At 71.4% G+C, this 88,360-nt stretch carries 71 protein-coding genes and 1 pseudogene; 51 read left to right on the top strand and 21 right to left on the bottom strand.

Features of this window, described 5'->3' with window-relative positions:
- Positions 1-104 precede the first annotated feature (104 nt).
- Positions 105-902, top strand: a complete 798-nt coding sequence (locus ABZT17_RS21000; protein WP_356350922.1) for a maleylpyruvate isomerase family mycothiol-dependent enzyme — start codon at positions 105-107, stop codon at positions 900-902.
- A 61-nt stretch (positions 903-963) separates the two neighbouring features.
- Here ABZT17_RS21000 and ABZT17_RS20995 read toward each other — a convergent pair whose 3' ends face one another.
- The 7 genes and pseudogenes from ABZT17_RS20995 to ABZT17_RS20965 all read right to left on the bottom strand — a co-directional run bounded on the left by ABZT17_RS20995 (position 964) and on the right by ABZT17_RS20965 (position 7,767).
- Entirely contained in the window at positions 964-1,665 is a 702-nt protein-coding gene (locus ABZT17_RS20995) for an LAETG motif-containing sortase-dependent surface protein (RefSeq protein WP_356350921.1), read from the bottom strand.
- Positions 1,666-1,825: 160 nt separating this feature from the next.
- A pseudogene (locus ABZT17_RS20990) lies at positions 1,826-2,947 on the bottom strand (LOG family protein).
- 36 nt (positions 2,948-2,983) lie between these two features.
- A complete protein-coding gene (locus ABZT17_RS20985) occupies positions 2,984-3,391 on the bottom strand; it encodes a VOC family protein (protein ID WP_356350920.1) in 408 nt (135 codons plus the stop codon).
- Positions 3,392-3,489: 98 nt separating this feature from the next.
- Positions 3,490-4,905 (bottom strand): hypothetical protein, encoded by a 1,416-nt coding sequence (locus ABZT17_RS20980; RefSeq protein WP_356350919.1) that lies wholly within the window; start codon positions 4,903-4,905, stop codon positions 3,490-3,492.
- On the bottom strand, positions 4,887-5,687 hold the full coding sequence (locus tag ABZT17_RS20975) for an ATP-binding cassette domain-containing protein (protein WP_356350918.1): 801 nt from the start codon (positions 5,685-5,687) through the stop codon (positions 4,887-4,889). Before ABZT17_RS20975 ends, ABZT17_RS20980 begins: the two co-directional genes overlap by 19 nt.
- 197 nt (positions 5,688-5,884) lie before the next feature.
- A complete protein-coding gene (locus tag ABZT17_RS20970) occupies positions 5,885-7,267 on the bottom strand; it encodes an aspartate aminotransferase family protein (RefSeq protein WP_356350917.1) in 1,383 nt (460 codons plus the stop codon).
- Positions 7,252-7,767, bottom strand: coding sequence for an Lrp/AsnC family transcriptional regulator (locus tag ABZT17_RS20965; RefSeq protein ID WP_356350915.1), 516 nt, complete (start codon positions 7,765-7,767; stop codon positions 7,252-7,254). Before ABZT17_RS20965 ends, ABZT17_RS20970 begins: the two co-directional genes overlap by 16 nt.
- 176 nt (positions 7,768-7,943) lie before the next feature.
- Here ABZT17_RS20965 and ABZT17_RS20960 point away from each other — a divergent pair, with 176 nt between their 5' ends.
- Positions 7,944-9,383, top strand: a complete 1,440-nt coding sequence (locus ABZT17_RS20960) for a gamma-aminobutyraldehyde dehydrogenase (protein ID WP_356350913.1) — start codon at positions 7,944-7,946, stop codon at positions 9,381-9,383.
- Between the two features lie 74 nt (positions 9,384-9,457).
- Here ABZT17_RS20960 and ABZT17_RS20955 read toward each other — a convergent pair whose 3' ends face one another.
- Complete coding sequence (locus ABZT17_RS20955; protein WP_356350912.1) at positions 9,458-9,682, bottom strand: hypothetical protein; 225 nt, start codon at positions 9,680-9,682, stop codon at positions 9,458-9,460.
- Positions 9,683-9,913: 231 nt separating this feature from the next.
- On the opposite strand from ABZT17_RS20955, the gene ABZT17_RS20950 reads away from it, so the two are divergent.
- Positions 9,914-11,104 carry a spermidine/putrescine ABC transporter substrate-binding protein gene (locus ABZT17_RS20950; protein WP_356350910.1) on the top strand — a complete coding sequence of 397 codons (1,191 nt, stop codon included), beginning with the start codon at positions 9,914-9,916 and terminating at the stop codon, positions 11,102-11,104.
- A gap of 58 nt (positions 11,105-11,162) precedes the next feature.
- Here ABZT17_RS20950 and ABZT17_RS20945 read toward each other — a convergent pair whose 3' ends face one another.
- Both ABZT17_RS20945 and ABZT17_RS20940 read right to left on the bottom strand, forming a co-directional pair.
- The gene (locus ABZT17_RS20945) at positions 11,163-11,864 is read right to left on the bottom strand and encodes a YceI family protein (protein WP_356350908.1); all 702 of its coding nucleotides are present in this window, start codon (positions 11,862-11,864) and stop codon (positions 11,163-11,165) included.
- 128 nt (positions 11,865-11,992) lie between these two features.
- Positions 11,993-12,664: a response regulator transcription factor gene (locus ABZT17_RS20940; protein WP_356350907.1), complete on the bottom strand. Its 672-nt coding sequence runs from the start codon at positions 12,662-12,664 to the stop codon at positions 11,993-11,995.
- A gap of 235 nt (positions 12,665-12,899) precedes the next feature.
- Here ABZT17_RS20940 and ABZT17_RS20935 point away from each other — a divergent pair, with 235 nt between their 5' ends.
- From ABZT17_RS20935 to ABZT17_RS20910, 6 genes are all read left to right on the top strand, one after another.
- The gene (locus tag ABZT17_RS20935; protein WP_356350906.1) at positions 12,900-15,764 is read left to right on the top strand and encodes a LuxR C-terminal-related transcriptional regulator; all 2,865 of its coding nucleotides are present in this window, start codon (positions 12,900-12,902) and stop codon (positions 15,762-15,764) included.
- Between the two features lie 131 nt (positions 15,765-15,895).
- Entirely contained in the window at positions 15,896-16,267 is a 372-nt protein-coding gene (locus ABZT17_RS20930) for a sortase-dependent protein (RefSeq protein ID WP_356350904.1), read from the top strand.
- Positions 16,264-16,887 (top strand): class F sortase, encoded by a 624-nt coding sequence (locus ABZT17_RS20925; RefSeq protein WP_356350902.1) that lies wholly within the window; start codon positions 16,264-16,266, stop codon positions 16,885-16,887. The genes ABZT17_RS20930 and ABZT17_RS20925 overlap by 4 nt, the downstream gene beginning before the upstream one ends.
- A 119-nt stretch (positions 16,888-17,006) precedes the next feature.
- Positions 17,007-17,498 (top strand): RNA polymerase sigma factor, encoded by a 492-nt coding sequence (locus ABZT17_RS20920; protein ID WP_356350900.1) that lies wholly within the window; start codon positions 17,007-17,009, stop codon positions 17,496-17,498.
- On the top strand, positions 17,482-17,991 hold the full coding sequence (locus ABZT17_RS20915) for a hypothetical protein (RefSeq protein ID WP_356350898.1): 510 nt from the start codon (positions 17,482-17,484) through the stop codon (positions 17,989-17,991). Before ABZT17_RS20920 ends, ABZT17_RS20915 begins: the two co-directional genes overlap by 17 nt.
- Before the next feature lie 192 nt (positions 17,992-18,183).
- The gene (locus ABZT17_RS20910) at positions 18,184-19,878 is read left to right on the top strand and encodes a sigma-70 family RNA polymerase sigma factor (RefSeq protein ID WP_356350897.1); all 1,695 of its coding nucleotides are present in this window, start codon (positions 18,184-18,186) and stop codon (positions 19,876-19,878) included.
- 33 nt (positions 19,879-19,911) lie between these two features.
- On the opposite strand, the gene ABZT17_RS20905 is transcribed toward ABZT17_RS20910, so the two are convergent.
- The gene (locus ABZT17_RS20905; RefSeq protein ID WP_356350895.1) at positions 19,912-20,598 is read right to left on the bottom strand and encodes a glycerophosphodiester phosphodiesterase; all 687 of its coding nucleotides are present in this window, start codon (positions 20,596-20,598) and stop codon (positions 19,912-19,914) included.
- Positions 20,599-20,636: 38 nt separating this feature from the next.
- A complete protein-coding gene (locus ABZT17_RS20900) occupies positions 20,637-21,746 on the bottom strand; it encodes an adenosine deaminase (protein ID WP_356350893.1) in 1,110 nt (369 codons plus the stop codon).
- A gap of 261 nt (positions 21,747-22,007) precedes the next feature.
- Between ABZT17_RS20900 and ABZT17_RS20895 the strand changes: the two genes are divergently transcribed.
- A complete protein-coding gene (locus ABZT17_RS20895) occupies positions 22,008-22,619 on the top strand; it encodes a hypothetical protein (RefSeq protein ID WP_356350892.1) in 612 nt (203 codons plus the stop codon).
- An 88-nt stretch (positions 22,620-22,707) separates the two neighbouring features.
- On the opposite strand, the gene ABZT17_RS20890 is transcribed toward ABZT17_RS20895, so the two are convergent.
- The gene (locus ABZT17_RS20890; RefSeq protein WP_356350890.1) at positions 22,708-23,289 is read right to left on the bottom strand and encodes an NADAR family protein; all 582 of its coding nucleotides are present in this window, start codon (positions 23,287-23,289) and stop codon (positions 22,708-22,710) included.
- A 210-nt stretch (positions 23,290-23,499) separates the two neighbouring features.
- On the opposite strand from ABZT17_RS20890, the gene ABZT17_RS20885 reads away from it, so the two are divergent.
- The 7 genes from ABZT17_RS20885 (at position 23,500) to ABZT17_RS20855 (ending at position 31,236) form a co-directional block, all read left to right on the top strand.
- Positions 23,500-25,035 carry a gamma-aminobutyraldehyde dehydrogenase gene (locus tag ABZT17_RS20885; RefSeq protein ID WP_356350889.1) on the top strand — a complete coding sequence of 512 codons (1,536 nt, stop codon included), beginning with the start codon at positions 23,500-23,502 and terminating at the stop codon, positions 25,033-25,035.
- A gap of 56 nt (positions 25,036-25,091) precedes the next feature.
- Positions 25,092-26,339 carry a spermidine/putrescine ABC transporter substrate-binding protein gene (locus tag ABZT17_RS20880; RefSeq protein ID WP_356350887.1) on the top strand — a complete coding sequence of 416 codons (1,248 nt, stop codon included), beginning with the start codon at positions 25,092-25,094 and terminating at the stop codon, positions 26,337-26,339.
- A 5-nt stretch (positions 26,340-26,344) separates the two neighbouring features.
- Positions 26,345-27,499: an ABC transporter ATP-binding protein gene (locus tag ABZT17_RS20875; protein ID WP_356350925.1), complete on the top strand. Its 1,155-nt coding sequence runs from the start codon at positions 26,345-26,347 to the stop codon at positions 27,497-27,499.
- Positions 27,499-28,422 carry an ABC transporter permease gene (locus ABZT17_RS20870; protein ID WP_356350885.1) on the top strand — a complete coding sequence of 308 codons (924 nt, stop codon included), beginning with the start codon at positions 27,499-27,501 and terminating at the stop codon, positions 28,420-28,422. Before ABZT17_RS20875 ends, ABZT17_RS20870 begins: the two co-directional genes overlap by 1 nt.
- Positions 28,423-29,223: an ABC transporter permease gene (locus ABZT17_RS20865; protein ID WP_356350883.1), complete on the top strand. Its 801-nt coding sequence runs from the start codon at positions 28,423-28,425 to the stop codon at positions 29,221-29,223. It begins immediately after the preceding gene.
- A 22-nt stretch (positions 29,224-29,245) separates the two neighbouring features.
- Complete coding sequence (locus ABZT17_RS20860) at positions 29,246-30,664, top strand: FAD-dependent oxidoreductase (RefSeq protein WP_356350882.1); 1,419 nt, start codon at positions 29,246-29,248, stop codon at positions 30,662-30,664.
- A 119-nt stretch (positions 30,665-30,783) separates the two neighbouring features.
- Positions 30,784-31,236: a hypothetical protein gene (locus ABZT17_RS20855; protein WP_356350880.1), complete on the top strand. Its 453-nt coding sequence runs from the start codon at positions 30,784-30,786 to the stop codon at positions 31,234-31,236.
- Positions 31,237-31,260: 24 nt separating this feature from the next.
- Here ABZT17_RS20855 and ABZT17_RS20850 read toward each other — a convergent pair whose 3' ends face one another.
- Together ABZT17_RS20850 and gabT are read right to left on the bottom strand one after the other, a co-directional pair.
- Entirely contained in the window at positions 31,261-32,079 is an 819-nt protein-coding gene (locus ABZT17_RS20850; RefSeq protein ID WP_356350878.1) for a phosphatase PAP2 family protein, read from the bottom strand.
- A gap of 109 nt (positions 32,080-32,188) precedes the next feature.
- Positions 32,189-33,523 (bottom strand): 4-aminobutyrate--2-oxoglutarate transaminase, encoded by a 1,335-nt coding sequence (gabT, locus tag ABZT17_RS20845; RefSeq protein ID WP_356350877.1) that lies wholly within the window; start codon positions 33,521-33,523, stop codon positions 32,189-32,191.
- A gap of 247 nt (positions 33,524-33,770) precedes the next feature.
- Between gabT and ABZT17_RS20840 the strand changes: the two genes are divergently transcribed.
- The 3 genes from ABZT17_RS20840 to ABZT17_RS20830 all read left to right on the top strand — a co-directional run bounded on the left by ABZT17_RS20840 (position 33,771) and on the right by ABZT17_RS20830 (position 39,284).
- Positions 33,771-35,948, top strand: a complete 2,178-nt coding sequence (locus tag ABZT17_RS20840; RefSeq protein ID WP_356350876.1) for an ATP-binding protein — start codon at positions 33,771-33,773, stop codon at positions 35,946-35,948.
- A 70-nt stretch (positions 35,949-36,018) separates the two neighbouring features.
- The gene (locus ABZT17_RS20835; RefSeq protein ID WP_356350875.1) at positions 36,019-37,674 is read left to right on the top strand and encodes a PucR family transcriptional regulator; all 1,656 of its coding nucleotides are present in this window, start codon (positions 36,019-36,021) and stop codon (positions 37,672-37,674) included.
- A 164-nt stretch (positions 37,675-37,838) separates the two neighbouring features.
- Positions 37,839-39,284 carry an aldehyde dehydrogenase family protein gene (locus ABZT17_RS20830; protein ID WP_356350874.1) on the top strand — a complete coding sequence of 482 codons (1,446 nt, stop codon included), beginning with the start codon at positions 37,839-37,841 and terminating at the stop codon, positions 39,282-39,284.
- Between the two features lie 120 nt (positions 39,285-39,404).
- On the opposite strand, the gene ABZT17_RS20825 is transcribed toward ABZT17_RS20830, so the two are convergent.
- Positions 39,405-42,257 carry a glycoside hydrolase family 3 C-terminal domain-containing protein gene (locus ABZT17_RS20825; protein ID WP_356350873.1) on the bottom strand — a complete coding sequence of 951 codons (2,853 nt, stop codon included), beginning with the start codon at positions 42,255-42,257 and terminating at the stop codon, positions 39,405-39,407.
- 326 nt (positions 42,258-42,583) lie between these two features.
- On the opposite strand from ABZT17_RS20825, the gene ABZT17_RS20820 reads away from it, so the two are divergent.
- The 8 genes from ABZT17_RS20820 to ABZT17_RS20785 all read left to right on the top strand — a co-directional run bounded on the left by ABZT17_RS20820 (position 42,584) and on the right by ABZT17_RS20785 (position 54,211).
- A complete protein-coding gene (locus ABZT17_RS20820; RefSeq protein WP_356350872.1) occupies positions 42,584-44,287 on the top strand; it encodes an extracellular solute-binding protein in 1,704 nt (567 codons plus the stop codon).
- 28 nt (positions 44,288-44,315) lie between these two features.
- Positions 44,316-45,350 (top strand): ABC transporter permease subunit, encoded by a 1,035-nt coding sequence (locus tag ABZT17_RS20815; RefSeq protein ID WP_356350871.1) that lies wholly within the window; start codon positions 44,316-44,318, stop codon positions 45,348-45,350.
- Positions 45,347-46,297: a carbohydrate ABC transporter permease gene (locus ABZT17_RS20810; protein WP_356350870.1), complete on the top strand. Its 951-nt coding sequence runs from the start codon at positions 45,347-45,349 to the stop codon at positions 46,295-46,297. The genes ABZT17_RS20815 and ABZT17_RS20810 overlap by 4 nt, the downstream gene beginning before the upstream one ends.
- A gap of 124 nt (positions 46,298-46,421) precedes the next feature.
- On the top strand, positions 46,422-48,638 hold the full coding sequence (locus ABZT17_RS20805; RefSeq protein WP_356350869.1) for a 1,4-beta-glucanase: 2,217 nt from the start codon (positions 46,422-46,424) through the stop codon (positions 48,636-48,638).
- Complete coding sequence (locus ABZT17_RS20800) at positions 48,638-50,608, top strand: beta-galactosidase (protein ID WP_356350868.1); 1,971 nt, start codon at positions 48,638-48,640, stop codon at positions 50,606-50,608. The genes ABZT17_RS20805 and ABZT17_RS20800 overlap by 1 nt, the downstream gene beginning before the upstream one ends.
- Positions 50,605-52,851, top strand: coding sequence for a glycoside hydrolase N-terminal domain-containing protein (locus tag ABZT17_RS20795; protein ID WP_356350867.1), 2,247 nt, complete (start codon positions 50,605-50,607; stop codon positions 52,849-52,851). The genes ABZT17_RS20800 and ABZT17_RS20795 overlap by 4 nt, the downstream gene beginning before the upstream one ends.
- A 38-nt stretch (positions 52,852-52,889) precedes the next feature.
- Positions 52,890-53,606 (top strand): hypothetical protein, encoded by a 717-nt coding sequence (locus ABZT17_RS20790; protein ID WP_356350866.1) that lies wholly within the window; start codon positions 52,890-52,892, stop codon positions 53,604-53,606.
- 35 nt (positions 53,607-53,641) lie between these two features.
- Positions 53,642-54,211: a chorismate mutase gene (locus tag ABZT17_RS20785; protein ID WP_356350865.1), complete on the top strand. Its 570-nt coding sequence runs from the start codon at positions 53,642-53,644 to the stop codon at positions 54,209-54,211.
- Positions 54,212-54,262: 51 nt separating this feature from the next.
- On the opposite strand, the gene ABZT17_RS20780 is transcribed toward ABZT17_RS20785, so the two are convergent.
- Positions 54,263-56,290 carry a TIM-barrel domain-containing protein gene (locus tag ABZT17_RS20780; protein WP_356350924.1) on the bottom strand — a complete coding sequence of 676 codons (2,028 nt, stop codon included), beginning with the start codon at positions 56,288-56,290 and terminating at the stop codon, positions 54,263-54,265.
- Positions 56,291-56,423: 133 nt separating this feature from the next.
- Positions 56,424-57,440: a LacI family DNA-binding transcriptional regulator gene (locus ABZT17_RS20775; protein ID WP_356350864.1), complete on the bottom strand. Its 1,017-nt coding sequence runs from the start codon at positions 57,438-57,440 to the stop codon at positions 56,424-56,426.
- A 306-nt stretch (positions 57,441-57,746) separates the two neighbouring features.
- Between ABZT17_RS20775 and ABZT17_RS20770 the strand changes: the two genes are divergently transcribed.
- The 14 genes from ABZT17_RS20770 to ABZT17_RS20705 all read left to right on the top strand — a co-directional run bounded on the left by ABZT17_RS20770 (position 57,747) and on the right by ABZT17_RS20705 (position 73,777).
- Positions 57,747-59,690, top strand: coding sequence for an acyl-CoA dehydrogenase family protein (locus tag ABZT17_RS20770; RefSeq protein WP_356350863.1), 1,944 nt, complete (start codon positions 57,747-57,749; stop codon positions 59,688-59,690).
- Between the two features lie 95 nt (positions 59,691-59,785).
- Positions 59,786-61,054, top strand: coding sequence for a 1-deoxy-D-xylulose-5-phosphate reductoisomerase (gene dxr, locus ABZT17_RS20765; protein ID WP_356350862.1), 1,269 nt, complete (start codon positions 59,786-59,788; stop codon positions 61,052-61,054).
- A gap of 8 nt (positions 61,055-61,062) precedes the next feature.
- Positions 61,063-62,355, top strand: a complete 1,293-nt coding sequence (locus ABZT17_RS20760; protein ID WP_356350923.1) for a site-2 protease family protein — start codon at positions 61,063-61,065, stop codon at positions 62,353-62,355.
- A 168-nt stretch (positions 62,356-62,523) separates the two neighbouring features.
- Positions 62,524-63,681, top strand: a complete 1,158-nt coding sequence (ispG, locus tag ABZT17_RS20755; RefSeq protein ID WP_356350861.1) for a flavodoxin-dependent (E)-4-hydroxy-3-methylbut-2-enyl-diphosphate synthase — start codon at positions 62,524-62,526, stop codon at positions 63,679-63,681.
- Between the two features lie 327 nt (positions 63,682-64,008).
- A complete protein-coding gene (locus ABZT17_RS20750; protein ID WP_356350860.1) occupies positions 64,009-65,790 on the top strand; it encodes an alpha-L-fucosidase in 1,782 nt (593 codons plus the stop codon).
- 97 nt (positions 65,791-65,887) lie between these two features.
- On the top strand, positions 65,888-66,736 hold the full coding sequence (locus tag ABZT17_RS20745; protein WP_356350858.1) for a GNAT family N-acetyltransferase: 849 nt from the start codon (positions 65,888-65,890) through the stop codon (positions 66,734-66,736).
- A 54-nt stretch (positions 66,737-66,790) separates the two neighbouring features.
- Positions 66,791-67,360, top strand: coding sequence for a GNAT family N-acetyltransferase (locus ABZT17_RS20740; RefSeq protein WP_356350856.1), 570 nt, complete (start codon positions 66,791-66,793; stop codon positions 67,358-67,360).
- Between the two features lie 73 nt (positions 67,361-67,433).
- Positions 67,434-69,137, top strand: coding sequence for a proline--tRNA ligase (locus ABZT17_RS20735; RefSeq protein WP_356350855.1), 1,704 nt, complete (start codon positions 67,434-67,436; stop codon positions 69,135-69,137).
- A 140-nt stretch (positions 69,138-69,277) separates the two neighbouring features.
- Positions 69,278-69,568 carry a hypothetical protein gene (locus ABZT17_RS20730; protein ID WP_356350854.1) on the top strand — a complete coding sequence of 97 codons (291 nt, stop codon included), beginning with the start codon at positions 69,278-69,280 and terminating at the stop codon, positions 69,566-69,568.
- Positions 69,568-70,557: an FAD:protein FMN transferase gene (locus ABZT17_RS20725; protein WP_356350853.1), complete on the top strand. Its 990-nt coding sequence runs from the start codon at positions 69,568-69,570 to the stop codon at positions 70,555-70,557. The genes ABZT17_RS20730 and ABZT17_RS20725 overlap by 1 nt, the downstream gene beginning before the upstream one ends.
- Positions 70,554-71,135 carry a ferric reductase-like transmembrane domain-containing protein gene (locus ABZT17_RS20720; RefSeq protein WP_356350852.1) on the top strand — a complete coding sequence of 194 codons (582 nt, stop codon included), beginning with the start codon at positions 70,554-70,556 and terminating at the stop codon, positions 71,133-71,135. The genes ABZT17_RS20725 and ABZT17_RS20720 overlap by 4 nt, the downstream gene beginning before the upstream one ends.
- Positions 71,132-72,349, top strand: coding sequence for an NADH-ubiquinone oxidoreductase-F iron-sulfur binding region domain-containing protein (locus ABZT17_RS20715; RefSeq protein ID WP_356350850.1), 1,218 nt, complete (start codon positions 71,132-71,134; stop codon positions 72,347-72,349). The genes ABZT17_RS20720 and ABZT17_RS20715 overlap by 4 nt, the downstream gene beginning before the upstream one ends.
- A 1-nt stretch (position 72,350) precedes the next feature.
- Positions 72,351-72,575: a ferredoxin gene (locus ABZT17_RS20710; RefSeq protein ID WP_356350849.1), complete on the top strand. Its 225-nt coding sequence runs from the start codon at positions 72,351-72,353 to the stop codon at positions 72,573-72,575.
- On the top strand, positions 72,572-73,777 hold the full coding sequence (locus tag ABZT17_RS20705; protein ID WP_356350848.1) for a M20 family metallopeptidase: 1,206 nt from the start codon (positions 72,572-72,574) through the stop codon (positions 73,775-73,777). The genes ABZT17_RS20710 and ABZT17_RS20705 overlap by 4 nt, the downstream gene beginning before the upstream one ends.
- A gap of 41 nt (positions 73,778-73,818) precedes the next feature.
- On the opposite strand, the gene ABZT17_RS20700 is transcribed toward ABZT17_RS20705, so the two are convergent.
- The 3 genes from ABZT17_RS20700 to ABZT17_RS20690 are packed head-to-tail and all read right to left on the bottom strand — an operon-like array spanning position 73,819 to position 75,761.
- Positions 73,819-74,712 (bottom strand): aminoglycoside phosphotransferase family protein, encoded by an 894-nt coding sequence (locus tag ABZT17_RS20700; protein WP_356350847.1) that lies wholly within the window; start codon positions 74,710-74,712, stop codon positions 73,819-73,821.
- 27 nt (positions 74,713-74,739) lie between these two features.
- On the bottom strand, positions 74,740-75,210 hold the full coding sequence (locus ABZT17_RS20695) for a ferritin-like domain-containing protein (RefSeq protein WP_356350845.1): 471 nt from the start codon (positions 75,208-75,210) through the stop codon (positions 74,740-74,742).
- Complete coding sequence (locus tag ABZT17_RS20690; protein ID WP_356350843.1) at positions 75,207-75,761, bottom strand: hypothetical protein; 555 nt, start codon at positions 75,759-75,761, stop codon at positions 75,207-75,209. The genes ABZT17_RS20695 and ABZT17_RS20690 overlap by 4 nt, the downstream gene beginning before the upstream one ends.
- Positions 75,762-75,977: 216 nt before the next feature.
- Here ABZT17_RS20690 and rimP point away from each other — a divergent pair, with 216 nt between their 5' ends.
- From rimP to ABZT17_RS20645, 9 genes are all read left to right on the top strand, one after another.
- Positions 75,978-76,499: a ribosome maturation factor RimP gene (rimP, locus tag ABZT17_RS20685; RefSeq protein WP_356350841.1), complete on the top strand. Its 522-nt coding sequence runs from the start codon at positions 75,978-75,980 to the stop codon at positions 76,497-76,499.
- A 2-nt stretch (positions 76,500-76,501) separates the two neighbouring features.
- Positions 76,502-77,545, top strand: coding sequence for a transcription termination factor NusA (nusA, locus tag ABZT17_RS20680; protein WP_356350840.1), 1,044 nt, complete (start codon positions 76,502-76,504; stop codon positions 77,543-77,545).
- 102 nt (positions 77,546-77,647) lie between these two features.
- On the top strand, positions 77,648-77,929 hold the full coding sequence (locus ABZT17_RS20675) for a YlxR family protein (RefSeq protein ID WP_356350838.1): 282 nt from the start codon (positions 77,648-77,650) through the stop codon (positions 77,927-77,929).
- Positions 77,930-78,092: 163 nt separating this feature from the next.
- Positions 78,093-81,239: a translation initiation factor IF-2 gene (gene infB, locus ABZT17_RS20670; RefSeq protein WP_356350837.1), complete on the top strand. Its 3,147-nt coding sequence runs from the start codon at positions 78,093-78,095 to the stop codon at positions 81,237-81,239.
- Positions 81,240-81,389: 150 nt separating this feature from the next.
- Positions 81,390-81,683 (top strand): DUF503 domain-containing protein, encoded by a 294-nt coding sequence (locus tag ABZT17_RS20665; RefSeq protein ID WP_356350835.1) that lies wholly within the window; start codon positions 81,390-81,392, stop codon positions 81,681-81,683.
- A 32-nt stretch (positions 81,684-81,715) separates the two neighbouring features.
- Positions 81,716-82,168 (top strand): 30S ribosome-binding factor RbfA, encoded by a 453-nt coding sequence (rbfA, locus tag ABZT17_RS20660; protein ID WP_356350834.1) that lies wholly within the window; start codon positions 81,716-81,718, stop codon positions 82,166-82,168.
- Positions 82,165-83,070, top strand: coding sequence for a tRNA pseudouridine(55) synthase TruB (gene truB / locus ABZT17_RS20655; protein ID WP_356350832.1), 906 nt, complete (start codon positions 82,165-82,167; stop codon positions 83,068-83,070). Before rbfA ends, truB begins: the two co-directional genes overlap by 4 nt.
- A gap of 588 nt (positions 83,071-83,658) precedes the next feature.
- Positions 83,659-87,216 carry a trypsin-like peptidase domain-containing protein gene (locus ABZT17_RS20650; protein WP_356350831.1) on the top strand — a complete coding sequence of 1,186 codons (3,558 nt, stop codon included), beginning with the start codon at positions 83,659-83,661 and terminating at the stop codon, positions 87,214-87,216.
- 127 nt (positions 87,217-87,343) lie between these two features.
- Positions 87,344-88,291: a bifunctional riboflavin kinase/FAD synthetase gene (locus ABZT17_RS20645; RefSeq protein ID WP_356350830.1), complete on the top strand. Its 948-nt coding sequence runs from the start codon at positions 87,344-87,346 to the stop codon at positions 88,289-88,291.
- Positions 88,292-88,360 lie beyond the last annotated feature (69 nt).

Genomic DNA, 88,360 nt, shown 5'->3' with positions numbered 1-88,360 from the left:
ACGAGGGCTTCCGCCCGGCACGCCGAGAGCACGCCCCAGACGCCGCCCGGCCCGCCCTCCGGGCGGACGACGGGACTTTCGCAACACGCCCTAGGGTGAGGGGCATGACGCGACTCGGACACGATCGGTATTGCGATGAGATCGCCCTGCAAGTCGAGCAGTTGAGGGCGGTGGTGACCAGTGGCGCCGATCTGTCCGCGACCGTCCCGACCTGTCCGGACTGGACTCTGGAGCAGCTCGTGCTGCACATGGGCGGTGCCCTGCGCTGGGTGGGCACGCTGGTGCGGACGCGGGCGCAGGAGAACATCCCCGACGAACAGGTGCCTCGCGGTGACGGCCCCGAGAAGACGGGCGATGCCGCCGAACTCGACGCCTGGCTGGCGGAGGCGGGTGAGCTGGTCGTGGGGGCGCTGCGGGAGGCCGGGCCGGACACCGGGGTGTGGTCCTGGGCCGGGGACCCGACCGCCGGCTTCTGGGCCCGCCGTATGGCTCACGAGATCACCGTCCACCGCGCCGACGCCATGCCCGCGACGGGCCTGGCCTACGAAGTGGCCCCCGACATCGCGGCCGACGCGATCGACGAGTGGCTGGGGATCGTACAGCTCGCGCAACGGGCCGATCCGCGCTGGGCGGCGAAGGAGCTGCGCGGATCCGGCCGGAGCATCCACCTCCATGCCACCGACGGCGCGCCCGGGTCGAACGCCGAGTGGTTGATCGAGCTCGGCGAGGACGGCGTGTTGTGGCGCCGCGGCCACGAGAAGGCCACCGTCGCCCTGCGGGGCCCGCTCACCTCCGTCCTGCTGGCCTTCTACCGTCGGCTCCCGCTGGACAGCCCGGAGCTGGAGGTCCTCGGCGAGCGCGAGCTGCTGGAGTTCTGGCTGGAGCGGGCGTCGTTCGGGTGAACGACCGTGGCCCGTCCCCCGGGGATACGGGGACGGGCCACAGCGTGTGCGAAGTGAGGCGTCAGCGGCTGCTGTTCGCCCCGCGACGGCGCATGCCGAAGTAGACGGCGCCGCCGCCCACGACGACCAGGGCGCCGGCGATACCGGCGATCATGCCGGTGTTGGAGTTCGCACCGGTCTCGGCGAGGTTGGACTCACCGGCGGCCGGGGAGGCGGCGTTGGACGAGGTGGTCGCCGGAGCGGTGGTGCTCTCCGACGCCGACTCGGACGGGGCCGGGGTCGGGGTGTCCTCGGCCGGGGTCGAGGCGGACTCCGACGGCGACGGGGTGGCCGGCGGGGTCGACTCGTCCTTCGAGCAGCCCTCGGACGGGGTCGTCAGGTTCGGCTTGATGTCCTTGTCGACGATCGTGCGATTGCCGTTGCCGGCCGTGACGTGGACGCGGTACTCGGCGTTGGGCGCCCAGTCCTCCGCGAAGGTGATGGTGACACCTTCGCGGGAACCCTTGACGTCCTGCTCACCGATCTGCTTGGCGTCGGCACCGTTGTTCTCGAGGAACACGGTCACGGTGGCCGGCGTACCCGAGGCGTCCTTGTCGGTGACGGTGATGACGCCCTTGCTGCCGTCGCACTTGGCTTCGGCGGAGAACTCACTGATGTTGCAGGCCAGTGCACTGCCGGCAGCGCTCACGGCGAGCGCGACGGAGGCGCCGGCGACGCCCAGGATCTGCACGGAACGACGTGCGGTGCGGCGAGATATGGACACGTTTGCCCTTCAAGGGATGGCACAACTGCGGGGGGTTGACAGGACGTGAGGCGACGAAGAGGTGAGGCTTCACGTTCCCCAGGAGACTCACAGATGTATAAGCGCTCCATAAGTAGTGTCAATCCGCAGGCCCCACTTGTCCGTTGGCTTTACCTCTCCTTTAACTGCAGATACGTTTCAACGCCTCCGGAGCCTCCTCGATACGGTCAACGAGGGCGATACGGGACTCCATCGACCGTTCCCGGGCGAGTGACTGCAAGAGGGGCCAGGCCGGCAGCCGTTCCGTCCAGTGCGCACGGTCCACCAGAACCATGGGCGTCGGTTCGCCGCGTGACTCGTAGTAGTTGGGCGTCGCGTTGTCGAAGATCTCCTGTACGGTCCCGGCCGCGCCGGGCAGGAAGACCACGCCCGCGTCGGAGCGGGCCAACAGGCCGTCCTCGCGGGTGGCGTTGGCGAAGTACTTGGCGATGTGCGAGGCGAAGGGGTTCGGCGGCTCATGGCCGTAGAACCACGTGGGGATGCCGACCGAGTGGTTGCCTTTCGGTCAACGCTCCCGTACCTCGAAGGCGGCCCGCGCCCAGTCGGTGATCGAGGGCTTGAACGAGGGTGTCCCGGCGAGGAGTCGGCAGGCCTCGTCGAGCATCGGGTCGTCGTACGGCGCCGCGTACGCGCCGAGGTTGGCCGCCTCCATGGCGCCCGGCCCGCCGCCCGTCGCCACGGTGAACCCGGCGCGGCTCAACTCCCGCCCCAGCCGGGCCGCCCCGGCGTACGCCTCCGTCCCGCGCTCCATCGCGTGGCCGCCCATCACACCCACCACCCGTGCCCCGCGCAGGAGTTCGTCCAGCGCGTCCGAGATGGAGTCGTCGTGCACGGCGCGCAGCATCGAGGCGAATATGTCGCCGTCGGCCCTGGTCCGCCCGAACCAGGCGTAGGCGAGGGCGTCCGGTGTCTCCTCGTACCCCTTGTCGAGGGAGGCGAACAGGTTGTCGGGGGTGTAGAGGTGCCCGCGATACGGGTCGAAGGGGAGATACGGGACCGGCGGGAAGACCAGGGCGCCGGCGGACCTGACCTTCGCCTCGGCGTCCGGCCGCATGGGACAGCCGAGGAAGACGGCTCCCGCGGTGTCGGTGGTGAGCAACTCCTTCGTACGGTCCGTCAGATCGACGGCCTGTACGCGGTAACCGGCGAGAGTGCCGCGAGCCGAGACGGTCGCGTCGAAGTCCTCGAGCGTCTCGATCTCACGTTCGTCGTGGTGGGCCGCATGGGCCGGGCTCGTCTGCACGGGCCCATGCTAGGCACGGCGTCGGCTGTGTCCGGGTCAGCCCTGGACCGCCGCCGGGTCCATCCACACGACCTCCCAGGAGTGGCCGTCGAGGTCGTCGAAGGAGCGGCCGTACATGTAACCGTGGTCCTGCACGTCGTCGTTGGCCGTACCGCCCGCGGCGACGGCCCTGTCGACCAGCTCGTCGACCTTCGCGCGGCTCTCGGCGCTGAGACAGAGCAGGACCTCGCTGGTCTTCGACGAGTCCGCGATCTCCTTCTTCGTGAAGTCGGCGTACCGCTTCTTGCTGAGCAGCATCGCGATGATCGTGTCGCTGATCACGACGCAGGTGCAGTCGTCGGTGCTGAATTGCGGGTTGATCGAGTAGCCGAGCTCCGTGAAGAACTTCCTCGACGCGTCGACGTCGTCGGTGGCCAGGTTCACGAAGATCATCTGCTGGTACATGCGGGGTCTCTCCCATCGGGGTTCGTGCCGTTTGGTGGGTAGACCGGGGCGCGCTTCGGAACTCATCGGCGGCCGGGAGGTTTTTTCCGTACGGGTCCTCAGCGGGCCAGCGGGAGGGCGGCCAGCTCCGCCACCAGCAGGGTGAGCGGGGTGAACAGGGCCAGCAGGGCGCCGGCCCGGAGGGCCGCGGCGCTGCGGAGCGTGGTCGCCGGGGCGCCCAGACGCAGAAGGGCCGCCGTGGTGTCGGCGCGTGCCTGTCTCGCTTCCACGGCCGCCGTGAGGAGGGTGGCGATCGTGCAGCCGGTGACGAGGAGCGTGCCGAGGGTGGTGAGGGGACCGAAGGCGGGTTCGCCGGGGGTGTAGAGGGTGGCCATGGCGTAGGCGGCGGACGCGACCGCGCAGACGATGCCCAGGGGGCGGCCGATGCGGACGGCTTCCTCCATCAGGACCCGGCCGGCCAGGAGGCGCAGGGCGCCGGGGCGGGCGGACTGGAGGACCCGGCCGGTGAGATGGGTGAGCGCGGGGGCGGTGAGGGCGAGGCCGAGGGCGGCGAGGACGAGGCCCAGGAGGAGCGCGGGGGTGGTGGCGGAGAGCCCGGCCGGGAGAGCCAGGGTGGGCCGGCCGGCTCGGCTCGCGTAGGCCTCCACCGCCAGGCCCGCGGTGAGGGTGGCGATGCCCCAGGGGAGGCCGGCGGGGGGATTGCGGGGGGCGGGGGGCTGGGTGGTGGGGTCCGGGTCCGGTGCGGCGGCGGCCGTCGTGGAGGGGGCAGTGGAGGGGGCCTCGGACGGGGCCTTGGCGGGCGTCTCGCCCGGCCGCCCGCTCGGGGTGCCGTCTCCCTGTGGGGCGGGAGCCGTCTCGGCGCCCCGACTGCCCGCGGGGCGTGGCCGAAGGCGGGCGCCGAAGCGGCCGTAGGCGCCGAATGTCTCTCGCGGTGCGCCCGGTCTGGTGTATGTGCCGAAGCGGCCGTACGAGCGTTCCGTGCTCCTTGCCGGTGACGGCCGGGCGTCCCGGGGCCGCAGCACCAGTGCCACCGTCACCGACGCGATCACCGGGACCAGGGCCAGCAGGGTCAGCGCCGCCGGCAGGGGGAGGTCCTTGTCCGAGGCGAGGAAGTCGGCGGCCGTGCCGTCGAAGGGCATGCCGGTGAGGTCGCCTCGGAGGTGGAGGAAGAGCAGGAGGGCCAGCATCGAGCCGAGGGCGCTGGAGAGGGCCGTCGTCGTCGCCGCGACGGCCATCAGACGGCCGGGGCCCAGGCCGATGGCCGAGAGGCCGGGGCGGGGCCGGGTCGCGGGGTCGGTGCGGGCCACCGCCACCGCGAAGTGGACCGCGGCCGCCAGGGGCGTCAGACACCAGGCCAGGCGGAGGAGGGAGGACGAGGGGGACTCGGGGTGGTTGAGGGCGTGGCCGAGGGTGCACAGGAGGAGGAAGCCCGTGCCCGCCGACGCCGTCGTCACCAGGAGGCGGCGGAGGTGGACGGCCGGGTGGGCGCCGCGGGTCAGACGGAGAGCGAGCACGCGGCCCCCTGGCCTTCCGGCTCGGCCCCTCGACCGCCCGGCCCGCTCCTGTGGCCCTCCGGCCCCCGCGCTTCCGCCTCCGCCATCGGCGGGAGATGGACGGTGTTGACCCGACGGCCGTCGAGCAACGCGACCGTGCGGTCCGCCAGGGCGGCCGTCTCCGCGTCGTGGGTCGCGAGGACCACCGTGATCCCGTGGGAGCGGGCCGCCGTGGTGAGGGTGCGCAGCACATGCGCGCGGTCGGCCCGGTGGAGCGGCGCCGTCGGCTCGTCGGCGAACAGGACCGTGGGCGCCGGGGCCAGGGCGCGGGCGATGGAGACGCGCTGGCGTTCCGCCTGGGTCAGCTCGTGCGGACGTCTGCGGGATCGGTCGCCGATGTCCAGCCGCTCCAGCCACTCCAGGGCCGCGGTCTTGGAGCGGCGGCGGCTGGTGCCGCGGAGCATCAGGGGGAGCGCCGCGTTCTCCCAGGCGTTCAGCTCGGGGACGAGCACCGGGGCCGGGTCGATCCAGCCGAAGCGGTCGCGGCGCAGGCGCTCTCGGGTGAGCGGGCCCATCGTGTGGACCGGCACGCTGTTGAACCAGACCTCGCCGCGCTGGGCCGGGACCAGGCCGGCGAGACAGCGCAGCAACGTCGTCTTGCCGCTGCCGCGCGGGCCGCTGACGGCGAGGATCTCGCCCTCCTGGACGCCGATCGAGACGCCGCTGAGCGCGGGCGAGCCGTCGCGGTGCTGGAAGTGCAGGGTGCGTGCCCAGAGCACGTCGTTGTCCGGCGGGGCCACCATGGGCGTACACCTCGGTTCAGATCCGTTTTTGCCTTGCCAATCCCCCGAGCGGGGGAACGAGGACAGGGCCGATCGGTTACCAGGCACGCTAAGGAGCCGAGACGGCGACGCCGGACAGCACGCGGCCCGGGACCCACCCTTCTCACTCGAACGGGTGCACCCCGGGCCCAGCCCCTGGACCGTCTGACCGCCGGAGGTCAGAGCTTGGTCCAGGCCTCCGTGAGGGTGGCGCGCAGGATCTGCTCGATCTCGTCGAAGGTCTCCTGGTTGGAGATCAGCGGCGGGGCGAGCTGGACGACCGGGTCGCCGCGGTCGTCGGCACGGCAGTACAGGCCGTTCTCGAAGAGGGCCTTGGACAGGAAGCCGTACAGGACGCGCTCGGTCTCCTCGTCGTTGAAGGACTCCTTGGTGGCCTTGTCCTTCACCAGCTCGATGCCGTAGAAGAAGCCGTTGCCGCGGACGTCGCCGACGATCGGCAGGTCGTGCAGCTTCTGGAGGGTCGACAGGAACGCGCCCTCGTTGTCGAGCACATGCTGGTTGAGGCCCTCGCGCTCGAACAGGTCGAGGTTGGCGAGGCCGACCGCCGCGGAGACCGGGTGGCCGCCGAAGGTGTAGCCGTGCAGGAACGTGTTGTCGCCCTTGTAGAACGGCTCGGCGACACGGTCGGAGACGATGCACGCGCCGATCGGGGAGTAGCCCGAGGTCATGCCCTTGGCGCAGGTGATCATGTCGGGGACGTAGCCGAACTTGTCGCAGGCGAACATCGTGCCGAGGCGGCCGAAGGCGCAGATGACCTCGTCGGAGACGAGCAGTACGTCGTACTGGTCGCAGATCTCGCGGACGCGCCGGAAGTAGCCGGGCGGGGGCGGGAAGCAGCCGCCGGCGTTCTGCACGGGCTCCAGGAAGACCGCGGCGACCGTGTCCGGGCCCTCGAAGAGGATCTGCTGCTCGATCTGGTCGGCGGCCCAGCGGCCGAAGGCCTCGGGGTCGTCGCCGTGGATCGGGGCGCGGTAGATGTTGGTGTTCGGGACCTTGTGGGCGCCGGGCACGAGGGGCTCGAACGGCGCCTTCAGGGCCGGCAGGCCGGTGATGGAGAGGGCGCCCTGCGGGGTGCCGTGGTAGGCGACCGCGCGGGAGATGACCTTGTACTTGGTCGGCTTGCCCTGCAGCTTGAAGTACTGCTTGGCCAGCTTCCAGGCGGTCTCGACGGCCTCGCCGCCGCCGGTGGTGAAGAAGACCTTGTTCAGGTCGCCCGGCGCGTGGTCGGCGAGGCGCTCCGCCAGCTCCACGGCCTTCGGGTGGGCGTAGGACCAGACCGGGAAGAACGCCAGCTCCTGGGCCTGCTTGAACGCGGTCTCGGCGAGTTCCGTGCGGCCGTGACCGGCCTGGACCACGAACAGACCGGCGAGACCGTCGAGGTAGCGCTTGCCCTTGTCGTCGTAGATGTAGGTGCCCTCGCCCCGCACGATGGTCGGGACGGGGGAGTTCTCGTACGAGGACATGCGGGTGAAGTGCATCCACAGGTGGTCGTACGCGGTCTTGCTGAGGTCCTTCTGGCTCACGGTTATCGGGTTCCCCACATGTAGGTCTGCTTCTTGAGCTTGAGGTAGACGAAGCTCTCGGTGGAGCGCACTCCGGGCAGTGACCGGATGCGTTTGTTGATGACGTCCAGCAGGTGGTCGTCGTCCTCGCAGACGATCTCCGCGAGGATGTCGAACGAGCCCGCGGTCATCACCACGTACTCGACTTCCGACATGTCAGTCAGCGCGTCCGCGATCGACTCGACGTCGCCCTCGACGTTGATCCCGACCATCGCCTGCCGGCGGAAGCCCACGGTGAGCGGGTCCGTGACGGCGACGATCTGCATCACGCCCTGGTCGAGCAGCTTCTGGACGCGCTGGCGCACGGCCGCCTCGGACAGGCCGACGGCCTTGCCGATCGCGGCGTACGGACGCCTGCCGTCCTCCTGGAGCTGTTCGATGATGGCGAGGGAGACGGCATCCGGATGAGGAGTGCCGTTCCTGGACTCGCGGGAGTCCCTGTGCTCTGCGCTTCGACTGGCCACGACCTCACTGTGCACGACGTCTCGACAGTTCCGCAAGGGAGGACCAATGAAATTCGTTGTTTACGAGACTGGTACCTGCGGATTTCGCAGTCTTGAGGCGATCGGGGGTGTTGAAAACGTGGGCTCTCCGATTAGTGTGGGTGTCTCAGCCAATGGACACGTTGGATCCACTCGAACTTGGAGGGCCGGCAGTGAGCACCGAGCTGCGTCGTCTGCGCAACTACATCGACGGTGAGTTCCGGGACGCCGCCGACGGACGGACCACCGAGGTGGTCAACCCCGTGACGGGCGAGGCCTACGCGACCGCGCCGCTGTCCGGTCAGGCGGACGTCGACGCCGCGATGGCGGCCGCCGCCGCGGCCTTCCCGGCCTGGCGCGACACCACCCCGGCCGAGCGGCAGAAGGCGCTGCTGAAGATCGCCGACGCGTTCGAGGAGCGCGCCGAGGACCTGATCGCGGCGGAGGTCGAGAACACGGGCAAGCCGATCGGGCTCACGCGGTCCGAGGAGATCCCGCCGATGGTCGACCAGATCCGCTTCTTCGCCGGCGCGGCGCGGATGCTGGAGGGTCGCTCGGCCGGCGAGTACATGGAGGGGCTGACCTCGATCGTCCGCCGTGAGCCGGTCGGCGTCTGCGCGCAGGTCGCGCCGTGGAACTACCCGATGATGATGGCCGTGTGGAAGTTCGCGCCGGCCATCGCGGCGGGCAACACGGTGGTGCTGAAGCCGTCGGACACCACGCCCGCCTCCACCGTGCTCATCGCCGACATCATCGGGTCGATCCTGCCCAAGGGTGTCTTCAACGTCATCACCGGCGACCGTGACACCGGCCGGCTGATGGTCGAGCACCCGACCCCGGCGATGGCGTCCATCACCGGTTCGGTGCGGGCGGGCATGTCGGTCGCCGAGTCCGCGTCCAAGGACCTGAAGAGGGTGCACCTGGAGCTGGGCGGCAAGGCGCCGGTCGTCGTGTTCGAGGACACCGACATCGCCAAGGCCGTCGAGGACATCTCCGTGGCGGGCTTCTTCAACGCCGGGCAGGACTGTACGGCGGCCACGCGTGTGCTGGTGCAGTCGTCCATCCACGACGAGTTCGTGGCGGCGCTGGCGAAGGCGGCGGCCGAGACGAAGACGGGGCAGCCCGACGACGAGGATGTGCTCTACGGGCCGCTGAACAACCCCAACCAGCTGAAGCAGGTGTCCGGGTTCGTCGAGCGGCTGCCCGCGCACGCGAAGGTCGAGGCCGGCGGCCACCAGGTCGGTGAGAAGGGGTACTTCTACGCGCCGACCGTGGTGTCCGGGCTGAAGCAGGACGACGAGATCATCCAGAACGAGGTGTTCGGGCCGGTCATCACCGTGCAGTCCTTCTCCGACGAGGAGCAGGCGGTGGAGTGGGCCAACGGGGTCGAGTACGCGCTGGCCTCCTCGGTGTGGACGAAGGACCACGGGCGGGCGATGCGGATGTCCAAGAAGCTGGACTTCGGGTGCGTGTGGATCAACACCCACATTCCGCTGGTCGCGGAGATGCCGCACGGTGGCTTCAAGAAGTCCGGGTACGGCAAGGACCTGTCCGCGTACGGGTTCGACGACTACACGCGGATCAAGCACGTGATGACGTCGTTGGACGCCTAGTCCCCACGAGGCGACACGCGGCCCTGGACGGATCAAGTCCCGTCCGGGGCCGCGCCGTTCCCCCTCCGTGGTGGTCAGGCGTTCTTCGCGCCGGTCGTCGGACCGGGCAGGCCGTCGTCCTTGGAGTGGCCCGACCTGCCCGGCTTGCCGTGCCGGTCCGGGTTGGGCAGCGGCGGCAGGTCGGCGTGCCGAACACGAGCGCCGAGCCGCGCTCCCGGCCCCGTTCGGGCGGACGGGGCTCCCGGCGCGACGGTCCGGGTCTCGGCATGTCCATCGTCGCGGCCGTCGTCGCCGCGCACGGCGGGCGGGTGCGGGCCCGGACCCGGGCCGCGGGCGGGCTGGTCGTGGAGGTCGGGCCGCCGCGGTGCACGGAGGCGGCGTCGGCCCCCGGTCCCCGGGCCGCCGGGGCCCGTACGCCCGACCCGTCGCCATGACCTGGCCGGGCGGATCGACAGGGTGTCCGGCCTGTGTGGGCGTACTCGACACGGCGTCGATTGTGGGCGCACGGGCTCGGGCGGCATGCTGCGTCAATGCCCCTGACGCCGAAGCACTCCTCCCTCTCCCGCCGGACCCTGCTGCGCGCGCTGGGCGGGGGCGCGATGCTCGGCGGACTGGCCGGCTGCGGGGTGCCCGCCGCCTATGTGCGGCCCGGTGAGCGGGCCGTCGCCGATCTGTCCGCCAGTGACAAGCGGTTGGTCTGGGCGAACTGGCCGTTGTACATCGACACCGATGACAAGAACCCGAACAGCCGCCCGACGCTGGAGGCGTTCGAGAAGCGTACGGGGATCTCCGTCAAGTACACCGAGGAGATCAACGACAACGACGAGTTCTTCGGCAAGATCAGCCCGGCGCTGATGAACCATCAGCAGACCGGTCGCGACCTGGTCGTCATGAGCGACTGGATGTGCGCGCGGTTCGTGCGGCTGGGGTGGGTCCAGAAGATGGACCGGGCGAAGCAGCCGAACGTGGCCGAGTACCTCGACCCCCAGTTGCGTTCACCGGCCTTCGACCCCGGCCGCCGGTACACCGTGCCGTGGCAGTCGGGCATCACCGGTATCGCCTACAACCGGCGGAAGCTGGGCCGGGAGATCCGGCATGTCTCCGATCTGTGGGCGAAGGACCTCAAGGGCCGGGTGACGCTGCTGTCCGGTCTGGACGAGGCGTTCGCGCTGCTGATGCAGGGCAACGGGGTCGACATCACCAGGTGGACGGCCGCCGACTTCGACCAGGTCTGCGACCAGGTCGAGAAGTACGTGAACAACGGGCAGATACGGCGCTTCACCGGCAACGACTACACCAAGGACCTGGTCACCGGAGACGTCCTGGCGTGTCAGGCGTACTCCGGTGACGTCATCCAGTTGCAGGCCGACAACCCCGACATCCGTTTCCTGGTGCCCGAGGAGGGCGCGGAGCTGTGGTCGGACTCCCTGATGGTCCCGGACCGAGCCCTGCACAAGCGCAACGCCGAGCGGCTCGTCGACTACTACTACGAGCCCGAGGTCGCCGCCGGACTCGCCGCCTGGGTGAACTATGTCTGCCCCGTCCCGGCCGCCCAGCACGTCCTCGCCTCCTCGAAGGACAAGGACACCGCGGCCCTCGCCGAGAACCCCCTGATCTTCCCGGACAGCGCGATGCGCGGGCGGCTGGCGATCGCCCGGGACATCACGTCGAAGGAGCGGGTGGAGTTCGCCAAGAGGTGGAACGGGATCGTGGGGTTGTGATCGGAGGACAGGCGTCGTCGGCCTGTCCTGTCGTGGTGTCGGATGTCCTGTCGTGGTGTCAGACGCGGGCGTCCGTCGTACGGATCGCGGCGATGTCGAACTGGAGGCGGACCTTCTCGCTGACCATGGCGCCGCCCTCGGCCAGCTTCTGGTTGTAGGACAGGCCCCATTCGAGGCGGTTGATGGTGGTCGTGCCGTCGAAGCCGACCCGCTCGTCGCCGAACGCGTCCGTCACATGGCCGATGTAGGTGAGTTCCAGGTCGACGGGGCGGGTGACGTTCTTGATGGTCAGGTCGCCGGTCATGCGGTACACGTCGTTGTCCACGAGCCGCACCGTCGTACTGACGAACCGCATCTGCGGATAGTTGCGCGCGTCCAGGAAGTCCCGGCCGACGAGATGCGCGTCGCGCTGTTCCACGCCGGTGTCGACGGACCCGGTGGCCAGGACGATCTCCGCCCGCGAGCGGGAGGGGTCGCGGCCGTCGAAGTAGAGCCGGCTGTCGTACTCCAGGAAGGACCCGCGCACGGTGGTCACCAGTGCGTGGCGGACCGAGAAGCCGAGCCGGCTGTGCGCCGGGTCGATGATCCATTCCCCGGTGAGCGACGACAGCGCGGGATCGAGCAGGCCGGTCGGCGCGGACTGCCGCTGTCCCGGCCGGTGTTGGGGCTGGGACCGGTGCTGGGGAGTCGTGGGGGCGAGGGGGGCGGTGGGGGGAGCCGGGCGGCGCAGTGTCGACGCAGCACGGGTGAACAGGTTCATGATTCACGTACTTACGTCATGGCAGGAACAGCCGCAAGGCTCCTTCAACACCCGCGCACACGGTCGTCACAACTTGCCCCAGATATCGACCGCCGGCCGTCAACCGGCACCGGATGGACGTCTCGTGGTCAGATGTAGCCTTCGCGCAGGGCATGGGCCACGGCGTGGGCGCGGTTGCGCAGGCGCAGACGGGTGGTCAGACCGTGCATGACGTTCTTGACCGTGCGTTCGGAGTACGAGAGTTTGGCGGCGATCTCCGCTGTGTCGAACCCCTCGGCGACCAGCCGCAGCACGTCCACCTCACGCTGGGTCAGACCCGGGGCGGCGCCCGCCCGGCTGCCGTCGGCGGCGGTGCGGTGCAGGGTGCCGACCTGGTTGATCAGCCTGCCCAGCAGATCGGCGGGCAGGTCACCGTCGCCGCGGGCCGCCGCGCGGACCGCCTGCAGCAGACGGGGTGCGGTGGCCTCGTGCCGCCATACGACGGCGCCCACCCCGCATCCGATCACCTCGAGGAGTTCGGACTCCCGCAGCGACCGCACCACGAGCACCGCCCGTACGCCCTCGGTCCGCACCAGTCGGCGCAGCCTGGTCAGGGCGGTCTCGTCGAGTACGTCGTCGACGAGCAGGACGACGATGCCGGGGGCCGGGTCGCCGTCCTCCCTGAGGTCGACCTCCGGGTACCGGCGCAACTGGCCGCGCACCCCTTCCCGCAGGATCGGGTCCGGGGCGTGCACCGCCACCGCTATCCGGCCGCCGGTACCGTCCGGGCCGGGGCGCGTGGTCCGCGAAGTGCTGAGCAAGGGCGTTCCTCGATGTCCTTGTGCGCGCCGCCGTTGTGGGGTCGGAAGCGGGCGCGGTTTCCTCACCCTGCGGGGGAGGACGGGGCACGGGCAACCGTGGAACACCACGAGCAGGACCACGAGATCGGAGGTGGGGGAGAACCGCCGAGGGGGGTGTTTTCGATGAGGGGATGTGGGGGCGGGGGCTCGGGGTTGTGACGGGGAGAGGCACGCGGTCGGGAAGGGGCGGGATCTGATGGGCGGAGGGCGGGCTGGGCTGTCAGGTGCGCAGCGGGAGGCGGTGGCGCTGCTGGCGGCGGGGGCCACGCGGGCCCGGGGCGGTACGGGTGGGCTGGTGCTGCTGCGTGGGGCGACGGGGACCGGGCGGACGACGGTGCTGGAGACCGCCGCCGAGGACGCCGCCGCGCACGGCATGCGGGTCCTACGGGCCCGGTGCGCTCCCGGGGAGCTCGCTGTCCCTTTCGCCGTGGCGCGGCAACTCTTCGGGTACATACCGGAGTTGGAGGAGCCGGGTGCCGAGCGGGAGCGGGTCGACCTGCTGTGGCGCGCACTGTGCTCCTACACCGACGAGTCGCCGCTGCTGGTCGCCGTGGACGACGTCCATCTCGCCGACGGGCCGTCGTACCGCTGGCTGGTGGAGTTCGCCCGGCATGTCGACCGGTCACCGCGGCCGGTGCTGCTCGCGGTGACGGAACGCAGCCAGTACGACATAGACCCACCCGCGCCGGGCTTCGCGCACACCCTCTCGCGGGCCCTCGTGCAGACGTACACCCTCCCGCCGCTGTCCCCGGAGACGGCATCGGCCCTGGTCCTCGACCACTTCCCGGCGGCGCCCCGATCCTGGATCGACCACTGCACACGCGCCACCGCGGCCAACCCGCTGCTACTGCGGGCGCTGCTGGAGGACCTGGGGGAACCGGGGCGGTCGGAGCATGCGCTGCTCCCGGCCGCCCACACCACCCTCCGGGACGTCCACACCGCCCTCCCCGACACCTGTGCCGCCCTCTACCCCGGTGCCTTCCCCGCCGCTGTCTCCTGGTGGCTCGACAGCGCCGGGCCCGGTACCGCCGAGGTCGCTCGGGTGCTGGCCGTCCTGGACGAGGGGTGGGACGGGCCGACGGGACATGGGTTCGGCTGTCCCGTCGACGGACTGGCCGCGCTGCTGGCGGAGTTGGCGGGGGCCGATGTCACCCGGGTCGCGGGGTGGCTCACCGCGATGACCGGGTTGGGGCTGCTGCGGCCCGACGCGGACAGTCGCCCGCGCTACGCCCACCCCCTCCTGCGGGACGCCGTACTCACCGGCGTCCCCGCCGCCCGGCGCCGCGCCGCGCACCGGCAGGTCGCCGAGGCGATGGTGAAGCGCGGCGCCCCCACCGAGACGGTGGCCCGGCAACTCCTGCTGTCCGACCCGGCCGGCACGCACTGGGCGTCGGGCGTGCTCCAGGACGCCGCCGCCCTCGCCGTACGCGACGACCGCCTCGCCGACGCCGTCGCCTTCCTGCGCCGGGCCCTGGACGAGCCGATGACCGGTCCGCGCCGACTGCGGCTGCTGACCGAACTCGGTTCCCTGGAGTACACCGTGGAGGAATCGCCGGCCGGCGCCCTGCGGCTCGCGGAGGCGCTGCGGCAGCCCGGCGAGGCGCACGACCGGGTCCGCGCGGCCGTCGCCCTCGGCACGGCGCTGGCCGGACTCGGCAAGGCGCGCGTGGCCGTCGACGTGCTGCGCCAGGTGGACGGCGACGGCCTGTTCACCGACCGCCCCGACCTGGTCCGCACCCTCCGGACCGCCTCGGCCCTGCTGTCCGACCAGGACCAGGAGGTACGGCAGGAGGTCTACCGCGGGCTCTCCGACACCGCCGAGCGCTCGCCCGACCTGGCCGGCACGGCCGGGCAGGCGTTACTGGTCCGCCATGCCGCGGCGGCCGGCCTCATCTCCGCCGAGGACGCGATGAAGCGCGTACGAGGCCTGCTGGCCGAGCCCGCCGACCCGCTGACCGAGCCCTTCCTGCTGGGCACCGCCGCCGCCGTCGCCCAGTGGGCCGACGAACTCGACGAGGCGGAACGGCTGGTGGAACGCGGCCTCGCCGGCCAACGCCGCGACCTGCTGCACCCCATGCACCACGCCCTGCTCATGACGAGAGCCGACATCGCCGCGGCCCGCGCCGACCACGCCTCCCTGCTCACCGACCCCCGCACCCACGCCCTCCTGGCCCCGTCGGCCCCCGACACCCGCACCGCGTCCTCCGCCCCCTCCGCCCCCGGCCCCACCAACCTCCACGCCCAGACCCTCCTCGCCCTCGTCGAGACCGGCCGGCTCGCCGAGGCCACCCGGCTCGCCGATGCCGTCGATCTGCAACGGGTCCCGGACAGCTGGGAGTTGAACCGCTTCCTGTATGCGCGAGGAGTCTTCCGGGCCGCCGTCGGCGACCCCGCGGGCGCGCTGCACGACTTCCTGGAGTGCGGGCGCCGGCAGTCCGCCCGGGACGTCGTCAGTCCGGTCGTCACGCCGTGGCGCACAGCCGCCGCCGAGTGCCGTATCGCCCTCGGCCACCCCCGCGAGGCCCTTGTGCTCGCCGAGGAGGAGCTGAGGCTGGCCCGCGTCTGGGACACCCCCCGCACGACGGGCCGAGCGCTGCGAGTCCTCGCCGTGGCCACCGGCGGCCGCCGCGGTGCCGAGCTCGCCGAGGAGGCCGTACGACTGCTGCGGTCGGCCCCCGCCGGTACGGAACTGGCGGCGGCGCTCATCGCGCAGGGCCGGCTGCTGACCGCCGCCGGCGACCGCTCCCGTGCCCGCGCCTGTCTGCGCGAGGCCGCTTCGCACGCCGAACGCCTGGGCGCCGCAAGGCTGTTGACGCTCGCGGAACAGGGCCTGCGGGAGGGGGGTGCCCGCCGTACCGCCGCCGCCCGCACCGGCTCCGGCTCCCTCACCGACAGCGAGCGGCGGATCGCCGGCCTCGCCGCGGACGGCCGTACCAACACCGAGATCGCCGCTCTGCTGCACCTCGCCCGGCGCACGGTGGAGACCCATCTCACCAGCACCTACAAGAAGTTGGGCATACGGCGACGGGCCGAGCTGCGCGAGGCGATGAACGGGGACTGAGTCCCCCTTTCGCGGCTTTGCCATCTCTTTGCAACCCGCCCCGCCCCCGCCTCGTCTCTCCGCTCGATCCATCCCACAGCCCGCGCCGATCGACCACCGGCCGGGCGGACGAACGAAAGAGAGAGCGACCCATGCGCCGAACAGGCCTCAGCGCCCTGGCACTTGCGTGCACCGCCGTACTGGCGGGCGCCGTGCCCGCCTTCGCCGACGGGGGTGCCTCCCGGACCCCGTCGCCCGTTCCCTCGACCGCGGCGCCGAGCCAGCGGCCGAGCGCCTCCACCGCACCCAGCGCCGTCCCCTCCGAGGCGTCGAGTGCCGAGCCGACCCGGGCGCCCTCCAGGGACCAGGTCTCCGTCGTGCCCAGCGGTGCCCCCGACACCGGTGTGACGGAGCCCTCCTCGAACTCCGGGGGCACCTGGATCGGCGGCGGTGCCGCCGCGGCCGTCGTCGTGGGCGGCGGCGCCGTCCTCCTCGTGCGCCGCCGGCGGGCGACCGGGGCATGAGGTACCTCTCCGGGCGCGCCCTGGCCACCGTGGCGCTCGCCGCGCTGCTCGTGGGCTGCGGCGGCGGGCAGGGGAGCGGTACGGCCGGACAACAGGCCGGCCCTTCCTCCGCCTCCTCGTCCGCGCCTCCGGCGGCCAAGGGCGAGCAGGTGTCCTCGGTGGGGCGATCGACCCCGGTCGGGCTCCGCATTCCGGCCATCGGGGTCGACACCCCGGTGATGCGGCTGGGCCTGGCCGCGGACGGCACGGTGCAGGTGCCGCCGGTCCAGGCGCACGACCGCGCGGGCTGGTACCGCCACTCACCGACACCGGGCCAGACCGGCCCGTCGGTGATCCTGGGCCATGTCACGGTCGGCGCCTACGGGGACGGAGTCTTCCGGCGCCTGGGGGAACTGCGCCGGGGCGAGAAGGTCGAGGTGCGCCTGGAGAACGGCACGGATGCGGTGTTCGCCGTCACTGACGTACGGACCGTCGCCAAGTCGGACTTCCCGACGAAGGAGGTCTACGGCGACGTGAACCGGCCCGAGTTGCGGCTGATCACATGCGGGGGCGCCCGCACCGGGCACGGCTATCGCGACAACGTGATCGTCTTCGCGAGGCTGACCTCGGCGAGTCCCTGATCTCGGCGCGGCCCGACCTTCGGGAGGGCCCACCGAACCGGCCGTGTCCCGGACCGGCGGAACCGCGAGCCGCCGGTCCGGGCTCTTTCCCCACGCATCCCCCACGACCATGGAGAACGTTGAAACGCTCCCGCGAGAAGGCCGCGTCCGAGCTGTTCGCCGCCCTCTATCCGCGCCTCGCCGGCTGGTGCCGGCGGCTGGTCGACGACGACGAGACGGCCCACGAGATCGCCTCGGAGGCGTTCACCCGGCTGTGGGCCCGCTGGACCGCCGTGGCGGAACCGCGCGGCTTCCTCTACGTCACCGCGGCCAACCTCGTGCGCGACCACTGGCGCAAACTGGAGCGCGAGCGGCGGGCGGTGCGGCGCGCGACGACGGAGGCGGCGGTGGCTCCGCACGCCGAGCAGACGGACCCTTCCGTACGCCTGCTCGTCCAGGCGCTGCCCGAACGCCTGCGCGTCCCCATCCTTCTCCACTACTACGCTGACATGCCGATCCGGGAGGTGGCCGTGCTGACCGGACGCAAGGAAGGGACCGTCAAGGCCGATCTCCACGCGGCCCGCGAACTGCTCCGCGCCCACCTGAGGAGAAGCGTTGATCACACACTCTGACGAGGGCCCGGACCACGACCCCGAGGACCCTCTCACGGTCCTCCTCCGTCCCTCCGCCGACTACCTCGGCGCACCGCCCGGCCGCTACGAGGCGATCCGCCGCGGCGCGAGTCGTCGCCGTCTCGTCAAAGCAGCGGCCGGCGCAGCCCTGACCTGCGGTATCGCGGCTCTGGCGATCCTTCCCCTGCGTCTCTCGGCCACCGACACACCCGGCTCGCCCGCCGTCCCCATGGCCCCGCCCTCGGTCGGCGACCCCTCGCCCCGCCCCTCCTTGTCCCCGACCCCCCGCCCGTCGGATCCCGTGGCCGCCCGGGAAACCCGGCGAAACGAACGCACCGGCTCCCCGACCACGGCCCCCGACGCCCCACCGGCCGCGACGCCCAGCCCCCGCACCCGCGACCGGAGCCAGGTCCCATCGGCCTCCGCGTCGGTCGTCCCGTCAGCCGTCCGAAGCGCCACCCCGGCACCGTCCGAACCCGCCACCCGGCCCTAGGTGTAGTGCTCTTCGCATGCCGTGACGGCGGGTGCCGTCAAAAAGTGTTATCGCCGCCGGCTTCACTCCGTCTCCCCTGGTGTCCCCCATTCCCCTCACACCTGGGAGCCCCCACATGCCCCGCTCGTACCGGGACCCCACTGTGACCTGCGGCATAGCCAACAGCCCTGGTCGGGCTGAGAAGGTGCGTCCGTGCGGCAAGTGAGGGTGGGGAAGGCGTCCGGAACGGACGGGCGGCAGTGGCGCGGCACCATCGCGGCCGCCCAGGCCGGCGACCGGCAGGCGCTGGACGACCTGGTCGCGGGGTGGCTCCCGCTGGTCTACAACGTCGTGGGCCGCGCCCTGGACGGCCACGCCGACGTCGACGACGTCGTCCAGGAGACGATGCTGCGCGCCGTCGACAACCTGGGCTCGCTGCGCGACCCGGACAGCTTCCGGTCCTGGCTGATCGCGATCGCGATGCGTCAGATACGGGACCGGGCGCGCCGCAGGACCCCGCGGCACCTCGACGAGAGCGCGGCCCGCGAGGCCACCGACTTCGCCGAACTCACCGTGCTGCGGCTCCAGTTGGAGGGTCAGCGGCGTGAAGTGGCGGAGGCCGTGCGCTGGCTGGACGACGATGACCGGCAGCTGCTGTCGCTGTGGTGGCTGGAGGTCGCGGGGGAGCTGAGCCGGCGCGAGCTGGCGGCGGCCGTCGGCATCAGCCGGCAGCACGCCGCCGTCCGCGTCCAGCGGATGAAGGAACGCCTGGAGACCTCGCGCGGCATCGTGCGCGCCCTCGACGGCGCCTGCCCCGAGCTGCGCGATCTGACCGCCCGCTGGAACGGCCGCCCCGACTCGGTCTGGCGCAAACGACTGGCCCGGCACATCAGGGGCTGTGCCTACTGCGGCGACGCCCGCGAGTCCGTCGTACCGGCCGAACGCCTGCTGGCCGGCATCGCCCTCGTTCCGCTCCCGGTCGGCTTCACCCTCTCCCTGGCCCTCGGCGGCAAGACGGCGGCGGCCGCGTCGACCATCGGCTGGTCCGCCAAGATCCTCGGCGTCCTGACCAAACCGGCGGTGGCGGTGACCGCGGGAGCGACGATCGTCGCGGGCGGCGCGTATGTCGTCACCCAGACCCCCGGCACCCCGCTCCCGCGCACCGTCGCGACCCCGACAGCGACAAGCCTCCACCGAGCCCCGTCACCCGGGCCGTCCGCCTCCCCCTCGCTCTCCCCGTCGCCCTCTCCCTCCCCTTCCGCCACGAAGGAAAGGACGGAGCTCTACGGCAGTGTGGTCGACGCCGTCGACACCGCGCCGAACCCGGACACCCCGCCCGCCGCCCTGCCGCACCGGCCCGGCTCCGGCCTCACCAGCACGGGCGGCGCGCACGCCACGATGAACCACCGCGGTGACAGCGTGACCCTCACCGGTCAGGGCTATGTCCTCGTCCGCTGGCAGATCTCCCCGCAGTACCGCTCCGGCAGCCTGGTCCCGCCCTCCTGGACCGGTCTGAAGGGCAAGCTCTTCCATGTCGCCTCGGGCGGCGGCCGCCGTATGGACGACCCCGTCAGCGCCACCGACACCACGGTGACCGGCATGGGCAGCAAGGCGACCGGCTACGACGTCCTGCCCGCCGGCACCCAGCAGATGTGGCAGAACGAGTACTTCTACGTCGACGGCAGCGTCACGCTCACCGTCAACGAACGCGGCGCCGACTACGGCCTCAACGTCTTCCCCACCACCTGGGACGCCGTCGAGAAGGACGTCACCACCGGCCCCGCCGCGGGAGCGCGCCGCTACGGCCTGGTCCGCGACACCGGCAGGGACGACACCCCGGTCCCCCAGTACGCCACCCGCGAGACCCCCGCCGACCCGGCGACGGTCCCTCAGCACTCGGCCGTATAGCGACCCCGCAGGGCTGGCCGGCTCCGCGTAGGGTCAGCCGGCCTTGCGGACGGCACACAGGGTGTCGATGCGGTTCGTGGTGATCGCGTCCACGCCCAGGTCGATCAGGCGGCGCATGGAGCGGCGGGTGTCGGGGGTCCAGACGGAGAGCAGATAGCCGTCGTGGTGGACCCGCGCCGCGAGAGCGTGGTCGACCAGGGAGAAGCGGTAGTTGAGCCAGCGGGGCCGCACCGCGTCCAGCAGGGCGGGGCGCGCGGGGGCCAGCGTGGTGCGGGTCAGCGCGATCTCCGCCGCCGGGTCGGCCGCCCGCACGGCGAGCATCTCCTCGGCGCCCGCGCAGTAGTACACCCGGTCCCGCGCCCCCGCCTCGCGCACGGCGTCCACGACCCGCCCGGCCTCCCGCGCGGTCCGTGTCCCGGGCAGGTCGATCATGAGACGGCTGCCCTCGGTCGCCGCCAGGGCCTGCGCGAGGGTCGGCACCCCGCCGTCGGTGAGACCGCGCACCTCCGCCGCCGAGAGGGACCTCAGCGGCCGGTCGTGCTCCCACAGCCGCTTCAGCGTCTCGTCGTGCAACAGCACGGGAACGCCGTCCCCGGTCAGTCGTACGTCGACCTCGACGGCGTCCGCGCCCTGGTCGAGCGCGGAACGCAGCGAGTCGATCGTGTTCTCACGGACGCGGTAGGGGTCCCCGCGATGGGCCACGGCGGTCACGTTCTGCATGGGCCCATTGTGGTGGGCCCGGGCGACGGCGAGATGACTCAGGGGGCCGGCCACGTCGAGGTGTAGGTGTCGATCTCCTCCCGGATACGGGCCTTGCCGGGCTCGTCCAGGAAGGACACGTCCACCGCGTTCCTCGCGAGGGCGGCCAGGCCCCGTTCGTCCAGGTCGAGCAGGCGGGCGGCGACCGCGTACTCGCTGTTCAGGTCGGTGCCGAACATGGGCGGGTCGTCGGAGTTGATCGTCACCACCACGCCGGCCTTCACGAACTCCTTGACCGGGTGCTCGTCGAGGGTGCGGACCGCGCGGGTGGCGATGTTGGAGGTCGGGCAGACCTCCAGCGCGATGCGGTGCTCCGCGAGATGGGCCAGCAGCTTCGGGTCCTGGGCGGAACTGGTCCCGTGCCCGATGCGCTCGGCACGCAGATCGGTGAGCGCGTCCCAGACGGTCTCGGGGCCCGTCGTCTCGCCCGCGTGCGGCACGGAGTGCAGGCCCGCGGCGATCGCCCGGTCGAAGTACGGCTTGAACTGCGGCCGGGGTACGCCGATCTCGGGGCCGCCGAGCCCGAACGAGACGAGTCCCTCCGGGCGCAGCCGGTCGTCGGTCGCGAGCCGCGCCGTCTCCTCGGCCGACACCAGACCGGCCTCGCCGGGGATGTCGAAGCACCACCGCAGCACCGTGCCGAACTCGGCCTCCGCCGCCTTGCGGGCGTCCTCGATCGCGTCCATGAAGGCGCGCTCGTCGATGCCGCGGCGGGTGGAGGAGAACGGGGTGATCGTCAGCTCGGCGTAACGGACCTGCTGGCGGGCGAGGTCCCGGGCCACCTCGTACGTCAGCAGGCGTACGTCCTCCGGGGTCCGGATGAGGTCCACGACGGACAGGTACACGTCGATGAAGTGGGCGAAGTCCGTGAAGGTGAAGTAGTCGACCAGGGCCTCGGGGTCACTGGGGACCTTGGAGTCGGGGTGGCGGGCGGCGAGCTCCGAGACGATGCGGGGGGAGGCGGAGCCGACGTGGTGGACGTGCAGTTCGGCTTTCGGCAGGCCGGCGATGAAGGAGTGCAGGTCGGTCAAGGGTTCCTCCCCGGGAACGGCGTCCGTGGTGTCGGCCGGCGGACGCGGGTGATCGGCTGATCGATGAATCGGGCTCATGGTAGGCAGATCGCCCGGAAGCCGGGGGCCCGCGGGGTGGCGCCGGCCGGGTACCGGCCGGTGGTGGCGTCAGGCCAAGGCTTTACCATGGGCCGACGATCGACTTAGGGGGACGGGGACGTGGTGGATCACGCACATCCGGGTGGGGGCGCTTCGCCCGAGCGGGACCCTTGGGCGCCGCCCGAGCACAAGACCCCGCCGGACCAGGGACACCAGTCCGCCCCGCACGATCGGCCGCCCCACGTCCATGACCAGGCCACGGTGACCTCCGTACCGGCCGACGGTTTCGCACCGCCCGGCGCCGCCGGCCCCGGAGCCCACGGCCCCGGAGTCGGTGCGCCCGGATACGGCTACCCCGGCTACCCCCCGCCCGGCGCGGCCCCCGGCCCCAACGGCTGGGCCGAGTCCGCCGTGCCGCCCCCGCCGATGGCACCCGGTGGTCCGGGCCCGGGCCCGCAGGGTGGCGGGATGCCGCCCGGCGGATACGGCTACCCCGCCTACCCCCAGGGGTACGGCTGGCCGGGCATGCAGGTGCCGCAGAACGGCCTGGGCACCTCGGCGATGATCCTGGGCATCCTCTCCTGCTGCCTCTTCTGCATCTACGGCATCGTCTCCCTGGTCCTCGGTGTGCTGGCGGTGGTCCTCGGGGTGAAGGGCAAGCGGCGGGCGGACCGGGGTGAGGCCACCAACCGCGGTCAGGCGCAGGCGGGCTTCATCACGGGCATCGTCGGGATCGTCCTCGGCATCGCCACGATCGCCCTGATCGTCTTCGCGATCGTGGTCGCCTCGAACGAGGGGGACACCGTGGACGACGGCCCGTCCTACAACTCGGCCCCGACCATCTCGGCCCCCCTGCTGCCCCGGACCATCTGAACCCGGGCGACCCGGTTCAGCAGTGGCCGGCCCCAGCGACGGCCGGCCCCCACCGCTGTGCCACGCCCCCGCTCACTCCCCCCGCAACTCACTCCCCCCGCAACCGCTCCCGTGCCTCCATCAGGGCGAAGCCCAGCAGGTTCGGGCCGCGCCACCGCTCGGGGGCTCCCGCGGCCTCGTCCGTCGCTGCGAGGCCGATGCCCCAGATCCGGTCGACCGGGCTCGCCTCCACCAGGACCCGGTCGCCGGTGTTCAGCAGGAACTCCCGCAGCTCCGGGTGCGCGGTGAACTTGTGGACGCTGCCCTCGACGACCATGCGGAACCGCTCGCGCTCCCAGACCGCGTCGTCGAAGCCCCGCACCAGCCGCCCCGCCTTCTTGGCCTGGGAGGGATGCCCCGCGGCGAGGATGCGGGCCTCGGCCTCCGCGTCGGAGAAGAGCCGTGCCTTGCCGGCCATCATCCAGTGCTCGGCCGTCCCGTACGTCACGCCATTCACCGTGAACGGCGACGGCCACCACTGACTCAGACAGCTCGCCCCGATCCGCCCGCTCGGCAGCGGACGATGCCCCCAGAAGTGCAGATACTTCGGCCGCGCGCCCCTGCGGACCGCACTGACCAGCGCCTCCCGCGTGTCGATCTTCCCCACGTTCTCCCCCGTGATCTCTCCCATGCATCAGAGTCTCGCAGCCACCACTGACACTCCGTCCTCCCTTTTCCAGGCTCACTCGACACCTGGTCGACAGATTCCGTCGCGTAACCGAAAGGCAACAACGGAATCACTTGTAGGAGTGCCTTTGCTCTGTCAGGATCGGCACTCAAATCGAGCTGGAGCTACGCCACCCGCCCCCAGAGCCGCGGGGCGACGGCGGAGGAGAGCGACATGCAGAACCCGGGCACCGCCACCCCGGAACGATTCCCGGCGCAGGACCGCTTCGCGGACGGCGCGCAGTACATCGCGGGCCGCCTCACCAAGGGCACCTCGGGCCGCGGGCACGCGGTCGTCGACCCGTCGACCGGTGCGGAGGTGTACACGTACGAGCTGGCCGGCGCCGAGGACGTGGACGCCGCCGTCGCCGCGGCCCGCGAGGCCTTCCCGGGCTGGGCCGGTCTCACGCCCGGCGAGCGCTCGGACGCGCTGCACCGCTTCGCCGCCGTGCTCGCCGACCGCGCCGAGGACTTCGCCCGCGCCGAGTCCCTGCAGTGCGGCAAGCCCCTGAAGCTGACCCGCGAGTTCGACGTGCCCGGGACCATCGACAACACCGCGTTCTTCGCGGGCGCCGCCCGGCATCTGCAGGGACAGTCCGCCGGGGAGTACTCGGGGGATCACACGTCGTACGTACGGCGTGAGCCCATCGGTGTCGTCGGCTCCATCGCCCCCTGGAACTACCCTCTCCAGATGGCCGCCTGGAAGATCCTCCCGGCGATCGCCGCCGGCAACACCATCGTGCTGAAGCCGGCCGAGCTGACCCCGCTCACCTCGCTGCTGTTCGCGCTGGCCGCCACCGACGCCGGGATCCCCGACGGTGTCATCAACATCGTCACCGGCACCGGCAAGGAGGCCGGTGAGCACCTCGTGGGCCATCCCGACGTGGCCATGACCTCCTTCACCGGGTCGACCGCGGTGGGCAAGCGGGTCGCCGAGATCGCGACCGCCACCGTCAAGCGGCTCCACCTGGAGCTCGGCGGCAAGGCACCCTTCGTCGTCTTCGACGACGCCGACCTGGAGGCCGCCGCCAACGGAGCGGTCGCGGGCGCCCTCATCAACACCGGGCAGGACTGCACCGCCGCCACGCGCGCGTATGTGCAGCGGCCCCTCTACGACGCCTTCGTGGAGAGGACGGCCGCCCTGATGGAGACCGTCCGGCTCGGCGACCCGTTCGCCCCCGGTACCGACCTCGGTCCGCTGATCTCGCACGTCCAGCGGGACCGCGTCGCCGGTTTCGTCGAGCGGGCGCGTGCCTACGCGCGCGTGGTGACCGGCGGCGAGGCGCCGAAGGGGGAGCTCGAGGACGGCGCGTACTACCGGCCGACGCTGGTCGCCGGCGCCGCTCAGGACAGCGAGATCGTCCAGTCCGAGATCTTCGGCCCGGTGTTGGTGGTCCTGCCGTTCGACAGTGACGATGAAGGCATCGGACTCGCCAACGACACGCCGTACGGTCTCGCCGCCTCGGCCTGGAGCCGGGACGTCTACCGGGCCAACCGGGCCACCCGCGAGATCAAGGCGGGCTGTGTGTGGGTCAACGACCACATCCCGATCATCAGCGAGATGCCCCACGGCGGGTACAAGGCGTCCGGCTTCGGCAAGGACATGTCGGCGTACTCGTTCGAGGAGTACACCCAGATCAAACATGTCATGTTCGACAACACGGCGGTGCCGAGGAAGGACTGGCACCGCACCATCTTCGGGGACCGCTAGCGACCACCGGCCGCCGACCACGGTCGGCTCGACCCTCCCGAAAGGGCATCACGAGCATGGAGCAGTACGAGCCCGAGCGCCTGTCACCGGTCGTGGCGGCCGCGATGCGGCGCAGCCTGCGCAACGGCAGGGCGGCGATGACCCGCCGCTCCCTGTTGCGCGCCTCCGCCGGTGGCGCGCTCGCCGCCGGCGGCCTCGCGACCCTGAGCGGCTGCGGCATCCCCGCGGCCGGAAAGACACAGGGGGGCGTGTCCGCCGACGACCACTCGGCCAATGAGAAGGTCGTCGACTTCTCCAACTGGCCCGAGTACATCGACGTGGACGACAGCGAGAAGCACCACCCGACGCTGGACCAGTTCCGCAGGCGGACCGGCATCACGGTCAAGTACACCGAGGACATCAACGACAACGACGAGTTCTTCGGCAAGATCCAGCCGCAGCTCGCCGCCGGCCAGGACACCGGCCGGGACATCGTCGTCCTCACCGACTGGCTGGCCGCGCGCATGATCCGCCTCGGCTACGTCCAGAAACTGGACGCCTCGAACCTGCCGCACGCCTACGCCAACCTCTCGGACCAGTTCCGCAGCCCCGACTGGGACCCGGGCCGCGCCTACTCGTACGTATGGCAGGGCATCTCGACCGTCGTCGCGTACAACAAGAAGGCGCTCGACGGCGTCGAGGTGAAATCGGTCTCCGACCTGCTCGACAACCCCAAGCTCAAGGGCCGCGTCGGCTTCCTGACCGAGATGCGCGACACCGTCGGCATGACCATGCTCGACATGGGCAAGGACCCGGCGAAGTTCACCGACGACGACTACGACGCCGTCATCGCGCGTCTCCAGAAGGCGGTGGACAAGGGCCAGATCCGACGCTTCACCGGCAACGACTACACGTCCGACCTCACCAAGGGCGACTTCGCCGCGTGTGTCGCCTGGGGCGGCGACATCGTCCAGCTGCAGGCGGACAACCCGGACGTCGGCTACATCATCCCCGACAGCGGTTACATGACGTCGACCGACAACATGATGATCCCCAACAAGGCCCGTCACAAGACGAACGCCGAGCGGCTCATCGACTACTACTACGAGCCCGAACCGGCCGCCGAACTCGCCGCCTACGTCAACTACGTGAGTCCGGTCGCGGGAGTGGTGCCCTACCTCGCCAAGATCGACAAGTCGGCGGCGAGCAATCCGTTGATCGTCCCCGACAGGGCCATGCAGGCCAAGTCCCATGCCTTCCGCGCGCTGAGCTCGAAGGAAGAGACGGTCTACCAGCAGAAGTTCGCGAAGCTCACAGGGGCGTGACGAAGATGACCAAGGACACCAGCGGCGACGTCCGCCTCGCCGGTATCAGCAAGACGTACGACAACGGTTTCACCGCCGTGCAGCCGCTCGACCTGACCGTGCCGCAGGGCTCCTTCTTCGCCCTGCTCGGCGCCTCCGGCTGCGGCAAGACCACCACCCTGCGCATGATCGCCGGCCTGGAGGAGCCCACCACGGGCACCGTCCACCTCGGCGACCAGGAGGTCACCCACCTCCAGCCGTACAAGCGTCCGGTGAACACCGTCTTCCAGTCCTACGCCCTCTTCCCGCACCTCGACATCTTCGAGAACGTCGCCTTCGGTCTGCGCCGGCGCGGCATCAAGAGCGTGAAGAAGCAGGTGGAGGACATGCTGGAGCTGGTCCAGCTCGGCGAGCAGGCCCGCAAGAAGCCGCACCAGCTCTCCGGCGGCCAGCAGCAGCGCGTCGCCGTCGCCCGCGCCCTGATCAACCACCCCAAGGTGCTGCTGCTCGACGAGCCCCTCGGCGCCCTCGACCTCAAGCTGCGCCGTCAGATGCAGCTGGAGCTCAAGCGCATCCAGACCGAGGTCGGCATCACCTTCATCCATGTCACGCACGACCAGGAGGAGGCCATGACCATGGCCGACACGGTCGCCGTGATGAACGCGGGCCGCGTCGAACAGCTCGGCTCGCCCACCGACCTCTACGAGAACCCGAACACCACCTTCGTCGCCAACTTCCTCGGCACCTCGAACCTGATCGAGGCCGAGGTCGACACCAGGAACGGCGACGACATCGTCCTCAAGGCGGGCGGCGGCAAGCTGGTCCTGCCCGAGGCGCGCTGTTCCGCGCCCACGACGACCGGCGGCAAGGTCCTGGTCGGCGTACGCCCCGAGAAGATCTCCCTCACCCACGCCGACGACGCGGGCGAGATCGCCGAGGGACGCAACCGCATCACCGGAAGGATCGCCGACTCCTCGTTCATCGGCGTCTCCACCCAGTACGTCATCGACAGCCCCGTCTGCCCGGAGTTCGAGGTCTACGCGCAGAACATCGACCGCGACGCCCGGCTGGTGCCCGGCGCCGAGGTCGTCCTGCACTGGAACCCGGCCCACACCTTCGGCCTCGACGCGGACCAGGACATCGACGCCGGCGTCGCCGAGGTCGATGAGGAGGCAGCCTGATGGCCGCCGTCACCGAGGCGCCGCCCCTGGCGCCGGCCCCCCGGAAGAAGCCCCCGCGCAAGCGGGGCCGCCTGGTGCCGTACTGGCTGCTGCTGCCCGGCATCCTCTGGCTGATCGTCTTCTTCGCGCTGCCGATGATCTACCAGGCCTCCACGTCCGTGCAGACGGGCTCCCTGGAGGAGGGATACAAGGTCACCTGGCACTTCGCCACCTACTGGGACGCGCTGAGCGAGTACTGGCCGCAGTTCCTGCGCTCGGTCTCCTACGCCGCCGCGGCCACGGTGCTGTGTCTGCTGCTCGGGTATCCGCTGGCGTACCTGATCGCGTTCCGCGCGGGACGCTGGCGGAACCTGATCATGATCCTGGTGATCGCGCCGTTCTTCACCAGCTTCCTGATCCGCACCCTGGCCTGGAAGACGATCCTCGCGGACAACGGTCCGGTCGTGCACACCCTGAACAACCTGCACATCCTGGATCTGACCAACTGGCTGGGCTGGACGGCCGGCGACCGGGTGCTGGCGACACCGCTCGCGGTGGTGTGCGGGCTGACGTACAACTTCCTGCCGTTCATGATCCTGCCGCTGTACACCTCGCTGGAGCGCATCGACGGGCGGCTGCACGAGGCGGCCGGCGACCTGTACGCGAAGCCCTTCACCACCTTCCGCAAGGTGACCTTCCCGCTGTCGATGCCGGGCGTGGTCTCCGGCACCCTGCTGACCTTCATCCCGGCGGCCGGCGACTACGTCAACGCGGACCTGCTCGGCTCGACGGACACCCGGATGGTCGGAAACGTCATCCAGACGCAGTTCCTGAGAATTCTCGACTATCCGACGGCCGCCGCCCTCTCCTTCATCCTCATGGCCGCGATCCTCATCATGGTCACCATCTACATCCGCAAGTCCGGGACGGAGGATCTGGTTTAAATGGCCTTCGTCAACTGGCTCAAGCGGCATCTCGTCGTCATCGCGGGACTGATCACCCTCGGATATCTGCTGCTCCCCAACGTCATCGTGACGGTGTTCTCCTTCAACAAACCGAAGGGGCGCTTCAACTACGAGTGGCAGCAATTCTCCCTGGACGCCTGGAAACAGCCCTGCGGAGTCGCCGACATGTGCGGCTCGCTCTCCATCAGCCTGCAGATCGCCACGCTCGCGACCATCGGCGCGACGATCCTCGGCACGATGATCGCCTTCGCCCTGGTCCGCTACCGCTTCCGCGCGCGGGGCTCCGTGAACTCGCTGATCTTCCTGCCGATGGCGATGCCCGAGGTCGTGATGGCGGCCTCGCTGCTCACCCTGTTCCTCAACCTGGGTGCCCAGCTGGGCTTCTGGACGATCCTGATCGCCCACATCATGTTCTGCCTCAGCTTCGTCGTGGTCGCGGTGAAGGCGCGTGTGATGTCGATGGACCCGCGCCTTGAGGAGGCCGCACGGGATCTGTACGCCAGCCCCGCGCAGACCTTCCTCAGGGTCACCCTGCCGATCGCGGCACCGGGAATCGCCGCGGGCGCGCTGCTGTCCTTCGCGCTCTCCTTCGACGATTTCATCATCACCAACTTCAACGCGGGCTCGACCGTCACCTTCCCCATGTTCGTCTGGGGTTCGGCACAGCGCGGAACACCCGTCCAGATCAATGTCATCGGTACGACCATGTTCCTGGTCGCCGTGCTGCTGGTCCTGACCTCCATGGTCATCGGCAACCGCCGCAACAAGCAGAAGGCATAACCACCTGTAGGGAGTTGAAATCATGGCCCCAAGCGCCATGAGCCGTTGGACGAAGGCACTTTCCGAAGCCCAGCCGGTCCCGTACTGGCTGGAAGACCCCGGCAAGCCCCACCCCGAGCCCGCGCTCACCGGCGCCGAGACCTGCGATCTCCTGGTCGTCGGCGGCGGCTACAGCGGACTGTGGACCGCGCTGATCGCCAAGGAGCGCGACCCCGGACGGGATGTCGTCCTGCTGGAAGGCCGGGAGGCGGGCTGGGCCGCCTCCGGGCGCAACGGCGGCTTCTGCGCCGCCTCCCTCACCCACGGTCTGCCCAACGGCCTGGCTCGCTGGCCGGACGAGATCCACCGGCTCCAGGAGCTGGGTGCCCGCAACCTCGACGAGATCGAGAAGGCGGTCACCCGCTACGGCCTCGACTGCGACTTCGAGCGCACCGGCGAGATCGACGTGGCGACCGAGAGGTACCAGGCCCGGGAACTGCGGGAGTGGTACGGGGAGATGGAGCGCGCGGGCCTCGCCGAGGGCGTGGAGTTCCTGGACGCCGACGCGGTGCGCGAGCAGGTCGACTCACCGACCTTCCGGGCGGGTCTGTGGGACCGCAAGGGCGTCGCCATGCTCCACCCCGCCAAGCTCGCCTGGGGCCTCAAGCGCGCCTGCCTCCACCTCGGCGTACGCGTCTACGAGCACACCCCCGCCCTTTCGCTGAAACCGTACGGTGGCGGGATGGCCGTCAGCACTCCGTACGGCTCGGTCCACGCGCGCAAGGTCGCGCTCGGGACCAACATCTTCCCCAACCTGCTCAAGCGGGTAAGGGCGTACACCGTCCCGGTCTACGACTACGCCCTGATGACCGAGCCGCTCACCGCCGACCAGCTGGCCTCGGTCGGCTGGAAGAACCGCCAGGGCCTCGGCGACTCGGCGAACCAGTTCCACTACTTCCGGCTCTCCGCCGACAACCGCGTCCTGTGGGGCGGCTACGACGCCGTCCACCACTACGGCGGCCGGGTGCGCGCCGAGTACGACGACCGTCCGGAGACCTACGCCAAGCTCGCCGGGCACTTCTTCACGTGCTTCCCGCAGCTGGAGGGCGTCCGCTTCACCCACGCGTGGGGCGGCGCGATCGACACCTGCTCCCGCTTCTCCGCGTTCTTCGGCACCGCGCACCAGGGAAAGGTGTCGTACGCGGCCGGCTACACGGGCCTGGGCGTCGGCGCCACCCGCTTCGGGGCCGAGGTCATGCTGGACCTGCTGGCGGGGGAGACCACGGAGCGCACCGCGCTGGAGATGGTCCGCAAGAAGCCGCTGCCGTTCCCGCCCGAGCCCTTCGCCTGGACCGGGATCGCCCTCACCAAGTGGTCCCTCGCCCGCGCCGACACCCACGCGGGCCGTCGCAACCTGTGGCTGCGCACGATGGACAGACTGGGTCTCGGTTTCGACAGCTAGTCGTTCGCATGTGACCCAGTTCACTCCGAAGGGTGAACGAAACCCGCGTAATGCAGACCGGGAGACCTCCGTCTCTCCCCTGACGCGACCTGCGTCCAGGAGAGACAGGAGGTCTTCTCATGACTGGGGCGAAGACGGCGGTCGAGTGGCTGGCATCCGTTGCTCCTGATCCCGAGGCCTGCCGCTGGGAGTGGGAGCGCAACCCCCTCGGGGTCGCGCTGCTGCCCGCGGGCAAGGCCTGGGACGTGCTGATCCTGCCGGGTGAGCTCGGCTATCCCACGCTCGACGTCCTCACCCGCATCCTCGACCAGATGGGCCCGGTGCTGGTCGATTTCGGGGACGCGCGCATGGGGTTCTTCGTGCCGCCCGGCACCGCGGCCCGCTGGCTGGGCACCGGCATCCGCACGGCCGGCGCCGGCACCTGGATCGTGGTGCCCTACCCGGGCCGCTCCACCGGCGGTGTCCGCTGGCTGGTCCCCCCGGACGGCTCGGGCACCCTCACCGACCCGGCGCTCCTCGAACTGGCGATGCACGAGGCGGCGGCGGGACTCGCGAGCGAGGAGGGCACATGACGGCCGTCTGAGGGCCCGGCGGCTTCACTCCTGTGAGTGAGCCAGAAACAGCCACAGAGCGGTGAGCAGGGTGGTGCACAGGCACCAGCTGGCGATCACGTCGAGCGGCCAGTGGTAGCCGCGCCTCACCAGCCCGAAGCCGACCCCGAGATTGAGCACGGCACACAGGACGACCAGGCCGCGGCGGGCGTACGCCGACCGCAGCCAGGGGAACAGGAGCAGGGCCGCCGCTCCGTAGGCGACGGCGGCCGTGGCCGTGTGGCCGGAGGGGTAGTAGCCGGTGGCCGGGGGCACCACGGGGGTGCCCGGCCGGGCGACGAGCTCCTTGACGGGGACGACCAGCGCCGGGACCAGGGCCATCACGACGGCGGCGGCGAGCGGCGGCAGCCACCAGCGGCGCGTACCGGCCCGGCGGCCCCGCCGGGCGACGTGAACGAGGACGAGGACCAGGACGGGCACCGCGACCTCGACGTTCCCGAGGTCGGAGAGGCCTCCGGAGAAGCGGTCCGGGTGGACGAGGGCGTGGCTGACCCGCTCGTCGACGCGCAGAAGCAGGCCGCCGGAGACGACCTGCCAGGTGATCAGCGCGAAGAGGAGGGCCGGAAGCCCGAGAAGGAAGAAGGAGGCCGGCCGCCCCGGAACAGGGGGGGTGGTTCCGGGGCGGCCGATCAGATCGGATGGACGCCCACCCCGGGGGGTTTGGGGCGGGCGCTTGTCCGATCGGTGAGGAGATCCGGAGCCAGAAGCTCCGGTTGTGTGCGCGAGGGCACGACCAGGACGTAGCTGGGGAGGCCACGGCCTGATGTCGCCCACAGTCCCCTGTGGGCGGGGTGTATCTCTCATCTGGGTAGAACCTACGGCAGTCCGGTGGCCGAAGACAGACGCATTCCCGTCCCTCCGTCCACCCCGCACACCTTCTTCACACGGCCTGTCGTTCGCCGTGCGAAACGGCTCAGATCCGAGCGAAAGCCTGCTCGATGATGTCGAGACCCTCGGTCAGGAGGTCCTCGCCGATCACCAGCGGGGGCAGGAAGCGCAGGACGTTGCTGTAGGTGCCACAGGTCAGGACCAGCAGGCCCTCCTGGTGGCAGGCCTTGGCGAGCGCCGCGGTCGCCTCCGGGTTCGGCTCCTTGGTCGTACGGTCCTTCACCAGCTCGATGGCGATCATCGCGCCCCGCCCGCGGACGTCCCCGATGATGTCGAACTTCTCGGCCATGGCGCCCAGCCGGGCCTTCATGACGGCCTCGATCGCCTTCGCCCTCGCGTTGAGGTCCAGCTCCTTCATCGTCTCGATGGAGCCGAGCGCGCCGGCGCAGGCGACCGGGTTGCCGCCGTAGGTGCCGCCCAGGCCGCCCGCGTGGGCGGCGTCCATGATCTCCGCGCGGCCCGTGACGGCGGCCAGCGGCAGACCGCCGGCGATGCCCTTGGCGGTGGTGATCAGGTCCGGGACGATGCCCTCGTCCTCGCACGCGAACCACTGGCCGGTACGGCAGAACCCGGACTGGATCTCGTCGGCGACGAAGACGATGCCGTTGTCGGAGGCGAACTGCCTGAGCGCCGGCAGGAAGCCCTTGGCGGGCTCGATGAAGCCGCCCTCACCGAGGACCGGCTCGATGATGATCGCGGCCACGTTCTCCGGGCCGACCTGCTTGGTGATCTGGTCGATGGCCTGCGCGGCGGCCTCCGGCCCGGCGTTGTCCGGACCGGTCGGCCAGCGGTAGCCGTAGGCGACGGGCACGCGGTAGACCTCGGGCGCGAACGGCCCGAAGCCGTGCTTGTACGGCATGTTCTTCGCCGTCAGCGCCATCGTGAGGTTGGTGCGGCCGTGGTAGCCGTGGTCGAAGACGACGACGGCCTGGCGCTTGGTGTGGGCACGCGCGATCTTGACGGCGTTCTCGACGGCCTCGGCGCCGGAGTTGAAGAGCGCCGACTTCTTGGCGTGGTCACCCGGGGTGAGCTCGGCGAGGGCCTCGGCGACCTCCACGTAGCCCTCGTACGGGGTGACCATGAAACAGGTGTGGGTGAAGTCCGCGAGCTGCGCGGACGCCCGGCGTACGACGGCCTCGGCGGACGCGCCGACGGAGGTCACGGCGATGCCGGAACCGAAGTCGATCAGCCGGTTGCCGTCGACGTCCTCGATGATCCCGCCGCCCGCGCGCGCGGTGAACACGGGCAGCACGGAGCCCACGCCCTGCGCGACCGCGGCGGTACGGCGGGCCTGCAGCTCCTGCGACTTCGGGCCGGGGATGGCGGTGACGACGCGGCGCTCCTGAGGAAGTGCGCTCATGAGGGGCTCCTGGGGAATGCGGGGTTCTACGGATGGGCTTTTCGGACTCTTGCCTTCTTTTCTCGCAGGCTAGGGCCGGGTGAGGGGGGTGGGCATGCTCCATGTGGGCGGTGTCGCGAGACGGGATTGTCCGCGATGGACATGGCGTATGTCGCGAGGCTCGGCCGCGTAACGGTGAACTCCCCTTGCCCGGGCGTTAGATTGACCGCTGATGGTGGACGGAACGGCTGGTCAAGGGGCGAGGGCGATGGACAGCGACGGGACGCAGGACGCGCGGGGTACGCATGCGAATCCTGTGCCGCGTCCGGCGAGGCCGGCGGAGGTGCCGGCGATGCCGCCGCGGCCCACCCAGGCGCCGCTGGTGCCCCCGCGGCAGGACGGATCGGCGTTCCTGACCTGGCTGCGCACCGCCCGCCCGGAGGCGGCCCCCGGCATCTGGCGCTTCGGATACCGGCCCCGGCCGACCGAGGAGCCCGAGGAGATCCCGAACCGGCAGCTGCTGAGCGGAGCGCTGATCGCGTTCCTGGTCGGCTGGCTCGTGTGGTCGCTGCTGCAGAACGGCTATCTGGGCGAGTGGTGGTGGCTGCCGTTCAAGCTGCTCGTCCCGGACTCCTGGCGCGGCACCAGCAGCGAGGTCGGCAACACCCTCCTCTACCAGGGATACCAACTGCTGGTCGCCCTGGCCATCATGCTGACGGTGGGCAAGCTGGGCCGCTGGGGCGAGGTCTGGCGGCGCTTCCTCCTGCCTCTGGTGAAGCGTCCCGAGCCCCGGCAGGCGCCCGCGCCCGCGGCGGAGGAGGACCCCGCGCACTGGAACCAGCTGCGTGCCGCCGGGGCCCATGACGCGGCCGACCGGCTCACCGCGGCGGCGCGGTCCGGGCAGATGGGCGACGTCGACCACGCCCGTATCGTCCGCGCCTGGCAGGGCGTGCGCAGCGGTCGGCACAGTCTCGCCGCCTTCACCGGGGCCGTGCTCAAGGACGGTGCCGCCGCCTGTCTGCATCCCTCCGGCGACCGCGACCTGCCCGCCCGGCTGGCCCGGCACGATCTGATCACCGGGCAGGTACGGCTGGGCAGCACCGCGGACGATCCCCGCAACCCCTACGGCTACCGGGGCACCGGCCTCGGACTCGGCCCCGATCTGCTGGGCACCTCGCTGGTCGCCGTCGGCCCGGCCGGCTCCGGCAAGACCGGCTCGCTCGTCCGGCCGCTCGCGGAGTCACTGTGTCTGCAGGCCCTGGCCGGCCGGGCCGCGGTGGTGGTCGTCGGGACCCCGGGCGCCGGGCTCGGCCCCACCGACGCCTATGACGTCGTCGTACGCATCGGCAATCCCGAATCGGTCTACGACCTCGATCTGTACGGCGGCACCACGGACCCGGACGAGGCGGCGGCCGTGCTGGCCGAGGCGCTGGTCGGGGATCTCGCCGAACCGCACGCGGGCGGTGACAGCCGCCGCTCCACGACCGTGCTGGCCCAGCTGCTCGGCCCGTTCCGCGCGGTGCACGGCCGCTGGCCCGCCGTACCGGAGCTGCGGCAGCTGCTCGACGGCGCCGCCGGACCGCTGGCCGCCCTTCGGCAGGCGCTGGAGGACTCCGGCCAGGAGGCGCTGCTGCGGGAACTCGACGCCCGCGAACGGCAGGCGGGGCACGGCGGAGACGTGGGCGGCGTCCTCGCGGACCGGGTGGCGCTGCTCGACCGGCCCGCCTTCGCCGGGTTCTTCGACACCTCCGGGCAGTCGAGGCCCTTCTCCCTCAAGGCACTCGACCACCCGGTGCGGGTGCGCATCGACCTTCCCGAGCGCGGCCACGCCGACGCCTCCCGCATGCTGGCGCGGCTGGTGCTGGCGCAGTTCACGGCGAGTGTGGCGGTGCGTGAGGACCGGTCGCTGTTCGCCTGTCTGGTGCTGGACGACGCGACGGGGGTCGTCACACCGGAGGCGGTGCGCGGGATCCAGCGGCTGCGGTCGGCGAACGCGGGGGCCGTGCTGACGCTGCGGACCCTGGACGACGTACCGAGGCCGTTGCGCGGTCCGCTGCTGGGGGCCACCGGGTGCCGTATGGCGCTCTCCGGGCTCACCCCCTGGGACGGGCAGGACTTCGCGGAGGTGTGGGGCAAGGAGTGGATCGAGGCGCGGGACGTCACCGACCGGCAGATCATCGCCGAGACCCCGGCCGGCAAGGCCCTGCACATGCTGCGCCGGGTGATCACCGGCAAGGCGCCGACGCAGCGGGCGGTGACCGTCCGGCAGGTCGAGCGCGAGCGGTGGTCGGCGTCCGAGCTGGCGCACGGGGTGCCGCCCGGACACGCCGTGCTGTCGCTGACGAATGTGCAGGGTGAGCACGCGCCCCCGTTGCTGGTGGATCTGCGGGGGCAGGGCCGGACTTCCGGCCGCCGGGGACCGTACGGTGAGGCAGAATCGGCATAGGCCGTTCATACTCGGCGGCCAAAAGATCGCAAGGTTCGCCCGATCCCCGCCGACCTGACCTGAAGGCCTCATGCCCCCGACGCTCGCCTCGCTGGTCCACCACTCCGCGCTCAAGCTGACCGTGCGGGCGGGCGGGGACCGCCTGGACGTGCCCGTGCGCTGGGCGCATGTCAGCGAGCTGGCCGACCCCGTGCCGTACATGGAGGGCGGGGAGCTGCTGCTGGTCACCGCGTTGAAACTGGACGCGGAGGAACCGGAGGCGATGCGGCGCTATGTGAAGCGGCTGGTGGGCGCGGGCGTCGTCGGCCTCGGCTTCGCCGTGGGGGTCAACTACGAGGAGATCCCCAAGGCCCTCGTCGACGCGGCGGAGGAGGAGGGGCTGCCGCTGCTGGAGGTGCCGCGGCGAACGCCGTTCCTCGCCATCAGCAAGGCCGTCTCCGCCGCCATCGCGGCCGACCAGTACCGCGCGGTCACGGCCGGCTTCGCCGCCCAGCGCGAACTGACCAGACAGGCCATCGCCGAGGGACCGGAGGGCCTCCTCTCCGCGCTCGCCGCACAGGTCGACGGCTGGGCGGCCCTCTACGACGCCTCCGGCGCCGTGGTCGCCACCGCACCGGAGTGGGCGGGGCGGCGGGCCGCGCGGCTGACCGCGGACGTGGAGCGGCTGCGGGAGCGGCCGGCGCCGGCCTCCTCGGTGGTCGGCGGTCCCGACAACGAGGACCGGGTCGAACTGCACTCGCTCGGCACCGGGCGGCGGGCGCGGGCCGCGCTGGCCGTGGGCACGGCCGCGGCGCTCGGCACGGCGGAGCGGTACGCCGTCCACTCGGCCATCGCGCTGCTGACCCTCACCACGGAACGGTCTCGGTCCCTGCAGGCCGCCGAGCAGCGGCTCGGGGCAGCGGTGCTGCGGATGCTGCTCGCCGGGGAGCCGGACCACGCGCGGGCCGTGGCGGGGGATCTGTACGGAGGGTTGCTGGACGCGCCGTTCCGGATGATCCTCGCCGAGGCCGCGTCGGCGGGGACCGTACGGATGTCGGTGGACTCGCACGCGCCGGCGGGGGGTGCGAAACCGGCCGCCGGCGCGGAGGGTGACGCGCTCGCCGCGCTCGCCGAGATCGTGGAGTCCGCCGGGGCGCGGGCCGGGGAGGCCGTGCTGGTGGTGCCCGAGGGGGAGGGGGAAGGGGCGCGGCTGGTGGTGCTCGCGGCGGACGGGGGTGCGGGCGTCGCCGCGTGCGGGGAGTACGCGGCCGCGGTGGAGGCGGCGCGGGCCGGTGCCTCCGCCGGGGGCGGGAGCGACGAGGAGGAGCTGGTCGTGGGGGTGTCGGCGCCGGTCGGCCCGATCGCGGCCGCGGCGGCGTACAAGCAGGCGGAGCAGGCCCTGTCGGTGGCCCGGCGGCGCGGGCGGGCGTACGTGGAGCATGAGCAGCTGGCGGCGGGGTCCGTGCTGCCGTTGCTGGCCGACGACGCGGTGAAGGCGTTCGCGGACGGGCTGCTGCGGCCGCTGTACGAGCATGACGCGACCGGGCGGGGGGATCTGGTGGCCTCGCTGCGGGCGTGGCTGTCGCGGCATGGGCAGTGGGACGCGGCGGCCGCGGATCTGGGGGTGCACCGCCATACCCTGCGGTACCGGATGCGGCGGGTCGAGGAGATCCTGGGGCGGTCGCTGGACGATCCGGATGTACGGATGGAGCTGTGGCTGGCCCTGAAGGCGACGTCGGCCGAGTAGGCCTGCGCGCCGGACGGGCCGGCCTTGCTTCCGGGGTGCCAAACAGGCGCCCTCGTTCGTCCTACTGCTCCACTCCGGCCAAACACACCCTCAGTCCCACCCGCCTACCGTGGGACTCGAAAGCCCTGCACACACCCCTACCGCCGAAGGGCCGGGACTCGCACATGACCTCCACCACCGCCTTCTGGCTCGCCGGCCGCCAGGCCTCCGGCGAGGACACCTTCGACGTCACCTCCCCGTGGGACGGCCGGCTCGTCGCCAAGGTGAGCGTGCCGACGGACGCCCAGGTCGAGGAGGCCGTCGCCGCCGCCCACGCCGTACGGGACGAGTTCGCGGCCACCCCCGCCCATGTCCGCGCCGCCGCCCTCGACCACGTCAGCCGGCGTCTCGTCGAGCGCACCGAGGACATCGCCCGGCTGATCTCCGCCGAGAACGGCAAGCCGATCAAGTGGGCGCGCGGTGAGGTCGGCCGGGCCGTGTCCGTCTTCCGGTTCGCGGCCGAGGAGGCCCGGCGCTTCAACAGCGGTGAGGCCCAGCGGCTCGACACCGACCTCGGCGGTCAGGGGCGCCTCGCCCTCACCCGCCGCTTCCCCAAGGGCGTCGTCCTCGGTATCGCGCCCTTCAACTTCCCGCTCAACCTCTGCGCCCACAAGATCGCCCCCGCGATCGCGGCCGGCGCGCCGATCATCCTGAAGCCGGCGCCCGCCACGCCGCTCTCCGGGCTGATCATCGGCGACCTGCTCGCCGAGACCGAGCTTCCGGCCGGTTCCTGGAGCATCCTCCCGGTCGCCAACGACAGGATGGCCGCCCTGGTCCAGGACGAGCGGCTGCCGGTGATCTCCTTCACCGGTTCCGAGAAGGTCGGCTACTCGATCATGGACTCGGTGCCGCGCAAGCACTGCACGCTGGAGCTCGGCGGCAACGGTGCCGCGGTCGTCCTCGGCGACTACGCCTCCGACGCGGACCTCGACTGGGCCGCCACCCGTATCGCCACCTTCTCCAACTACCAGGGCGGCCAGTCCTGCATCTCCGTGCAGCGGGTCATCGCCGACGCGTCGGTGTACGACCGGCTGCTGCCGCGCATCGTCTCCGCCGTGGAGGCCCAGGTCACCGGCGACCCGAGCGACGACAAGACGGACGTCGGCCCGCTGGTCAGCGAGGACGCGGCCAAGCGCGTCGAGTCGTGGGTGAAGGAGGCGGTGGAGGCGGGCGCGACCCTGCTCACCGGCGGCGACCGTGACGGCGCCTCCTACGCGCCGACCGTCCTCACCGACGTACCGGCCGACACCACCATCTCCTGCGAGGAGGTCTTCGGGCCCGTCCTCACCGTGCAGAAGGTGGACGGCGAGGCGGCGGCCTTCGCCGCCGTCAACTCCTCCAAGTACGGCCTCCAGGCAGGCGTGTTCACCCATGACCTGCAGGCCGCCTTCCGGGCCCACCGCGCCCTGGAGGTGGGCGGCGTGGTCATCGGCGACGTGCCCTCCTACCGCGCCGACCAGATGCCGTACGGCGGCGCCAAGCAGTCCGGCGTCGGCCGCGAGGGCGTGAAGTTCGCGATGGACGACTACACCTACGAGCGGGTGCTGGTCCTCACCGGACTCGCCCTCTAGCCGGTCGCCGGCCGACCGGCCTAGTTAACGACAATCGTTTTCATGTAAGCTCCTCGAAGAGGCCCGGCACCGATGCCTTCCGGTGCCGGGCCCCTTCTGTCCGTCGGCCGGTCCGGACCCTCAACCGGAGAAGCCGACGTGCGCGAGCCGCAGCGGGCCGCGCAGCCTGAGGTGTACGTCCCGCACGCCCTCGGCGACGACGCCGGCCGTGAGGGTGGTGTAGTCGTACGGGGAGGGTGTGGCGTCCTTCAGCTCCAGTGCGGCCAGTACGGCGCCGCCGTCCAGGGAGAGTTCGACCGTGCCCTCGCCCGCCACGGTCACCCGCACCTCCGTGACACCGTTCCCCAGGTCGCAGTCGCGGTAGAGCAGTTCGGCCACCCGGTCCGGCTCCGGGGTCACCGCGTCGCCCGCCGTCTTCGTCCGGTCGACGAGGGCGGCACCGCTCTGCTCGTCGAAGTCGGCCGCGTCCAGGCCGCGGAGGAGCACCGGGCGCGGAGCGTGCGGCTCACCGTCCAGCAGGACCGTCGTACGCAGCCGCACGTCCTCGCTGGAGGCGCCGGCCAGGAGCTCGTACGGGCCCGGTTCCCGGCGCCACCCGCCCCGGGCCACGTCCCAGAACTCGAAGGCGGAGAGCGGGACTTCGTAGGAGAGGGTCCTCCGCTCGCCGGGGGCGAGCGTGGTGCGGCTGTGGGCCAGGAGTTCGCGCCGGGGGCGGGGGACCGTCGGTTCCACGGCGCGGGCGTAGAGCTGGGGGACCTCGTCGGCCGTGATGTCCCCGGTGTTGGTGACCGTGAAGGTCACGTGCAGGGTGGAGCCGTCCACCCGCGTGACCAGGTCGCCGTAGGAGAAGGTCGCGTACGACAGGCCGTGTCCGAACGGGAACAGGGGTGTGCCCTCGAAGTACAGATACGTCTGGCGGCCACCGATCACGTCGTAGTCGAGGAGGTCGGGCAGGTCGCCGTCGCTCTCGTACCAGGTCTGCGGGAGGCGGCCGGCGGGGGAGACCTCGCCGGACAGGACGCGGGCCAGTGCGGTGCCCGCCGCCTGGCCGCCGTGGGACATCCACAGGGCCGCGGGAAGGGCGGAGGTGGCGACGGTGTACGGGTAGGCCGAGACCAGGGCCAGTACCGTGCGCGGGTTCGCGGCGCGGGCCGCGCGCAGGAGGCGTTCCTGGTGGGCGGGGAGGCGCAGGGTCGTACGGTCCTCGGTCTCGCGGCCGTTGATGTGCGGGTCGTTGCCCGCCACGACCACGACCACGTCGGCCTGCTCGGCGACCCGCCGCACCGCTTGCTCGCCCCGCTCGGTGATGATCAGCTCCAGGACTTCCGGCCGCGCGCCGGATTCCGGATCCGCATCGGCAACCCTCACACCGTCGGCGGCGACACAGACATGGCGACCGGTACCGATGTGCCTGAGGAGGTGACCGTTCCCGTGGCGTTCCAGGCGGAAGGTCTCCTGGACGATCCAGCCTCCGGGCTGGTCGGCGGAGGCGCGTACGTACCCGTCGTCGGCGACCGAGAGATAGCGGCCGTCGGGAGCGCGCAGGGTGAGAACGCCGTCACCCCAGTCGATCAGGGCGAGTTCGGTGCCGGTCGGGCCGGTGGTCAGGGGCGGGAGGTCGGTGCGGCCGGCGAGCAGGGCCGGGTCCAGGGCGCCCTCGGCTCCGCGCACCTGGTCGTCGGCGTCCACCGCGGGGACATGGAAGAAGTCGCCCGACGACGTCCGCAGCCGGACCCGGTCCACACCCTCCGCGAACTCCACGCGCTCGGCGCCGAACTGCTCGTACAGACCCTCCAGGGGAGTGGAGCGGTGGATCAACGTGCCGCTGTACCAGTCGAGTTTGCACTCGTCGGCCAGCAGACCGACCACCGCGACCCGGGTGTCGGGGGCGAGGGGCAGCACACCGTCGTTCTTCAGCAGCACGATCGACTGCTCGGCGGCCTCCCGTGCGAGCGCGCGGTGGGCCGGGGTGTCGAAGTCGTGGACGCCCGCGTGGGGGTCGTAACGCGGGTCGAACTCGCCGAGGCGGAAGCGGACGGAGAGCTGACGGCGGACGGCGGCGTCGATGTTGGCCTCCGTCAACAGGCCCTGCTCGTACGCCTTCTTGACCCGCGCCACGATCTGCGCGCTGTCGGTGCCGTGGTCGGTGAAGCTGTCGACGCCGGCCCGCAGCGCCGCCGCCGTGGCCTCCTCGTGGGTGTCGTGATAGTGCTCGAAGTCGACCAGGTTGGAGGGCGCGCCCGCGTCCGAGCAGACCAGCAGATGCTCGTCCGTCCACGCGCGCAGCTGCTCGCGCAGATACGGGGAGACGTGGTTGGGGCGGCCGTTGACCAGGTTGTACGCCGGCATGACGCCGGCCACCGCCCCCGCCTCGACCGTCTCGCGGAAGGCGCGCAGATCGTACTCGTGCAGCACGCGCGGGCGGACCGAGGACGACGAGGTCGCCCTGTCCGTCTCGTTGTTGTGGGCCAGCCAGTGCTTGAGGACGGGGGCCGTGCGCCAGTACGTGGGGTGGTCGCCGCGCAGACCGCGGGTGTAGGCGGTGGCGATGGCGGAGGTGAGCTTCGGATCCTCCGAGTAGCCCTCCTCGTTGCGGCCCCACAGGGGGTGGCGCAGCAGGTTCACCGTGGGGGACCAGACGTTGAGGCCCACCCGGTCGTCCTTGGCCCGCAGGGCGCGGACCTCCTTGGAGACGGCCTCTCCCACACGGCGTACGAGATCCGTGTTCCAGGTGGCGCCGAGGCCCACCGCCTGCGGGAACACCGTGGCGGGACCCATCCAGGCCACGCCGTGCAGGGCCTCCTGGCCGGTGCGCCAGGCGGCGACGCCGAGGCGGTCCACGGCCGGCGCGTACTGGTGGAGGAAGGAGATCCTCTCGTCGAGCGTCAGCCGCCCCAACAGGTCGTCGATGCGCTTCGCGAACGGCAGGTGCGGGTCGCGGAACGGAGGCGTGGACGGCGTCTGTTCGGTCACGTGGGGATCCCCTTGCGATGGAGCGACGGAGCACTTTCGAAGCGCTTCGATGCTCATTCGACGCATGGGTGGGTGTCAAGAGACAGGCATGGATAGTTCATGCGGCGCATAAGAACAGGTCGGGTGTGAGAGCACGCAGGAATCTTGGAATCGACCCTTGTGCACCCCCAGGCGTTCACTTAACCTCACAGCAACATCGAAGCGCTTCGACTACGGAACCATTCGATATGCGTCGGAGGTCCGCTTCAGCTCAGCCAGTTCCACTCAAGACACCGCAGCCGACGGCCACCGCCGGGTGTCCTGGTGCGCCACGAAGGGTTGACGCAATGACGCCGAACGCCGCTTCCCCCGCTTCCGGCTCCTCCGGACCGAGCCGAAGAAGCTTCCTCGCATCAACCGCCGTCGCCACGGCGGCGGTCGCGGGCGGGATGCCGTTGCTTGCCGCCTGCGGGGGCTCGGAGAGCGGGTCGGGCGGGGGCACGACGTCCGGCAAGAACGCGAAGAAGATCCTCCCGGCCCATGTGGCCAGCAACGTGGTGACGCCGGACATCCCGTCGAAGAACGGCTCGTCCATGGGCTTCACCGGCAAGCTCGACGTGGCCACCCTCAAGACCTCGGTGCCCGAGAAGCTCGGCAAGGGCGGCAAGGTCACCATCATGTCGCCGTTCTGGGGCTCACCGCCGAAGCAGAACTGCGCCTACTACACCGCGGCCAACGCCATGATCGGCGTCGACGTCCAGTGGCAGAACCAGGACGGCAACACCTACGACCAGAAGCTCGGCGCGGTCCTCGCCTCCAGCGACATCCCGGACGTGGTGGTCATCCCGGGCTGGAACATGACCGCGAAGATACCCAGCGCCATCATCGGCAAGTTCGCCGACCTCGGCCCGTACCTGTCCGGTGACAAGGTCAAGGACTACCCGAACCTCGCGGCGATCCCCACCGACGCCTGGCAGCGGTCCATCTTCGGCGGCAAGCTGATGGGCCTGCCGATGCCGGCCTCGTACGTCCAGAACATCGTGCCCCTCTACCGGCAGGACGTCTTCGACAAGCAGGGCTACCAAGTCCCCAAGTCCGCCGACGAGTTCATGTCCCTGGCCAAGGAGATCACCAACGCCAGGGCCAAGCGGTGGGCCTGCGGCGACATGAAGTGGACCGCCTTCAACACCTTCGGGGTGATCAGCGGCGGCGAGAAGTCGCTCAGCTGGACCATGGTCGACGGCAGGATGACCCACCGCATGGAGACCCCGGAGTACCTCGAAGCGCTGGAGTGGACGCGCAAGCTGTTCGCCGCCCAGTACGTCCACCCCGACTTCTACCTCGGCAAGAGCCAGGCCACCGACCCCAGTTCCAAGTTCGCCGCGGGCGAGTTCCTGATCTGGAACAACGACATCTCCAACTGGTACGGCCAGCAGGCCATCCAGGCCGCCCAGAACCCCGGCTTCAAGGTCTGGGGCATGGACCTCTGGGGCCACGACGGCGGCAACCCCGTGCTGTGGGCCGCGAACCCGGCCGGAATCTTCGCCTTCATCAACAAGAAGGCCTCCCCGTCCGTCATCCACGACGTGCTGTCCGTCGCCAACCTCACCGCGGCGCCGTACGGCACCAAGGAGTGGATGATGACCAACTACGGCGTCGAGGGCACCGACTACACCCTGAAGGACGGTGTCCCGGTCAAGACCGACAAGGGCAACAACGAGGTCTCCAACGCCTACGTCATGGTCGCGAGCCCCGCCGCGACCATCGCCCACCCCGACTTCCCCGACTACACCAAGGGGATGGTCGAGTGGCAGCAGCGGATGGGCGCCTTCACCAAGAAGTCGTCCTTCTGGGGCCTCCAGATCGTCGAGCCCAACCGCTTCACCAACCTCACCAACGACATGGAGCAGTTGGAGGACGACATCGTCCGCGGGCACAAGAAGATCAGCGACATGCAGCAGTTCATCTCCGACTGGAAGGCGAAGGGCGGGGACCGGCTGCGCGACTGGTACAAGAAGCTCCTCGACGACAACGGCTCGGCGGCGAGCTGACCCCGGCACCGACGCAAGGAGAACCGCCGTGTCCCACAGCACGGTGCCTCGGAGCAGCGCCGAGGCCACTACGCCGGTGAAGGCCCCGGTGGCGTCCGGCGGCGCCACCGGTTCCCGGGAGAAGAAGGTGCCGGACAAGCCGGCCTTCCGGCTCAGGTTCCGGCGCGACCGGCTCCTGATCCTGATGACCGTCCCCGCCGTCGTTCTGCTCCTGGTCTTCAACTACCTGCCGATCCTCGGCAACGTGGTCGCCTTCCAGGACTACGACCCCTACGTCAGCGACAACGGCGTCGTCGCGATCCTGCACAGCCCCTGGGTGGGCCTGGAGAACTTCCAGCAGATCTTCGCCGACTCGGCGTTCTGGAACGCGGTGCAGAACACACTGGTCCTGTTCTTCGTCCAGCTCGTGCTGTACTTCCCGATCCCGATCCTGCTCGCGCTGCTCATCAACAGCGTGGTCCGGCCCCGGGTCAGGGCGCTCTCCCAGGCGATCCTGTACCTCCCGCACTTCTTCTCCTGGGTGCTGGTCATCGCCGTGTTCCAGCAACTGTTCGGCGGCGCCGGGCTGTTGTCGCAGCTGCTGCGCCAACACGGCTTCGACGGGCTGAACATCATGACCGACCCGTCGACCTTCAAGTTCCTCATCACCGCGCAGAGCGTCTGGAAGGACGCCGGGTGGGGGATCATCGTCTTCCTCGCCGCGCTGGCCTCGGTCCCGCCGGACCTGTACGAGGCGGCCGCGATGGACGGCGCCGGGCGCTGGCGCCGGATGTGGCACGTCACCCTGCCGGCGCTGCGGCCGGTCATCGCCCTGCTGCTGGTGCTGCGCGTGGGCGACGCGCTGACCGTCGGCTTCGAGCAGATCCTGCTCCAGCGCGACGCCGTGGGACCCGGAGCCGGGGAGGTGCTCGACACCTTCGTGTGGTGGAACGGCGTCCGCAACCAGGACTTCAGCTACGCGGCCGCCGCCGGTCTCATCAAGGGCGTCGTCAGCATCGGACTGGTCCTCGCCGCGAACAAGGTGGCCCATCTCATGGGCGAGCAGGGGGTGTACCAGAAGTGAGCGCCGTCATCGACAAGCCCACGCGCGAGCCCGCGGCCCCCGGCCGGGGACGGTGGGCGGCCCCGCCCCGCCCGGTGTGGGAGGAGGAGCCCGGCAAGGTCGGGCTCGCAGGCAAGGGACTGGTCCTCTCACTCGCCTGTCTGGGCATCCTGTTCCCGCTGTGGATCGTCGTGGTCACCAGTCTGTCGTCCCGGAAGACCATCAGCGAGGCCGGCGGCCTGGTGATGGTGCCCAAGGGGATCACCCTCATCGCCTACAAGGAGCTGCTGAGCGGGGGCCAGGTCACCCGCGCCGCGATCATCAGCGTGCTGATCACGCTGGTCGGCACGTTGTTCTCGATGACGGTGTCGGTGCTGTGCGCGTACGGGCTCTCGCGGACCGGGTCGCTCGGGCACCGGTGGATCCTGATGCTTCTGCTGGCGACGATGTTCTTCAGCGCCGGACTCATCCCGACGTATCTGCTGGTGCAGTCGCTCGGGCTGACGGACTCGTATCTCGCGCTGATCCTGCCGAGCGCGATCAGTGTCTTCAACATCCTCGTGCTGCGCGGGTTCTTCACGGGGATATCGCAGGAACTCATCGACAGCGCGCGGATCGACGGGGCCGGGGACTTCCGGATCCTGTGGCAGATCGTGATGCCGCTGTCCCGGGCCGTGCTGGCGGTCATCACCCTGTTCTACGCGGTCGGCTACTGGAGCGCCTGGTTCAACGCGTCGCTCTATCTCAACGACCAGAACATGATGCCGCTGCAGAACGTGATGATCCAGCTGGTGCAGAAGCAGCAGGCGCCGGTGGGGCTGGGGCAGGCGATCCGGACGGGGCAGCTGTCGGGGCTTGCCGTCCAGATGGCGGTGATGGTGATGGCTCTGCTGCCGGTGGCCGTGCTCTCGCCTTTCGTGCAGCGGCATTTCAAGAAGGGGATGCTGACCGGCGCGGTCAAGGGGTGACCGGCGCCTATTGAGGTGGGGGCTGTTGTCCGACGGCGGCTGCGGGTCGGGAGTGGCTGGTCGCGCAGTTCCCCGCGCCCCTGAGGTAGGTCCCCCACCCCCTGATCAAAGAGCGAGGTATGTCATGGGCATGTCCCATCTGAGTCGTCGTGCCGTTCTTGGTGGTGCCGCTGCTGCCGCTGCGGTCGCCGCCGTACCGTTTCTGCCCGGCCACGCGCAAGCAGCTGGGGTTGCTTCCGCCGTCCCCGCCTACCGCTGGCGCAACGCCGTCATCGGCGGCACCGGATTCGTCACCGGCGTGCTCTTCCACCCGTCCGTCCGAGGCCTCGCCTACGCCCGGACCGACATCGGCGGCGCCTACCGCTGGGACGACCGCGCCGCCCGCTGGACTCCGCTCACCGATCACCTCGGCTGGGACGACTGGAATCTGCTCGGGGTCGAGGCCATCGCCGTCGATCCCGCCCATCCGGACCGGGTCTACCTCGCCCTCGGCACCTACGCCCAGTCCTGGGCAGGCAACGGGGCCGTGCTGCGGTCCGACGACCGGGGCGCCACCTGGAGCCGCACCGATCTGAACGTGAGGCTCGGGGCCAACGAGGACGGGCGGGGGGCCGGGGAGCGGCTGCTCGTCGACCCTCGCGACAGCGACACCCTGTGGCTCGGGACCCGGCACGACGGGCTGCTCAGGTCGACCGACCGGGGCGCCACCTGGGCGGCCGCCGGCGGCTTTCCGGGCACGCCGAGCGCCGACGGCCAGGGTGTCGTCCTCCTCGTCGCCGTCGGGCGGGCCGTCTACGCCGGGTGGGGGGACGGGGGCGGGACCTCCGCCAACCTGTTCCGCACCGTGGACGGGACGTCCTGGGAAGCCGTGCCCGGGCAGCCCGCCGGCACCGCCGCCAAGGTGCCGATCCGCGCCGCCTACGACTGCCACACCCGCGACCTGTACGTCACCTACGCCGACGCGCCCGGCCCCAACGGGCAGTCCGCCGGCAGTGTGCACAAGCTCTCCGTGCCCACCGGCGGATGGACCGAGGTCACGCCGGTGCGGCCCGGCGGGACCACGGACGAGGGCTCCGCCGACACCTTCGGGTACGGCGGGGTCGCCGTCGACGCCCGCCGGCCGGGCACCGTGGTCGTCTCCACCAACGACCGCTGGGCGGCCGTCGACACCCTGTACCGCACCACGGACGGCGGCCGCACCTGGACGTCCCTGAAGGACACCGCGGTCCTCGACGTGTCCGAGACGCCGTTCCTCACCTTCGGCGCCGACCGGCCCAAGTTCGGCTGGTGGATCCAGGCCGTCGCCGTCGACCCGTACGACTCCCGGCACATCGTGTACGGGACCGGCGCCACCCTCTACGCCACCCGCGACCTCACGCACTGGGCCCCGGAGATCCGCGGTCTGGAGGAGACCTCCGTACGCCTGCTGATCTCGCCGCCGGTCGGTCGGGCGCACCTGATCAGCGGGCTCGGGGACGTCGGCGTGATGTACCACGAGCGGCTCACCGCCTCGCCCTCCCGCGGCATGGCGGCGAATCCCGTGTTCGGGTCGGCGACGGGACTCGCGCAGGCCGCCGGCAGACCGGCGTATGTCGTGCGGACCGGGTTCGGCGACCACGGCAACGGGGCTTACTCGAACGACGGTGGACGAACCTGGACGCCCTTCGCGGGTCAGCCCGCCATCGCCAAGGACGCTCCGGGGCCGATCGCCGTCAACGCCGACGGCACCGTGCTGCTGTGGTCCTTCGTGCACTGGGACGGCACCAAGTACGCCGCCCACCGGTCCGTCGACGGCGGGGCCACCTGGACCGAGATCTCCTCCTTCCCGAAGGGCGCCACGCCGGTCGCCGACCCGGCCGACCCGACGCTCTTCTACGCGTACGACACCGATACGGGAAAGGTACTCGCCAGCACTGACAGTGGACTCTCCTTCACGGAGCGTGCCGGTGGGCTGCCCGCCGGGGACAGCCAGTTCGAGCTGGTCGCGGCGCCGGGCAGATCCGGTGACCTGTGGCTCTCCGGCAAGTGGAACGGGCTGTACCGGTCCACGGACGGCGGGCTCACCTTCTCCAAGGTCGCCAGCTGCTGGGCCTCGTACACCCTCGGCTTCGGCAAGGCGGCCGACGGTGCCGACTACCCGGCGCTCTACATGGTCGGCTCGACCGAGACCATCACCGCCGTGTACCGCTCCGACGACGGCGCGAGGAGCTGGGTACGCGTCAACGACGACCGGCATCAGTGGGGGTGGATCGGGGAGACCGTCACCGGCGACCCGCGGGTGTACGGGCGGGTCTACCTGGCCACCAACGGGCGCGGCATCCAGTACGGGGAGCCCGTCTGATGCCGGGCCTCGGCGACGCCACCCGCGGCCGGATCCTCTTCGGCGGCGACTACAACCCCGAGCAGTGGCCGGAGGAGACCTGGCACGAGGACGTCCGGTTGATGAAGGCGGCCGGGGTCAACTCCGTCACCCTCGGCGTCTTCTCCTGGTCCAGGCTCGAACCCCGCCCGGGTCAGCGGGAGTTCGGCTGGCTCGACACCCTCATGGACCTGATGCACGGCAATGGCATCGGCGTCGTCCTCGCCACGCCCACCTCCTCGCCCCCGCCCTGGCTCGGCCGGCTGCACCCCGAGACCCTGCCCCGCGACGAGGACGGCCGTACCGAGTGGTGGGGCGGGCGCCAGCACTTCTCGCACTCCAGCGCCGTGTACCGCCGCCATGCCGCCGCCATCACCGAGGACCTGGCCGCCCGTTACGGCGGTCATCCCGCCCTCACCATGTGGCACATCAACAACGAGTACTGCACCCATGACTGGGGCGACGAGGCCGCCGCCCGGTTCCGGGGGTGGCTGCGGAAGAGACACGGCAGCCTCGACGCGCTCAACTCCGCCTGGGGCACGGCCTTCTGGAGCCAGGGCTACGGCGACTGGGAGGAGATCCTGCCGCCGCGCCACGCGCACTACCTGAAGAATCCCGGGCAGGTGCTGGACTTCAAACGGTTCACCTCCGACATGCTCCTGGAGTGCTACGTCGCCGAGCGTGACATCGTCCGCCGGCACTCGCCCTCGCACATCCCGGTCACCACCAACTTCATGCCGCTGTGGGTCGGCCAGGACGCCTGGCGGTGGGCCGAGGAGGAGGATGTCGTCTCCGTCGACCTCTATCCCGACCCCCGTGACCCGCTGGGCGCCCAACAGGGCGCTCTCGTACAGGACATGACCCGCTCGCAGGCCCGTGGGCCCTGGATGCTCATGGAGCAGGCGGCGGGACCGGTGAACTGGCGGGGTGTGAACCACCCCAAGCCCCGTGGCCTCAACCGGCTCTGGTCCCTGCAGGCCGTCGCCCGTGGCGCCGACGCCGTCTGCTACTTCCAGTGGCGGCAGTCGAGGCAGGGCGCCGAGAAGTTCCACTCGGGGATGGTCGGCCACGCGGGGGAGCGGGGGCGGACGTACCAGGAGGTGAAGCGGCTCGGGGCCGAACTCGCCCGCATCGGAGCGGAGGTGACGGACAGTCACTCGCCCAACGACATTGCGATCCTCCACGACTGGCACTCCTGGTGGGCCGGCGCCCACGAAGGCCGCCTCTCCACTCGCGTCGACCACGCCCAGGTCCTCACCGCCTGGCACCGCGCCCTCTGGCAGGCCCACCTCACCACCGACTTCGCCCACCCCGAGCACGACCTCACCGGCTACCGGCTGGTCGTCGTCCCGCAGTCGTACCTCCTCACGGACGCGGCGATCGACAACCTCGTCGCATATGTGCGCGGCGGCGGCACCCTCGTCAGCGGCTTCCTGACCGGCATCGCCGACGAGGACGACCGGGTGCGCACCGGCGGCATGGACGCGCGGCTGCGCGACCTGTTCGGCATCCGCACCCTGCACGAGTGGTGGCCGCTGGACGAGGACGAGTACGTCGAGACCGACGATTTCCTCGGGACCCTGTGGTCGGAGGAGATCGAGAAGGACGAGGAAGCCTCGGCGGAGGTCCTCTACAAGGGCGGCGAGCTCGACGGACTGCCCGCCGTACTGCGCAGGGGAGGGGCCTGGTATCTCTCCACGCTTCCCGAGCCGGACGCCCTGTGCGCCCTCCTCGCCGGGATCGCCGCCGAGGCCGGCGTCCGTCCCGTCCTGCCCGGTCTGCCCGACCAGGTCGAGGCGGTCCGCCGTGGTGACCTGCTCTTCGTCCTCAACCACGGGCGCGAGCCGGTCACCGTGGAGGTGCCGGGCAGCCGTCGTGATCTGCTGACGGACACGGTTGTGGCGGGGCGGCTCACCCTCGACCGGTACGGCGTGGTGGTGTTGCGCTCATGAACAACCCCGCGCACAGCCCCGCCCCCGTCGTCCACGGCACCTGGGAACCCGCCCCCGCCGCCCGCTGGGAGGACGGTTTCCTGAGCGGCAACGGCCACCACGGCGCCCTCGTGTTCGGCGGACCGGACGACGAGCGGGTCGTCGTCACCCACCACACCCTGGTCCGCCCCAACGGCGGCGAGAGCGCCCGCCCGCCCCGGCTCGCCGACCGACTGTCCTCGTTGCAGGACCAGTTGCTGGCCGGCGAACCGTATGCCGCCGAGACCTTCACCGACGGCCGCGACCTGCAGTGGGTGCAGCCCTTCCATCCCGCTTTCCAGGTACGCCTGCGCAGGGCCCCCGGCGAGGAACCGCACTGCTACCGCCGGTCCGTCGACTTCGCCACCGGTGTCGTACGGGAGGGCTGCGAAGGCTGGACCAGCCGTGTCTTCGTCTCCCGCGCCGACGACGTGATCGTCCAGCGGGTCACCGCCGCCCACCTGCACATCGCCCTGGACCACCGGCTTTCGAACGCCCCCACGGGTCTCGCCGTCGGTGACGGCGCCGTCCTCACCCCCGAGGGCGCCCTGCTCACCCTGCGCGTCCGCTACCCCGACAGCGACACCGCCTACACCGGCCTGACCCTCGTCGTGGTCACCGGCGGCCGGGCGGCCCTCACACCGCCGGGCCTCGAGGTCACCGGCGCCGACTCCGTGCTCCTCCTCACCCGCGTCCTGCGCCACACCGGCGAGCTGGACACGACCGCCCACGGCGACGCCCTGCGCCAACTGGCCGCGAGCGGCGCGGAGCCGGGAGGGGTGCCGGGCGAGGAGTCGTACGACCGGCTGCTGGCCCGGCACACCGCTCTCCATCGCACCGCCTACGAGCGGGTGACCCTCGACCTCGACGCCGACCCGGTCCAACGTGCCCTTCCCGGCTCCGAGTTGCTGGAGAAGCACCCGGAGAGCCCCGCCCTCCTGGAGCGCCTGTTCGCCGCCGGCCGCTACCACCTGCTCTCCGCGAGCGGCGTCAACCCGCCCCGTCTCACCGGTCTGTGGACCGGCGACTGGAACACCGCCTGGTCCGGCGCCTTCACCAACGACGCCAACCTCAACCTCCAGACGGCGTCCCCCGCGGCGACCGCCCTCCCCGAAGTGACCGCGTCCCTGGCAGCCTTGATCCACCGTCAGCTCGACGACTGGGCCGAGAACGCGCGCACGGTCTTCGGCGCCCGTGGAGTCGTCGCCCCGGCCCACACCGACGGCGAGTCCGGGCTGTCGTACCACTTCAGCCGGGAGTACCCGCTCCACCTGTGGACGGCGGGCGCCGACTGGCTGCTCAAGCCGCTCGTCGACCATGACGAGACCCGCGGCGAGCACGACCCCCGTACGGCCGACGCCCTCGCCCGAGTCGCCCTGTTCTACGAGGACTTCCTCAGCCGTACGGACCCGGACGGCCGACTGGTGGTCGTCCCCTCCTACTCGCCCGAGAACCGTCCCGCGAACGCCAGTTGGGGTGCGATCAACGCGGCGATGGACCTCTCGGCCGCCCGGCACGCGCTGCTGACCGCCGCCGGCTACCGCCCGGACACCCCCGACGCGGACCGCTGGCGCGCGCTCGCGGACCGGCTGCCCCCGCACCGGATCAACCCCGACGGCGCGCTGGCCGAATGGGCCTGGCCAGGCCTGGAGGACACCTACGACCACCGCCATCTCAGCCATCTCTACGGTGTCTGGCCGCTCGACGAGATCAACCCGTACGACACCCCGGAACTCGCCGCCGCAGCCCACCGGGCCCTCGAACTGCGCGGCGCCGAGAACGACTCGGCCCACGGGCATCTGCACCACGCCCTGGTCGCGGCCCGGCTGCGCGACGGCGAACGGGTCGCGCACGCCCTCGGCCAGGTGCTCGAGGGCGACTTCTTCCACACCTCCCTGATGAGCGCCCACTACCCCGACCGTGACGTCTACAACGCCGACGCGGCACACACCCTGCCCGCCGTGCTCGTCGAGATGCTCGTGCAGTCCACACCCGACCGGCTGGTCCTGCTGCCGGCGCTCCCGGCGGCGTACCCGACCGGTCGACTCCACTGTGTCCGCACCCGCTTCGGGGCGGATGTCGATCTCACCTGGAACCCAGACGAGACCACGGTGGTGATCCGCCCCACCCGGACCCACCGCGTCGACCTCCGTACTTCCTCCGGCGCCCTGCCGATCGACCTGGTCGCCGGAGAAGACCACGTCCTCACCCTGGGGGCGTGGTAGCCACCCCCGCAATTCCCCCCACCCATGGAAGGGACACCATGGCAACACACACCCGGAAGCAGCGGATCACCATGGCCGTGCTGGCCCCGGCGATGGCCCTCGGCGCCACCGTCGGCCTCGCCTCCGCCCCCGCCTCGGCCGCCGTCTGGAGCTCCTGCGCCCAGTACGGCAACACCACCCTGAACGGCTACACCCTCTACAACAACATCTGGGGCTCCGGCGCCGGCGCCCAGTGCATCTGGGCCAACTCCGGCACCAACTGGGGCGTCAACGCCAACCACCCCAACACCGGCGGCATCAAGTCCTACCCCAACGCCAAGAAGGTGATCAACAAGTCGATCACCTCGCTCGGTTCGCTCTCCAGCAGCTACAACGTCTCCGTCCCGTCGTCCGGCGCGTACAACACGTCGTACGACATCTGGGACACCGGCTACAAGTACGAGATCATGCTCTGGATGAACAAGACCGGAGCCGTCGGTCCGCTCGGCACCTCGCAGGGGAGCCTCACCCTGGGCGGCCACTCCTGGACCGTCTACAAGGGCAACAACGGCTCCAACGACGTGTTCTCGTTCGTCCGCACGTCCAACTCCAGCTCCGGCACGGTCAATGTGCTGCCGATCCTGAAGTGGATCAAGGACACCAAGGGCTGGTTCGGCAATGTGACGATCGGGGACTTCCAGTTCGGCTTCGAGATCACGTCCTCGTCCGGCGGACTGGACTTCGCCGTCAACAGCGAAAGTGTCAGCAGCAGTTGACCGAGGCGTTAACCGGGGTGGGGTTTCATACCCCCATGCGAATCCCCACCCCCCTCGGCATCACCGCGATCGCCGCCGCCGCACTGCTCGCCCTGCCGGGCACCGCGACGGCGGCACCGTGGACATCCCCCCTCCAGCCCGTCGCCTCCCTCGCCGCCGACCGCCTCGCCACGGCCGACCTGGTCGCCGCCGCCAAGTGGGGCACGGACAGCCCCATCGACGACCCGGCCCGCGAACAGCAGGTCCTCGACACGGTCGCCGCCCAGGCCCGGCAGATCGGCGCCGACCCCGACGAGATCCGCCGCGTCTTCCGCGACCAGATCGAGGCCAACAAGCTCGTCCAGCGGGCCCTGTTCGCCGAGTGGACGGCCCATCCCGAGAAAGCCCCCACCACCAAGCCCGACCTGAACGTCGTCCGCCAGACGATCAACCGCATCAACACGGACCTGGTCCAGTCCCTGGCCGACACCACGCCCGAGCGCACGGCCCCCACCTGCGATCCCGAACTCGCCGTCGCCGTCATCGAGGTCCACCACGAGAAGCACCCGGACCATCTGCACACCAAGGCCCTGATCCGCTCCCTGGCCTCGGTCTGCCGTAACTGAGCGAAAGACGACCGGTTCCCCTCGCGAACGGGGAACCGGTCGCGCTGTGCCCTACTCCGTCACCCCGACGGGCAAGCGCCTGCCGTCCCGCAGAAACAACGGAATCCGATCCAGCGGCGCGTCCACGGTCACCGCGGCCCCACCCTCGTACATCTCCCCGGTCCACGCGTCAGTCCACGACGCGCCCGCCGGCAGATACGTCGTCCGGGCCGTCGCCCCGGCGGTCAGCACCGGCGCCACCAGCAGATCCCGCCCGAACAGATACGCGTCGTCGACGGCCCAGGCCGCCTGGTCCTCGGGGAACTCCAGGAACAGCGGCCGCATCACCGGCAGCCCCTCCTCGTGCGCCTCCCGCATGACCTCCAGCACATACGGCCTGAGCCGCTCCCGCAGCCGCAGGTACTTCTCCAGCACGCCGTACGCCTCCTCGCCGTACGACCACACCTCGTTCGGTCCACCGGTCATCGCCGGACCGAGCGGCATCCCCGGGTCCCGGAAGCCGTGCAGCCGCATCAGCGGCGACAACGCCCCGAACTGGAACCACCGGACCATGACCTCCTGGTACGCCGGATCGTCCGGGTCGCCCCCGTGGAAGCCGCCGATGTCCGTGTTCCACCAGGGGATCCCGGACAGCGCGGTGTTGAGTCCGGCCGCGATCTGCCGCCGCAGCGTCGGGAAGTCGGTGCCGATGTCTCCCGACCACAGCGCGGCGCCGTAGCGCTGACTCCCCGCCCACGCCGACCGGTTGAGGGTGATGACCTCCTCGCCCTCGGCGCGCAGACCCTCGTGGAAGGTGCGGGAGTTCTCGGCCGGGTAGATGTTGCCGACCTCCAGCCCGGGCCCCGCCCAGTACCGCAGGTTCTCCTGGAAGCCGGGCTTCAGCTCCGGCTCGCAGGCGTCCAGCCAGAAGGCCGAGATGCCGTACGGGACAAGGTAGTTGTCCCGCACCTTGGACCACACGAAGTCCCGGGCCTCCGGGTTCGTCGCGTCGTAGAACGCCACCTGGACCGTCGACGAGACCCCCTTGTCCGGCCAGTCCGCGTGGGCCATCGGCCCGTACTGCGTGCCGATGAAGTACCCGCGCTGTTCCATCACCGGGTGGTTCTCGCTCAGCGGTGACACCGAAGGCCAGACGCTGACCACCAACTTGACGCCCAGCTCCTCCAGTTCACGGACCATCGCCGCCGGGTCGGGCCACTCGTCCAGGTCGAACTTCCACTCACCCAGATGCGTCCAGTGGAAGAAGTCGCAGACGATCGCCGAGAGGGGGAGTCCGCGCCGCTTGTACTCCCGGGCCACCGCGAGGAGTTCCTCCTGGGTGCGATAGCGCAGCTTGCACTGCCAGAACCCCGCCGCCCACTCCGGCAGCATCGGCGTACGGCCCGTCACCGCGCTGTAGCGGCGCTGCCCGTCGGCCGGGGTGCCCGCGGTGATCCAGTAGTCGATCTGGCGGGCGGAGTCGGCCACCCACCGGGTCCCGTTCGCCGCCAGCTCCACCCGGCCGATCGCCGGGTTGTTCCAGAGCAGCGTGTAGCCGCGGCTCGACGACAGCACCGGGATGCCGACCTCGGCGTTGCGCTGCACCAGGTCCAGGACCAGGCCCTTCTGGTCGAAGCGGCCGTGCTGGTGCTGGCCCAGACCGAACAGCTTCTCGTCGTCGTAGGCGGCGAAGCGCTGTTCCAGCCGGTGATGGCCGTTGCCGACGGCGGTGTACAGCCGTGAGCCCGGCCACCAGAAGTGGGCGCGCTCCTCCGCCAGCACCTCGCTGCCGTCCTGGGTGCGCAGAAAGCGGATCAGACCCTCGGCGCTCACCTCGACGGTGAGCGCGCCGACGGTCAACTGCCCTTCTCCGTCACCGATCTTGATGCTGCTCTCGGTGGCCGGCGCCCGGTCGAGGAGGGCGCCGGGGAGCCCGTCGAGAACGGGGCCGCCGAGCCTGGCCCGCACCCGGACCGCGTCCGGACCCCACGGCTCGACACGGAGGGTCTCCTGGCGGCCGCTCCACTCCAGCGCGCCGTCCCGCTCACGGAAGGTGCCGACGGTGGGGGACGACTGCGCGAGGCTGACCTGGGACCGGATCTCGGCAGACGGGTCTCCGGCAGACGGGTTTCCGGCAGGCTGGTTTCCGGCAGACGGGTTTTCGGCAGGCTGGTTCACGAAGGGTGCTCCCGAAAGGACGAGAGGTGCCCGTCGGGGCACCCGAAGAGCGGGGTCAGGAAGTGCGGGAAGGCGCCGGGCCCGTGCTGGTCCGCGGCGTCAACTCCGGTGCGATGAGCACGACTTCGTCCGTGCCGCGACCGTCGAGCTTGGCGACCAGGTGTTCCACGGCGTACCGGCCCATCTCCTGCGCCGGGATGGCGACGGACGTCAGCCGCACCGAGGCCTGCACGGCGACCTGCTCCGGGCAGATCGCCACCACCGACACGTCCTCGGGCACGGCACGGCCCTGCTGGCGCAGCAGGGCGAGCAGCGGCTCCACCGCCGACTCGTTCTGTACGACGAACCCCGAGGTGCCCGGCCGCTCGTCGAGGATGCGGGCGAGCGTGACGGCCATCGCGTCGTACCCGCCCTCGCACGGCCGGTGCAGCAGCCGTACGCCCAACTCCTGGGCGCGGGAGCGCAGTCCGTCGAGGGTGCGCTCGGCGAAACCGGTGTGCCGTTCGTAGACGGCGGGTGCCTCCCCTATGACGGCGATGTCGCGGTGACCGAGCATCGCGAGGTGCTCCACACACAGGGCGCCCGTCGCCCTGAAGTCCAGGTCGACGCAGGTCAGGCCGGTGGTGTCGGCGGGCAGCCCGATCAGGACCGACGGCTGGTCCGTGCCGCGCAGCAGGGGCAGCCGCTCGTCGTCGAGCTCGACGTCCATCAGGATCATGGCGTCGGCGAGTCCGCTGCCGGTGACCCGGCGCACGGCGTCCGGACCCTCCTCGCCGGTCAGCAGCAGGACGTCGTAGCCGTGCGTCCGGGCCGTGGTGGCCACCGCGATGGCGATCTCCATCATCACCGGCACGTACATGTCGGTGCGCAGGGGGACCATCAGCGCGATGATGTTCGACCGGCTGCTGGCCAGCGCGCGGGCACCCGCGTTCGGGTGGTAGCCCAGCTCGCGGATGGACTCCTCGACCCGCTGCCTGGTGGTCGTCGAGATGGACCGCTTGCCACTGAGGACATAGCTCACCGTGCTTGCCGAGACTCCGGCGTGCTGGGCGACCTCGGCGAGGGTGACCATCCAGCTCTCCCAGCGGTGTGAAGCGCTTCGACAGTGCGCATGACGTACAGGGGTGGGTGTGAGGGTGGTTCGACACTAGCTCTGGCGAGGGCGGGTGTCCATAGTATGTCGAAGCGCTTCGACAGCTTTTCTGGGCCGGAGGGGTCGTGGACGAACCGTCCCCCGAGGGGCCCCCGCGGCGCAACATCGGCCGAACGGCTGCATGAAGGGTGGTGGGCTCGCCCGGGATCGGGTACATACGATCGGGTAGCACCCGTCGGTAACCAATTACGGTCCATGATCCCGATTCGCGGCGAGGTGAGCCTCATGTCCGCCAGCCCAACCGACTCTGCTGGACGCCCTACCGTCTCCGAACGTGAGGCCCGCGAGGTCGCGGAGGCGGCCCGGGAGCAGGAGTGGCGCAAGCCCAGCTTCGCCAAGGAACTGTTCCTCGGCCGCTTCCGGCTCGACCTGGTCCATCCGCACCCCACTCCGCCCACGGAGGCCGTACAGCGCGGCGAGGAGTTCCTCGCCAAGCTCCGCGACTTCTGCGAGACCAAGGTCGACGGCGCGCTGATCGAGCGCGAGGCCCGCATCCCCGACGAGGTCATCGACGGCCTCAAGGAGATCGGCGCCCTCGGCATGAAGATCGACACCAAGTACGGCGGCCTCGGCCTCACCCAGGTGTACTACAACAAGGCGCTCGCCCTGGCCGGTTCCGCCTCCCCGGCGATCGGTGTGCTGCTGTCCGCGCATCAGTCGATCGGCGTACCGCAGCCGCTGAAGCTGTTCGGCACCCAGGAGCAGAAGGAGCAGTTCCTGCCGAGGTGCGCCCGCACCGACATCAGCGCGTTCCTGCTCACCGAGCCGGACGTCGGCTCGGACCCGGCCCGTCTCGCCACCTCCGCCGTGCCGGACGGGGACGACTACGTCCTCGACGGGGTGAAGCTGTGGACCACCAACGGCGTGGTCGCCGACCTCCTCGTCGTGATGGCCCGCGTCCCGAAGAGCGAGGGCCACAAGGGCGGCATCACCGCGTTCGTCGTCGAGACCAACTCGCCCGGCATCACCGTCGAGAACCGCAACGCCTTCATGGGCCTGCGCGGCATCGAGAACGGCGTCACCCGCTTCCACCAGGTCCGGGTCCCGGCGGCGAACCGCATCGGTCCCGAGGGCGCCGGCCTGAAGATCGCGCTGACCACCCTCAACACCGGCCGCCTCTCCCTGCCCGCCTCCTGCGTCGCGGCCGGCAAGTGGTGCCTGAAGATCGCCCGTGAGTGGTCGGCGGCGCGCGAGCAGTGGGGCAAGCCGGTCGCCCACCACGAGGCGGTCGGCCAGAAGATCTCCTTCATCGCCGCCACCACCTTCGCCCTGGAGGCGGTCCTCGACCTCTCCTCGCAGATGGCGGACGAGAACCGCAACGACATCCGCATCGAGGGCGCGCTCGCCAAGCTCTACGCCTCCGAGATGGGCTGGCTGATCGCCGACGAGCTGGTCCAGATCCGCGGCGGCCGCGGCTTCGAGACGGCCGCCTCCCTCGCCGCCCGCGGGGAACGCGCGGTCCCCGCCGAACAGGTGCTGCGCGACCTCCGTATCAACCGCATCTTCGAGGGCTCGACGGAGATCATGCACCTGCTGATCGCCCGCGAGGCGGTGGACGCGCACCTGTCGGTGGCCGGCGATCTGATCGACCCCGAGAAGTCCTTGCAGGACAAGGCGAAGGCGGGCGCGAACGCGGGTGTCTTCTACGCCAAGTGGCTGCCGAAGCTCGTCGCCGGACCGGGTCAACTCCCGGTCTCCTACAGCGAGTTCAAACACGAGGTCGACCTCTCCCCGCATCTGCGCTACGTAGAGCGGCACGCCCGCAAGCTCGCCCGCTCCACCTTCTACGCCATGTCCCGCTGGCAGGGGAAGATGGAGACCAAGCAGGGCTTCCTGGGCCGGATCGTCGACATCGGCGCCGAGCTGTTCGCCATGAGCGCGGCCTGCGTCCGCGCCGAACTCCTGCGCGGCCAGGGCAACCACGGGCGCGAGGCCTACCAGCTCGCCGACGTCTTCTGCCGCCAGGCCCGCATCCGCGTCGAGGAACTCTTCAACCGGCTGTGGACCAACACCGACGACCTCGACCGCAAGCTCGTCAAGGGCGTCATGTCCGGCACCTACACCTGGCTGGAGGAGGGCATCGTCGACCCGTCGGGCGAGGGCCCGTGGATCGCGGACGCGACACCGGGGCCGTCGGAGAAGGAGAACGTGCACCGGCCGATCAGCTGACCGGCGAACACCGGCGCGTCCCCCGCCGCCCCCCTTCCGGGGGACGAGGGGGACGCGCTGTCCTCACACACCGTCCTTACGGCCACAATGGAGGGATGAGCGACAGTCCAGCACCCCTCGCCGACCCGCATCTCGTCTACGACCCCGTGGCGGGCAGCGGTCCCAAGGACGTGGTGATCCTCGGCTCCACCGGGTCGATCGGCACCCAGGCCATCGACCTGGTGCTGCGCAACCCCGAGCGCTTCCGGGTGACCGCGCTCTCCGCCAACGGCGGCCGGGTCGCCCTCCTCGCCGAGCAGGCGCACCGGCTGCGGGTACAGGCCGTCGCGGTCGCCCGCGAGGACGTCGTACCGCAGCTGCGCGAGGCGCTGACGAGCCGGTACGGCGCGGGGGAGCCGCTGCCCGAGATCCTGGCCGGACCCGACGCGGCGACCCGGCTCGCCGCCTGGGACTGTCACACCGTCCTGAACGGCATCACCGGCTCCATCGGGCTCGCCCCGACCCTCGCCGCCCTGGAGGCGGGCCGCACCCTCGCGCTCGCCAACAAGGAGTCCCTCATCGTCGGCGGCCCGCTGGTCAAGGCGCTCGCCAAGCCGGGGCAGATCATCCCGGTCGACTCCGAGCACGCGGCGCTGTTCCAGTCGCTCGCGGCCGGTACCCGGGCGGACGTACGGAAGCTGGTGGTGACGGCGTCCGGCGGACCGTTCCGCGGCCGTACGAAGGCGGAGCTGGCGCAGGTGACCGTCGAGGACGCGCTCGCGCACCCCACCTGGGCCATGGGCCCGGTGATCACGATCAACTCGGCGACCCTGGTGAACAAGGGCCTGGAAGTGATCGAGGCGCACCTCCTCTACGACATTCCCTTCAGCCGCATTGAGGTGGTCGTACACCCTCAGTCGTATGTCCACTCGATGATTGAGTTCACGGACGGATCCACCATCGCCCAGGCGACGCCCCCCGACATGCGCGGGCCGATCGCCATCGGCCTCGGCTGGCCCGAGCGCGTCCCGGACGCGGCACCGGCCTTCGACTGGAGCAAGGCGTCGACGTGGGAGTTCTTCCCGCTCGACAATGACGCGTTCCCCTCGGTCGACCTCGCGAGGCACGTGGGTGAGCTCGCGGGCACCGCCCCCGCGGTGTTCAATGCGGCCAACGAGGAGTGCGTGGAGGCGTTCCGCAGCGGGGCGCTGCCCTTCAACGGGATCATGGAGACCGTCACCCGGGTGGTCGAGGAGCACGGCACACCGGGTACGGGAACCTCACTGACCGTGTCGGACGTCCTCGAAGCGGAGACCTGGGCGAGGGCCCGGGCCCGTGAGCTGACAGCGCAGACGACGAAGGCGACCGCGGAGGCGCGTGCATGACGACCTTGATGATGATCCTCGGCATAGTCGTCTTCGCGTTCGGTCTGCTGGTCTCGATCGCGTGGCACGAGCTGGGGCACCTGTCCACGGCCAAGCTCTTCGGTATCCGCGTGCCCCAGTACATGGTCGGCTTCGGGCCGACGATCTGGTCGCGGAAGAGGGGCGAGACCGAGTACGGGTTCAAGGCCATCCCGTTCGGCGGCTACATCCGCATGATCGGCATGTTCCCGCCCGGCGACGACGGCAAGATCACCGCGCGCTCCACCTCGCCCTGGCGCGGCATGATCGAGGACGCCCGCTCGGCGGCCTTCGAGGAGCTCAAGCCCGGCGACGAGACGCGTCTCTTCTACACCCGCGCCCCGTGGAAGCGGGTCATCGTGATGTTCGCGGGCCCGTTCATGAACCTGATCCTGGCCGTGGCGCTGTTCCTCACGGTCCTGATGGGCTTCGGCATCTCCCAGCAGACGACGACGGTCAGCTCCGTCTCCCAGTGCGTGATCGCGCAGAGCCAGAACCGGGACACCTGCAAGAAGGGCGACCCGGCGGCACCGGCCGCGGCGGCCGGTCTGAAGGCCGGTGACAAGATCGTCTCCTTCGACGGCGTCCGTACGGACGACTGGAACAGGCTCTCCGACCTGATCCGCTCCACCCCCGGCAAGGCGGTCCCGATCATCGTCGACCGCAAGGGCGAGGAGGTCACCCTCCACGCCACGATCGCCACCAACCAGGTTGCCAAGAAGGACTCCAGCGGCCAGATCGTCCAGGGGCAGTACGTCAAGGCGGGCTTCCTCGGCTTCAGCGCGGCCACCGGCATCGTCCAGCAGGACTTCGGCCAGTCGGTGACATGGATGGGCGACCGGGTGGGCGACGCCGTCGACTCCATCGCGAGCCTGCCCGGCAAGATCCCCGGCCTCTGGGACGCGGCCTTCGACGGCGGCAAACGCGCCCCCGACTCCCCGATGGGCGTGGTCGGCGCGGCCCGCGTCGGCGGCGAGATCTTCACCCTGGACGTCCCGGCCACCCAGCAACTGGCGATGTTCGTGATGCTGGTCGCCGGCTTCAACCTCTCCCTGTTCCTCTTCAACATGCTCCCGCTGCTCCCCCTGGACGGCGGCCACATCGCGGGCGCCCTGTGGGAGTCCCTGCGGCGCAACCTGGCCCGCCTCCTGAAGCGCCCGGACCCGGGCCCCTTCGACGTGGCGAAGCTGATGCCGGTGGCTTATGTGGTGGCGGGGATCTTCGTCTGCTTCACCCTTCTCGTCCTGGTCGCGGACGTCGTCAACCCGGTGAAAATCACCTAGCCATGAGGAGTTCGCGGGCGGCCCGGAGCCATCGGTTCCGGGCCGCCTTCGTTCGAGTGCGTTTGGGAGCGGGATGTGCTCGGGCCTGCGCGCGTGCCGTAATCTCGAAGCCTGGAGCCCGTTGTTCCGGGACCGGACCTTGATCCACGACTTGGGGTTGCACAGCAGATGACTGCGATTTCTCTCGGCATGCCGTCCGTTCCGACCAAGATCGCCGAGCGGCGCAGGAGCCGGCAGATCCAGGTCGGGTCCGTGGCGGTGGGCGGCGACGCCCCGGTGTCCGTGCAGTCGATGACCACGACCCGTACCTCCGACATCGGCGCGACGCTCCAGCAGATCGCCGAGCTGACGGCGTCCGGCTGCCAGATCGTGCGGGTGGCGTGCCCCACGCAGGACGACGCGGACGCGCTCGCGACGATCGCCCGCAAGTCGCAGATCCCGGTCATCGCCGACATCCACTTCCAGCCCAAGTACGTCTTCGCGGCCATCGAGGCCGGCTGCGCCGCGGTCCGCGTCAACCCCGGCAACATCAAGCAGTTCGACGACAAGGTCAAGGAGATCGCGCGCGCCGCCAAGGACCACGGCACGCCGATCCGGATCGGCGTCAACGCCGGTTCGCTGGACCGCCGCCTGCTCCAGAAGTACGGCAAGGCGACCCCCGAGGCCCTGGTCGAGTCCGCCCTCTGGGAGGCGTCCCTCTTCGAGGAGCACGACTTCCGGGACATCAAGATCTCCGTCAAGCACAACGACCCCGTCGTGATGATCGAGGCGTACCGGCAGCTCGCCGCCCAGTGCGAGTACCCGCTGCACCTCGGGGTGACCGAGGCCGGTCCCGCCTTCCAGGGCACGATCAAGTCGGCGGTCGCCTTCGGCGCCCTTCTCTCCCAGGGCATCGGTGACACGATCCGGGTCTCCCTCTCGGCCCCGCCGGTCGAGGAGGTCAAGGTCGGCAACCAGATCCTGGAGTCCCTGAACCTCAAGCAGCGTGGCCTGGAGATCGTCTCCTGCCCGTCCTGCGGCCGCGCCCAGGTCGACGTCTACAAGCTCGCCGAGGAGGTCACCGCCGGTCTCACGGGCATGGAGGTCCCGCTCCGGGTCGCCGTCATGGGCTGTGTCGTCAACGGCCCGGGCGAGGCCCGCGAGGCCGACCTCGGCGTCGCCTCCGGCAACGGCAAGGGCCAGATCTTCGTCAAGGGCGAGGTCATCAAGACCGTCCCCGAGTCCAAGATCGTGGAAACCCTCATCGAGGAGGCCATGAAACTGGCCGAACAGATGGAAGCGGCCGGCATCCCCTCGGGCGAGCCGTCGGTGTCGGTGGCCGAATAGCGCTCCGCGGTCGGGGCGGCCGGGATCGGCGGGTTCCCCGGGGCGGGGGCTTCTTGGGGTGCGCCGGGTCCAGCCTTCGGGCTCCGGCCTCCAGGCACGCGATGGCGGATCGCGGCACGGAAGGAAGGCGGACACCGAGGCGCAGCGAGGGAAGGGAGTCCCTCGGCTGCGCGTGGCGGTTCGACCTCTCTCGACCGCCCGCCCTGTCTAGGCGTCCAGTTCCCTTGACAGATCCGATGTATGGCGGGAAGTTGTGGGCCGCAACTGCACTCTCGTCCCGAGCGATACGTACGTACCGTGAATACGTCGGATGACCAAGGTGACCGTATGAGACGCCGCAGACTGCTCGCCCTGTGGACCGCCCTCCTCGCCCTGCTGCTCGCCACCGCCCCCGCCGCCCACGCGAGGGCGACGGCGCCCTCCCCCGCCCAGCCGCCCCGCCAGGCCACCCTCCGTAACGCCACCGCCGGCATGTTCCTGCACTGGGGCATGTTCACCGCGCCCAGGCATCTCGACTGCGCCTCCTGGGAGAAGGACGTCACCGCCGGTGGCTGGGACCCGGGTTACTGGGTCGACGAGGCCCGCAAGATCCGCGCGAGCTACATCGTGCTCGCCACCTTCCACTCCCGGCTCGGATACGCCCGCCCCTGGCCGTCGAGGATCCCCGGCTCGTGCTCGACCGGGAGGGACATCCTGGGCGAGCTGATCAAGGCCGCCGACGCCAAGGGCATCAAGGTCATCCTCTATATGACCGACGACCCCAAATGGTACGACGAGCAGGGCGTGGAGACACTCGACTCCGCCGCCTACTCCGCCTACAAGGGCCACGACGTCGACCTCACCACCCGCGAGGGCTTCGGGGAGTTCTCGTACGACAACTTCTTCGAGGTCATGCACAACTACCCGAAACTGTCCGGGTTCTGGATCGACAACGACAACGAGTACTGGGAGCAGCACCAGCTCTACGAGCAGATACGGCAGCTGCGCCCCGACATGACCCTCAGCAACAACAACGAGGACACCCCGATCATGGACATGGTGTCCCATGAGCAGAAGGTCGGCATGACCCCGCCGTACGACCAGCCGTCGGCGATCTGGACCCCCATGCCGCGTCTGACCGAGTCCTGCTACAAGGTCCCCGACACGGGCAGCTGGTGGTACGACGGCCAGGACCGCCCGGTGTCCACCGGCCTCAACGTCGACCGCTACATCGCCAACGCCGGCAACTCCATCCTCTCCCTGATGAACTTCACCGCCATGGTGAACGGCCGCTTCCCGCCCCAGCAGGAGCGGTTCCTCGACCTGATGAAGGACTACCTCCCGCCCATCTGGCAGTCCCTGCACGGGGTGTACGGCGGCGGCTTCATGTACGGCGGTATGCAGCCCGGCAGTTGGAACGACGGGGCGTACGGATACATCACCGTCAGCCGTGCGCGGCCCGGCACCACCCAGTACATCCATGTCACCACCCGGCCCACCACGGGTGACCAGGTCCGCGTCCGTGACAACGGCTACCGGGTCGACGGGGTCACCGACCTCCGCACCGGCCGGCGCCTCCACTTCGACCAGCGCGACGGCACCCTCACGGTCAAGGGCATCGCCGACTGGGACCCGTACGACACCGTCTTCAAGGTGCGCACCGAGCCGAGGCGCCAGGGTGTCTACCCCGTCGGCACCGTCAAGGCCTCCGAACCCGCCCTCGGCGACGGCGACTTCACCACGTACACCGACAACAAGGGTGTCCTGCCCGCCGGTTACACCCTCGACCTGGGCCGTGTCCGCAGGGTGGCCTTCCTCGGGGTCAACCAGCGCGAGTGGTCGCCGACGTACAACAGGGAGACCTTCGGCAGGAAGGAGGACTCCGCGCGGATCAAGGACTACACGGTGTCCGTGAGTGACGACGGGACGACGTGGAGCCAGGTGCGGGCCGGTGTCCTGGAAAGTGCGCGGGGCGTCCGTTTCATCGACCTGCCCGACCGCCTCCGCACCCGCTACCTCCGGCTCGACGTCTCCACCACCTGGGGCGCGCCCACCGTGCCCGCGTTCTACCGGCAGCTGCGGATCGACGAGATACGGGTCGGATACGGCCATCCCACGAGCCACGGCTGACGCACCGGCCCTGCCGCGTCGCCGCACGGGGCGGCGCGGCACAAATTCGGCAGGTACAGTGCGGAGATCAGCAGAACCTCAGGGTGAGGCCCCGCACGTGTTGACGCAGACCACCTCACGGGTGCTCGAACCGAGCGACCTGGACGCCGCGCTCGCCGTCCTCGACCGCGAGCCGGTCGTGAACGCCTTCGTGACCTCCCGGGTCCAGGTCGCGGGCCTCGACCCATGGCGGCTCGGCGGCGAGATGTGGGGCTTCTACGAGGAGGGCATGCTCACCTCCCTCTGCTACGCCGGCGCCAACCTGGTCCCCATCTGCGCCACCCCGCGCGCCGTCCGCGCCTTCGCCGACCGGGCCCGGCGTGCCGGCCGCCGCTGCTCCTCCATCGTCGGCCCCGCCGAACCCACCACCCAGCTCTGGCGCCTCCTGGAACCCAGCTGGGGCCCCGCCCGCGAGGTCCGCTCCCACCAGCCCCTCATGGTCACCGACCGCATGCCCGACACCATCGCCCCGGACCCGTACGTCCGCCGTATCCGCAAGGACGAGATGGAGACGATCATGCCGGCGTGTGTGGCGATGTTCACCGAGGAGGTGGGCGTCTCGCCGCTGGCGGGCGACGGAGGGCTCCTCTATCAGGCTCGGGTCGCCGAACTCGTCGGCTCCGGCCGCTCCTTCGCCCGTCTCGACGAGAACGGCAAGGTCGTCTTCAAGGCGGAGATCGGCGCCGCGACCCCGCAGGCCTGCCAGATCCAGGGCGTCTGGGTGGCCCCCGAGTACCGGGGCAGGGGAGTGGCGGCACCGGGCATGGCGGCGGTCCTGCGGTACGCGCTGGCCGACGTGGCCCCGGTGGTGAGCCTGTATGTCAACGACTTCAACACCCCGGCCAGGAGGACCTACCGGAGGGTGGGCTTCCAGGAGGTCGGCGCGTTCACCAGCGTTCTGTTCTAGTCGCTGTTCACAGGGTTGCTCCGACCCCGGTGAGCGACCTGTAGTCTCCCCGGCATGCTGCACTTTCCCGGTCACGGTCCTCGCCATCAGCCCGACGACGTCGTGATCGGCCCGCTGGATCTCTCCGCCCGGGTGGACGAGGCCCTCGCGGTGCAGGCCGTGGCGTTCGGCCTGGGCGCCGACGAGGTCGCCGTCCGCCGTCAGATCGTGCTGCGCCACATGACCCAGGCCGGTGCCCGCGCCCTCGGCGCGACCCTCCGCGGCGACCTGGTCGGATTCGTCTACGGCATGCCCAACGACCGCACCCACTGGTGGTCCACCGTCGTCGAGCCCTACCTCCGCGCCCGGGGCCACGACGACTGGCTCGACAACTCCTTCGTGATCACGGAGCTGCATGTCCACCCGCACCACCAGAACCACGGCATCGGCCGCTCCCTGATCACCACGATCACCGACGGCGCCACCGAACCCCGCTCGATCCTCTCCGCGATCGACACCGACAGCCCGGCCCGCGGCCTCTACCACTCCCTCGGCTACCAGGACCTGGCCCGCCAGGTCCTCTTCCCCAGCGCCCCGAAGCCGTACGCCGTGATGGGCGCCCCCCTTCCGCTGCGCCGCCGTTAACCGATTTCCACCGGCGCGGCAAGCCCGGCTAACCTCCTAGCCATCACCGTTTCCCGGCAGGAGTACGAGAACCATGGCCAACGCACCGGTCCAGCGCATGTCCCAGTTGATGGCGAAGACGCTGCGCGACGACCCGGCGGACGCCGAGGTCCTCAGCCACAAGCTCCTCGTCCGCGCCGGCTACGTCCGTCGTACGGCGGCCGGCATCTGGTCCTGGCTGCCCCTCGGCAAGAAGGTCCTCGCCAACGTCGAGCGCATCGTCCGTGAGGAGATGGACGCGATCGGCGCCCAGGAGGTGCTGCTCCCCGCCCTGCTGCCGAGGGAGCCGTACGAGGCGACCGGCCGCTGGGACGAGTACGGCGCCGAGCTGTTCCGCCTCCAGGACCGCAAGGGCGGCGACTACCTCCTCGGCCCGACCCACGAGGAGATCTTCACCCTCCTCGTGAAGGACCAGGCCTCCTCCTACAAGGACCTGCCGGTCATCCTCTACCAGATCCAGCACAAGTACCGCGACGAGGCCCGCCCGCGGGCCGGCATCCTGCGCGGCCGCGAGTTCCTGATGAAGGACTCGTACTCCTTCGACACCGCGGACGAGGGCCTCGCCCAGTCCTACGCCCTGCACCGCCAGGCCTACCAGCGCGTCTTCGAGCGCCTCGGCCTCGACTACCGCATCTGCGCCGCCACCGCGGGCGCCATGGGCGGCTCCAAGTCGGAGGAGTTCCTCGCCCCGGCGGAGGCCGGCGAGGACACCTTCGCCGACTGTCCGAACTGCGACTTCGCCGCCAACACCGAGGCGATCACCTATGAGTTGAAGCCGGTGGACGGCGCCTCGGTCCCCGCTCTCGAAGAGATCCCGACCCCGGACACCCCGACCATCGAGACCCTCGCCGCCCACCTCGGCGTCGAGGCCTCCGACACCCTCAAGAACCTCCTCGTGAAGGTCGACGGCGAGATCGTCGCCGTGGGGGTGCCGGGCGACCGCGAGGTCGACATGGGCAAGGTCGAGGCGCACTTCGCCCCGGCCGTCGTCGAGATGGTGACGGAGGCCGACTTCGCGGGCCGCCCGGACCTGGTGCGCGGCTATGTCGGCCCGCAGGGCCGGGGCGAGAAGGTCACCTACATCGCCGACCCGCGCGTGGCCCCGGGCACCGCCTGGATCACCGGTGCCAACAAGGCGCACACCCACGCCAAGAACGTCGTCGCCGGCCGTGACTTCCAGGTCGACGAGTACGTCGACGTGGTGGTCGTGCAGGAGGGCGACCCGTGCCCGAAGTGCGGCACCGGCCTCAGGCTGGACCGCGCCATCGAGATCGGCCACATCTTCCAGCTCGGCCGCAAGTACGCCGACGCCCTCAAGCTCGACGTCCTCGGCCAGAACGGCAAGCCGGTCCGCGTCACCATGGGCTCCTACGGCATCGGGGTCTCCCGCGCCGTCGCCGCCCTCGCCGAGCAGACCGCCGACGAGCAGGGCCTGTGCTGGCCGGCCGAGGTCGCCCCGGCCGACGTGCACGTGGTCGCCGCGGGCAAGGCCCTCCAGACCGAGCTGGCCCTGGAGGTCTCCGAGAAGCTGCGCGCGGCCGGCCTCCGGGTCCTGGTCGACGACCGGGCCGGGGTCTCACCGGGGGTGAAGTTCACCGACTCCGAGCTCATCGGCGTACCGAAGATCCTGGTCGCGGGCCGTCGTGCCGCCGAGGGCGTCCTGGAGCTCAAGGACCGCAGGACGGGCGAGCGCGAGGAGCTGACGGTGGACGAGGCGATCGCCCGCCTGACGGCCTGACCGCCCGACCCCGACAGCCCGACCGCTTAAAGGAAGTCCTCAGGTACGTCTCTGGGGTCCTAAAGGGACCTCACAGACTTCTCTCAGGCCGTTCCCCGAACGTAGTGCGCGACAGAACGCCACTACCGAGGGGAACGGTCATGACCAGCAGGGAACGAGGGGCCGTCGCCGCGGCCCGCAGAGGCACCCGGCGCGTGGCGGCGGTGACGGCGGCGGTCACGCTGACGGCCGCCGCCGGGATGTTCGCCCTCATCGGCACCATGCAGTCCGACGCCACCGCGTCGGCGGGCAGCGGCACCGGGACGAGCACGTCGAGCTCCAGCAGCTCCGGCAGCATCAGCAGCTCCGCCGGCTCCAGTGACTCCAGCAGCTCCTCCGGACTGACCTCGTCCTCCGGCGGCTCCGCCGACTCCACCTCGGGGGCGTCGTGATGAGCACCCCGCTGAAGCCCCGCACCACGGCCGCCACCGAATGGCGGGCCCTCGGCACCACGGTCCGCCTGGTCGTCACCGACCCGGCCGTACTGGAGTCCTGCGACCTGCTCCTCGCCCGGCACCTCGCCGAGGTCGACGCGGCCTGCAGCCGCTTCCGCGACGACTCCGAACTCGCCGCCCTCGACCACAGCGAGGGCCGCCCGGTCCGGGTCAGCCCCCTGCTCGCCGAGGCCCTCGCCGTCGCCCTGCACGCGGCCGAGACGACCGAGGGCGCCGTCGATCCCACGGTCGGCTCGGCGATGGACGCGATCGGCTACGACCGCGACTTCACCCTGGTCCAGGAGGACGACCGCCCGGTCCGCCTCACGGTGAAACGCGCCCCCGGCTGGCGCACGGTCCACCTCGACCGCGAGACGGGCACGGTCGCCGTCCCGGCGGGCGTCCGTCTGGACCTCGGCGCCACGGCGAAGGCATGGGCGGCCGACAAGGCGGCGGCGCTGCTCGCGGAGACCGCGGGCTGCGGAGTCCTGGTGAGCCTCGGCGGCGACACGGCCGTGGCGGGGGAGCCCCCGGCCGACGGCTGGCAGATCCGCGTCCAGGACATCACCGGCCCGGTCGACGAGACCCCCGCCCGGGGCCCGTACGCCACGGTCGGCCTCCGCAGCGGCGGCCTCGCCACCTCGGGCACGGCGGCCCGCACCTGGCACCGCGCCGACCACACCCTCCACCACATCATCGACCCGCGCACGGGCCTGCCGGCCCGGACCCCGTGGCGCACGGTCACGGCAGCGGCCCCCACCTGCGCCGAGGCCAACGCGGCAACGACAGCGGCCCTGGTGAAGGGCGCGGGCGCGGTGCGCTGGCTGAGCAGGACGGGACTGCCGGCGCGCCTGGTGAACGAGAACGGCCAGGTCATCACAACTTCGGGCTGGCCGGCGGCTTCGCCCCGGAGCGCGACCGGTTCCCATCGGCGGTCCGCCGCATGACAAGCGAATACCTCTGGTACGCCAACCGAGCCACGGGCGCCGTCAGCCTCATCCTCTTCACGGTCGTGGTCCTCCTGGGAATCGCGGTGCGACTGAGGACCCGGCTCCCCGGCCTCCCCCGCTTCGGCACCGTCTCCCTCCACCGCACCCTCTCCCTCTCCGCCGCGGTCTTCCTGGCCCTGCACATCGCGCTCGCGGTACTCGACAGCTATGTCGGCATCACCCTCACCGACGTCCTGGTCCCCTTCGTCTCCGACTACCACCCCCTCTGGCTCGGCCTCGGCACGGTCGCCCTCGACCTCGTTCTCGCCGTCCTCGTCACCAGCCTCCTGCGCGCACGCCTGGGCCACCGCGCCTGGCGGGCGACGCACTGGCTGGCCTACGGCTCCTGGCCGATCGCCCTGGTCCACGGCATCGGCATCGGCACGGACACCGGCACCGACTGGATGACCTGGCTGACCGTCGCGTGCACAGCCGCCGTCCTGACCGCCGGAGGCATCCGCGTGGCCCACTCCGCCCGTGCCTCCCGCCGCACCCCCGCGTCCCTTCTCCGCACTGCCGAGGGAGCCCGCTCATGACCGCCACCTTCACCGACCTGTACATGCCCCCGCGCCTGCTCGCCCCCGGCGCCACCCCGGCCGACCTGCCCACCCACGAACAGCGCTACGGCCCTTTGCCCTACGACGATCCCGCCGCCCTTCTGCGATCGGTGACCGCGTCCGGACTGGCCGGACGGGGCGGAGCGGCGTTCCCGGTGCACCGCAAGCTCGCCGCGGTCGCCGAGGCGGGCCGCCGCACCGGCCGCGCGCCCGTGGTCGTGGCGAACGGCGCGGAGGGCGAGCCCGCGAGCCGCAAGGACAAGACGCTCCTCGCGCTCTCACCCCATCTGGTCCTGGACGGCATCCAGATCGCGGCCCGCGCGGTCGGCGCGGCGGAGGCCTGTCTGGCGGTCGAGGAGGGGGCCTCCTACCTGGAGTCGGCGGCAGCCCACCGCAAGGACCCGCTCACGGTCCATGTCGTACGGGTCCCGAAGCGCTTCCTCGCCGGCCAGAGCTCGGCGCTCGCCCGGTTCGTGGGCGGTGGCCCGGCCCTCCCCGCCCACCGGCACCCACCCGTCCGTGAACGCGGGGTCCGGAAGGCACCCACCCTGGTCCAGAACGTCGAGACCCTGGCCCACCTGGCCCTGATCGCCCGTTACGGCCCCGACTGGTTCCGAACGGCCGGCACCCCGGCCCAGCCCGGCAGCGCCCTGTGCACGGTCCATGTGCGGGGGCACGAACCCCGGGTGGTGGAAGCCCCGTTCGGTATGCCGCTGTCCCGTATCGTGCCGGTCGAGGGGACGTCCGCGGTGCTCCTCGGCGGCTACCACGGCACCTGGCTGCCGACGGCCGAAGCGGCCCGGCTCCCCCTGGACGCGACGACCATGGGCGCCGGCGTCCTGGCGGCCCTCCCCGCCACCCACTGCGGCCTCCGGGAGACCGCCCGCGTGCTGCGCCATCTGGCGCTCCAGTCGGCCGGCCAGTGCGGCCCCTGCCTCAACGGCCTCCCCCGTATGGCGGCGGCCTTCCGGACCCTGGCCACTCCCGGCCCCCAGGGCACCGCACGCGCCGACCTCTCCCGCTGGGCAGGCCTGGTCGAGGGCCGCGGCGCCTGCCACCACCCCGACGGCACGACCCGCCTGGTCCGCAGCGCACTCACCACGTTCACCACCGAACTGGACGCCCACGCAAGGGGGTTGTGCACCGCGACCGACCGCACACCTTTCCTGCCCGTCCCGCACCAGGAGACCTGACATGGACCAGCGCATCGACATCGACTGGACGTCCTGCCGGGGCCACGGCCTGTGCGCCGAACTCCTGCCGGAACATGTCACATCGGACGAGTGGGGCTACCCACTGGTCGACGGCACCCCGGTCCCGGCCCGTACCGTGGAACGAGCCCGCAGGGCGGCGGCGGACTGTCCGGTCCTCGCGTTCAGACTGACCGCACTCGGCGCACAGGTGAGAGGAGCAGGATGAACCTGCGAGACGACGCACAGGAGCTCCAGGGCGAACTGGCCGTTCTGCGCCGGTCGTTGCACCGGGAACCCGAGATCGGCCTGCACCTGCCCCGCACCCAGGAGAAGGTGCTCGCCGCGCTCGACGGACTGCCCCTGGAGATCGGCACCGGCGGCTCGCTGTCCTCGGTCACCGCCGTCCTGCGCGGGGGCGCGCCCGGCGCCCGCCGGGGCCCCGTCGTACTGCTCCGGGGCGACATGGACGCGCTGCCGGTCACCGAACGCACCGGCGCCGACTACTCCTCCCTGATCGACGGCGCCATGCACGCCTGCGGCCACGACCTGCACACCGCGGGCCTGGTGGGCGCCGCCCGACTCCTCGCCGGGCACCGCGAACACCTCGCCGGGGACGTGGTGTTCATGTTCCAGCCGGGGGAGGAGGGCTGGGACGGCGCCGGGCACATGATCGAGGAGGGTGTGCTGGAGGCGGCGGGCCGCCCGGTCGACGCCGCCTACGGGCTGCACGTCAGTTCGTCGTCGTACCCCACCGGTGTCTTCACCTCCCGCCCCGGGCCGCTGATGGCCGCGTCGGCGGGGCTGCATGTCCGGGTGGTCGGCGCCGGCGGCCACGGCTCACGGCCGCACGACTCCCTCGACCCCATCCAGGCGGCCTGCGAGATGGTCACCGCGCTGCAGACGATGGTGACCCGGCGGTTCGACGTCTTCGACCCGGTCGTGGTGACCATCGGCACCTTCCACGCGGGTACCCGGCGCAACATCATCCCCGACGACGCGGTCTTCGAGGCGACCATCCGGACCTTCTCAGAGACGGCCGCGGAGCGTGTCGCCGAGGTCTCCGTACGGCTCTGCCAGGACATCGCCACCGCCCACGGCCTCACCGCCGAGGCCGACTTCGTGCCGGAATACCCGGTCACCGTCAACCACGCGGCCGAGCACGACTTCCTCGCCGAGACGGTCCGCGAGACCTTCGGCGAGGAGCGGTTCGCGCAGATGAGCGACCCGATCACCGGCTCCGAGGACTTCTCCCGGGTCCTGGACCGGGTGCCGGGCGCCTTCGTCTTCCTCGGCGCCGACGCCACCGGCGACCCGGGCAGCGCCCCCACCAACCACTCCCCGCTCGCCGCGTTCGACGACAGGGTGCTCGCCGACGGGGCCGCCCTGCTCGCCGAACTCACCGTCCGCCGCCTCGACCGCCCCGCCTAGGGCGCGTTGCACGCCCTGGGAGGCGTCCGGTCCGTGCTCTCTCAGAGCCAGCCGGCGAACTCGAGCAGCAGCTCCGCGTCCCTCGGCCGGCCCACCCGCAGGGCCCGCACCCCGGACTCCACCGCACGGAACAACGTCCAGCCCCGCAGCCGCTCCTGGTCGACATCCAGCGACTCGGCGAGTCTCTTGATCCGCCGCCGAGTCGTGGCCGCCCCGCTCGGTGTGGCGATCAGGTCCTCCACCCGGTCCCGCACCAGCCGCGCCAGGTCGAACGCGCACTCACCGACCACCGGATCGGGCCCCACGGCCAGCCACGGCACCCGCTCACCCGCCAGCACCTTGCTCTGCCGGAACGTCCCGTGCAGCAACCGCTCCTCGGGCGGCGCGGCCAACAGCTCCGCCCGCGCGGCCAGAGCGGCGTCCACCAGTCCCGTCACCTCGCCGAAGCCACCCGTCCGCATCGCCTCGGCCTGCCGTCCCGTCCGCTGTTCCACGGTCTCGAAGACATGTCCGCCCGGCGGCTCCACCCACAGCCGCCGCAAGGTCCCCGCAGCCTCCAGCAGCGCCTTCGCCTCCGGCAGCGACCGCACCGACACATCCGGATGCAGCCGCTCCAGCAGCAGCACGCCCTCGGCGGCCGGCCCGTCGAGCAACTGCACGGCGCCGAGGCCGCCCCAGTGCGCGAGCGCGGCCCGCTCACTCTCCGGCCGGGCCCGGCGCGGCGCCAGCTTCAGCACGGCCGGGGCGCCGTCCGGCCGCCGCACCAGCACGACCAGGCTGCTCCGGCCGCCCGGCACCTGGACCCGCTCCACGGTCAACTCGCGTAGCTCGACGGCGTGTTCAGCCGTCTTCGGCAGCCTCTCCAACCACTCGTCACCGTCCGGGGCGCTCTCACCGAGCGCCCTCACCAGACGCTGCGGCGGTTCGAAAGCCATGCGCGAGTCGTTCCCTTCGAGTACGTGTTACGCGGTCGGCGTCGCCGAGGCCGAGCCGGTGGCCGCCCGCTCCGCGAGCCCAGGGAAGGCTACGCTCTCCCCGTTCCAGCGCACCGCACGCACCGCCGCCTCCCGCAGCGCCTCGGCCGCCGCGCGCCGCCGCTCACCCGCCGTCGCCCGGACCACGTCGGAGTACACCCCGGCCACCCGGTCCTCCAGCTCCGCCGCGAGCCGCACCGCCGCCGCCGAGTCCGGCACCGGGAACGGCAGCGCGTACGCCGCCGCAGCGGCCACCGGTGTGCCGCCGAGGTCCCGGATCTCACGTGTGAGGGCGTCACGCCGGGCGCGGTGGGCGTCGTAGGCCGAACGGGCCTCCGTGCGGCGGCCTTCCCTGATCCGCCCACCGACCACTCCGTACCCGTACACCGCCGCGTGCTCGGCGGCCAGCGCCTCTTGGAGCGCCTTCAGCTCCCGCTGCCCGCTCGCCGTCCCGCTCACCTGGCCCCCTCCGTCAGCAGATACGCGTGCACCGCCCCGGCCGCCGCCACGGAGGCCAGCAGCCGCGCCAGCTCGCCCGGCACCTCGACCAGCGCCGCCGTACGCCGGTCGGCGAGCGCCCGCTCGGCGGTGGCGAGCTCGACCAGGGCGTCCCTCTCGGTCGCCGGGGCGGACGGCGAGGGCGACGGGCGGTCGGACGGCGACGCGGACGGGGAGGCCGACGAGGAGGCGGAAGCGGTGGCACCGCCCTTTCCGACCGTCCCCCCGAACGCCTCCGCGTGCCGCACGACCTCCGCGCGCAGCGCCCGCACCCGCTCCGCCACCGACGGATGGGCCGCGATCACGGCGTCGTACCGCTCGACCAGCCCGACGCTGTCCCGCGCCGCCCGTGTGCGGACCCTCTCGGCGACGGACGGACTGCCCGCCGAGCTCTCCTCGGACTCCCCGGAACCACCTGAACAGCCCACCAACAGGGCGGCACCGGCGACCGAGGCGAACAGGGTTCTTCTCCGCGGCCCGGTCAGGGCGCGCGAGGGTGGGGGGTAGGGCACGGCTGACGTCCTCGGGGGGCTCGTACGAACACATGGGCGGGAGACCGGCCCGCCGCGGATCACGGTACCCGCGCACACCCGGAACGCATGTCACCGGCTCGATCACCCGCCCGAGGGGTCGGGCCCCGCGGCCAGCGGCACCCCCCACGACCCGATACCCTTTGACCAGACACGCGACCATCCCACAACAGCACACGCGGCCGAGGAGTCACCCGGATGAGCACCACCCAGAGCGAGAGGCTGCGAGAGCTCCTGGAACCGCTCGTCAGCTCCCAGGGCCTGGATCTCGAAGAGATCGCAGTCGACTCCATCGGCCGGAAGCGGGTGCTGCGCGTCGTCGTCGACTCCGACCACGGCGCCGATCTGGACGCCGTCGCCGATGTGAGCCGCGCGCTCTCGGCGAAGCTCGACGAGACGGACGCGATGGGCGAGGGGGAGTACACCCTCGAGGTCGGTACCCCCGGCGCCGAGCGCCTCCTGAAGGAACACCGGCACTACGTGCGTGCCCTGGACCGGCTGGTGAAGTTCCAACTGGCCGAGGGCGGGGAGCTGGTGGCCAGGATCACCGGGGTCGACGACGAGGGTGTGGACCTGGAGGTGCCCGGCGTCAAGGGGCGCAGGCCCACCAGCCGCCGGCTCGCCTTCTCCGGCATCGACAAGGCGCGTGTGCAGGTCGAGTTCAACCGCAAGGACAGCGACAAGTCAGAGCAGTCCGATCAGAAGGAAGAGGAGGCGTAGCCGTGGACATCGACATGAGTGCCCTGCGGGGCTTGGTACGGGAGAAGGAGATCTCCTTCGACCTGTTGGTCGAGGCGATCGAGTCGGCCCTCCTCATCGCCTACCACCGCACCGAGGGAAGCCACCGCCACGCGCGCGTGAAACTCGACCGGGACTCCGGGCACGTGGTCGTGTGGGCGAAGGAAGACCCCGAGGACCTCGAAGAGGGCCAGGAGCCCCGCGAGTTCGACGACACCCCGTCCGACTTCGGCCGTATCGCCGCCACCACCGCCAAGCAGGTCATCCTGCAGCGGCTGCGCGACGCCGAGGACGACGCGACCCTCGGCGAGTACGCGGGGCGCGAGGGCGACATCGTCATGGGAGTCGTCCAGCAGGGGCGCGACCCGAAGAACGTGCTCGTCGACATCGGCAAGCTGGAGGCCATCCTGCCGGTGCAGGAGCAGGTGCCCGGAGAGACGTACCCGCACGGCATGCGACTCAGGTCGTACGTCGTACGGGTGGCGCGCGGTGTCCGCGGCCCGTCCGTGACCCTCTCGCGCACCCATCCGGCCCTGGTGAAGAAGCTCTTCGCGCTGGAGGTGCCGGAGATCGCCGACGGGTCCGTCGAGATCGCCGCCATCGCCCGTGAGGCCGGTCACCGCACCAAGATCGCCGTCCGGTCCACCCGTTCGGGTCTGAACGCCAAGGGCGCCTGCATCGGCCCCATGGGCGGCCGGGTGCGCAACGTCATGGGCGAGCTGAACGGTGAGAAGATCGACATCGTCGACTGGTCGGACGACCCGGCCGAGATGGTGGCGAACGCGCTCTCCCCGGCCCGGGTCTCCAAGGTGGAGGTCGTCGACCTCGCCGCCCGCTCCGCGCGCGTGACCGTGCCGGACTACCAGCTGTCGCTGGCGATCGGCAAGGAAGGGCAGAACGCGCGGCTCGCGGCCCGGCTGACCGGCTGGCGGATCGACATCCGTCCGGACACCGAGCAGACCGAGCCGGCCGAGGAACCGCGCGAGGACCAGCGGGAGAGCCGGCGCGGAGACCGTCGCGGGGAATAGATCCAAGCCGCGCGGCGCTCAGATCACGTCAGGTTACCGCGCGGCAACTGTTCGAAGCCTGCCCCAAAGGGGTGAGGTCGGTTCGGGGAGGTAGACTTAGGAGTGTCTGGCCGGACGCGCGCCCGCGTATGCCCTGAACGCACCTGTGTGGGGTGCCGGGAGCGAGCCGCCAAGACTGATCTGCTGCGGATCGTGGCGATCAAGGACGAGTGCGTCCCTGATCCTCGCGGTACGCTGCCCGGCCGGGGTGCGTATGTACACCCCGCCCTGGTCTGTCTCGACCAGGCGGTGCGCCGCCGGGCGTTCACGCGGGCGCTGCGCGCCCCGGGAGCGCTCGACATTAAGGCGTTGCGCCGACACGTCGAGCAGTCAGAGAGTTGCTGAGCAGGCAACACCGTAAGAAGCGTCGTGCGGAACCGCCGTGCGGCCCAGGTACCCCGCGAGTTGGAAGTAGGTCGAGATTGCGATGAGCACTCGATGAGCACGCGATGAGTACGCCCATGAAGTAGCGACGGTCCGGACGCAACCCGGACCTAAAAGGAGCGAAGTGGCTAAGGTCCGGGTATACGAACTCGCCAAGGAGTTCGGTGTGGAGAGCAAGGTCGTCATGGCCAAGCTCCAGGAACTCGGTGAATTCGTCCGTTCGGCGTCTTCGACCATCGAAGCGCCCGTCGTCCGCAAACTGACGGACGCCCTCCAGCAGGGCAACGGAGGCGGCAAGTCCGCCCCCGCACGCAAGGCCGCCCCGGCTCGTCCGGCGGCCCCCTCCCCGGCGCAGGCAGCCCGTCCGGCCGCCCCGCGCCCACCGGCTCCGAAGCCGGCCGCCGCCGAGAAGCCCGCGGCTGCCGCCGCGCCGGTCTCTCCCGCCGCGCCGGTCTCTCCGGGCGCCCGTCCCACCCCGGGCCCGAAGCCCGCGCCGCGGCCCGCCCCGGCGTCCCCGGCTCCGACCACGCCCGAGTTCACCGCGCCGCCGTCGGCTCCCGCCGCGCCGGCCGCCTCCCAGGGCCAGGGCTCCGGCCCGCGTCCGGGCGCCCCGCGTCCGGCCGGCCAGGCCGCGCGTCCCGGCGCTCCCCGTCCGGGTGGTCCCGGTCAGGGCGGCCAGGGCCGCGGTGACCGCGGCGAGCGTCCCGGCGCCCCGCGTCCGGGTGGCCAGGCGCCGCGTCCCGGCGCCCGTCCGGCCGGTCCCCGTCCCGGCAACAACCCCTTCACCTCCGGCGGCTCCACCGGCATGGCGCGTCCCCAGACGCCCCGTCCGGGCGGTGCCCCGCGTCCCGGCGGCCCGGGTGCCCCGGGTGGCGCCCCGCGTCCGCAGGGTGCCGGTCAGGGCGGTCCCCGTCCCCAGGGCGCGGCGGGCGGTCCCCGTCCGCAGGCTCCGGGCGGCGCGCGTCCGACCCCGGGCGGCATGCCCCGTCCGCAGGGCGGTCCCCGTCCCGGCGGCGGCCCCGGCGGCCCGCGTCCCAACCCCGGCATGATGCCGCAGCGTCCCGCTGCGGGCCCGCGTCCCGGCGGCGGTGGCCCCGGCGGCCGCGGTCCCGGTGGCGGCGGCGGTCGTCCCGGTGGTGGCGGCGGTCGTCCCGGCGGCGGTGGCGGCTTCGCCCGTCCCGGCGGCGGTGGCGGCGGCGGTGGCTTCGCCGGCCGTCCCGGCGGTCCCGGTGGCGGTGGCGGCGGTGGCTTCGCCGGTCGTCCCGGCGGTCCCGGCGCGGGTGCCGGCGGCGGTGGCCGTCCCGGCTTCGGCGGTCGTCCCGGTGGTCCGGGCGGTCGCGGTGGCACACAGGGCGCCTTCGGCCGTCCCGGTGGTCCCGCGCGTCGCGGCCGCAAGTCGAAGCGGCAGAGGCGCCAGGAGTACGAGGCCATGCAGGCCCCGAGCGTCGGCGGCGTGATGCTGCCGCGCGGCAACGGCGAGAGCATCCGTCTCTCCCGTGGCGCGTCGCTCACGGACTTCGCGGAGAAGATCAACGCCAACCCGGCGTCGCTCGTCGCGGTCATGATGAACCTCGGCGAGATGGTCACGGCCACGCAGTCCGTCTCCGACGAGACGCTGCAGCTCCTCGCCGGCGAGATGAACTACACGGTTCAGATCGTCAGCCCCGAGGAGGAGGACCGTGAGCTGCTCGAGTCCTTCGACATCGAGTTCGGCGAGGACGAGGGCGGCGAGGAGGACCTGGTCGTCCGTCCGCCGGTCGTGACCGTCATGGGTCACGTCGACCACGGTAAGACCCGACTGCTCGACGCCATCCGCAAGACCAACGTCATCGCGGGCGAGGCCGGCGGCATCACCCAGCACATCGGTGCCTACCAGGTCGCGACCGAGGTCAACGACGAAGAGCGCAAGATCACCTTCATCGACACCCCGGGTCACGAGGCGTTCACCGCCATGCGTGCCCGTGGTGCGAAGTCGACCGACATCGCGATCCTGGTCGTCGCGGCCAACGACGGCGTCATGCCGCAGACGGTCGAGGCGCTCAACCACGCCAAGGCGGCCGACGTCCCGATCGTCGTCGCGGTCAACAAGATCGACGTCGAGGGCGCCGACCCGACCAAGGTGCGCGGTCAGCTCACCGAGTACGGGCTGGTGGCCGAGGAGTACGGCGGCGACACCATGTTCGTCGACATCTCCGCCAAGCAGGGTCTGCACATCGACTCCCTGCTGGAGGCCGTGGTCCTCACCGCGGACGCCTCGCTCGACCTGCGGGCCAACCCGAACCAGGACGCGCAGGGCATCTCCATCGAGTCCCGTCTCGACCGCGGCCGCGGTGCCGTGTCGACGGTCCTCGTCCAGCGAGGCACCCTGCGGGTCGGCGACACGATGGTCGTGGGCGACGCCTACGGTCGCGTCCGCGCCATGCTCGACGACAACGGCAACAACGTCGCCGAGGCCGGCCCCTCGACGCCGGTCCAGGTCCTCGGCCTGACCAACGTCCCGGGTGCGGGCGACAACTTCCTGGTGGTCGACGAGGACCGTACGGCCCGTCAGATCGCCGAGAAGCGTGCCGCCCGTGAGCGCAACGCCGCGTTCGCCAAGCGCACGCGCCGTGTCTCCCTCGAGGACCTGGACAAGGTGCTCAAGGCCGGCGAGGTCCAGCAGCTCAACCTCATCATCAAGGGTGACGCTTCTGGTTCCGTCGAGGCGCTCGAGTCCTCCCTGCTCCAGCTGGACGTCGGCGAAGAGGTCGACATCCGCGTCCTGCACCGCGGTGTCGGTGCGGTCACGGAGTCGGACATCGACCTGGCGATGGGCTCCGACGCCATCGTGATCGGCTTCAACGTCCGCGCGGCCGGCCGCGCGGCGCAGATGGCCGAGCGCGAGGGTGTGGACGTCCGCTACTACTCGGTCATCTACCAGGCGATCGAGGAGATCGAGGCGGCCCTCAAGGGCATGCTCAAGCCGGAGTACGAAGAGGTCGAGCTCGGTACGGCGGAGATCCGCGAGGTCTTCAAGTCGTCCAAGCTGGGCAACATCGCGGGTGTTCTCATCCGCTCCGGCGAGGTCAAGCGCAACACCAAGGCGCGCCTGGTCCGCGACGGCAAGGTCATCGCGGAGAACCTCAACATCGAGGGCCTGCGTCGCTTCAAGGACGATGTCACCGAGATCCGCGAAGGGTTCGAGGGCGGTATCAACCTCGGCAACTTCAACGACATCAAGGTCGACGACGTCATCGCGACGTACGAGATGCGCGAGAAGCCGCGCGTCTGACCGTCACAGCACGCGATCGGGGCCGATCGGCGGAGCACTTCCCTCCGGGAATTTCCGTCGATCGGCCCCGGCCGTTGCGTGTACGGTTCCCGTATCGGCGTCGAAGCGTGGCGCCCATACCCCGAACCGGCGGGAGATCCGGACACACACATGTATGTGGGGACTCTGTCCTTCGACCTGCTCCTCGGCGACGTCCACTCGCTGAAGGAGAAACGCTCTCTCGTCCGTCCGATCGTGGCCGAGCTCCAGCGCAAGTACGCGGTGAGCGCGGCGGAGACGGGCAGTCAGAACCTCCATCGCCGGGCCGAGATCGGGCTCGCGGTGGTCTCCGGGGACACGGGACACCTCACCGACGTACTGGACCGCTGCGAGCGCATGGTCGCCGCGCGGCCCGAGGTGGAACTGCTCTCGGTTCGACGCAGGCTCCACAGCGACGAAGACTGAAGCAAGACGTAAGCACTTAAGGAGACGGACCAGTGGCCGACAACGCGCGTGCCAAGAGGCTGGCGGACCTCATCCGAGAGGTGGTGGCCCAGAAGCTGCAGCGCGGGATCAAGGACCCGCGGCTCGGCTCGCACGTCACCATCACGGACACCCGGGTCACCGGGGACCTGAGGGAGGCGACCGTCTTCTACACCGTGTACGGGGACGACGAGGAGCGGGCCGCGGCGGCCGCCGGACTGGAGAGCGCCAAGGGTGTGCTGCGCTCCGCCGTCGGCGCGGCGGCGGGCGTGAAGTTCACGCCGACGCTCACCTTCGTGGCGGACGCCCTGCCGGACACCGCCCGGACCATCGAGGACCTCCTCGACAAGGCGCGCCAGTCCGACGAGAAGGTGCGCGAGGTCTCGGCCGGCGCCACCTACGCCGGCGAGGCGGACCCGTACAAGAAGCCGGGCGACGAGGACGAGACGGACGACACCGCCGAATGACCCAGACCAACCGGACGCCCGACGGGCTTGTCATCGTCGACAAGCCGTCGGGCTTCACTTCGCACGACGTCGTCGCCAAGATGCGCGGCATCGCCCGGACGCGCCGCGTCGGGCACGCGGGCACCCTCGACCCGATGGCGACGGGCGTGCTCGTCCTGGGCGTCGAGAAGGCGACCAAGCTCCTCGGCCACCTGGCGCTGACCGAGAAGGAGTACGTGGGCACGGTCCGCCTCGGGCAGACGACCCTGACCGACGACGCGGAGGGCGAGATCACGGGGTCGGCAGACGCCTCGAAGGTCACCCGGGACGCGATCGACGCCGGGATCGCCAAGCTGAGCGGCGCCATCATGCAGGTGCCGTCCAAGGTCAGCGCCATCAAGATCGACGGCGTGCGGTCCTACAAACGGGCCCGTGAGGGCGAGGAGTTCGAGATCCCGGCGAGGCCGGTCACCGTCTCGTCCTTCGCGGTCTACGACGTCCGGGACGCGGTCGCCGAGGACGGCACCCCCGTCCTCGATCTGGTCGTCTCGGTGGTCTGCTCCTCCGGCACCTACATCCGGGCGCTCGCCCGTGACCTCGGCGCGGACCTGGGGGTGGGCGGCCATCTCACCGCGCTGCGCCGGACGCGTGTGGGCCCGTACAAGCTGGACGCGGCGAAGACGCTGGAGCAGTTGCAGCAGGAGCTGACCGTCATGCCGATCGCGGACGCGGCGACGGCGGCCTTCCCGCGCTGGCAGGTCGACGCCAAGCGGGCCCGGCTGCTCACCAACGGCGTACGCCTGGAGATGCCCGACGAGTACGCGGCCGGCGGACCGGTCGCCGTCTTCGACCCCGAGGGACGGTTCCTGGCACTGGTCGAGGCGCAGAAGGGCAAGGCCAAGAGCCTGGCCGTCTTCGGCTGACGCTCCGTACGGGTTCCCCGAGGCTGCCCGACCGTGGAGCGGCGATCACGGGGTTGTGCCGCCGCTCCACGGTCCCCCCTCGGTTCCCCCACCCCTAGGGTGTATCCACCGACCCCCGCATGTTCACCCGCCCGGGCAGGCGCTCGGAGTGAACCGGGGGAGCGGAAGGGGGCGCTTTCACCGCGCGATCTGTCCCGCCGATCACCCCGCGCCTAACGTCGGCAACAGGGCACAGATGTACGGCGGCAGGTGCACAGCGGGAGGTTCGCCATGGCGGGACGGGGCCCGCGAGCCGGGAGCGGACGCGGGGCGACGGAGACGGCTCGGGGGGCTGGGGACGCGGCTTGGGGGAGGGCGGACCCGGGCCGGGACGCGGCGGATGCGGTTCGCGGGGCTGCGGGCGGGGTCCGGGGTACGACGAACTGGGCTGGCGGGGCTGCGGGCGCGGCTCTTGGGGCGGCGGACGGGGGTCGGGTTGAGGCGGACCCGGTTCGGGGGACGGCGAACGGGGCTGGTGGGGCTGCGGGCGCGGCTCGGGGTACGGCGGGCGGGGTTCGGGTGTCGGGGGGTGTTGGTTCCGGCGGTCTTGTGGGGGTCCGGGATCTTGCCGGGCGGCTCAAGGGCACCGGCTTCGTCGCCGACCATCTCGGCACGGTGATCACCAGCCATGAGGTGGTCGACGGTCTGCCCGGGCTGGTGCTGCACGCCGACGGGGACCGGAGTTGTCTCGTGACCGCGGACGCGGTGACCGCCCTGCCGGAGCTGGACCTGGCGCTCGTACGGACCGAAGGGCTCGGTGTCGAGCCGCTGCCCGTCGCCGTCCGGGACCACGTCGAGACCGGGACCTATGTCCGGCTCGCCGCCGGGTGCTGGCGCGAGGCGCGCGTGCTCGGGACGGCGTCCGTGACCTACGCGGCGACGGACCGTTTCCGGCTCCTCGACGCGCTGGAGCTGGCGATCGGCACGGCGGGGCAGGACGCGCTGCGGCTCGGAGGTGGGGCGGCCGGGGGACCGGTGCTCGACAGCGAGACCGGTGCGGTCGTCGCCGTCCTCGGCACGGCCCTGCAGTCCGGCCACCGGGACACCGGTTGTTACGCCGTCCCCCTGCGCTCCGGCTCCAGTGCGACGCTGGCCGAGTTGCTCACCCGCAACGCGGCCACCGTCCCCGCCTACGGAGCCGACCTCAACCTGGCCGGGGTACTGGAGCTGACGGGCACCTCCGTGGGGCAGGACGGCCCGCCGGGGGCGCTCGCGGGACACGCGGGGCGGGCCGGCGCCGGGGGAGCGGAGCCGGACGGTGGCGGGCCGGGAGCGGCTCGGCGCGTCGAACGTGCCGCCGTGGCAAGGGAGTTCGCCGCGTTCGACAACGGAGCGGCGCTCGTCCTCGCCCTGGTGGGCAACCCCGGCAGCGGCCGTACGACGGAACTCGCGGCGCTCGCCGCCCGCCGTCACCGCGGCCCTGAACCGGCTCCCACGCTGTGGCTGCGCGGGGCCGACCTGCGCGACGACGACACCTCGGTCGCGGACGCCGTACAGCGGGCTCTGACCCGGGCCGCGCGGATCGTGGCGGCGTCCGGCTCCTCCGGGGTGAGGGACCTCGGGGACCTCGGTCCGGACCGTCTGGCGCAGGTCGCCCGCGCCGCCGGGCGGCCCCTGCTGCTCCTCCTGGACGGACCGGAGGAGATGCCCCCGGTCCTCGCCCACCGCCTGGGGGAGTGGACCCGGGGCACGACGAGCTGGCTGCGGGAGACCGGGGCACGGCTGGTGGTGGCCTGCCGGGCGGAGTACTGGGAGGCGGCGGGCGCGGAGTTCCCGTACGAACTGCTCCACGGCGGCGAGGGCGGCGCCGGGGCCGATCACCGTTTCCCTCCCTGCACGCGCCTGGGTGACTTCACCGGTGACGAGGCCCGCGAGGCGCGCGCCCGCCACCGCGTTCCCGAGGACGCCCTTCTCGGCCCGGACGCCCGCCACCCCCTCACCCTCCGTCTGCTGTCCGAGGTCCGTGCCGCCCTGCCCGACACCCCGCACGCCACCGTCGACCGGGACGAGGTCTTCTCGGCCCATCTGGACCTGATGTGCCTGCGCGTCGCCGTCCGCCTCGCCGCCGAGAACGGCCTGCGCGGCACCGCCGTCCGCCGTCTCGCGGCCCGGGTCTCCGGCCAGGTCCACGAGGCCGCCCGGCGCAGCCTCGGCCCGGGCCAGGGCGAACTGGACCGGAAGGCGTTCGAGGCGGTGTTCCCCTGGGGGCAGGCCCCGGCGCGGCTCGGCGGCGGGACCGGCTGGGCGTCCGCGGTCCTCACCGAGGGTCTCCTCGTCCCCGCCGGCACCGGATACCGCTTCGCCCACGAGGAACTCGCCGACTGGATCCAGGGCATGCACCTCGACCTCGACGAGGCGCTGCGCGCCCTGGTCCACCGTCGCCGTACGGACTCCGACGCGGACCGCTCCCTGCCCGTGCCGCACCACCGCATCGGCCCCGTCGTCCAGGCCCTGCTGCTCCTCGCCAGGGAAGGCGGCACCGCCCGGCTCGCGGGCCGCCTGGAGGAGTTGGCCCAGGCGCTGGAGGCCGACCCGCACTCCTGGTGGCCGGCCCACCTCCTCACCGAGACACTGCTGCGGGTGCCGGACGCGAGCCCCTATCTGGGAGTGCTGCGACGACTGGCGGACTGGCTGGCGACCAAGGCGCCGGAGATGGCTCAGGCGGCTCAGGCGGCTCAGACGGTTCAGACGGCGGAGGCAGCGGAGGCTGCGGACGCGACGGCGCACAGGGGCACTTCGGCGCCCGCTCCCGGCGACGGTCCGGCCCTCCTCCCCGCCACCACCGCCTTCGCCCCCGCCTTCTGGACCGCCCTCCCCCTGCCGGAGGCACCCCGCTTCGACCTCCTCCGCCGTCTCCTCCTCGCCGACGGCCCCCCGGAACCCACCGCCACCACCCCGTCCGCCGCACCCGCCCCCCGCTTCCTCGACACCGTCTCCCGTCTGCTCGCCGCCGACCCCACCGCCGTACAGCCGCTCCTCACCGGCTGGTTCGACGACGACCGGCCGCTCCCCGCGACTCCGCACGCGACCGTCGCCAAGGCCGCGCAGGCGCTGTTGCACACGCATCGGCATCTCGCGCTGGACGATCTCACCGAGGCGCTGGTGGAGTGCGCGCACCGGCGGGGCGACGAGTTGCTGGCGGTGCTCGCGGAGGACGAGCCGTCGGCGGTGTGCCGGGCCGTGGACCGGTGGGCGCACGACGAGCGGCCGGCGCGGCGGGTGGCCGCGGTGACGTACGGACTCCGGGCGGCCCCGCACGTGCGTACCGACGCCGACCGTGAACTGCTCCGGTACGCCGCCCTCGCCCTGCTCGCCCGCCCCGCCGACTGCACCCTGCACGGCGGCGCGCTCGCCCTCCTCGTCCGCGACCCGCGGACCCGGGCCCGTCATCTCCCGCAGGCGCTGCGGCACTTCGCGGCCGGCGACCCGCACTTCCCGCCGAGCGCGCTCGTCTCTGCCCTCAAGACCCACCCCGAGCCCGTGCTCGACGCGTTCCGGGCGCGGCTCGCCGGACCGGACGCCGGGGCGGCGCTGCGTACGCTCGCCGACGTCACCACGCCCCCGCTGGCCCGCCGCGTCGCGGCGCTGGTGCGGGAGGCCGTCGAGCGGCGCCCGGAGACGGCCGCCGACGTGGCCGCGTACGTCGACCGGCGGCTCGACCAGGGCGCGGGGGCGCGCGCCGTCCTCCTCCCGCTCGTGACCGGGCTGCTGGACGGCGGCCCCGAGGACGTACGGGCCGCGCTCGCCGCCGTACTCGCCGTCCCCGGCACCCCGGCCTCCCGTCCGCTGCGCCGTGAACTCCTGGAGTTCCTGCTGGCTCACGAGCACGCCCCGGCCGTCCTGGACGCCCTGCTGCACGCCGTCGCCGTGCACACCGGCGACGAGATCCGCGACCTCGTCCACCGCACCGGACTGCTGCTGGCGCGCACACCGGACGGCGCGGCCCGTTTCGACCGCGGTCTGGTCGATCTGGGCCGGCGGGTCCCGGGCTTCGCGGCCCGGATGGCGGGCTGGCTGACGGACGCCCCGCAGACCTGGGCGGCGGTGGTCGGACCCAGTACCCGCCGGATGATCGGGAACCTGTCGGGCGTACGAGTGCCCGCCTGAGCCCGGGCCGTCACGTGCGTCGGGTCACAGGCTCCATGCCGATGCGGGCGGGAGGGGCCGGGCATGGCACCCTTAGTCCTGCGTAAGAGGTCGGTAGATACGGACACGGGTTCGAGGAGCGGTCACAGTGCAGCGCTGGCGTGGCTTGGAGGACATCCCCGAGGACTGGGGGCGCAGCGTCGTCACCATCGGTTCCTACGACGGGGTGCACCGCGGGCACCAGCTGATCATCCGGCATGCCGTGGACCGCGCCCGTGAGCTGGGCGTCCCCTCCGTGGTCGTCACCTTCGACCCGCACCCCAGCGAGGTGGTCCGCCCCGGCAGCCACCCGCCCCTGCTCGCCCCGCACCACCGCCGCGCCGAGCTGATGGCGGAGCTGGGCGTGGACGCGGTCCTGATCCTCCCGTTCACCACCGAGTTCTCGAAGCTGTCGCCGGCCGAGTTCGTCGTCAAGGTCCTGGTCGACAAGCTGCACGCCAAGGCGGTCGTCGAGGGCCCCAACTTCCGCTTCGGCCACAAGGCCGCGGGCCACGTCGACTTCCTCGCCGAGCAGGGCAAGGTCTACGACTTCGAGGTCGAGGTCGTCGACCTGTACGTGAGCGGGGAGGCCGGGGGCGGCGAGCCGTTCTCGTCCACGCTCACCCGCCGCCTCGTCGCCGAGGGGGATGTCGAGGGGGCCGCCGAGATCCTGGGACGCCCGCACCGCGTGGAGGGCGTGGTCGTCCGGGGCGCCCAGCGCGGCCGTGAACTCGGCTTCCCCACCGCCAACGTCGAGACCCTGCCGCACACCGCCATCCCGGCCGACGGTGTCTACGCCGGCTGGCTGCACGTGGCGGGCGAGGCGATGCCGGCCGCCATCTCCGTCGGCACCAACCCGCAGTTCGACGGCACCGAGCGCACGGTCGAGGCGTACGCCATCGACCGCGTCGGCCTCGACCTGTACGGGCTGCATGTGGCCGTCGACTTCCTCGCCTACGTCCGCGGTCAGGCGAAGTTCGACTCGCTGGAGGCCCTGCTGGTGCAGATGGCCGAGGACGTGAAGCGCTGCCGTCAGCTCGTGGCGGCCGCCGAGTAGCCGTTCGTACGAAGCCGAGGGGGCCGGTGCCGCGCGGCGAGAACGGCCCGTGAACGGTGGCTCGGCTTC

This window comes from Streptomyces sp. NPDC005648 (assembly GCF_040605395.1).
Taxonomy (GTDB): Bacteria; Actinomycetota; Actinomycetes; order Streptomycetales; family Streptomycetaceae; genus Streptomyces.
This window is presented reverse-complemented; position numbering and strand designations above follow the sequence as displayed.

Coding starts and splice junctions, on each gene's coding strand:
- ABZT17_RS20705 (WP_356350848.1), top strand. CDS start 72,572: ATGAACCTGCGAGACGACGCACAGGAGCTCCAGGGCGAACTGGCCGTT.
- ABZT17_RS20975 (WP_356350918.1), bottom strand. CDS start 5,687: ATGGTGGCCCCGCCGGACAACGACGTGCTCTGGGCACGCACCCTGCAC.
- truB (WP_356350832.1), top strand. CDS start 82,165: ATGACCCAGACCAACCGGACGCCCGACGGGCTTGTCATCGTCGACAAG.
- ABZT17_RS20760 (WP_356350923.1), top strand. CDS start 61,063: ATGATGATCCTCGGCATAGTCGTCTTCGCGTTCGGTCTGCTGGTCTCG.
- ABZT17_RS20740 (WP_356350856.1), top strand. CDS start 66,791: ATGCTGCACTTTCCCGGTCACGGTCCTCGCCATCAGCCCGACGACGTC.
- ABZT17_RS20735 (WP_356350855.1), top strand. CDS start 67,434: ATGGCCAACGCACCGGTCCAGCGCATGTCCCAGTTGATGGCGAAGACG.
- ABZT17_RS20840 (WP_356350876.1), top strand. CDS start 33,771: ATGGACAGCGACGGGACGCAGGACGCGCGGGGTACGCATGCGAATCCT.
- ABZT17_RS20925 (WP_356350902.1), top strand. CDS start 16,264: ATGAGGTACCTCTCCGGGCGCGCCCTGGCCACCGTGGCGCTCGCCGCG.
- ABZT17_RS20805 (WP_356350869.1), top strand. CDS start 46,422: ATGGGCATGTCCCATCTGAGTCGTCGTGCCGTTCTTGGTGGTGCCGCT.
- ABZT17_RS20905 (WP_356350895.1), bottom strand. CDS start 20,598: ATGCAGAACGTGACCGCCGTGGCCCATCGCGGGGACCCCTACCGCGTC.
- ABZT17_RS20770 (WP_356350863.1), top strand. CDS start 57,747: ATGTCCGCCAGCCCAACCGACTCTGCTGGACGCCCTACCGTCTCCGAA.
- ABZT17_RS20985 (WP_356350920.1), bottom strand. CDS start 3,391: ATGTACCAGCAGATGATCTTCGTGAACCTGGCCACCGACGACGTCGAC.
- dxr (WP_356350862.1), top strand. CDS start 59,786: ATGAGCGACAGTCCAGCACCCCTCGCCGACCCGCATCTCGTCTACGAC.
- ABZT17_RS20830 (WP_356350874.1), top strand. CDS start 37,839: ATGACCTCCACCACCGCCTTCTGGCTCGCCGGCCGCCAGGCCTCCGGC.
- ABZT17_RS20790 (WP_356350866.1), top strand. CDS start 52,890: ATGGCAACACACACCCGGAAGCAGCGGATCACCATGGCCGTGCTGGCC.
- ABZT17_RS20820 (WP_356350872.1), top strand. CDS start 42,584: ATGACGCCGAACGCCGCTTCCCCCGCTTCCGGCTCCTCCGGACCGAGC.
- gabT (WP_356350877.1), bottom strand. CDS start 33,523: ATGAGCGCACTTCCTCAGGAGCGCCGCGTCGTCACCGCCATCCCCGGC.
- ABZT17_RS20775 (WP_356350864.1), bottom strand. CDS start 57,440: ATGGTCACCCTCGCCGAGGTCGCCCAGCACGCCGGAGTCTCGGCAAGC.
- ABZT17_RS20750 (WP_356350860.1), top strand. CDS start 64,009: ATGAGACGCCGCAGACTGCTCGCCCTGTGGACCGCCCTCCTCGCCCTG.
- ABZT17_RS20880 (WP_356350887.1), top strand. CDS start 25,092: ATGGAGCAGTACGAGCCCGAGCGCCTGTCACCGGTCGTGGCGGCCGCG.
- ispG (WP_356350861.1), top strand. CDS start 62,524: ATGACTGCGATTTCTCTCGGCATGCCGTCCGTTCCGACCAAGATCGCC.
- ABZT17_RS20945 (WP_356350908.1), bottom strand. CDS start 11,864: ATGAACCTGTTCACCCGTGCTGCGTCGACACTGCGCCGCCCGGCTCCC.
- ABZT17_RS20725 (WP_356350853.1), top strand. CDS start 69,568: ATGAGCACCCCGCTGAAGCCCCGCACCACGGCCGCCACCGAATGGCGG.
- ABZT17_RS20795 (WP_356350867.1), top strand. CDS start 50,605: ATGAACAACCCCGCGCACAGCCCCGCCCCCGTCGTCCACGGCACCTGG.
- ABZT17_RS20860 (WP_356350882.1), top strand. CDS start 29,246: ATGGCCCCAAGCGCCATGAGCCGTTGGACGAAGGCACTTTCCGAAGCC.
- ABZT17_RS20665 (WP_356350835.1), top strand. CDS start 81,390: ATGTATGTGGGGACTCTGTCCTTCGACCTGCTCCTCGGCGACGTCCAC.
- ABZT17_RS20950 (WP_356350910.1), top strand. CDS start 9,914: ATGCCCCTGACGCCGAAGCACTCCTCCCTCTCCCGCCGGACCCTGCTG.
- ABZT17_RS20800 (WP_356350868.1), top strand. CDS start 48,638: ATGCCGGGCCTCGGCGACGCCACCCGCGGCCGGATCCTCTTCGGCGGC.
- ABZT17_RS20720 (WP_356350852.1), top strand. CDS start 70,554: ATGACAAGCGAATACCTCTGGTACGCCAACCGAGCCACGGGCGCCGTC.
- ABZT17_RS20700 (WP_356350847.1), bottom strand. CDS start 74,712: ATGGCTTTCGAACCGCCGCAGCGTCTGGTGAGGGCGCTCGGTGAGAGC.
- ABZT17_RS20875 (WP_356350925.1), top strand. CDS start 26,345: ATGACCAAGGACACCAGCGGCGACGTCCGCCTCGCCGGTATCAGCAAG.
- ABZT17_RS20850 (WP_356350878.1), bottom strand. CDS start 32,079: ATGAGAGATACACCCCGCCCACAGGGGACTGTGGGCGACATCAGGCCG.
- ABZT17_RS20870 (WP_356350885.1), top strand. CDS start 27,499: ATGGCCGCCGTCACCGAGGCGCCGCCCCTGGCGCCGGCCCCCCGGAAG.
- ABZT17_RS20885 (WP_356350889.1), top strand. CDS start 23,500: ATGCAGAACCCGGGCACCGCCACCCCGGAACGATTCCCGGCGCAGGAC.
- ABZT17_RS20710 (WP_356350849.1), top strand. CDS start 72,351: ATGGACCAGCGCATCGACATCGACTGGACGTCCTGCCGGGGCCACGGC.
- ABZT17_RS20865 (WP_356350883.1), top strand. CDS start 28,423: ATGGCCTTCGTCAACTGGCTCAAGCGGCATCTCGTCGTCATCGCGGGA.
- ABZT17_RS20935 (WP_356350906.1), top strand. CDS start 12,900: ATGGGCGGAGGGCGGGCTGGGCTGTCAGGTGCGCAGCGGGAGGCGGTG.
- ABZT17_RS20785 (WP_356350865.1), top strand. CDS start 53,642: ATGCGAATCCCCACCCCCCTCGGCATCACCGCGATCGCCGCCGCCGCA.
- ABZT17_RS20930 (WP_356350904.1), top strand. CDS start 15,896: ATGCGCCGAACAGGCCTCAGCGCCCTGGCACTTGCGTGCACCGCCGTA.
- ABZT17_RS20900 (WP_356350893.1), bottom strand. CDS start 21,746: ATGAGCCCGATTCATCGATCAGCCGATCACCCGCGTCCGCCGGCCGAC.
- ABZT17_RS20715 (WP_356350850.1), top strand. CDS start 71,132: ATGACCGCCACCTTCACCGACCTGTACATGCCCCCGCGCCTGCTCGCC.
- ABZT17_RS20890 (WP_356350890.1), bottom strand. CDS start 23,289: ATGGGAGAGATCACGGGGGAGAACGTGGGGAAGATCGACACGCGGGAG.
- ABZT17_RS20835 (WP_356350875.1), top strand. CDS start 36,019: ATGCCCCCGACGCTCGCCTCGCTGGTCCACCACTCCGCGCTCAAGCTG.
- ABZT17_RS20855 (WP_356350880.1), top strand. CDS start 30,784: ATGACTGGGGCGAAGACGGCGGTCGAGTGGCTGGCATCCGTTGCTCCT.
- ABZT17_RS21000 (WP_356350922.1), top strand. CDS start 105: ATGACGCGACTCGGACACGATCGGTATTGCGATGAGATCGCCCTGCAA.
- ABZT17_RS20730 (WP_356350854.1), top strand. CDS start 69,278: ATGACCAGCAGGGAACGAGGGGCCGTCGCCGCGGCCCGCAGAGGCACC.
- rimP (WP_356350841.1), top strand. CDS start 75,978: ATGAGCACCACCCAGAGCGAGAGGCTGCGAGAGCTCCTGGAACCGCTC.